Raw genomic sequence first — 113,934 nt, forward strand, 5'->3', positions numbered from 1 at the left:
GGCCCGGGTGGAACACCATGGCTGTCACCGGAGCCGGGAGACAGCCATGGTGTTCCACCGAACGCTGCGGCAGGTGAGGCCAGCCGGTCGGATCAGCGCAGCACCTCGACCACGTTGCGGCGGACCAGGTTCTTGCCGGGTTCGCGGATCAGCTCCATCGCGGCGGCGTTGAGCAGCACGCAGCTCCCCGACGGTCCGACCACCGGCACCGTGACCACCCGGCCGTTGTCCAGGTTGGTGACCCGCAGCCGCGTGCCGACCGGGAACTGCCCGCTGGTCGCGGCGGGCGCCCCGCCGTCGGCCGAGAAGGTGATCGCGCCACCGCACGCGCTGGACGCCGCCCCACCGGCGGCCGGCGGGCGGGCGGAGCCGGCGGCGGGTTGGGCCGCGCCGGGCCGGGTCTCCCCCGGTTGCCTGCCGCGACCGGGCAGGCCGCCCGGCTGCGCCGCGTCGCCGGCCAGCCGCTCCACCAGGTTGCGGCGGATGACGTTCCTGCCGGGCTCCCGCACGAGGTCCATGGCGGCGGCGTTGAGCAGCACGCAACTGCCCGACGGTCCGACCACCGGCACCGTGGCCGCCCGACCGTTGTCCAGGTTGGTCACCCGCAGTCGGGTCCCCACCGGGAACCGGTCACTGGTGGCGGCGGGCGCGCCCGCCTCGGCCGAGAAGGTGACCGACCCCGGGCAGGCGCTCTGCCGGGCGGGCGTGGTGTCGGCGAAGCCGAACCCCGTTCCGATCGCCACCACCGCCGAGGCGACCACCGCCACGCCGGCCGCCAGCACGTGCTTCCGCTGCACCTTCACCCGTATCTCCCGTCGTCCGCGCTCCGTGTCGGCTGGTACGGCTTGGGAGCGCTGCCCGGTTCAGCGGTTCCGTAAAGGAAGTTACGGGTAGCCGCCTCCCCGCTCGTCATCCCCGCCGACGAGCTGTCATGCGGCATCGACATCCTGAACGCGGCATTCAACGCCGGAGCCGTTGGTTGACCGAAGGCAACTGCCGCGCGCATTGCCCGTCGTGGTCGGGATGGAGCAGGCAGCGCCGGCCGTTGGGCAGGTGCCGCTCACAGAAGGCGGGATGGCGCACCTCGAGGTCGTCGACGCTGGTGACGGCGGCCTCCCCGCATTCGACCAGGCTGTGGAAGCTCAGCGAGCGCGCGATGACCCGGGCGACGCGGACGGCGGTGGCCAGGTCGTCAACGACTACCGGCAACTGGATCAGGTAGCAGTGCCCGGCCGTGGGGGTGGGGTTCATCGGTAGTTGGGGTAAGGTCACGGGTCCGAGCCTGCTCGGGCTGCCAGCGGCGTAGGGCATCCTTGATCCGCTCGGTCTCCCGGCGGGCCCGGTCGGCCGCGTCGTAGGCGGCGGCCAAGTCCCCGGCGACCCGGTCGAGGAACGCCTGCACGTCGGCGGGGTCCAGGCCACGCCGGCCCAGCCGGGTCCACTGGAAGCTGCGGCGGCACACCTGCTTCGGATGCAGAGGTACGGAGGACGCGGAGCGGTACGCGACCGCCTCGAAGCGCTGCCGTACGGCCGGACGACGCCGGAGAAGCCGCTCGACGAGGTACTTCACGGGAAACCTGCCTTTCGACGTGTGCTGGGGGTGGGAGTGGCCTGGCGGTCGGATGGCGTCACCAGTCGTCTTCATCGGCGGTGGGCCAGATCTGGCGGTCGAGGATGGCGCGTAGCCGCTGATCCTCGGCGGCAAGCTGACGCTCACGCGACTGCTGCTCATCGAGCGGCAGGCCCGGGCTCTCTGCGCCCGGCTGAGCGTCGGAGTCCACCAGTTCACCCCGTTCATGCTCACTACTGGTAGCAGCTTGAACGCCAAGCGGCATGTAGTCAACCCAACTATAAGGGTTGACTAGTTGAGGGCTGGGAAGGTCGCAGCGTGCCACGTCAGCCGCTGCGCGTCATGGGGACCGCCGAGATCGCGGAATACCTCGACGTATCCCGCCAGTGGGTCGAGGTCCTGAGCCGACGCCGGGACTTCCCCGAGCCGGCCGCGGTCCTGAAGGCCGGCCGCATCTGGCGATCCGAGGACATCGAACAGTGGGCGGCCGAGCACCGACCTCGATCCGAGCCCGACGAGCCCGCGTAGCCAGTGCGACATTCCGTGCAGCGGAAAGTCCAACTTCCGAGGCTCAATCGAACGGCTTCGCCAGAAGTTGCCGTTACCCCGGTACAGCCGCGCACACACTTTCCGTTCCTGCCGCTACGGTAGGGCCGGCAAATCGTGCGTGATCGCAGGCCGCGAGGAGATGACCACCAGCATGACCTTGACCGACGCTTCCCCGGCTGGCCGCTACGCGCGTGCATCAAGGCCGGCGCGCGACACGCTCGCCGTTCCAATGAGCCTGCCGGAGCTGGAGCAGTATCTCGCCCGGGCCGCTGACCTGCTGCGTGGGAGCATCGACCAGGCGGACTTCAAGGCGTACATCTTCCCGCTGATGTTCTTCAAGCGGATCAGCGACTGCTACACCGAGGAGTACGAGCGGGCGCTGACGGAGTCGGACGGCGACCACGAGTACGCGTCGCTCCCCGAGAACCACCGCTTCGGCATCCCCACCGGCAGCCTCTGGGAGGACGTGCGCGCCCGCACCGAGAACGTCGGGCAGGCCCTGGTGACCGCCTTTCGGGCGATAGAGAAGGTCAACCCGGATGTGCTGTACGGCATCTTCGGCAGCGCCACCTGGACGAATAAGGACAAGCTGCCCGATGCCAAGCTCCGCGACCTGATGGAGCACTTCTCCACCAGAACGCTGAGCAACGCGGTCGTCGCACCGGACGTGTTCGGGCAGGCGTACGAATATCTCATCAAGCGGTTCGCGGACCAGTCCAACAAGAAGGCCGGCGAATATTACACCCCGCGATCGGTGGTGCGGCTGCTCGTCGACATCCTCGACCCACAGGAGGGTGAGACGGTCTACGACCCGGCGTGCGGCACGGGCGGCATGCTCATCGAGGTCATCGAGCATGTGAGGCGCCAGGGTGGCCAGCCGAAGACCCTGTGGGGCAAGCTTTACGGCCAGGAAAAGGTGCTCGCCACCAACGGCCTCGCCAAGATGAACCTGCTACTGCACGGGGTTGGGGAGTTCGAACTCGCCCACGGTGACACCCTGCGCTCGCCGGCCTTCTACGACGGCGCCCGCCTCGCCCAGTTCGACTGCGTGATCGCCAACCCGCCGTTCTCGCTCAAGAGCTGGGGCGAGGTGGAATGGGCCACCGACCCGTGGGGCCGGAACCGGCTCGGGGGCGTGCCACCCAAGGGGTACGCCGACTGGGCCTGGGTCCAGCACATGATCGAATCCGCGGCACCGGGGACGGGTCGGGTCGCCGTCGTACTGCCGCAGGGGGCGCTGTTCCGGCAGGGCGCTGAGGGACGCATCCGAGAGTTCGTCCTGAAGGTGGATGTGGTCGAAGCCGTGATCGGCCTCGCGCCGAACCTCTTCTACGGCACTGGATTGGCCGCGTGCGTGCTGATCCTGCGCCGACGTAAGGCCGACGTCCGCAAGAGCAGGGTGCTGTTCGTCAACGGCGAGACGCTATTCAAGCGCGGCCGTAACCAGAACAGCCTCGAACCCGAGCACGCCGACACCCTGCTGCGGACCGTCCAGGCGTTCGCCGACACGCCCGGCCTGGCGGCGGTCGCCACGCTCGACGAGATCAAGGCCAACGATTTCAACCTCAACATTCCGCTGTACGTCGCCCCCGCCGACGATGGCGAACAACGCACGCTGGAGCGAGCCCTGACCGACCTCGAAGCGGCCCACGCCGCCGCCCGCGAGACCCGCGCCGCGCTGGAAGCCGAACTGGCCAAGTGGGGTCTCGGCCCGAGCGAGGTGATGGCGTGAGCGCCCGCATCACCCAACGCGAACTGGAGTCCTACCTGTGGGGCGCGGCCGTCCGGCTACGCGGCCTCATCGATGCCGGCGACTACAAGCAGTACATCTTCCCGCTGGTCTTCCTCAAGCGACTCTCCGACGTGTACGACGAGGAACGCGCTGCGGCGCTAGCCATCTACGGTGACGACGAGGCGGCCGACCTGCCGGAGAACCACCGCTTCGCCATTCCCGATGAGGCCCACTGGCAGGACATCCGCAAAGTCGGCAGCAATCTCGGCGCGGCGATCCTGGCCGCCATGCGGGCGATCGAGTCGGCCAACCCGCACACCCTGACCGGAGTGTTTGGTGACGGCGACTGGGGCAACAAGAACCTGCTGCCCGACCGGACCCTCAAGGATCTCATCGAGCTCTTCTCCACCAAGACGCTCTCGGTGGCGAACCTGCCCGAGGACGAACTCGGCCAGGGATACGAATACCTGATCAAGAAGTTCGCCGACGACTCCGGCCACACCGCCCAGGAGTTCTATACCAACCGCACTCTCGTCCACCTGATGACCATGATGCTCAAGCCCGTGCCAGGCGAGTCGGTCTACGACCCGACCTGCGGCACCGGGGGAATGCTCATCTCCACCGCCGCCGAGCTGCGCCGGCAGGGCAAGGAATGGCGCAACCTGCGCTTGTACGGTCAGGAACTCAACTACGGGACGTCGGCCATCGCCCGGATGAACCTGTTCCTGCACGGCATCGCCGACGGGGACATCAAGCACGGCGACACGCTCACCAAGCCCGCCTTCCTCGACGGCGCGCGGCTGCGCACCTTTGACGTAGTGCTCGCCAACCCGCCGTACTCCATCAAGGCGTGGAACCGAAGCGTGTTCGCCAACGACCCGTACGGCCGCAACATGTGGGGAGTCCCACCGCAGAACGCGGCCGACTATGCCTTTCTGCAACACATCGCCAAGAGCCTCGAACCGGCATCGGGCAGGGCGGCGGTTCTGTTGCCACACGGCGTCCTGACCCGGGTGTCTGAGGCCACGGTCCGTCAGGCGATGGTTCGCACGGATCTCGTCGAGGCGGTGATCGGCCTGGCACCGGGTCTGTTCTACAACTCGGCGATGGAGGCGGTCGTGCTCGTCCTCCGATCCCGCAAGTCCGCTGAGCGTCGTGGCCGGGTCCTGTTCATCAACGCTGTGCGCGAGTTCGCCCGCGTGCAGGCGCAGTCCTTCCTGAGCGACCGGCACCAGCAGAGCATCCTCGATTCGTACCAACGGTTTGAGGATGAAGAAGGCTTCGCGGCCGTCGCAAGCATCGAGCAGATTGCTGACAACAGCTACAACCTCGCCATTCCGCTCTACGTGAAACCGCCGCGCGATGGACGGGGAGCGACCACCAGCGACCACATCGAGGCCAGGGTTGCTACCTGGCGTGACGCAGCCGCAGCAGCCGACACGGCCGTCGACGATGTGTTGGCGCTCCTGCGGCAGGAGGTGACCCAGTGAGTCTCAACCTCGACAAGAGCGCCTGGAAACGGGTTCGGCTGGGTGAGGTGATCCGCCGCTCGCAGACACAGGTCGACCCGGTAAGCACTGGTGTGGAGCGTTACGTCGCTGGCGGCCACGTCGACAGTGAAGGCGTGACAATCGAGCGATGGGGTCAGGTCGGCGACGGTCAGATGGGTTCCACCTTCCGGTACGTCTTCAAGCCGGGGCAGGTTCTCTTCGTGTCGGCGCGGCCCTACCTGCGCAAGGTCGGGGTGCCTGACTTCTCGGGCGTCGTCGCTGACAAGACCTACGTCCTGGACGCGATTCCTGAGAACGGATTGCTTCAGGAGTTTCTTCCATTTCTGCTTTCGTCAGAGGCGTTCATCGAGTACGCAACCGCCGAAGCGACCGGGTCAATGAATCCTCGGTTGCTGTGGGGACCGATGCAGCGTTACGAGTTCGACCTGCCGCCCCTCGAAGAGCAGAGGCGCCTGGCCGGTCTCCTTTGGGCGCTCGAGCGGCACTGGCGAGCCACCCTAGCTATTACCGAGGCGGCTCAGGATTTGCTTTACCGTTCGAGATCTGAATTCTTTAGCGACGAGTCAGGTGCCGTTCGGGCTGAAAATGCATTTTTGATTACAATTGGACGGCAGCGTTCACCGAAGCATGAAACAGGCGAACACCTTGTCCCATATCTGAGGTCTGCCAACGTTACCCCTAGCGGCATCGATATAAACGACGTTAAAGCCATGAATTTCAGTCCCGAAGAGCAAAAGAAGTTCCGGCTAGAAGTCGGCGACGTGCTGGTGTCGGAAGGGAGTGCCAGCCCCAAGGCTGTGGGCATGCCGGCGGTATGGAACGGCGAGATTGCCAGTCCTATCTGCTTTCAGAATACCCTCCTTCGCTATCGGCCGATTACGGGAGTAACTCTTCCAGGGTTCGTCGAGCAGTGGTGTCTCTGGGCATTTGAGTCGGGACGCTTTCTGAACGCTGCATCTGGGACCAACATTTTCCATATTGGCGTTCGCGGCGCCTCAGGGATGAAAGTACGCGTTCCACGTCTTGAAGAGCAGGCGGAATTCCTATCTAGGGTCTCGGCAGCAACGGAGCTAGTTGCGGCTCCAGGAAAAGAGGCGTCCACCATCGAGGCGATGAGACGCGCAATCCTGACCCAGGTCTGCGGGGGGCGTAGCTAGTGAGCTTCAACGAAGCGAACACGGTTCGGGATTTTGTGCGGGACCTTGTCGCCTCGCCTCACATCCAGTTCGTGCCCGGCAAGGAGTTGCCGCGTCGGGAGGATGAGGTGCTGCTGGAGGGGCCGGTCAAGGAGGCCCTGATCCGGTTGAACCCGGCCATCGAGGCCGATCCGCGGCTTGCCGACGAGGTGATCTATCACCTGCGGGCGGTCATCCTGTCCGCTCGGCGTACGCCGAATCCGGTGGTGGCGAACGAGCAGTTCGCCGCGTGGCTGACCGGGCAGAAGTCGATGCCGTTCGGCCCGTCCGGAGAGCACGTCACCATCCGGCTCATCGACTTCGACAACCCAGAGCCGAGCGCCAACCAGTGGATGGTCTCTACGGAGGTGACCTATCGGGTCGGGAAGGTCGAGCGCCGCTTCGACCTGGTGCTGTGGTGCAACGGCTTCCCGCTGGTCGTGGGCGAGGCGAAGTCGCCGGTCCGCCCTGCGTACTCCTGGATCGACGCGGCGGCGCAGATCAACGAGGACTACGAGGTCAACGTACCGGCGTTCTTCGTTCCCAACGTGCTTAACTTCGCCACCGAAGGCAAAGACTTCCGGTACGGCTCGGTCGGCATGCCCGTTGACCTGTGGGGACCGTGGCGGGAAGACGCCGACGACGCCGCCCCGGTGCCGCCCGGGCTGGCAGTTGTGCGCGAAGCCGTGGAGGGTGTGCTCTCGCCGCCGGCGGTGCTGGACTTCCTGCGGTTCTTCACAGTGTTCGCCACCGACAAGAAGCACCGCAAGATAAAAATCATCGCGCGCTTCCAGCAGTTCCAGGCGACGAACCTCATCGTCGAGCGGGTGCTGCACGGCCGAATCAAGCAGGGCCTGATCTGGCACTTCCAGGGTTCGGGCAAGTCGCTGCTCATGGTCTTCACCGCGCAGAAGCTGCGCGCCGCAGCCGGGCTGACGAACCCGACGGTGATCATCGTGGTGGACCGGATCGATCTGGACACCCAGATCACCGGCACGTTCAACGCCTCGGACGTGCCGAACCTCATCTCGACCGACAGCCGCCGGGAGCTGCAAGCCCTTCTCAAGGCAGGCGCTCGGAAGGTCATCATCACCACGGTGCACAAGTTCGGTGAGGCGCCGGGGGTGCTCGACGACCGCGACAACATTATCGTCATGGTCGACGAGGCCCACCGTTCCCAGGAGGGCGACTACGGGCGCAAGATGCGCGAAGCCTTGCCGAACTCGTTCCTCTTCGGCCTGACCGGCACCCCGATTAACCGGCGGGACCGCAACACTTTCATGTGGTTTGGGTCCACCGATGACGAAGGTGGTTATCTCTCCCGATACTCCTTCCAGGACTCGATCCGGGACGGGGCGACGCTGCCGCTGCACTTCGAGCCGCGCCTGTCGGAGATTCACCTCGACGCTGGTGCGATCGATGCAGCGTTCGCCGAGCTGGCCGAGCAGCACCGGCTCACCGAGGCGGACAAGACCACGCTGTCGAAACGCGCCGCCTCACTCGAAGTGTTGATCAAGGCGGACGATCGAGTCCGCCGGATCGCGGCCGACATCGCCGAACACTTCCGCACCAAGGTCGAGCCACAGGGGCTCAAGGCACAGGTGGTCGTCTACGACAAGGCGACCTGCGTCGCCTACAAGACGGAGTTCGACGAGATCCTCGGTCCCGACGCCGCCACGGTCGTCATGAGCCGCACCGCTCGCGACCCGGAGGAGTGGAAGGAATACACCCCCGACCGGGACGAGTTGGAGCGGATCACCGCCCGGTTCAACGACCCGGCCGACCCGCTGAAAATCATCATCGTGACGGCGAAGCTGCTCACCGGCTTCGACGCGCCGATCCTCTACGCGCAGTATCTCGACAAGCCGCTTAAGGAGCACAACCTGCTCCAGGCGATCACCCGCACCAACCGGGTCTACCCGCCGACTAAGACGCACGGGCTGATCGTCGACTACCTGGGCATCTTCGATGACGTCGCCAAGGCGTTCGCCTTCGACGAGAAGAGCGTCCAGCAGGTCATCAGCAACATCGACGTGCTACGAACCCAGCTCGGCCCGGCCATCCAGGCCGCGCTGGCGTTCTTTCCCGGCGTCGACCGCACCGTGGGCGGCTACGAGGGACTGATCGCCGCACAGACGGCGATCGGCAGCGACGAGGCCCGCGACGCCTTCGGCGCGTCCTTCAGCGTCGTCGCCCAACTCTGGGAAACACTCAGCCCGGACCCGATCCTCTCCACCTACGCGGCCGACTACCGATGGCTGACCGACGTGTACGAGTCGGTACGGCCGTCGGACATCGCCGGTCGGCTCGTGTGGCACACCCTCGGTGCCAAGACGTTGGAACTCATCAACGAACACGTCACCGTCGAGGTTCCCCGTACCGACCTTGACATGATCGTCCTGGACGCCCAGGTGATCGAAGACCTCATGACGGGTCGGCGGAAGGACGTCGACCCGGTCGAGGTCGAAAAGTGGATTACCGCCCGGATCGCCAAGCACCTGGGTAATCCTGTTTTCATCGAACTCGGCAAGCGGCTCACCGCGCTACGGGAGAAGTACGCGCACTCCCAGCAGGCGAGCCTGGACTTCCTCAAGGAACTGTTCGCCCTTGCCCGGGATACCGTGGCCGCGGAGAAGGCCGCCGCCGAGGTACCCCGAGAGGACCAAGGCAGGGCGGCGCTGACCGAACTGTTCCAATCCCTCAAGGGCAACGGCACCCCGATCATCGCCGAGAAGATCGTTGACGAGGTTGATGAGGTCGTCCGGGCGGTGCGGTTCACGGGCTGGCAGGACACCCGTGAGGGTGACCGGCTGGTCCAGCAGTCCCTCCGCAAGACGCTCTGGACCAAGTTCAAGATCCGCGACAACGACGTGTACGAGCGTGCCCTGGGCTACATCCGCGAGTACTACTGACGTTGCGCTCGCCAGCAGAATGAGGCGATGGGCTGCCAGCACATCGAGCCGGACAGTTGGCGATCAGGCGTGAGCTGGGTCACGATGGGCGCGAGGAGGTCGCCGATGGCTGACCCGTGGCTCGCCCTGGAATTCGGTGCCGATCCGGCGGAACGGATCGCGCAGGTCGGCGCCGCCCATGAGGCGTTCCTCACCGCCAGCGCCACCCCCGCCCAGGTCCGCGACGTGGTCCGGCGCTCCTGGGAACGTTCCGCGCTGCTCGACCCCGAGGTCACCGCCACCGTCGACCTGACCGACGACGCGTTGGAGAGCTACCGCGCCGGCCATCCGCTCGCCCGGGTGCTGCCGCTCTTCCGCGACCTGCTCGGCGGCATCGCCCAGGACGGCGCGCACCTGATGGCGGTCTGCGACGCGTACGGGCGGCTGCTCTGGGTGGAGGGGCATCCGGGGGTGCTGCGGCACGCCGAGCGGATGAACTTCGTGCCCGGCGCCCGTTGGGACGAGGGGCACGTCGGCACCAACGCCCCGGGCACCGCCCTGGCCGTCGACCACAGCGTGCAGATCTTCGCCACCGAGCACTTCAGCCGGCCGGTGCAGCGCTGGACCTGCGCCGCCGCGCCGATCCACGACCCGGCCACCGGGCGGCTGCTCGGCGCGGTCGACATCACCGGCGGCGACCACCTGGCCAACGCGCAGAGCCTCGCCCTGGTCCGGGCCACCGCCCGGGCCGCCGAGGCGTTCCTCGCCCAGCCGCTCGACCCGACCGTGGTGGCGGTCAGCGCGCTCGGCCGCGACGAGGCCGAACTGCGCGTCGGCGGGCGGCGCCTGCGGCTCGGCCGCCGGCACAGCGAGCTGCTGGTGCTGCTGCTCGACCATCCGGAGGGGCGGACCGGCGAACAGCTCGGCCTCGACCTGTACGGCGACGAGCGGCTGCACCCGGTCACCCTGCGCGCCGAGCTGTCCCGGCTGCGGCGGGCGCTCGGCCCGGAACTGCTCGACTCCCGCCCGTACCGGCTGCGGGCGACCGTGCGGGCGGACTTCCGTACCGTCACCGAGCTGCTGGAACGCGGTGACGCGGCGGGGGCGCTCGACGCGTACGCCGGGCCGTTGCTGCCCGGGTCGGACGCGCCGGGGGTGGCGCGACTGCGCCGGCGGGTCGACGGCCAGTTGCGCGCGGCGGTGCTGGCCGCCGCCGACCCGGGCCTGCTCGCGGCCTGGACCGCGACGCCCGCCGGCGCCGACGACCTCACCGCCTGGCAGGCCCTGGCGCGGGCGTTGCCGCCGGGTTCGCCGCGCCGGCCGCTCGCCCTCGACCGCCTCCGCCAGCTCTCCGCCGAGTACGACCTGCCGCGCGCAACGTTCCTGCAACGTCCGGGAAACTAACGTCCCCCGCCATCACCCCTTCGATGGCGGAGGAAACCCATGACCCGCTACGACGCACCCACCCACTGGCAGTCCCGCTACGACCACTACATCGGCGGCGAGTACGTCACGCCGCACCGCGGTCAGTACTTCGAGAACCCCAGCCCGGTCACCGGTCGGACCTTCTGCGAGGTGGCCCGGGGCACCGCGGAGGACGTCGAGAAGGCGCTCGACGCGGCGCACGGCGCGGCCGACGCGTGGGGCCGCACCTCGGTCGCCGAGCGGGCGCTGATCCTCAACCGGATCGCCGACCGGATGCAGGAGAACCTGGAGTCCCTGGCCATCGCCGAGACCTGGGAGAACGGCAAGCCGGTACGCGAGACGCTGGCCGCCGACATCCCGCTGGCGATCGACCACTTCCGCTATTTCGCCGGGGCGATCCGGGCGCAGGAGGGCTCGCTCGGCGAGATCGACGACGACACCGTGGCCTACCACTTCCACGAGCCGCTCGGCGTCGTCGCGCAGATCATCCCGTGGAACTTCCCGATCCTGATGGCGGTCTGGAAGCTCGCCCCGGCGCTGGCCGCCGGCAACGCGGTGGTGCTCAAGCCGGCCGAGCAGACCCCGGCGTCGATCCACTACTGGCTCTCGCTCGTCGCGGACCTGCTGCCGCCGGGCGTGCTGAACATCGTCAACGGCTTCGGCGTCGAGGCGGGCAAGCCGCTCGCGTCCTCGCCCCGGGTGGCGAAGGTGGCGTTCACCGGCGAGACCACCACCGGGCGGCTGATCATGCAGTACGCCAGCGAGAACATCAAGCCGGTCACCCTGGAGCTGGGCGGCAAGAGCCCGAACATCTTCTTCGACGACGTCAGCGCCGCCTCCGACGACTTCCTGGACAAGGCCCTCGAAGGCTTCACCATGTTCGCCCTCAACCAGGGCGAGGTCTGCACCTGCCCGTCCCGGGCGCTGATCCAGCAGGGCCACTACGCCGACTTCCTCGCAGCGGCGGTGGAACGCACCAACGCGATCGTGCAGGGGCACCCGCTGGACACCGACACGATGGTCGGGGCGCAGGCCTCCAACGACCAGCTGGAGAAGATCCTGTCCTACCTGGACATCGGCCGGCAGGAGGGCGCGAAGGTGCTCACCGGCGGCGAGCGGGCCGACCTCGGCGGCGAGCTGGCCGGCGGGTACTACGTGCAGCCGACGATCTTCGAGGGCGACAACTCGATGCGGATCTTCCAGGAGGAGATCTTCGGCCCGGTGGTCTCGGTGACCTCCTTCGCCGACCTCGACGACGCGGTGAAGATCGCCAACGACACGCTCTACGGGCTCGGCGCGGGCGTCTGGAGCCGGGACATGAACACCGCGTACCGGGCCGGGCGGGCGATCCAGGCCGGGCGGGTCTGGACGAACTGCTACCACGCCTACCCGGCGCACGCGGCGTTCGGCGGCTACAAGCAGTCCGGCATCGGCCGGGAGAACCACAAGATGATGCTGGAGCACTACCAGCAGACCAAGAACCTGCTGGTCAGCTACTCCACCAAGAAGCTCGGCTTCTTCTGATGACGGCCGTCGGTGACGGTGCCGTGGCGGCCGGGGACGCCGCGGCACCGCCGCCCGTGACCGTGACTCCCGCGGCGGCCGAGGTGATCCGGTCGCTGCGGGAGCGGCACGGGCCGCTGATGTTCCACCAGTCCGGCGGCTGCTGCGACGGCAGCGCCCCGATGTGCTACCCGGCCGGCGAGTTCCGCACCGGGTCGTCCGATGTCCTCCTGGCGTCGCTGGAGGTGGACGGCGTCCCCGAGCCAATCGGGTTCTGGATGTCGAAGTCGCAGTGGGAGTTGTGGCGGCACACCCGGTTGACGGTCGACGTGGTGCCGGGACGGGGCAGCGGGTTCTCGTTGGAGGCCCCGGACGGCGTCCGTTTCCTGATCCGCTCCCGGCTCGCCACCTGACCCACGCCGGGGCGGCCCGTGGGTCGGCCGGTCACCGGAGGCTGGACCGGTGGCCCCAACCGATGGCGAGCTGCACCGCGTCGTCCCAGGCCCGTACCTGCCGGTCCCGCTCCTGGGGCGTGGTCCGCGGCTGCCACTCGGCGGCCTTGTGCCAGTACGACCGCAGCACCGCCCGGTCCGCCCAGTAGCCGGCGACCAGCCCCGCGGCGTAGGCGGCGCCCCGGGACACCGTCTCGGCCACCATGGGGCGGACCACCGGCACGTCCAGGATGTCGGCGAGGGTCTGCATCAGCAGGTTGTTCGCGGTCATCCCGCCGTCCACCGCCAGGCTCCGCAGCGGCACGTCGGCGTCCGCGTTCATGGCCGCGACGACCTCCCTGGTCTGCAGGGCGGTGGCCTCCAGGACGGCCCGCGCCAGGTGCCCCTTGGTCACATAGGAGGTGAGCCCGACGACCAGCCCCTGCGCGTCGCTCTCCCAGTGCGGCGCGTAGAGCCCGGAGAAGGCGGGTACGACGTAGCAGCCGCCGTTGTCCTCCACGCTCAGCGCGAGCGTCTCGATTTCGGCGGGCGAGCGGATCAGCCCCAGGCTCTCCCGACACCACTCCACCAGCGCGCCGGCGATCGCGACCGCCCCCTCGACCGCGTAGACGGGGGGCTCGCCGTCCTCCTGGTAGGCCACCGTGCTGATCAGCCCGTGCCGGGACCGGACCAGTTCCGTTCCGGTGTTGAGCAGCAGGAAGGCACCGGTGCCGTAGGTGCACTTGGCGTCCCCCGGGTCGAAGGCGGTCTGCCCGAACAGCGACGCCTGCTGGTCGCCGATAACGGCGGTCACCGGTATCCCGGGCACCGGTGCGCAGGTGGTGCCGAAGGTGGTCATCGAGGGCCGGATCTCGGGCAGGGCGGCGCGTGGCACCCGCAGGCAGTCGAGCAGCTCGTCGTCCCACTCCAGGCTGCGGATGTCCATCAGCATGGTGCGGCTGGCGTTCGTCACGTCGGTGGCATGCAGGCCGCCGTCCACCCCGCCGGTCAGGTTCCACACCAGCCAGCTGTCCATGGTGCCGATCAGCAGCTCACCCCGGGCGGCACGCTCGGCCACGCCGGGCTCGGCGTCGAAGAGCCAGCGCAGCTTCGGGCCGGAGAAGTAGGACACCAGCGGCAGGCCGGTCCGGGCGTAGATCTCCTCGGCCGAGAGGTCGCAGGCGATGTCGTCGAGCATCCCGGCCGTGCGGGTGTCCTGCCAGACGATGGCCCGACCGACGGGCTTGCCGGATCTGTGGTCCCACACGACGGTGGTCTCCCGCTGGTTGGTCACCCCCAGCCCCACCACCTGCTCGGGACGGGCGTCCACGTCGTCGAGCGCCTGCGGGATGATCCGGCAGACGATCTTCCAGATCTCCTCGGCGTCGTGCTCCACCCAGCCGGGCCGGGGGAAGTACTGCCGGTGCTGCTGCTGGGCCAGCGAGACCAGCCGGCCCTGGTGGTCGAAGAGGAGGCATCGGGTCGAGGTGGTGCCCTGGTCGAGCGCGGCGACGTACGTCTCCCTCATCAGCCTCTCCCGTGCCCGAACTCCCTGGATATCGACCGGGCGGCGCGGACGACCTCGTTGGCGAGGCCGACCCGCGGCCGGGACCGGCTGTCACAGATGGCGTCCACGGGCCCCGCGATGCCCACGGCCGCGACGACATAGCCGCCCCGGTCGCGGATCGGCGCGGCGATCCCTGCGGTGTCCGGGTCCGACTCCTCCACCGCCGCTGCCCATCCGGTGTCCCGGACGTCGGCGAGCTGACGCAGCAGCGTCGGCCGGTCGGTCACCGTCCGGTAGGTCAGGCTCTCCAGGGGCCGGCCGACGATGCTGCGCGCCGCCCCCGGGTCGAAGGCGAGCAGAACCTTGCCGAGGGCGGAGGCGTGCAGTGGGAGCCGGCCGACGACGTCCGCCCGCTGGCTCCGGCCGTGCAGGCCGAAGACGTGGTGGGCGATCACCACCGCACCGTCGCGGAACACCGCGACCCGGGCCGCCTCGCCGGTCCTGGCGGCCAGCGCGTCGGTCCAGTTCAGGGCGCGCGAGCGCAGCTCGTTCGGGTCGAGGTGGGTCAGGCCGAGGTGGAGGAAGTCCGCCGCGAGGAGATACTGCCCGCTGTTCTCGTCCTGCTCCACGAACCCCACCTCGCGCAGGGTGCGCAGCAGGCCGTGCGTGGTGGGTTTGGCGAGCCCCAACGATGCGGTGATCTCGGCCAGCGCCAGCGGCTCGGTCTCGGAGGCCAGCAGGCGCAGTATCGCGGCCGCTCGCTCCACCGACTGCACCGGGCCTGGCATGGACGCGAACCTACCCCGCGTTCGGCGATGTCAAACGGTGGCGTGTTCGACATTGCCGAACGCGCGTCGTTGTTGCCCTGGTCACAGCCTCCATACGCTCCCAGCCAGACCAGCCACCACCCCACCAGGCAGGAGCGGGACATGACCATTCTCGGGAGGCGCACCCTCGTCGGCGAACTGGTAGCGGAGTTCGTCGGCACGATGATCCTCATCCTCTTCGGCGTGGGCGTCGTCGCCCAGGTCGTCACCAGCAAGGGCGGACTCGGTGACCACGACTCCATCGCCTGGGCCTGGGGGCTCGGCGTGGTGCTCGCCGTCTACACGGCCGCCCGGATCAGCGGCGCCCAACCTCAACCCGGCGGTCACCGTGGCGCTGGCGGTCTTCCGCCGGTTCGAGTGGCGCAAGGTGCTGCCGTTCGCGCTCGCCCAGACCGCTGGCGCATTCGTCGCCGCGCTGCTGGTCCGCTGGGTCTACAGCGAGGCCATCGCCGCCGTCGACCCGGGCCACACGATCGCCACCCAGGGCATCTTCTCGACTTTGCCGGGCAACGGCGCGCTCAACGTCGGCCAGGGCACCGCGCTGCTCGACCAGGTGATCGGCACGGCGATCCTGCTCTTTCTGATCATGGCGGTGACCGACCCCCGCAACAACGCCCCGGTCGCCTGGATGGCGCCCTTCATCGTCGGTCTCATCGTCGTCGCCATCGGCATGGCGTGGGGCACCAACGCGGGCTACGCGATCAACCCGGCCCGTGACCTCGGTCCCCGCCTGGCGTCGTTCATCACCGGCTACGGCACGGCTTTCCAGGACCAGAACGGTGCGTTGTACTTCTGGGTGCCGATCGTCGGCCCGCTGGTCGGCGGCGTGCTGGGCGCCGGTGCCTACATCGCGCTCATCGAGCGGTTCCTACCGGCGGAGGAGGAGCAGTCGGAGCCCGGTCGGATCCCCACCGACGAGCCGCGTCCGCAGCCCGCCGCCGTCGCCCACCCGTGACGTCCACACCCCCACACCACCCCATCGAGCAGGAGCGTGACCAATGGCAGACTTCGTCGCAGCGGTCGACCAGGGTACGACCAGCACCCGCTGCATGATCTTCGACCACGGGGGCAACGAGATCGCCCGCCACCAGCTGGAGCACCAGCAGATCATGCCCCAGCCCGGCTGGGTGGAGCACAACCCGGTGGAGATCTACGAGCGCACCAGCGCCGTGCTCCAGACCGTGATGAACGGCCGGGGGCTGTGCGCGTCGGACCTCGCCGCCCTCGGGATCACCAACCAGCGCGAGACCACCGTGGTGTGGAACCGGCGCACCGGGCGGCCGTACTACAACGCCATCGTGTGGCAGGACACCCGTACCGACCGGATCGCCTCGGCGCTGGACGCGGACGGGCGGGGTGACGTGATCCGCGCCAAGGCGGGACTCCCGCCGGCCACCTACTTCTCCGGCGGGAAGATCCAGTGGATCCTGGAGAACGTCCCCGGCGTCCGCGAGGCCGCCGAGAAGGGCGAGGCGATCTTCGGCAACACCGACTCCTGGCTGGTCTGGAACCTGACCGGCGGGGTCGACGGCGGCATCCACGTCACCGACGTGACGAACGCCAGCCGCACCATGCTGATGAACCTGGAGACCCTCGACTGGGACGACGAACTGCTGGGGTTCTTCGGGGTGCCCCGGCAGATGCTGCCCGAGATCCGGCCCTCGGCGGATCCCGACCTCTACGGCTACACCCTCGATCACGGGCCGCTGGGCGGCCGGGTGCCGCTGGCCGCCGTCCTCGGTGACCAGCAGGCGGCCATGGTGGGGCAGGTGTGTCTGCGGCCGGGCGAGGCCAAGAACACCTACGGCACCGGCAACTTCCTCCTGCTGAACACCGGCACCGAGCTGGTCCGGTCGAAGAACGGCCTGCTCAGCACGGTCTGCTACAAGTTCGGCGATCAACCGGCCGTGTACGCCCTGGAAGGCTCCATCGCCGTCACCGGCTCCGCCGTGCAGTGGCTGCGCGACCAGCTCGGCATCATCCAGGGCGCCGCCCAGAGCGAGTCGCTGGCCCGGCAGGTGCCGGACAGTGGAGGCATCTACTTCGTGCCGGCGTTCTCCGGACTGTTCGCGCCGTACTGGCGTTCCGACGCGCGGGGGGCGATCGTCGGGCTGTCCCGGTTCAACACCAACGCGCACATCGCCCGGGCGACGCTGGAGTCGATCTGCTATCAGAGCCGCGACGTCGCCGAGGCGATGGAGAAGGACTCCGGCGTGAAGCTGGAGGTGTTGAAGGTCGACGGCGGCGTGACCGCCAACGACCTTTGCATGCAGATCCAGGCGGACGTGCTCGGCGTACCGGTGAGCCGGCCGGTGGTGGCCGAGACCACCGCCCTCGGCGCGGCGTACGGGGCCGGGCTGGCCGTCGGGTTCTGGTCCAACGCCGACGAGCTGCGGCAGAACTGGAACGAGAGCCGGCGCTGGCAGCCGGAGTGGACCGACGAGCAGCGTGAGAAGGGCTACCGGTGCTGGCAGAAGGCCGTGTCCCGCACGCTGGATTGGGTGGATGTCTCATGAGCGTCAAGGCGATCAACCTCGACCCCGCCTACCGCGCCCGCGCGCTGCGGGAGATGACGGAGACGGAACTCGACGTCCTCGTCATCGGCGGCGGCGTGGTGGGCGCCGGAGCGGCCCTGGACGCGGTCACCCGCGGCCTGCGCACCGGACTGGTGGAGGCGCGTGACTTCGCCTCCGGCACGTCCAGCCGCTCCAGCAAGTTGATCCACGGCGGGCTGCGCTACCTGGAGCAGCTCAACTTCGGCCTCGTCCGGGAGGCGCTGCGGGAACGGTCGTTGATCCTGAACCAGCTCGCGCCGCACCTGGCCCGGTCGGTGCCGTTCCTCTATCCGCTCCAGCACCGGTTCTGGGAACGGCCGTACGTCGGCAGCGGTGTGCTGCTGTACGACACGATGGGCGGCCGGCACGGCGTACCGGCCCACCGGCACCTGACGAAGAAACAGGCGCTGCGGCAGTTCCCGTCGCTGCGCAAGGACGCCCTGGTGGGCGCGGTCAAGTACTACGACGGGCAGGTCGACGACGCCCGGCACACCATGATGATCGCGCGCACCGCGGCCGAGTACGGCGCGCTCTGCACCACCAGCACACAGGTGGTCGGTTTCCTGCGCGAGGGCAACCGGGTGGTCGGCGCGCGGGTGCGGGACCTGGAGACCGGCGACGAGTTCGACGTCCGGGCGCGGCAAACCATCAACGCGGCCGGCGTATGGACCGACGACATCCAGGAGATGGTGGGCGGCCGGGGGCAGTTCCACGTACGGGCCTCCAAGGGCGTGCACATCGTGGTGCCCCGGGACCGGATCACCGCCTCCACCGGCATCATCAGCCGCACCGAGAAGAGCGTGCTCTTCATCATCCCGTGGGACACGCACTGGATCATCGGGACGACGGACACGGACTGGTCGCTGGACCGGGCCCATCCCGCCGCCAGCCGGTCGGACATCGACTATCTGCTCGACCGGGCCAACCGGCTGCTGACCAACCAGCTCACCCACGACGACATCGTCGGCGTCTACGCCGGGCTGCGCCCGCTGCTGGCCGGGGAGTCGGACGAGACGAGCCAGCTCTCCCGGGAGCACGCCGTGGTGAGTCCGGTGGCCGGCCTGGTCCTGGTGGCTGGGGGCAAGTACACGACGTACCGGGTGATGGCGAAGGACGCGGTCGACGCGGCGGTGCACGGCCTGCCGGTGAAGGTGCCGGAGTCCTGCACCCATCGCCTCCCGCTGATCGGCGCGGACGGCTACCTGGCGGCGCGCAACCAGCGCCACGAGCTGGCCGCCGCCAGCGGGCTGCACGTGGCCCGGATCGAGCACCTGCTGGGGCGGTACGGCTCGCTGAGCAACGAACTGCTCGACCTGGTGCGCGAGCGGCCGGAGCTGGGCGAGCCGATGCCGGGGGCGGAGACGTACCTCAAGGTGGAGATCTACTACGCGGCGCGGGCCGAGGGTGCCCTGCACCTGGAGGACATCCTGACCCGCCGGACCCGGATCTCGATCGAGACGGAGGACCGGGGAGTGGCGTCGGCGCGGCCGACGGCCGAGCTGGTCGCGCCGGTGCTCGGCTGGGACGCCGACACCATCGACCGGCAGGTGGCGCACTACCACGCCCGGGTGGCGGCGGAACGCCAGTCGCAGCAGGAACCGGACGACCAGACCGCCGACGCTGTCCGGCTCGGCGCCCCCGACGTGCGGGTGACCGACCTGCCGGCACCGGGTCTGCGGTCCGTCGCCTGAGGACACGCGCCGGCTGACCGGCCTCGGCGGATCCCGGCCCTTCGGCCGCGGATCCGCCGAGCGTCTGCCAGGGGCCGGAAGCCGGCCAGGATCCGGCCACGGACCGGGAGCAGGGCCGGAGACCGGTGCCGGGGTCCCGCCGCCAACCCGCCGCCGGGCGGTCAGTCGCAGGCGATGCCGTCGCCGTCCCGGTCCAGGTCGTAGATGTCGCGGCCGATGACCCGCACCGGGCCGCTCACGTACGCCGGGCCGTTGCCGCTGCCGCCCGCGCAGTCGACGTCACTGGCGATCGGTACGCAGGGGCTGTAGTTCGGGTCGCACCCGGAGGACCCGGAGGAGGACGGCCGTCTGGTGCCCACGGCGACGACCTGGGTGACCGGCTGCCTCGTCACCACCGACTTCACCAGCCGGCGGCCGGTCGGCACCCCGTCGGTGAGGGTGACCTCGTAGGTCAGCGTCCGCACCCCGGCGACGCCCCGGGTCCGGACGACCCGCTTCCCCTCGGCCAGGGAGGAGTCCTTCACGGTGCGCTCGGCGTACCCGATCTTCTGGGTGCTGGTCTCGGTGCGGGTCGTCACCACGGGCGTCGGCGACGGCGTCGGCGACGCGGTGGTGGGTGCGGGCGGGGCCGGCGTGGTCTCCGCCGGGGTGCTGGGGACGACGATGGGCGCGGCGGCGGTCGGCACGTTCTCGTCGGCGACCGCCCGGCGGCCCGACTGCTGCTGCGGGGCGTCGCCGAACGAGCCGACCACGGCCAGGCCCGAGCAGCAGAGGAGGAAGACGGAGAGCACGCCGCCGAGGATCACCCCGGTCCGCCCACCCGGGCTCAGCCGGCGGAACCAGCCCGGCGGCTTCGGCGGCGGGACGGGCCCGTACGGGTGGGGCTGGCCAGGGTACGGAGGCGGTGAATTCGTCACGCTGCCGAGTCTGCTGTTGACGCTCCGCTGCCGGAACCGGCCGTACCTGTCCTCACCGGAGCCGATCGTCCGGACGGTTCCGCAGGTCAGGGCTTAGGTCGCCGCGTTCGGACCGGCGCGCCCGGCCAGACGGATGTCGGGAGTAGACAATTGCCTGAGGCAATGATCGGGGCCCGCCCGGGGTCAGCGGGCGTCGAGCAGAGGTTGGCGCGGGTCCCAGGGCGGACCGCCGGCCGCGTCCCGGCGACGTCGGGCGATGGCCGACAACGCCTCCAGCACCACCCGGTTGCCGAGGTACGCGGTGATGTCGGCGTGGTCGTACGGCGGGGCCACCTCGACGACGTCGACACCGACCACGGGCAGCTCGTAGCAGACCCGGCGGACCGCGTCGAGGAGCTGCCGGGAGGTGAAACCGCCCGGCTCCGGGGTGCCGGTACCGGGGGCCATGCCGGGGTCCACGACGTCCACGTCGACGGAGAGGAAGACGCCCTCGCACTCGTCGGTGGCGATTCCGACGGCCTCCGACAGGCACTCGTCGAGGCCCCGGGCCACCACCTCGGTCATCTCGTACGACCGCATCCGCTGCGCGGCCATCCAGGACAGCGTCTCCGGGCCCGGCCAGTAGCCGCGCAGGCCGATCTGGAGGAAGCGGTCGCCGCGTACCGCGCCGGACTCGATGAGCCGGCGCATCGGCTGGCCGTGCCCGTGCAGCGAGCCGAACTCGATGTCCCCGGTGTCGGCGTGCGCGTCGAAGTGGACCAGGGAGACCCGGCCGAGGCCGTGGTGGCGGGCTACCCCGGTGGCGTCGGGCAGGGCGATGGAGTGGTCGCCGCCGAGCACGATCGGGATCGCGCCGGCCGCCGCGACGGCGTGCACCGCCGTCTCCAGGGACGCCAGGGAGCGTTCGATGTCCCCGGAGAACATCTCCACGTCGCCCGCGTCATAGACGCAGAGGTCGCGCAGCGCGTCGACCCGGAACGCCAGCGACGGGCGGGAGCCGTCGTGCGGCAGATAGCAGGCCTGCCGGATGGCGGACGGGCCGAACCGGGTGCCCGGCCGGTGCGAGGTGCCGCCGTCGAAGGGCGCGCCGACGATCACCACGTCGGCGTCCGCGTAGGTGACGGGCTCCTCGATGGTGCACGGTGGCACCCCGAGGAAGGTGATGTCGGGGCCGAACATCGGGCCGTAGCGGGTCACCGTTCCTCCATTCCCCACGGCGAGCCGTACTCGGTGAGCAGGTCGAGGAAGGGCACCGGGGGCAGCGCCTCGGGACCGAGCACGCCCGCGCCGGACCAGGCGCCGGTGGCGAGCAGCTCCAGGGCGACGACCGGGTTGACCGCGGTCTGCCAGACGACGGCCTGGTGGCCGTACTCCCGCATCGACCACTCGTTGTCGACCACGTGGTAGAGGTAGACGGCGCGCGGGTTGCCGTCCTTGCCGGTGCCGGTCACCCAGGTCCCGGCGCAGGTCTTGCCGCGCATCCGGTCGCCGAGGGTGGCCGGGTCGGGCAGGGCGGCGGCCACCACGTCGCGGGGCGACACCGGGACGCCGCGGACCTGGACCGGTGACGTGGCGTCCAGGCCCAGCTTGTGCAGGGTCTTCAGCACCTCGATGAACTCGTCGCCGAGGCCGTACTTGAAGGTGACCCGCTTCGCCTTGACCCAGCGCGGGATCAGCAGCACCTCCTCGTGCTCCACGTTGACGCACTCGACCGGGCCGATCCCCTCGGGGAAGTGGAACACCTCGGGCTCGCTGAACGGCTCGGTGGTGTACCAGCCCCGGTCGGCCTCCCAGACCACCGGCGGGTTCAGGCACTCCTCGATGGTGGTCCAGATGGAGAACGACGGGGCGAAGTCGTAGCCGTCGACGGTGAGGTTCGCGCCGTCGCGTACGCCGATCTCGTCGATCTCGGTGAAGAGCTCGTCGGCGGCGTACCGGGCGAAGACGTCCGACAGGCCGGGCTCGATGCCGATGCCGCAGAGCGCCAACCGGCCGGCGGCGACCCACTCGTCGGCCACCGCGAACTGGTCGTCGCCGAGCTTCACGCCCGTCTCGGCGTAGGGGCGGTCCGGATGCGGGTGGGACAGCGACATCGCCATGTCGAGGTAGTCGGCCCCGGCGGCGAACGCGCCGTCGAAGATCGGCATGACGAAGCGCGGGTCGACCGCGTTGAACACGTGGGTGATCCGGTGTTCCCGGCAGAGCGCCGCGACCGCGTCCGCCGAGGATGCGTCGACCCGGGCGGCGACGAAGCGGACGTCCTGGTCGGCCACCGCCCGCGACGCGCGGTCCAGGTCGTAGTCGGCCACGACCATGGTCTCGAAGAAGGAGCGGCGGGCGGCGATGGCTACGGCGGCGGAGCCGACGCCACCGGCGCCGACGAGGAGGATACGCATCAGGAATCGAACCCCAAACCAAGACGATCGAGCGTACGGAGCCAGAGGTTGCGCCGCCCCTCGTGCGCGTCGGCACGGGCGAGCGACCAGCGGGTGAGGTTGATGCCGGTGGCCCGCAAGGGCTCCGGCGGGAACGGCAGCGGCTTGCTGCGCACCAGGTCGAGCCGGGTCAGCGGGGTGTCCCGGCCGGCGAGCAGGTCGAGCATCACCCGGGCGCCGAACCGGGTCGCCCCGACTCCGAGCCCGGTGAACCCGGCGGTGTAGGCGAGTCGCCCGTCGTAGGCGGTGCCGAAGAACGGGCAGAACCGGGTGCAGGTGTCGATGACCCCGCCCCAGCGGTGGCTGAAGCGGAGCCCGTCGAGCTGCGGGAACGTGCTGAAGAAGTGCTCGGCGAGGGCGGTGAAGGTGGCGGCCCGCTGCTCCAGCTCGGGGGCCGTCCGGTTGCCGTAGTGGTAGACGGCGTCGTAGCCGCCGAAGAGGATCCGGCCGTCGGTGGTGATCCGGTAGTAGTGGAACTGGTTGCCGGTGTCGGCGAGCCCCTGCCGGTTGCGCCACCCGATGGCGTCCCGCTGGGCGGGCGTCAGCGGCTCGGTCATCAGCGCGTAGTCGTAGACCGGCACCAGCCAGGCCCGCAGCCGGCGCAGCAGCGGCGGGAACGCGTTGGTGGCCAGCGCGACCCGGCGGGCGCGTACCTCGCCGGGGACGGCGTCGGTGCCGCCGCCCGTGGTGTCCAGCCGCAGGGCGGCGCCGTCGCGGCGCAGGCCGGTGACCCGGGTGTGCTCGTGGATCCGTACGCCGCGCTCCAGGCAGGCCCGCCGCAGCCCCCAGGCCAGCTTCGCCGGATCCAGCATGGCCACCCGGTCGGCGTCCCACATCCCGCCCAGGTACGTCGGCGAGGCCACCTCGGCGCGTACCTCCTCGCGGTCGAGCAGGCGCACGTCGTGGCCGTACCGGCGGGCCAGTTCGGCGTCCTCGGCGAGCCCGGCGAGCTGGTACGGCTCGACCGCCACCGCCAGCTCACCGGTCCGTTCGAAGTCGCAGTCGATGCCGTGCTCCGCGATCGCGGCGGCGATCGCGTCCAGGTTCTCCCGGCCGAGCCGTTCCAGCTCGTCGATCTCGTCGGGGAACCGGTCGACGCCGTTGGCCAGCCCGTGCGTGAGCGAGGCGGCGCAGAACCCACCGTTGCGCCCCGACGCCGCCCAGCCGCAGGTGCCGGCCTCGACCAGCAGCACGTCCCGCCCCGGGTCGGCCTCCTTGGCCAGCAGGGCGGTCCAGAGGCCGGCGTACCCGCCGCCGACCACCAGCAGGTCGGCGGTGGCCGCCCCGGTCAGCGGCGGCAGCGGGTCCGGTCGTTCCGGGCGGTCCAACCAGTACGGCACGGGTGCCGCGTCGGCCAGCGCCCGGCCGGTATGCGGGAGCTTCATGACCGGCTCTGCGCCGGTCCGGCGGGCGCGGTCCGCACCGCGAGGTCGGCACGGCGGGCCCGTCGCCCGCGCAGCGAGCTGGCCCCGACCAGCAGCAGCGCGATCACGAACATCGCCGTGCCGATGACGTTCACCTGCGGCGGGATGCCCCGCTGGGCGGCGCCCCAGACGTACATCGGGAAGGTGACGGTGGTGCCGGCGTTGAAGTTGGTGATGATGAAGTCGTCGAAGCTGAGCGAGAAGGCGAGCAGCGCGGCGGCCACGATGCCCGGCAGCACCAGCGGCAGGGTGATCCGCCGGAACGTCTGCCACTCGCTGGCGTAGAGGTCCATCGCAGCCTCCTCCAGCCGCCGGTCCATGCCGGCCAGCCGCGCCTTGACGGTCACCACCACGAACGACACGCAGAACATCACGTGCGCGATGACGATGGTCCAGAAGCCTTGCGGCACCCCGGCGGAGACGAAGAGGGCGAGCAGCGAGGTGCCCATCACCAGTTCGGGGGTGGCCATCGGCAGGAAGATCAGCACGTTGATCCCGGCCCGGCCCCGGAACCGGTGCCGGACCAGCGCGAACGCCATCAGCGTGCCGAGCACGGTGGAGACGACGGTGGCGATGAAGCCGATCTGCACGCTGCGGACCACCGCGTCGCACATGTCCGAGGTGGCGCAGGGGTGCGTCCAGTTGTCGAGGGTGAACTCGTTGAAGTCGTAGGAGAGCCGGCTGGACGGGCGGTTGAACGACAGCCCGGCCACCACGACGATCGGCAGCGACAGGTAGGCCAGCACGAGCAGCGCGACGATCATGACCCACCGGTCGGCCAGCCAACGCGAGATCCTCACCAGAGCTCACCTTCGTTCGCGGCTGCGGGGCTCCGCTTCGCTGCACTCCTCGCGCTCACAGGACCTCCTCCGTGCCGGCCCGGCGCAGGTAGACGAAGACCACCGCGAGGATCGCCGCCATCAGCAGGAACGACAGGGCCGCGCCCTGCGGGTAGTCGAGTCGCACCAGGAACGCCGAGTCGATGACGTTGCCGATCATGTACTCGTTCGGCGTACCGAGCAGCTCGGCGTTGATGTAGTCGCCGGTGGCCGGGATGAAGAAGAGCAGCGTGCCGGCGATCAGGCCGGGCATCGACAGCGGCAGGGTGACCCGACGGAACGCCTGGAACGAGCTGGCGTACAGGTCGCTGGCCGCCTCCAGCAGCCGGTAGTCCAGCCGCTCCAGGCTCGCGTACAGCGGCAGCACCAGGAAGGGCAGGAAGTTGTACGTCAGGCCGAGCACCACCGCGATCGGGGTGGCCAGCAGCCGACCGTCCGGACCGAGCAGGTGTACGTCCCGCAGCAGCCCGACCACCCAGCCGTTGTCGGAGAGGATGGTCTTCCAGGCCAGGGTGCGCACCAGGAAGCTGGTGAACATCGGCGCGACGACGCTGACCAGCAGCAGGTTCTTCCACCGGCCGGCCTTCTGCGCGATCGCGTAGGCCAGCGGGTAGCCCATCAGCAGGGCCAGCACCAGCGCGATCGCCGAATAGCCGAACGACCGGACGAACTGCGGCCAGTACGCCTGCATCGCCTCCGGATAGTTGCCGAAGGCCCAGGTCAGCGCGTACCCGGTGGAGAGCGAGCCGCTCGGGTCGTAGAGGCTGGCGGCGGCGAGCTGGAGCAGCGGCAGGGCGAAGAAGATGACCAGCCACGCCGCCCCCGGCAGCAGCAGCAGGTACGGCAGCAGCCCGTACCGCCCCCGCCGGGGGGCCGGCGGCGCGGCCTGTCCCGACGGGGTGGGTACGTGGGCCAGCGCGGTCACGACGCCACGCTCACCGGCTCGTCGAGCAGCGGGGCGGTCTGGTCGTCCTCGCCGGCCGCGCGGGGCAGCAGGAAGGCGTGCCGCGGGTCCCAGTGCGCCACCACCGGGGCACCGACCGGCAGCCGCCCGCCGAGGCCGCTGTTCGCCGCGAAGGCGGAGAGTTCGCTGCCCCACCCGGTCCTGACCAGGTACTGCGTGCTCACCCCGACGTAGGAGGCGTCGGTCACCACGCCACCGACGTGCTGGTGGCCGGCGGGCACCGCGTCGAGGTTCTCCACCAGGTGCAGCTTCTCGGGGCGTACGCCGAGGAAGACCGGCCCCCGGTCGACGCGGGCCCGGTCGGCGGGCACCGAGAAGCGCGCGCCGTGCGCGGTGACCGGCACCTCCGCACCGCTGGTTCCGTCGGCCTCGCCGGCCAGCAGGTTGGACTGGCCGAGGAAGTTGGCCACGAAGGCGGTCGCCGGGTACTCGTAGATGTCGGCCGGTGCGCCGAGCTGCTCGATCCGGCCGGCGTTCATCACCGCGACGGTGTCGGCCATGGTCATGGCCTCCTCCTGGTCGTGGGTGACGTGCACGAAGGTGATGCCGACCTCGGTCTGGATTCGCTTCAGCTCGATCTGCATCTGCCGGCGCAGCTTCAGGTCGAGCGCGCCGAGCGGCTCGTCCAGCAGCAGCACCTGCGGGTGGTTGATCAGGGCCCGGGCCAGCGCGACCCGCTGCTGCTGCCCGCCGGAGAGCTGGGCGGGGCGGCGTGCCCCGTACCCGTCGAGCTGCACCAGGGCGAGCATCCGCTCGACCTGCGGCCGGACGTCCCGGATGCCGCGGCGGCGCAGCCCGAAGGCCACGTTCTCGGTGATGTCCAGGTGCGGGAAGAGCGCGTAGCTCTGGAAGACGGTGTTCACCGGCCGCTTGTACGGCCGCAGCCGGGCGATGTCCCGGTCGCCGAGCAGCACCTGCCCGCTGGTCGGCTCCTCCAGCCCGGCGATCATCCGCAGGGTGGTCGTCTTGCCGCAGCCGGAGGCGCCGAGCAGGGCGAAGAAGGAGCCCTGCGGGATGGTCAGGCTGAGATCGTCGACCGCCGTGAAGACGCCGAACCGCTTGGTGAGGTCGGCGAGCCGCAGGTCGCCGACCGGCGCGTCGCGCTCCTGGTCCTTCGAGCCCATCGCCCTCATGCCCCGATTACCTGCTGGAACTTGCCCTCGTACTCCTTCTCCTGCTTCTCGTCCAGGGCCATGAAAACCTTGGACTTCGCCAGTGTCGCGTCGTCGGGGAAGATCAGCGGATTGGCGGCGAGGTCGGGATCGATCTTCTCCATCTCGGCCTGGGCGCCCTTGACCGGGCAGATGTAGTTGACGAACGCGGCGAGCTTGGCCGCCACCGCCGGGTCGTAGTAGTAGTTGATCAGCTCTTCGGCGTTGGCCTTGTGGGTGGCCTTGTTCGGCACCAGCACGTTGTCCGACCAGAGCATCACGCCGGACTCCGGCTGCACGAACTTGATCTTGTCATTCTCGAAGCCGAGCTGGATGACGTCACCGGACCAGGCGATGCAGGCCGCCACGTCGCCCTTGTTGAGGTCCTGGGAGTAGTCGTTGCCGGTGAACTTGCGGATCTGCCCCGCGTCCACGGCCCGCTTGAGCTTGGCCAGCGCGTCGTCGAACTGGGCGGCGGTGAAGTTCGCCGGGTCGTGGCCGTTCGACTGGAGCAGCAGCCCCATGGTGTCCCGCATCTCCGACAGGGCGGTCACCTTACCCTTCAGGTCGGGGCGGGTGAGCAGCTCGTCGACGGTGCGGATCTCCTTGGCCACCTTGGCGTTGTAGGCGAGACCGGCCAGGCCGGACTGCCACGGGACGGCGAGCTGGCCCTGCGGGTCGAACGAGCGGTTGCGCAGCGACGGCAGGAGGTTGGCCTCGACGTTCGGCAGCTTGGCCTTGTCCAGCTTCTGGATCCAGCCGAGCCGGATCATCCGGGCGGCCATCCAGTCGGTGAGCACCATGATGTCCCGGCCGGTGGACTGACAGCCGGCGAGCTGGTTCTGCACCTTGCCGAAGAACTCGTTGTTGTCGTTGACGTCCTCGGTGTACGTCACCTGGATGCCGGTCTTGGCGATGAAGGCGTCCAGGGTGGGGCGCTTGGACTCGTCCTTGTCGTCGACGTCCATGTACTGGGGCCAGTTGGAGAAGGCCAGCTTCTTCTCGGTGCCGGAGAGATCCTCGCTCTTGCAGCCGGCCTCGGTCTGCTGGGCGCCCTTGGTGCCGCAGCCGGCCAGGGTGCCCGCCGTGGCGAGCAGCGCGGCCGAGCCGAGGGTGCCGGTGAGCAGACCACGCCGGGTGAGGGGCCGGAAGGGGCTACGCATGTGACGACTCCTAGGGGGGTCATCGTCGGCGGCGGGACGGGGGTGGCGCGCCGGCGGGAGGGTCAGTGGCGATGGACGACTGATCCTGACATGGAGTAACGGTCCTCACAAGGGATTCCGTTGCGGGATTAGCCATGGGCGACGAAATACGCCAGACTGCGCCGGGGCACTACGCTCAGCCCGCGAGGAATCCGGACATGGGGAGCGGCGATGAACAACCGGCACCTGGAGAGCGGCAACGGCACCCGAAGAGTCACTGTACGTGAGGGTGCCAGTCACGCTCTGCTGGACGACGTGGCGAAGCAGATTATCGAACAGCTCCAGGAGGACGGGCGTCGACCGTACGCCACCATCGGCAAGGCGGTCGGCCTGTCGGAGGCGGCGGTCCGGCAGCGGGTGCAGCGGCTGCTCGACGCCGGGGTGATGCAGATCGTCGCGGTCACCGATCCGCTCCAGCTCGGCTTCCCCCGGCAGGCCATGATCGGGCTGCGCACGGACGGGGACTTGGAGTCGGTGGCCGACCGGCTGGCCGAGTTCGAGGAGATCGACTACGTGGTGATCACGGCCGGCTCGTTCGACCTGCTGGCCGAGGTGGTCTGCCGCAACGACGCGCACCTGCTGGAGATCCTGCAACGGCTGCGGGCCGTCCACGGCGTCCTGGCCACCGAGGCGTTCGTCTATCTCAAGCTGCGCAAGCAGACCTACAGCTGGGGCACCGCCTGATTCGCAGCTCCTCGTCGTCTGGTCAGCGGCCCTTGGTGGCGGTAACGAAGGCACGCCAGCGGTCGGGGGTGAAGCGCAGCGTGCCGCCGGAGGCGTCCTTGCTGTCCCGGACCAGGACCCCGACGGTCTCGCCGCGCTCCGCCATGGCCACCCGCAGCACCTCGTTCACCGGCAACTCCTTCCGTCCGGCCGACCGCACGCTCCGGCGCACCCTGGCCACGGCGCGTATCCATGCCTCCCGGTTGCCGGCGTGTTGCGGCCGGACCTCTCCGCAAGCCCCCCAGATGCACGGGAAGCGCCCGCAAAGGCTCCGGCTCCGCCCCTCCCTGAGCGCACTACGAACTTGATTACAAACATGAATCACTGGACCGGCAGGGGGCTGCGTGGTGCCGCTGACCCATCCATGTAATCAAGTTCGTAGCCCTTGGCGGGGATGGTGGCCCGCCAGGAACGCACCGACGGGAGGGCTTGACCACCTGGCGCGGCCGGGCCACCCCAACACCGGCAGCCATGTACGGATTCCGTTGTCACGTATTCCATGACGCGCTGAATCCGTCGCGAGAAGCATGAACAGGGCTTGCATTTCGCGGCGAGGCTGTGGGATAACCGTGGGCAGTGCGGCCGGTGTCCCCCTGACCGGCCCGAGACCCGATGGGGCTGACATGGCCAACGCCACCGACCACCTCTGGATGCACTTCACCCGGATGGCGAGCTACTCCGCCGGCGAGGTGCCGACCATCGTGCGCGGCGAGGGCGCGTACGTCTGGGACTCCCAGGGCCGCCGCTACCTCGACGGGCTCGCCGGGCTCTTCGTCGTCAACGCCGGCCACGGCCGGACCGAGCTGGCCGAGGCCGCCGCCAAGCAGGCCGGCGAGCTGGCCTACTTCCCGCTCTGGTCGTACGCCCACCCGAAGGCCGTCGAGCTGGCCGAGAAGGTCGCCTCGCTCGCCCCCGGCGACCTCAACCGGGTCTTCTTCACCACCGGCGGCTCCGAGGCCGTCGAGGCGGCGTGGAAGCTGGCCCGGGCCTACTTCAAGCGCACCGGCCAGCCGAACAAGCACAAGGTGGTCAGCCGCTACATCGCCTACCACGGCACCTCGATGGGCGCCCTGTCGATCACCGGGCTGCCCGGCATCAAGAGCGACTTCGAGCCGCTGGTGCCCGGCGGCATCAAGGTGCCGAACACCAACTTCTACCGCGCCCCCGAGCACGGCGACTCCGCCGAGGCGTTCGGCCGGTGGGCCGCCGAGGAGATCGGCCGGGCCATCGAGCGGGAGGGGCCGGACACCGTCGCCGCCGTCTTCCTGGAGCCGGTGCAGAACTCCGGCGGCTGCTTCCCGCCGCCGCCCGGCTACTTCGAGCGGGTCCGGGAGATCTGCGACGCGTACGACGTGCTGCTCGTCAGCGACGAGGTGATCTGCTCCTGGGGCCGGCTCGGCGAGTACTTCGGCGCCGTCCGCTACGGCTACCAGCCCGACATCATCACCACCGCCAAGGGCATCACCTCCGGCTACGCCCCGCTCGGCGCGATGATCGCCAGCGAGCGGCTGATGGAGCCGTTCCTCACCGAGACGGGGATGTTCGCCCACGGGGTGACCTTCGGCGGCCACCCGGTCTCCTGCGCGGTGGCCCTGGCCAACCTGGAGGTCTTCGCCCGCGAGGACCTGGTCGGCCACGTACGGGCCAACGAGGGTGCCTTCCGCGCCACCCTGGAGAAGCTCAACGACCTGCCGATCGTCGGCGACGTCCGGGGCGACGGCTACTTCTACGGCATCGAGCTGGTCAAGGACAAGACGACCCGGGAGACGTTCGACGAGGCCGAGTCCGAGCGGCTGCTGCGCGGCTTCCTCTCCACCGCCCTCTTCCAGGCCGGGCTCTACTGCCGCGCCGACGACCGGGGCGACCCGGTGATCCAGCTCGCCCCGCCGCTGATCGCCGAGCAGCAGCAGTTCGACGAGATCGAGCAGATCCTGCGTTCCGTGTTGACCGAGGCATGGTCCCGGCTCTGAGCGACGGCTCAGGGGCCGGCTCCCCGGACACCGGGGACCGGCCCCGCCCCGCCGACCCGGCCGCCGTCGACCCGGCCGGGCCGGCGGTGGGCGGGACCGACCGGACCCGGGTACGTCGGCTGCCCGACCTCGCCGTCCGGGACCGGGAAGCCCTGCACGCCGTGCTCGACGCCGGCCGGGTCGGGCATCTGGCCATCATCGACGGCGACCAGCCCTACGCGCTGCCGGTGGCGTACGCGCGGGACGGCGACCGGGTGCTGCTGCACGGCTCCACCGGCAGCCGGCTCTTCCGGCACCTCGCCGCCGGCGCACCGGCCTGCCTGACCGTCACCCTCCTCGACGGGCTGGTGCTGGCCCGCAGCGCCTTCGAGTCCTCGATGAACTACCGGTGCGCCATGGTGCTCGGCACCCTCGTCGCGCTCGACGGCGACGAGAAGCAGGCCGCCCTGCACCGACTCTCCGAGCACCTGCTCCCCGGCCGGTGGGCGGTGATCCGGCCGCCGTCGGCGAAGGAGCTGGCCGCCACCCTGGTGCTCGCCCTGCCGCTGACCGAGTGCTCAGTCAAGATCAGCGCCGGTCCGCCCGACGACCCCGACGACGACCTCGACCGGCCGGTCTGGGCCGGGGTGGTGCCGGTCGTCGAGGCGTACGGACCGCCGCAGCCCGACCCACGGCTGCGCCACGACCTGCCCCCACCGGAGTGGTGATGCGCTACCAGGAGCTGTCGTACTGGCTGTCCACGGTGGACGAGCCGCTGACCCCGCGCCCGCCGCTGCCCGGGGACACCGACGCCGACGTGGTGATCGTCGGGGCGGGCTACACCGGGCTCTGGACGGCGTACTACCTCGCCGGGGCCGACCCGTCGCTGCGGATCGTCGTACTGGAGCAGGAGATCGCCGGGTACGGCGCCTCCGGGCGCAACGGCGGCTGGTGCTCGGCGCTCTTCCCCACCTCGCTGCCCGCGCTGACCCGCCGGCACGGCCGGGACCGGGCGCTGGCCATGCAGCGGGCCATGCAGGAGACCGTCCGCGAGGTCGGGCGGGTGGTCGCCGCCGAGGGCATCGACTGCGACTGGCAGCCCGGCGGCACGGTCGTCCTCGCTCGCTCGGCGGCGCAGCTCGACCGGGCCCGGGCCGCCGTCGCCGAGGCCCGCGAGCACGGCCTCGCCGACGAGGACCTGGTGCTGCTCGACGCCGCCGAGGCCACCGCCCGCTGCGCCGCCGACGGGGTACGCGGTGGCACGTACACCCCGCACTGCGCCGCGGTGCACCCGGCCCGGCTGGTCCGCGGGCTGGCCCGGGCGGTCGAACGGCGTGGGGTGACCATCTTCGAGCGGACCCCGGTCACGGCGCTGCGGCCCGGCGTGGCGGTGACGCCCGCCGGAGTGGTCCGGGCGCCGGTGGTGGTCCGCGCGACCGAGGGCTTCACGCCCGCCCTGCCGGGGCAGCGGCGCACCGTCGCCCCCGTCTATTCGCTGATGATCGCCACCGAGCCGCTGCCCGAGTCGACGTGGGCGCGGATCGGGCTGGCCGAGCGGGAGACCTTCTCCGACCACCGGCACGTCATCATCTACGGCCAGCGCACCGCCGACGGCCGACTGGCCTTCGGCGGGCGGGGCGCCCCCTACCACTTCGGTTCCCGCGTCGCGCCCGGCTACGACCGGGAACCACGGGTCTTCGCCGCGCTGGGCCGGGTGCTCGGCGAACTCTTCCCGGTGCTCGGGCCGGACGTGCCGGTGACGCACACCTGGGGCGGGCCGCTCGGTGTCGCCCGCGACTGGGCCGCCTCCGTCGGGCTGGACCGGCGTACCGGCCTGGCCTGGGCCGGCGGCTACGTCGGCGACGGCGTCGGCACCAGCAACCTCGCCGGGCGTACCCTCGCCGACCTGATCCGGGGCGCGGAGAGCGACCTGACGACGCTCCCCTGGGTCAACCACCGCTCCCCCCGCTGGGAGCCGGAACCGCTGCGCTGGCTGGCCGTCAACGCCGGCCTGAAGCTGATGTTCTCCGCCGACCAGGCCGAACTCCGCTCCGGCCGCCCTTCCCGCCGCGCCGCCACCTTCTCCCACCTCCTCGGCCACTGACCCCCACCGGCGACGCCGGGGCCGACCCCACCCGGTTGATCATGAAGTTTGCGTCAGAAACGGCGCGAAGTCTGACGCAAACTTCATGATCAACGCGCGGGATCAGGCGCGGGCGCGGGGTGGGGTGGGTCAGTGGTTGGGGGGGATGACGCGGAGGTGGCCGCGGCGGCCCGTCTGGGGGGAGCCGTGGGGGTGGTCCTGGTCGGACTCCGGGGGGCGCGGGGGTGCCGGGCGGGCGGCCTCGCGGACGGCCTCGGCGAGGGCGACCAGGTCGTCCGTGGTGGGCGGCGGCGGCTCGAACTCGCCCTCGTGCCGGACCACGTCCCAACCGCGGGGGGCGGTGAGGTTGCGGGCGTGCGGCTCGCAGAGGTCGTACGTGTGCGGCTCGGCGAACGCCGCCAGCGGCCCGACCACGGCTGTCGACTCGTTGTAGACATAGGTCAATGTGGCGACCGCTTGCCGGGGGCAGCCGTTACGGGAGCAGCGCCGTGGTGACCTCACGGCGGCAGGGTATCCCCAATACCGGGTCCGGCGCACCGCTTCGCGTTGCGACACGCCCGTCGTGGTGATCACAATTCGTCCGATCGGCGCACCGGCGCGCCACATCAGCGGCGCAGCGACGGGACGGGGCCGGGTGGGAGCTACCCTTTGCGTCATGACGAGCCCGGAACACCGCCGCCCCGGCTCCGGCCGGCGCACCCACCGCGACCGCCACGGTCGCGGCCTGCGCGGGCGGCTGGTGCCGGCGACCGTGCCGCTGGCCCGGACCAAGGCGGAGGTCTTCGACGACCTGGTGCTGGACACCGTGGAGACGCTGGAACGGCGGTTCGCCAAGGAGCTGGCCGGTGTCGAGTTCGCGGTCGAGGACGTCCCGCCGGACCTGAACGTCTATGACTCCGACGTGCTGGAGGACGGCGAGGTGCCGCTCGCCCGGCTGCTGCCCGGCCGCCCCGGCCGCCAGGAGGTGCCGCCGCGGATCGTGCTCTACCGCCGGCCCCTGGAGTTCCGGGCGATGGACCGCGAGGACCTCGCGGACCTGGTGCACGACGTGATCATCGAGCAGGTGGCGAACCTGCTCGGGGTCGACCCGGACGAACTGGCCTGAGCGCGACCCCCGTCGCGCCCGCCTCGCCGCCGTCCCGACTCCGGTTCGGCGCGTCTGTCGCCGCGCCGCGAACCGGTGTCGTCGCCGAGCCGGGCGGCCCCCACCGCCTCGACCCGACACTGCCTCAGGCGGCGACCCGCCGCTTGAGCTTGCGCCGCTCCCGTTCCGAGAGCCCACCCCAGATCCCGAACCGCTCGTCGTGGCCGAGAGCGTATTCGAGGCACTCCGTCTTGACCTCGCACCGCGAGCAGATGCGCTTCGCCTCGCGGGTCGAGCCGCCCTTCTCGGGAAAGAACGCCTCCGGGTCGGTCTGCGAGCACAACGCCCGCTCCTGCCACTCCGGCGCGTTTCCGAGCAGGTCGGCCACCTCGAGCTGGCCGTCCATCAGATGCCTCCTTGTCGCGCACCGGCGTCATCGCCGCTGCAACCCCCCACGCGAAAGGCGTGCTTGTCCGTCCGGACCCTTTTTGTTGCGTTCCGCGCGAACAACCCCATTCAAATTACACGCGTGTAATGCGTGCGCCGTCAAGCCAAACTTGATAATGGAGTCGCCCTCCCGACACGCTCCGGACGACCATCGAGCCGCCCGACCCTCGCAACCTGCCCTATCGATTAAGACCCCGGATGAGTAACGCCCTCCCCGGCGAGTTGCCCGAGTTTTCTGCCGTGGCGCACCGGGACGGGAGACCGTCGACGGTCTCCGGTGGAGGCCCCGGCAGGCCGCACCCGGGCGGCCGGCGCGACGTCTTCCAAGATCAGCATGGTGGTGGGGCACAGGTTAACCCGACCGGGCCGCCACCGCCCGTCGAGCCGGAAAACACCGGCCGCGCCCCGTCCACATGGTGGACGGGGCGCGGCGGTCGCGAAGGGTCGGAGGGCTCAGCCGGCCCCCGCCGGTGCGCTGGTCGGCCAGACGAATTCGGCGATCGCGCCACCCGTGACGGAGATCGCCCCGGCGGGTGTCCGATCGTCCCACCAGACGGTATACAGGCCGGCCTCCAGCTCCGGATAGACGGCACTGTGGAACACCCCGTCCCGGACGTGCCGCTCGCGTACGGCCGAGTGCGTACGCGGCTCCTCCTCCCGGCTGATCTCGATCTCCCGGCCGTGCAGGTCCCGTCCGGTGTAGATGATCAGGGCGCCGGAGTTGCCACCCACGTTCAGGACCACGGTGCCGCTGCCCGTCGGGCCGTAGCTGTGCTGGTGCTCGTGCACGGTCCCCTCCTCAGGACGCCGGCGGGTTGCCGAACCCGTCGTACGGGGTGCCGAGGAACGGGAAGTCGCCGAGGAACGGGGCGGTCACGTCCGCCGCGCTCAACCCCGGGGTCACCGCCGCCGCGGCCGCGTCCGGCTTGAACGCCTTGTCCACCAGCGGCACCGTCACCCCGGCGATCGCCCGCAACGAGATGCTGACCACGTCGTCGCCCACCCGGCGGCCGTTCGGGAAGCCGGCCAGGTCCCCACCGAGCACCCCGAACCGGTCCGGCTTCCGGTTCGGCGGGATCGCCGTGTTGAGCCGGAGCATGTCGGCCTGCACGTCGCCGGTGGTGTTGGTGAAGCCGTCGATCAGGCCGGCCGGGATGCCGGTCAGCAGGATCGCCGCCAGGTCGGCGCGCGGCTTCTTCGACTTGTTCAACGCGTCCAGGTTGGGGAAGACGCCCGGATAGAGGGCGGGCAGCAGGGCGGCCAGCTCCGGGTGCTCGACGAACTGCGCGAACCGCTTGTCCTCCGTCGGCGGCAGCGTGTTCCACAGGTCCTTCCTGGACATCGGCACGATGACCTCGTTGAACAACGGGTTGCCGAGCCGGGACACCTGCGTGAACGGGCCGGCGGCGGTGTCCGCGGCGACCCGGTCGCCGAGCACCCGCACCTGCTGCCGGGAGGCCGACGTCCACACCCCGATCACCGAGGCCCGGTCGGCGGCGCCGTACCGGCTGGCCTTGCGGCGGACCCGGCTTAACGGCACCTGCACCGCGATGCTGTGCACGTTCATCCGGTCCAGCGAGTTGACCGGCTCCCCCTCGGCCTTGAAGATCTTCTTCCCGGCCACGTGGAGCTGCTGGAACGGGCGCAGCGTACCGAGGTCGAAGATCGAGCCGAGGTCGACGAAGAAGCCGTCCGCCCGCTGCCCGGCGAACACCTTTTCACCGGTGGAGAGCCGATAGGTCGCCTGCCGCACCAGGTCGTGGTATTTCGGCGTGGAGAGCGGACCGACGTTGCACGGCGGGCAGGGCAGTTTGTGCGCCAGCACGTGCTCCCGGCCGTCGGCCACCCGGGTCAGCCGGTAGAACTGGCGGCGGTTCCAGTTCTTGCTGTCCAGCGACTCGATCGGGCCGGTGTTGTAAAGAAAACTGTTCGGATTGGTGATCTCGGTGGTGAATTCGAAACGATAGGTGACATCGGGATGACCGTCGCCGTCGTTGTCGACGTGGATCTCGTACCGCACGTCGTCACCGAACTCGAAGAAGTTCGGGCCGCCGGAGGGAAGCTGCAACGGCACGTAGTTGGCGATCAGCGTGACCGTGTCCGGATGGTTCGGACTGACGAACGCGTACAGGTCGGAGCTGTCGGCGACCGGATCCTTGCTTATCTCCGGGGCTTCGCGGTGGGAGGACATGGCGGACCACACCTTCGTCGGGGAAGAGGAACGGGAGCGGGAGGACCGGCGCCGGGAGCCTGCGCCGGGGACGCGCCGGACGGCGCGGACGGTCAGCGCTTACCGGCGGCGCGCCGCAACCGGTCCGCCAGGGCCCGGTCACGGACCTGGACCCGGGACGTGCCGACGAAGACGTCCATGGTCCCCGAGGCCGCGTCGCGGAGGTGGACCACGATCGGTTCCTCCCGGCGGCCCGCCGAGGGGGTGTTCTGCGCGGACGACAGGCCCGGCACGGTGAGGGCGGCGGCGCCGAGGGTGGCGCTCGCGGCGGCGGTCAACGTCTGCCGGCGGGTCAGTCGCGGCCACGGCCGCTTCCGCTGATCACTGGTCATGGGCAACCTTTCCGGGCCGGCGCGTCAGCGCCCGCGGTGGCCGGGAGCCGCCGCGCCGCGCCGCCGTGGCGGCACCGCCGGGCCCCCGATGGGGTCACCGGCGGCGGTCCTCGCCGCAACCGCCGCCGGCATCCACTGGTACGGCCGGCGGCGGGGAAAGGTTCGACGCTACGGGCGGGCGTGACCGTACGCGGTCGTCCGCTTGCGCGCCGGTCGCCCCGCAGCCGCCGCGATCGCCCGCAACTGCTCCTCGGTACGCGCCGAACCGTTGCCGGAACCGGCCATCCGCGAGATGGTCTCCTCCATCAGCGTGCCGCCCAGGTCGTTGCAGCCGCCGTTCAGCATCTTCACGGTGCCGGCGTCGCCCAGCTTCACCCAGGAGCACTGGATGTTGTCGATCCGCCCGTGCAGCAGCAGCCGGGACATCGCGTGCACCACCCGGTTCTCCCGCCAGGTCGGCCCCGGCCGGGCGATGCCGGCGAGATAGATCGGCGCGTTGGTGTGCACGAACGGCAGCGCCACGAACTCGGTGAACCCGCCGGTCCGGTCCTGCACGCCGGCCAGCACCCGGAAATGGGCCAGCCACTGGGCGGGATGGTCGACGTGGCCGTACATCATCGTGGAGCTGGACCGGATGCCCAGCTCGTGGGCCGTGCTCACCACCTCGACCCAGGCGGCGGCCGGCAGTTTGCCCTTGGTGAGCACCCAGCGCACGTCGTCGTCGAGGATCTCCGCGGCGGTGCCCGGGATGGTGTCCAGGCCCGCCTCGCGCAGCATGCCCAGCCACTCCCGCACCGGCACGCCGGCCTTCGCGGCGGCGGTGACGATCTCCATCGGCGAGAAGGCGTGCACGTGCATGCCGGGCACCCGCGCCTTGATCGCCCGGATCAGGTCGGCATAGCCGGTGACCGGCAGTTTCGGGTCGATGCCGCCCTGGAGGCAGACCTCGCTCGCGCCCGCCGCCCACGCCTCCTCGGCCCGGTCGGCGACCTGCTCGACGGAGAGCCGGAACGCGTCCGCGTCGCTCTCCCGCTGCGCGAAGGCGCAGAACCGGCAGCCGACGTAACAGACGTTGCTGAAGTTGATGTTGCGGTTGACCACGTAGGTGACGTCGTCGCCGACCACGTCCCGCCGTACGTCGTCGGCGAGCCGGCACAGCTCGTCCAACGCCGGGCCGTCCGCGCCGAAGAGCGCCAGCGCCGCGTCGGTGTGCCGGGGGTCGAGCAGCGCCGCCGGGTCGTCCGCCGCCAGCCGCAACCCCGCCACCAGGTCCGCCTCCGCACCGGCGACCACCGGGGGTACGCCCGCGCGACGCGCGACCGCCTCCGGGGCGACCTTGCCGGCGACGGCGGACCAGTCGCCGTAGACGCTGTCGAAGTCGCCGCGCCGGTCGTCGCTACGGCCGGTGGTGTCGATCGTGACGTGCAGGTCGGTACGTCCGCCGAAGACCTCCTCCGGCTCCTGCCACGGCCGGCCCACCGGGCGGGCCGCCTCGACGGCCAGCCCCGTCACCGGGTCGGCCAGGGCGGTCACGTGCGGCAGCAGCCTCGGGTCCAGCCACGGGTCACCGGCCCGGACGTACTCCGGGTAGACGGTCAACCGCTCGCGCAGCGTGAACCCGGCCTGCGCGGTACGCCGGGCCAGCTCGTCGAGCTGCGGCCACGGGCGCTCCGGGTTCACGTGGTCCGGGGTGACCGGGGAGACGCCGCCCCAGTCGTCGATACCGGCGCGCAGCAGCAGGTCGTACTCGTTCTCGATGAGGTTCGGCGGGGCCTGGATCCGGGCCTTCGGGCCGAGCAGCACCCGGGCCACCGCCACCGTCGCCGCCAGGTCGTGCAGCTCGGCGTCGGGCATGCCCCGCATCGCGGTGTCCGGCTTGGCGCGGAAGTTCTGCACGATCACCTCCTGGAGGTGGCCGTACTCCCGCATGCCCCGACGGATCGCGAAGAGCGCGTCGACCCGCTCGGCCGCAGTCTCCCCGATCCCGATCAGGATGCCGGTGGTGAACGGCACCCCCACCCGGCCCGCGTCGTCGAGCACCCGGAGCCGCACCGCGGGCTCCTTGTCCGGTGAGCCGAAGTGCGGGCCACCCGGCTCCGACCAGAGCCGGGTCGCCGTGGTCTCCAGCATCATCCCCATGCTCGGCGCCACCGGCTTGAGCCGTTGCAGCTCCGACCAGGACAGCACGCCCGGGTTCAGGTGCGGCAACAGGCCGGTCTCCTCCAGCACCGCCACCGCGCAGGCCCGCAGGTAGTCCAGGGTGGAGTCGTAGCCCCGCTCGTCCAGCCACTCCCGGGCCGCCGGCCAGCGTTCCTCGGGACGGTCACCGAGCGTGAACAGCGCCTCCTTGCAGCCCTGCGCGGCGCCTTCGCGGGCGATCGCCAGCACCTCGTCCCGGTCGAGGAATGCCGCCGGGAGCCGGTGCGGCACCGTGGCGAAGGTGCAGTAGTGGCAGCGGTCCCGGCAGAGCCGGGTCAGCGGGATGAAGACCTTCTTGGAGAAGGTGACCACCCCGGGACGGCCCGCCTCCCGCAGCCCGGCGTCGCGGATCTCCCCGGCGATCCGGAGGAGTTCGTCCAGCGCGGCACCCCGGGCGGTGAGCAGCGCGGTCGCCTCGTCGACGTCCAGCGCCCGCCCGGTCGCGGCCCGGCGCAGCGCCCGCTGCACGCTCGCTGCGGTCGGGGCCGGCTCAGTGCGATCAACCATCCGCCCAGCCTATGCGTCCCCCCGCCACCCCACCCCCCACGCCCACTCCCCCACTCTCCCGCTCTCCGCTATCGCCCCCGCTCTCCGCTGCCGGACAGGCTGAGGCCCCTCTTTCACGGAAAGAGGGGCCTCCCCCAGCTCGGAAGCCACTCTTTCCGTGAAACTGCGCGCCACACCCCCACCCCGCGCGCCACACCCCCACCCCGCGCGCCACCGCCCGCACCCCGCGCGCCACGCCCCGGGAAACGGCGCGCTGATCGCCGGGGAACCGTGAGGGGCCTCTTACACGGAAAGAGTGGCCTCCGAGACTGCGGAGGCCACTCTTTCCGTGAAAGTGCGCGTACTCGCGCGCGTCGTGGGGGACGGGCGGGGGGGGGTCAGCGGGGGTGGTTCGGGTCGTCGGGCTGGAAGCGCTGGGTGCGGTCGGTGTCCGCGCCGGGGTCGGCGGGCTGGCGCGGGATGGTCTGGGTCGGGTCGACCGACGGCGGCTGACCGAACGGCGGCGCCGACTGCGGAGCACCGAACGGCGGGGCCGACTGCGGGGCGGCGAAGGGCGGGGCCGACTGCGGGGCGGCGAAGGGCGGCGCCGACTGCGGGGCACCGAAGGGCGGGGCGGACTGGGGGGCGGTGCCGTGCGGCGGCGCGGTGTTGAACGGCGGCGCCGAGGGGGTGGGCTGGCCGTACTGGCCGGCGGGCGGGTAGCCGGCGGGCTGGTTCGGGGCCGGGTAGCCGCCCTGCTGGCCGGGTGCCGGATAGCCGCCGGGCTGACCGGGCGCGGGATAGCCGCCGGGCTGGCCGGGTGCCGGGTAACCGCCGGGCTGGCCCGAGGCGGGGTAGCCGCCCTGCTGGTTCGGGGCCGGGTAGCCGCCCTGCTGGGGCCAGCCGGGCTGGGGCTGCCCGTAGACGCCGGGCTGGGCCTTCGGTCGCGGGGTGAAGTAGAGGGTGCGCCAGACCTTGACGACGACGTACGCGGCGACCGCGAAGAGCGCCAGCCAGGCGACCCGGGTCAGCATGCCGAGCAGGGCGTCGAGCACCTCCGCCTCGGCCAGCCGGGCCACCAGCCAGACCAGGAAGGTCAGCGCGCCGAAGAGGGCACCGAAGGCGTACTCGCCGACGGCCACCTGGGTGATCAGTTTCGCCTTCGGCAGCACCGGCTGGAGGTGCGTCGCGAGCAGCACGGCCAGCAGCGGCAGGACGGCGGATTCGAGGCCGACGAAGGTGAAGAAGGTGCTCCCCGCCCGGCCGCTGAAGGTGCTGTAGTCGTCCACCGGGGCGAGCAGCCGGATCAGGCCGACGAAGAGGAGCACGGCGTTCGCGCCGAGCAGGACGAGCGCGGCCAGTTCGCGCAGTGGACCGGTGAGCTGGCGGGCCTGCGTCGCGTCGGTGGACGCGGGCTCGGCGGGGCTGGTCACGAACTCCCCCTCGGGACGAAAACGGACAGGTGCCGACGTGAGCCTAGTCTCCCCGGACACCGACGGATCGACGGCGGCACGTGGGGAAGGATGAGGACATGCGCATCGTGGTTCTGACCGGCGGGATCGGCGGCGCCCGCTTCCTGCTCGGCGTCCGGGCGTACGCCCGTGAGGTGGGGGCCGAGGTGACCGCCGTGGTCAACGTCGGCGACGACCTGTTGCTGCACGGCCTCAAGGTCTGTCCCGACCTGGACAGCGTGATGTACACGCTGGGCGGCGGCGCGGACCCGGAGCGGGGCTGGGGCCGGGTCGGCGAGACCTGGACCGTCAAGTCGGAGCTGGCCGCGTACGGCGCGGAGCCCAGCTGGTTCGGCCTCGGCGACAAGGACATCGCCACCCACCTGGTGCGCACCACCATGCTCAACGGCGGCTATCCGCTCTCCGCGGTGACCCAGGCGCTGGCCACCCGCTGGGAGCCGGGCCTGACCCTGCTCCCGGCGACGGACGACCGCCTGGAGACCCACGTGGTGGTGAGCGACGGCGACGGGCAGGGGCAGCGGGCGATCCACTTCCAGGAGTGGTGGGTGCGCCACCGCGCCGACATCCCCACCCACCGGTTCGTCTTCGTCGGGGCGGAGTCCGCCAAGCCGGCGCCGGGGGTGCTGGAGGCGATCGCCGCCGCCGACCTGGTGCTGATCGCGCCGAGCAACCCGGTGGTCAGCGTCGCGCCGATCCTGGCCGTGCCGGGGCTGCGCGAGGCGGTCGCCGGTGGCCCGGCCCCGGTGGTCGGGATCTCGCCGATCATCGGCGGGACGCCGGTCCGGGGGATGGCGGACCGCTGCCTGGCGGTGCTCGACGTGGAGTGCAGCGCCGCCGGGGTGGGCCGGCTCTACGGCGGCCGGCGGGCGGGCGGGCTGCTGGACGGCTGGCTGGTGGCGCCGGAGGACGAGGGCACGCGGGTGCCGGACGTGACGGTCCGCGCGGTGCCGCTGCGGATGACCGACGAGGCGGCGACGGTGGCGATGGTCCGCGCCGCGAGGGAGCTGGCGTGAGGCTGGAGATCCTGCCGGTGCTGGGCATCGGCGACGTGACCGAGGGGGACGACCTGGCCGCCCTGATCGCCGGCGCGGCCCCCTGGCTGCGCCAGGGCGACGTCCTGGTGGTCACCAGCAAGATCGTGTCGAAGGCGGAGGGCCGACTGGTCGACGTGCCGGCGGACGGTCCGGAGCGGCTCACCGCCCGGGACGAGGTGCTGGCCGCCGAGACCGCCCGGGTGGTGGCCACCCGGGGCGCGACCCGGATCGTGCAGACCCACCACGGCTTCGTGATGGCGTCGGCCGGGATCGACGCGTCGAACGTGGACAAGACCCGACTGGTGCTGCTGCCGAAGGATCCGGACGCCTCGGCGCGGGCGCTGCGCGCCGCACTGCGCGACCGGTTCGAACTCGACGTAGCGGTGATCATCAGCGACACCATGGGCCGGCCGTGGCGCAACGGGCTGACCGACGTGGCGCTCGGCGTGGCCGGCATGCCCGCGATCCGGGACCACCGGGGCGAGATCGACCCGTACGGGAACGAGCTCCAGCTGACGCAGATCGCGGTGGCCGACGAGCTGGCCGGTGCCGGCGAGCTGATCAAGGGCAAGTGCGACCAGGTGCCCGTGGCGGTGGTCCGGGGCTACCCGGGTACCGGCCGCGCCGACGACGACGAGGGTGCCGCCGTCCTGGTCCGCGACGCCGCCCTGGACCTCTTCTCGCTCGGCACGGCCGAGGCGACCGCCGCCGGTCTGCGCGCCGCGGCCACGCTCGCCGACGGGCCCGGGTCGACGCCGGCCGACCCGGCCGTGGTCGCGCGGGCGATCGCCGCGGTCGCCGAGGTGGTCGCGCCCGGCACCGTCTTCACCCACGTCACCGACGACGAGGTACGCGCCGGCATGGTCGCCACCGTGCCCGGGTGGCCGGAGCAGGCCACCGGTCTGCTGCTGGGCGCCCCGCCGACGCCGGTCGACCAGCCGGACCTGGTGCGCTTCGGCGCCGACCTGCAACGGCTGCGGACCGCCCTGGCGGCGGAGGGCGTCCCGTCGGCGCTGCTGCCCCCACCGGCCGGCAGCGCCGCCAGCGCCGCCCTGGCGATCTGACCGGACACCGGCACCGCTGCCGGTCCGGCGCTCGACCGGCCGCCCACGCCTGCCGACCCGGCGGCGGCGGTCCGGGCCCGGCCGAGGGCTCGGCGGGTCGGCGGACGTGGACGACGCCGGTCGACAGCGGGCCGGACCTGACGGAGCGGTGGCCGGGTCGGCAGACGTGACGACACCGGTCAGGCGTCGAGCACGGCCCGGCCCAGCGGGGTGAGGGTGTGCAGCACCGTGTTGCGTTCGCGCTGGCTGACCAGCAGCCCGGCGTTGCGCAGCACGGTGGTGTGCTGACTGGCCGCCGCGGGCGAGATGTGCAGGCGGCGGGCCACCTCACCGGTGGTGCAGCCGTCGTCGGTGGCCTCCAGCACCGCGGCCCGGGTCCGGCCGAGCAGGGCGGCCAACGCCTCCCGGCCGCCGGGGGTCGACGCCGGGCCGGCCCCCGGGCGGGACTCCGGCACCAGCCCGCCGAGCCGGTCCACCGGATAGACCAGCACCGGCGGCAGCGTCGGATCGTGCAGCGCGACCGGGGTACGGGCGCAGAAGAAGGACGGCACCAGCAGCAGCCCCCGCCCGTCCAGGTGCAGCTCCCGGGTGTCCGGATAGTCCAGCACCTCCAGCACGCCGGCGTCCCAGCGCATGGTGGGCCGCAGGCTCGTCAGCAGCCCCTCCACTCCCCCGTCGAGCAGCGCCCGGGCCCGGCGCGCCCGGTCGGCGTCCACGGCGGCCTGGATCCGCGGCCAGTACGGCGCGAGCGCCAGCGTGCGGTAGCGGTCCATCGAGTCGGTGAGGTGCCGCAGCACCTCCGGCTCGCCCCGGACCAGCGCCGACGCCGACGAGGGCAGGACCGTCGCGCCGGCCAGCAGGGCCACGTCGCGGTGCAGCAGCGCGGCCGGCGTGGCGCGGACGGCCTCCAGCCCCGCCTCGATGCCCGCCCCGCTGTCGTACGGGGTGAGGAAGTCGGGGAAGTAGCCGCGGGGCGGGTTCAGCGCGAAGAGCAGCCGGTGCTGGTCGGCGGAGCTGTCCCGGCGCAGGCCACCGGCGACGGCGTGACGCCAGTTCGACATCAGCGCGTCGTTGCCGCGGGCCTGGAGCCGGTGCAGGCTGAGGACCAGCTCCCAGAGGGGATCCGCAGCCGGTGCCACCCTGGTCCGCAGGATGTCCTCGCCCGAAAAGAAGATCTTCAGCATGGAGCGCTCCCGGGCGGGCAGAGGGAGTGCCCACCGACCGTTTGCACTGTACCCGGCGGCACTAATCTCCATCTTTAAGGCTCAGCTGAAAGACCTCGACACCGGTCCGGCCGGTTCGGCATGCTTCCCCTTGCCCGGTGACGAGGCGTCAGTGACGCCACGCCACGGGTACCGGGGGTCGGGGGGAGACGACGACCGGGCGGCACCACGAGGGTCTGCGGCTCATCATCCTCCGCAGGGGTGTCACCCGGTCGTCCACCCGAGGCGGCTCAGCCGATCCAGAGCGCCACCCGGTGGTCCTCGTCGGTGACATAGAAGCAGTCCCCCTCCAGCTCGGCCAGCCCCTCCACGTGGTGGAACGGCGCCAGGTCGGCCACCAGCTCACCGACCACCCGCCCGCCGACGGCGTCGTCGAGCCGGAACCGGACGTGCCGGGAGGTCACCCTCCCGCCCTCCGGGTGGTCGTCGAGCAGCACCGAGCCCTTGCCCAGCGCGTCGATCGACCCGATCACCGCCGCGTACCCGCCGTCGGCGGTGGGGGTGACGGCCCGGAAGCCGGTCAGCTCGCCCGGCGGCGTCACCCCGGTCACCGCGTACGCCCCGACGGCGCGCGGCCACCCCGGCTCGGGCGCGAACATCTCCGGCACCCCGGCCAGCTCCACCAGGATCGGCTCACCCGCCTCGGTCACCGAGAACCGCAGCCCCAGCAGCACCGTGCCGGCCGGGGTGAAGGACGCCGCCTCGACGTTGAGCGGCAGGTCGTCCTCGGCGAGCCGGCTCACCCAGCTCTTCGCCCGGGCGGTGCCCCGGGCCAGGGTCTCCACGATGAACCGGTGCCGGACCCGGTGGCCGGGCGGCAGCGGGGTCAGCGGGGCGGCGACGAGCGCGTCGTTGACCGCCCGGTGCAGTCGGAACCGGTTGCGGACCACCGCCACGGGCAGCGTCCCGGTGGCGGCGTCGTCCTCCCGGAACCGGGCCACGAAGGCACGGCGGGGCCGCAGCGGGCCGCCCTTGGAGCCGAACTGCGAGCCGAAGACGTACACCCAGCCGTCGTGGTGAGCGAGCGCCTCGCCGTCCTCGGTGCGGCCGTTCTCGGTGCCGGCGTCGGCGTCGACGTGGTGGGCGGTCCACTCGCCGTCGGCCCGCTCCAGCAGCAGCGCCAGGCAGCGTTCCACCGGGCCCTCGTCGAGCACGGTCCAGAAGCCGCGCCGGGCCCCGTACGCGCGCAGCAGCGCCGCCGAGCGCACCGGCAGCAGGTCACTGGCCTCGTTGCCGGCCACGACGAACTCGACGAGTCGCAGGGTCACCGGGCCAGGGTACGGAGCGCCCGCTCGTAGAGTGTCGGGGTGCCCGACACCGTGCCCGCCACCAGCCCCGCCGTGCCCGCCACCGGCCCCGCCGTGCCCGCCCCCGGGACCTTCGCCGACCTGCACGCCGACGCGACCGCCCTGCTGACGGGGTGGACGCCGACCAGCGCAGCGGCGCGTACCGCGCGGGACCGGACGCTCGACCTGCTGGCCGCCGGGCCGGTGGCGATGAGCCGCGCCCACCGGCCCGGCCACGTCACCGCCAGCGCCCTGGTGCTGGACGCCACCGGCGAGCGGGTGCTGCTCTGCCTGCACGGCAAGTTCCACCGCTGGGTGCAGCTCGGCGGGCACTGCGAGGCCGGGGACCGCACCCTCGCCGCCGCCGCGCTGCGGGAGTCGACCGAGGAGTCCGGGATCGCCGGCCTGGTGGTCGACCCGACGCCGATCGACATCGACATCCACCCGGTCTCCTGCCAGGGCGGCTCGCTGCACCACGACGTACGGTTCGCGGTCTTCGCCCCGGCCGGCGCGGTCGCGCGGGTCAGCGACGAGTCGGACGCGCTGGGTTGGTTCCCGCCGGAGCGGCTGCCCGCGCCGCTGGCCGACGGGACCGTTCAGCTCGTCGCGCCGGCCCTGGCCGCGCTGGCCCGCCGCAGCACCGGCTGACCGACCGCCCCGGCGGTCCGCCGGCTGACCGACCGCCCCGGCAGCCCCCGACGGGCCGGGGCCGGCGGTTCAGACCAGCCCCTCCTCGCCGCGCTCCTTCAGCGCGTCGACGATCTTCTTGACGTCCTGGGCGCGGTCGCGCGGGCAGACCAGCACCGCGTCCGGGGTGTCCACGACGATCAGGTCGTGCACGCCGACCGTGGCGACGAGACGGCCGGTCTGCGGCACCACCACGGTGCCGGTGGTGTCGTGCAGCAGCACGCCCGGCTTGGTGTCGGCGCCGAGCACCACGTTGCCGGACCCGTCGGCGGGCAGCACCTCACCGAGGGTGTGGAAGTCGCCGACGTCGTTCCAGCCGAAGTCACCGGGGACGGTGGCCACCCGACCGGCGGTCGCCGCGCCCTCCATCACCGCGTAGTCGACGGAGATCTTCGGCAGGGTCGGCCAGACGGTGCCGAGGACGTCGTCCTGCTCGGGCGTGCCCCAGGCGGCGGCGATCGCGGTGATGGCGGCGTGCAACGCCGGCTGCTGCCGGGCCAGCTCGGCCAGGAAGACGTCGACCCGCCAGACGAACATGCTGGCGTTCCAGAGGTGACGACCGGAACGGACGTACCCCTCGGCCACCTCGGCGGCCGGCTTCTCCTTGAACTCGGTGACCGGGCGCAGCGGGCCGTCACCCACCGGCTCGCCGGTCTCCAGGTAGCCGTAGCCGGTCTCCGGGCGGGTCGGGGTGATCCCCACCGTCATCAGCAGGCCCTGCTCGGCGCCGCGGATGGCCTGGCGCACCGTCTCCGCCCAGCGCTCCGGGTCGCCGATCAGGTGGTCGGCGGCGAACGAGCCCATCACCGCGTCCGGGTCGCGCAGCGCGATCACCGCGGCGGCCAGCGCGATGGCGGCGCACGAGTCACGCGGCGAGGGCTCGACGAGGATGTTCTCCTCCGGCAGGCCAGCCAGTTGCCGGGCCACCGCCGCGACGTGCGCGGCCCCGGTGACCACCAACGTCCGGTCCGGAGTGGTCAACGGCGCCAACCGGTCCACGGTCGCCTGGAGCAGCGAGGCGGGGGTGCCGGTCAGCGGGTGGAGGAACTTGGGGTGGCCGGCACGGGACAGTGGCCACAACCTTGTGCCACTACCGCCCGCCGGGATGACGGCATAGAACATCAGCACATCATGCCCGAACCGCCCCGGTACGGACTTCGGGTCGCCCGTACCGGCAGCGAACGCTCAGGAACGGGCCCGGCTCCAGGCCGCGATGTGCACCTCGGCGCTGGACTCCCAGGTGAACTCCTTGGCCCGGTCGAAACCGGCCTTGGCCAGGGAGAGCCGACGCTGCTCGTCGTCCAGCAGCGCGGCCAGGTCGGTGGCGATCTGGGCCGGGTCCTCGCTGGTGTAGGCGACCGCGTCGCCACCCACCTCGGGCAGCGACAGCCGGGGCGTGGTGAGCACCGGCGCGGCGCAGGCCATCGCCTCCAGGATCGGCAGGCCGAAGCCCTCGCCGTAGGACGGGTAGGCGGCGACCAGGGCACCGCCGAGGAAGCCGGGCAGGTCGGCGTAGCGCAGGTAGCCCGGGCGCAGCAGCCGCAGGTGGGACGGGACCTCGGCGACGGCGCGGTCGATGTCGTCGTCGTGGCCCTGACCGCCGGCGATGACCAGGGCCGGCGGGTCGGCCCGGTCGGCCACCGCCTGGGCCCAGCCGCGGATCAGGTTGGGTACGTTCTTGCGCGGCTCCTTGGCCCCGAGGAACGCGACGTAGCTGCTGGTGCCGAGGCCGAGGCGGGCCCGCACCCGGGCCTTCTCCTCGTCGCTGGGCGCGTGGAAGGCGGCCTGGTCGACGCCGTGGTAGGCGACGTCGATCCGGGTCGGGTCGGCGTCCAGCAGCCGGATCAGCTCGTCGCGGGTGGCCTTGCTCGGCACGATCACCCGGTCGGCGCGGCGCAGCGAGGTCTTGATGGCGCTGCGGAAGAACGTGCGGCGGGACTTGTCGTAGTGCTCCGGCTCGGTGAAGAAGGTCGCATCGTGCACGGTGACCGTGACCGGGCAGCCGGCCCGCAGCGGGCAGGTGTAGAAGGGCGAGTGCAGCACCTCCGCGCCGACCTGCTGGGCCAGCAGCGGCAGGCCGGTCTGCTCCCAGGCGAGCCGGGCCGGGCGGTGCGCGACGGCGGCCGGCGCGGGGACGACCTCCGCCCCGGGCAGCATCCGGGTGTAGCGCTCCAGGTCGGTGCGGAGGCTGACCACGGCCAGGTCCACCCCGGAGCCGGCGACGGTGCCGAGGGCGCCGAGCAGGCCATCGACGTATCTGCCGACGCCGCCACGGTCGGCGGGGACACTCGTGGCGTCGATGAGCACGCGGGGCGGGCGACCGGCGGTCACGGGGCGACTCCTCAAGCATTCGGGTGTGGCAGACAACACTGTCGGCAAGCCTACGCCGGAGCGGCGCTCCGACGCTGACTGCGACCCGACGGTACGCCGACTTGTCGTCAACGGGTACGGGCGCGGACCGCGTATCGTTCGCGCCGATGGCCGAGAACATTGCCCGGGTCCTCGCCGACGCGATCGCGCCCGACCCGACCCGCCCCCTGCTGACCTGGTACGACGACGCGACCGGCGAGCGGACCGAACTCTCCGGCGCGACGCTCGCCAACTGGGTGGCCAAGACCGCGAACCTGCTCGTCGACGAGGCCGCGCTGGCCCCCGGCGACCCGGCCGGCGTGTTGCTGCCGCCGCACTGGCAGACCGCCGCGGTGCTGCTCGGCTGCTGGTCGGCGAAGCTGACCGTGGTGGACGCCCCGGGGACCGTGGACGTGCTCTTCGCCGCCGTGGACCGGCTCACCGAGGCGGCGGCGTGGTCGGCCGGCGAGCGCTACGCCCTCGCCCTCGACCCGTTCGCCCTGCCGATGCGGCAGGTCCCCGCCGGCTTCGCCGACTTCGTCTCCGAGGTACGCGGCCACGGGGACCACTTCACCCCGTACCCGGAACCCGGGCCGGAGGACGCGGACCTGCTGGCCCGCGCGGAGGCCCGGGCCGCGCAGCTGGGCATCGCCGCCGGGGACCGGGTCCTGATCGACGTGTCGACGCACCCCGACCCGGTCGACTGGCTGCTCGCCCCGCTGCTGCGGGGCGCGAGCCTGGTCCTCTGCGGCAACCTGGACCGGTCCCGCCTCGACTCCCGCACCGCCACCGAGAAGGCCACCCGGGCCCTCACCTGACCCCACCGCGACGGCAGGCGCACGGTCGGCGCGGTGGGGTGGGAGCCGGGTCAGGCCGGGGTGGACTGGTCGGCGTCGGCGCGGCGCTGCGCGAAGGTGGCGAAGGCCGTCAACGACTCGGGGTTGGCCAGGGCACCCTTGGCGGCGGCGCTGTCGACGGGGGTGCCGGTGAGGATCTTCTTCACCGGGACCTCCAGCTTCTTCGCGCTCAGCGTGCGGGGAACGGCACGGACCTGGTGGATCTCGTCGGGGACGTGCCGGGGCGACAGGGCGGTACGCAGCTCCCGGCAGATCTTCTTCCGCAGGTCGTCGTCCAGCTCCAGCCCCTCGGCGAGGACGACGAAGAGGAGCAGCTCGCCGGCGCCGCCCTCGTCGTCCTCCAGGTGCACGACGACGGAGTCGACAACCTCGTCCAGCCCCTCCACCACCGAATAGAACTCGGCGGTGCCGAGGCGGACGCCGCCCCGGTTGAGGGTGGCGTCGGAGCGGCCGGTGATCACGCAACCGCCCCGGTCGTTGATGGTGATCCAGTCGCCGTGCCGCCAGACGCCCGGATAGACCTCGAAGTACGCCTCCCGGTAGCGGGCCCCCTCGGGGTCGTTCCAGAAGCCGACCGGCATGCTCGGCATCGGCTCGGTGATCACCAGCTCGCCCAGCTCCCCGATGACCGGGGTGCCGTCGGCCGAACGGGCCTCCACCTTCGCGCCGAGCGCCCGACAGGTGATCTCCCCGGCGTGTACCGGTAGCAGCGGCACCCCGCCGACGAAACCGGTGCAGACGTCCGTGCCGCCGGAGAGCGACTGGAGCTGGAGGTCGGTGCCGACGGTCTCGTACACCCAGGTGAAACCCTCGGCGGGCAGCGGCGCGCCGGTCGAGCCGACCCCGCGCAGCGCGGAGAGGTCGGCGATCTCCCGGGGCACCAGGCCGGACTTGCGGCAGGCCAGCAGGAACGGCGCGGAGGTGCCGAAGTACGTGGTGCCGGTCTCGGCGGCCAGCCGCCAGAGCGCCCCCAGGTCGGGGTGGCCCGGGTTGCCGTCGAAGAGCACGATCGTCGCGCCCACCGCCGGCCCGGAGACCAGGAAGTTCCACATCATCCAGCCGGTGGTGGTGAACCAGAAGAACCGGTCCGCCGGGCCCAGGTCGTGGTGCAGGGCCAGCATCTTCAGGTGCTCCAGCAGGATGCCGCCGTGGCCGTGCACGATCGGCTTGGGCAGCCCGGTGGTGCCCGACGAATAGAGCACGTAGAGCGGGTGGTCGAAGGGGACCGGGGTGAAGGTCAACGGCTCGTCGGTCTCGGCCGCCAGCTCGTCCCAGCCGATTGCGCCCTCCGGTGCCGTGCCGGCCGGGTCGAGGTAGGCGATGCCGACGGTGTGCGCCAGCGACGGCAGGGCGGCCCGGATGGCGGCCACCTCACCGCGCCGGTCCACCGGCTTGTCGCCGTACCGGTAGCCGTCGACGGCGACCAGCACCTTCGGCGCGATCTGCTGCCAGCGGTCGGTGACGCTGCGGGTGCCGAACTCGGGGGCGCAGGAGGAGAAGATCGCGCCCAGGCTGCTGGTGGCGAGCAGCAGCACGAAGGTCTCCGGGATGTTCGGCGCGTACGCCGCGACCCGGTCGCCGGGGCCCACGCCGAGCCGGCGCAGCCCGGCCGCCACCCGGCGGACCTGCTCGCGCAGCCCGGCGGCGGTCAGCGTGACCGGCGGCCGGGTCTGCCCGTGTGCGATCACCACCGGGTCGTCGTCGGCCCGCCCGGGCAGCCGCAGCACGTTCTCGGCGTAGTTGAGGGTGGCCCCCGGGAACCAGCGGGTGCCCGGCATGGTCCGGTCGGTCAGCGTGGCGGTCGGCGGGGTGTGCGCGACGACCTCGAAGAAGTCCCAGATCGACCGCCAGAACGCGTCGAGGTCGGTGACCGACCACTGCCAGAGCGCGTCGTAGTCGGCGAACTCCAGACCACGGTGCTCGGCCAGCCAGCGCAGGTAGTCACCGATCCGGGACCGCTCGCGTACGTCGGCCGGCGGCGTCCACAGCACCTCACCCACTGCTCCACCCTCCCTGCGGCCCGCACGACTCTGTGACATGGGCCGTGGCGCCATCTTGCCCTACCTCGCCCGGCCATTGTCCGCACCGGGTGCCGCCGAGGGGGCGTGCGCACCCCACACCCCCCGACCCCCGGTTGTGTGGCCGCGCCTCAGCCGGCGCGGTGCGCCTGGATGGCGCGGCGCTTGGCGAGGCGGTGGGCGCGGCGGATCTCGGCCTCCCGGAACCGCCGCTCGTCCTCCGGGGTCTCCGGCAGCACCGGCCGGACCGCCCGGGGCGCGCCGCCCACGTCGACCCCCACGAAGACCAGGTACGCCGTGGCCACCCGGACCGGCTCGTCCTCGGCCGAGTCCCAGCGCTCGGCGACCACCCGCACGCCGATCTCCATCGAGGTGCTGCCGGTCCAGTTCACCTGGGCGTGCGCGTGCACCAGGTCGCCGACCCGGACCGGCTCGGAGAAGACGATCTCGTCGATCGAGGCGGTGACCGCGGTGCCGCCGCTGTGCCGGGCCGCCGCCGCCCCCGCCACGTCGTCGACGAACTTCATCAGTACCCCGCCGTGCACGGTCCCGTACAGGTTGACATCGACCGCAGTCATGATGCGACTGAGCGTGACGCGGGAGTACGAGGTGGGTTTGCCCTGCGGGGCGGAGGGATGATCTGTCATGCCGGAAACGGTACGGTGCGCGGATGCGACATCTCTGGAGCTTCCTCGCCGGGTTGGTGGTGGCCCCCGTCACCTGGGTGCTCGTCACCCTCGGTCAGGACGGGTCGGGACGCACCGTGCACCGCTGGGTGGAGATCGGTACGTACAGCACGCCCAACCTGATCGAGCCGGCCGTCTACCTCGGCGTCGCCGGCATCCTGCTCGGCCTGCTCGGCACGCTGCGCGTCTCGCCGCTCGGTCCCATCGTCGCCGGGCTGCTGCTGATCACCCCGTACGTCGGGATGTTCATCGCGCCGTTCACCGTCCGCGACCGGATCCCCGACGACTGGAAGGTGCTCGGTGACCCGCTGCCGCTGCGCCTGCCGGTGGAGAACGGCACGGTCTTCCTGATCGGTGTGCTGCTGCTGATGGCGGCCTTCAGCGGGCAGCGCTGGCGTCGGTGGCCCGGACGGCAGACGGGCGGGGCGGAGCTGACCTCGTCCGACACCCCGGTCGAGAACACCTTCTCGCTCAGCGAATGGCCCCCGTCGGGCGCGGAGAGCGAGCGGGACAGCAGCCCGCTCACCCTCGGCTATCCCGACCAGACCCCCACCGAACCCCTGCCCCGCCGCACCGGCGGCGAGTCGCCGTGGTCCGCGCCGCCGCGTGCCACCAGCCGACCGGAGGGCACCACCGGGACCCGTTGACAGTGCGGGCGGGCCGGACCACCGGCCCGCCCGCCCGTACGTGTCCCGCCCGGTCAGCCCTTGAGCAGCTGACGGGCCATCACGATGCGCTGCACCTGGTTGGTGCCCTCGTAGATCTGGGTGATCTTGGCGTCCCGCATCATCCGCTCGACCGGGTAGTCGCGGGTGTAGCCGTAGCCGCCGAGGAGCTGCACCGCGTCGGTGGTGATCTCCATGGCGGCGTCGGAGGCGAAGCACTTGGCGGCCGCGCCGAAGTACGTCAGGTCGGCGTCGCCCCGCTCGGACTTGCCGGCGGCCGCGTAGGTGAGCTGCCGGGCCGCCTCCAGCTTCATGCCCATGTCGGCGAGCATGAACTGGATGCCCTGGAACTCGGCGACCGCCTTGCCGAACTGCTTGCGCTCGCTCACGTACCCCTTGGCGTAGTCGAGCGCGCCCTGCGCGATGCCGACGGCCTGGGCGGCGATGGTGACCCGGGTGTGGTCCAGGGTCTTCATCGCGGTGGCGAAGCCGGTGCCCTCCGCGCCGATCATGCGGTCGGCCGGGATCCGGACGTTGTCCAGATAGACCTCGCGGGTCGGCGAGCCCTTGATGCCGAGTTTCTTCTCCGGGGCGCCGAAGCTGACCCCCGGGTCGGACTTCTCGACCACGAAGGCGGAAATGCCGCGCGACCGGGCTGTGGGGTCGGTCACAGCGAAGACGGTGTAGTACTCGGACTCGCCGGCGTTGGTGATCCACCGCTTCACGCCGTTGAGCACCCAGTGGTCGCCGTCGCGCACCGCGCGGGTGGTCATCGACGCGGCGTCGCTGCCCGCCTCCGGCTCGGACAGGCAGTACGAGAACATGCCGTCACCGGAGGCGACCTTCGACAGGTACTTCTGCTTCAGCTCCTCGGAGCCGGCGAGGATCAGCGGCATCGTGCCCAGCTTGTTCACCGCCGGGATCAGCGAGGACGAGGCGCAGGCCCGCGCCACCTCCTCGATCACGATGGCCGTGGCCAGCGCATCCGCCCCGGCACCGCCGTACTCCACCGGGATGTGCGGGGCGTGGAAGTCGGCGGCCCGCAACGCGTCGTACGACGCCTTCGGGAACGCGCCGGTCTCGTCGGCCTCGGCGGCGTGCGGAGCGACCTTCGCCGCACAGACCTCACGCACCGCCTCCCGGATCGCGTCGTGCTCCTCGGGCAACCGGTAGACGTCGAACGACTGCTCTGCGGCCATGTCGGCCATCCCCTTTCACCGCTATCATGCGCAGTCTGTGGCGCCCGGAGGCCGCCGACTGCCGCAGACTGAAGGATAGCCACCAGGGTTCAGCCGGACCTTACCGGCGGGTAGGCTCGCGCACGAGAGGCGTCGACACGGCACAACTACCCTCACAAGACGACAGAGTTTCCCTCGGCGCCCGGTCATGGCGCCCCAGCCGATTGCGACGCAACGAAGCGCCGCCAGTGCGAGCGGAGAAGACAGGCGTGACGATCCCGTACCCGAACACCCAGCCGATGCCGGCCATCGCCGCGGTGACGCCGCCCTCGGGCGCGCCCCGACCCCGGGTGACCTTCCTCGGCACCGGCTACCTCGGCGCGACGTACGCCATCTGCTACGCCGAACTCGGCTACGAGGTGCTCGGCTTCGACGTCGACGCGGACAAGATCGCCAAGCTGAACGCGGGCGAGGTGCCGATCCACGAGCCGGGCCTGGACGAGCTGCTGCGCCGCAACCTGGCCGCCGGGCGGCTGCGGTTCAGCACCGACATCGCCGAGACCGCCGACTTCGGCGACGTGCACTTCATCTGCGTGGGCACCCCGCAGCGCGCCGACGGGATGGGCGCCGACCTGTCGTACGTCGAGGCGTCCGTGACCGGCCTGGCCCAGCACCTCTCCCGCAAGGCGCTGATCGTCGGCAAGTCGACCGTGCCGGTCGGCACCGCCGAGTGGGTCGAGCAGCTGGTCGACAAGCACACCCCGGCCGACCTCGGCGTCGAGGTGGCGTGGAGCCCCGAGTTCCTCCAGGAGGGCTTCGCCGTCGACGACGTGCTCCGGCCCAACCGGATCGTGGTCGGCGTCAAGAGCGAGTGGGCCAACGGCATGCTCTACGCCGCCCACAAGGGCGTCTTCGACCTGGCCGCCACCGAAGACCGCGAGGTCCCCATGGTGGTCACCGACTTCGCCACCGCCGAGCTGGTCAAGGTCGCCGCGAACGCCTTCCTCGCCACCAAGATCTCCTTCATCAACGCGATGGCCGAGGTCTGCGAGGCCGCCGGCGGCGACGTCACCCAGCTCGCCCGCGCCATCGGGTACGACCCCCGGATCGGCAACCGGTTCCTCCAGGCCGGGCTCGGCTTCGGCGGCGCCTGCCTGCCCAAGGACATCCGCGCCTTCCAGGCCCGCGCCCAGGAGCTCGGCGCCGGTGAGGCGCTGCGCTTCCTGCACGAGGTCGACCTGATCAACCTGCGCCGCCGTACCCGGGTGGTGCAGCTCGCCGCCGAGCTGCTCGGCCGCCGCTCCGGCCCGGCCGGCCCGGACCTCTCCGGCACCCGGATCGCCGTGCTCGGCGCGACCTTCAAGCCGAACACCGACGACGTCCGCGACGCCCCGGCGCTCGCCGTCGCCTCCCTGCTCGGCAAGGCCGGCGCCGACGTGCACGTGTACGACCCGCAGGGCATGGAGAACGCCCGCCGCGCGGTGCCCGACCTCACGTACGAGGAGAGCATGACCGACGCCGTCACCGGCGCCGACCTGGTCTGCGTGCTCACCGAGTGGGCCGACTTCCGCAACGCCGACCCGGTCGCCCTCGGCGAGCTGGTCAAGGGCCGCCGGGTGGTCGACGGCCGCAACTGCCTCGACGCGACACTGTGGACGCAGGCGGGCTGGCAGTACCGGGGCCTCGGCCGCCCCTGACCCAGCGACCGCACCGACGACGGTCGGCCGTGGACTGCGTTCCATGGCCGGCCGTCGTTTTTTGTTTGCCCCTGACGCGCCCGCAACTGTCGAAATCCGCGCCCGCTCAGGGCATGCTTCGACAGTGGAGGTCCACAGTGCGGGCCGGCCGGACGGAGGGGTGTCGTGCAGACCTTCAGGTGCGCCTCGTGCGGGCGGGAGATCAAGCCGGCCGTCGTCTGCCCGCACTGCGGTGCCGACCAGCCGCAGTGGGCCGACCACGTGGCCGAGATCGAACGCTCGATCGCGGAGTTGAAGGCGCGCGACGCCGAGATCGCCCGCGAGCAACGGCAGATCGCCGCCAAGATGCAGGCCGCCCTCTTCCAGCGGGACATCCTCGCGCACGCCGGTGAGGAACGACTCAAGCAGGCCACCCGTCCCCGGCGGGTGCTGCGCCGCCGTCCCGGCCGTCGCCCGCCCACCGCCACCACGGGCGCCCCGCCGCGGGTGCCCCGGCAGGGCACCGCGCCGCCCGGCCCCCAGGACCCGCCACCGCCGCCCCCCAGCGCCCCGCGCTGGATCGACGTCGACAACCCGGAGCACCCGCCGGAGGCCTCCACCCGCGAGGTGCAGAACATCCCGCTCGGTCTCGGCGCGCTGCTGCTCGGCGTAGCCGCGGTGGTCTTCGCCGCGGTGGCGACCAGCTCGATGGACGCTCTCGCCCGGCTCGCCGTCCTGGTGGTCGCGACGGTGCTCATGCTGCTCGCCCCGCCGGTACTGGCCCGACGCGGGCTCACCTCGACCGCCGAGACGATCGCCGCGGTCGGCCTGCTGCTGGTGCCGCTCGCCGGGTACGCCCTCTGGGCGGTCGACCGGATCGGTGGCGGCGGCGCCTCCGGCGCGGTCTTCGCCGGGTCGATCTTCCTGGTCACCACGCTGGTGTCGTTCGGGTACGCCCGCTGGACGGGGCTCCGCGCGCCCCGCTTCGCCGCCGTGCTCGCCGCCCAGCCGGTGCTGCCGCTGCTCGCGTACGACCGGATCACCGGGCCGGCCGGGTGGGCGCTGGTGCTCACCGCCGTCGCCGTCCTCGACCTCGGGCTGGCCCGCAGCGCCGTGGTGGTCGAGCGGCCCGTCCGGCGGGACCTGCCCACCCCGCCGCCCGAGTCCGTACCGCCCCGGCAGCGGAGCACCGACGCGCGGCCGGAGACCGACCCGGAGGAGTCCGGCGAGGTGCTCGGCGCGGCCGCGGAGGCGCCCACGCCCGGCCCGGCCCGGCCGGTGCCCTGGCTGGCCGAGCTGACCTGGTTGCTGCACGCGGTGGCGGTCGCGCTCGCCCTGGCGTACGCGGTGACCGCGCTGCTGCGCGCCACCACCGTCCCGGCCGCCACCGGGGCCGGGACCGGGCTGGTGCTCGCCGCGCTGGTCGGGCTCGCCGGCACGCTGACCCTGCGTCGGCCGCCGCTGCCCGACGTGGGCGCCGGGATCGTCACGCTGGCGCTGATCGGGGCGCTCGGGCGGATCGCCTCGGTCGCCTTCCCGGGGCGGTCGCTGCTGCTCATCGCGGCCGTGATCACCCTGGTCGGGCTGGCCGTCCGGGCCGTGCCGGAGGCCGCGCGACGCGGACCGCAGGTCGCCTCCGCCATCGCGCTGACGGTGAGCGGGCTGGTGGTGGCCGGGGGCGCGCTGCGCGCCGGCCTCGCCCCGGTACGCGCCGCCCGCCCCGCCTGGTCGGCCGACCTGGACCGGTGGCACGACGTGCTGGCCGGGGCGGTCGGCCCGGCCGCCTGGCAGCTCGCCGCCAGCGCCTTCCTGCTGACCGTCGCCGCCGTGCTGGCCTTGCCGCCGGAGATCCGCCGGGAGTTCGCGGTGGTCGGGGCGGCGTTGACCGCTTTGGCCGTACCGGCCTCCTTCGGGCTGGGCTGGGCGACGGCCTGCTGGCCGATGGTGCTGACGGCGGTGGCGATCGGGGTGCTGGGGCTCTCCGCGCGTACCGGACGCTCCGCGCGCGTGCACGCGGTCAGCGCCACCGCGCTGGGGCTGCTCGGCACCGGCGCGGCCCTCGCGCGGCCGGCGTCGACCGCCGCCGTGCTCACCGTCCTCTTCCTCGCCGGCGCCCTGGTCTCCCAGGCGCCGCGGGTCCGGCTCGCCGCCTCGGCGGCCGACACGGTCGCCGGCTGGGCGGCCGGTGGGGCGGCGTTCGCGCTGCCCGGGGCGGTCGCCGCGTTCGTCGCCGCGACCGTGCCGACCGACCCGACACCGACCCCGGCGAGCCTGCGCGAGGTCACCGTCCCGATCCTGGCCGCGAGCTTCCTCGGCCTCTGCGTGACCCTCGGGTACGCCGCCATCCTCCAGGTGGCGCAGCGGCACCTCAGCGTGCCGCACGCGGTCGGCACGCTGCTGGGCGCGGTGGCGGTCGGCGCGGCGGGCTTCGGGGCACCGGGCGCCACCGCCGCCGACGCCTGGGTCAGCGCCCTGCTGCTGCTCGCCGCCGTGCTGCTCGCGCTCGCCCCGAGGATCGACGCCGGCCGCCGCTCCGACGTCTCGCTGGACGGCTCCGACCTGGCCACCGCCGTGACCACCACGGCGCTGATCGCCACCCTGGTCCGGATCGCCGCCATCCTCACCCCGGGCGGTCAGCTGGTGGTGGCCGCCGGGCTGGTCCTGCTGGTCGCCGTGGCCGCCCGGGCGATGCCGGAGGAGTGGCGGCGCGGCCCGATCCTCGGCATCGCCGTCGGCGGCACCTTGGTCGGCCTGATCGCCGGCTGGAGCGCGCTGCGCGGCGGCTTCGGCGTGCTGGCCACCCCGGGCCCGATCTGGGCCGGGGACCTCTCCGGCTGGCCGGCCGCCCCGACCGGTGGCGCCACCTGGCAGGCGCCGGTGGCGCTGGTGCTGCTGGCCGTCGCCGCCGGCATCCTGCTGCCGCCACCCTGGAAGTACGACGTGGCCGGCGCCGCCGTCGTACTCGCCACCATCGGCGCTCCCGCCGCCTTCGACCTGCCGTGGTGGTCGCCGGTGCTGGTGGGCGCCATGGTCGCCACCATCTTCGGGATGGCGGCGGTGGCGGCGATCGACCCGCGGGCGGCCCTGTCCCGGGCCACCGTGGCCGGGGTGGTCGCCCTGCACGCCGCCGGGGCCGGGCTGGTGCGCCCGTGGACCACCGCGCTGGCGCTCGGCAGCATCGCGCTGATCGGGATCGTGGTGGCCACGTTGGCCCGGGTGCTCGCCCCGCCGCTGGTGGAGGACATCCGGACCGAGGGCATGCCACCGCACCTGGCGCAGGTCGGCGGCGCGGCGGCGGGTGCCGCCCTGCTCGCGCTCCCCGGGGCGGTGGCGGCGCTGGCCGCCGAGTTCGGCCGCTCGCCGCAGGTCCTCCTCACCGCCGCGCTCGCCGCCGCCAGCCTGGGCCTCGCCGCGGTGGCGGCGGTCCGCCGGCAGGTCCCGCAATATCTCCCCTGGGCCAGCGTGGCGGTGGTCGGCGGCGCCACCATCAGCGCCATCGCGGCGATCGTCACCGGCCTGCCGTCCGGCGTCTACGCCGCGGCGGCGGCGCTGCTGGGCGTCCTCGCCGAGCTGGTCCGGGCCGCCACGGCCCCCCCGCTCGGCGCCGCCCAGCCGGTACGCCGCTGGTCGGTGCTGCTCGACGGGGCGCTGCGCCGGCTGCCGGACGACGCCACCGAGCTGCGCTGGCGGGTCAGTCCCGCCGCCGGGGCGCTCGCCGCGGCGGCGCTGCCCACCCTGCTGGCCCTGGCCTCGCTCGCGCCGCCGCTGGTCTTCGCCCTGGTCGAGCCGATGCGCTCGCTCGGCCGGGTCTGGCAGGGGCCGCCACCGGAGCTGCTCACGCCGCCGCCGGACGCGGTCGACCCCACGCACGTGCTGACCGCGCTGCTGCTCACCGCGACGGCCGCGCTCGCCGCCACCGGGCTCAGCGGCGGACGGCGTTCCCGGGCGGTGCCGGTGGTGCTGCCGGGCGCGGCGGTGACCCTGCTGATCACGCCCGTCGCGCTCGGCCACGGCTGGCCGGACAGCGCGCTGGCCGGGCTGGCGGTCTTCACCCTCTCGATGCTGGGGCTCGCGCTGACCCCGCCCCCGGCGCTGGTCGAGCCGGCCCGGTCGCTGCGGGTGGCCCGGGTGCTGGTCTTCGCGATCGGGCTGGCGGCCGGCGGCGCGGGCCTGGCCGGCAGCCTCGCCACCCGGGAGCTGACCCTCTTCACCCTCGGCGGCGCGGTCGGCGTGGGCACGGTGGCCGCCCTGATGGGTACCACCCAGCGGGCCCGCATCCTCGGGTGGCTCTTCGCCTCGCTGATGGCGGAGCTCTTTGTGCTCACCCTGGGCCTGGTGGTGGGGCTGGCGGCGGTCTGGTCGGCGTTCGGGGTGCTGGCCGTCGGGGCGGCCCTGCAGGTCTTCGCCGCCACCCTGCCGCGGCTGCGTCGGCCGGAGGCCCAGCGTGAGGCGGCCACCGTGGAGTGGAGCGGGTACGCCGCCGCCCTCATCGCCCTCGCCCTGGCCTTCGACTCCCCCCGGCACATCGCCGCCCTACTGGCTGCCTGGGGTGCGGTGCTCGGGGTGGCCGCCACCCGACCGGGTCGTCGACCGATGGAACGGCAGATCCTCTTCTGGTCCGTGGTGGCCTGTGAGATCAGCGCCTGGTGGATCCTGATGCGGGTCGCCGACGTGGCGCTGCCGGAGGCGTACACGCTCCCGTTCGCGGCGCTCGCCCTGCTGGTCGGGGTCGTCGAGCTGCGCCACCGGCCGGACCTGTCGAGCTGGGTGGCGTACGGGCCGGCCCTGCTCGCCGGCTTCGTGCCCACGCTGGCGATCGTGCTGGCCACCGACTCCAGCATGCTGCGGCAGGTGCTGCTGCTGCTCGGCGCGGTGGCGGTGCTGATCTTCGGCTCGATGAGCCGGCAGCAGGCGCCGGTGATCGTCGGCGCCGCCGTCACCGCGATCGCGGCGGTGCACGCGCTGTTCAGCCTGGGTCCCTGGCTGGTGCTGATCCCGGTCGGCTTCGTGCTGCTGGTGCTCGGGGCGAGCAACGAGCGCCGCCGCCGCGCCCAGGAACGCCTGCAGACCGCCCTGCGCGGCATGAGATGAGTGGCGCTCAGTCCAGGGTCGCGCGGAGGGCGGCGTCCTTCTCGGCGACCAGGTCCTCCAGGCTCGCCTGGTAGTCCGCCATCCGCTTCAGCAGGGTCGGGTCGGCGGCGCCCAGGATGCGGACGGCGAGCAGGCCGGCGTTGCGGGCGTTGCCGATCGACACCGTGGCCACCGGCACGCCGGCCGGCATCTGCACGATGGAGAGCAACGAGTCCATGCCGTCCAGGTACTTCAACGGCACCGGCACGCCGATCACCGGCAGCGGGGTGACCGAGGCGACCATGCCGGGCAGGTGGGCGGCGCCGCCGGCCCCGGCGATGATCACCTTGAGGCCACGGTCCGCGGCGGAGCGGCCGTACTCGATCATCTTGGTCGGGGTGCGGTGCGCCGAGACGACGCCGACCTCGTAGGGGACCGCGAACTCGTCGAGCGCCTCGGCGGCGGCCTTCATCGTCGGCCAGTCCGAGTCGCTGCCCATGATGATTCCGACGGTGCTCATCCGCGCCCCTCCTGCAGCCAACGGGCCGCCCGCGCGGCCCGGGCCCGTACGTCGTCCAGGTCGTCGCCGAGCACCGTGACGTGCCCGATCTTGCGGCCGGGACGCACCTGCTTGCCGTACAGGTGGACCTTGGCGCCCGGCTCGGCGGCGAAGAGGTGGTGCAGCCGCTCGTCGATGGAGATCCCGCCCGGCTCGCCACCGAGCACGTTCGCCATCACGACCACCGGGGCGGTCAGCGACGTGTCCCCCATCGGATAGTCGAGCACCGCCCGCAGGTGCTGCTCGAACTGCGAGGTGCGGGCACCCTCGATGGTCCAGTGGCCGGAGTTGTGCGGCCGCATGGCCAGCTCGTTCACCACCAGCCCGGCGTCGGTCTGGAACAGCTCCACGGCCAGCAGGCCGACCACGCCGAGCGCGGTGGCCAGGTCGATGGCGAGCTGCTGGGCGGCGAGCGCCAGCTCCTCCGGCAGGTCCGGGGCGGGGGCGAGCACCTCCACGCAGATCCCGTCCCGCTGCACGGTCTCCACCACCGGATAGGCGGCGACCTGCCCGAACGGCGAGCGGGCCACCTGCACCGCCAGCTCCCGGCGCAGCGCCACCCGCTCCTCCACGATGAGGGGGGTGCCGTCGGCGAGCAGGGTCGCGGCCAGCTCGGTGGCCTGCGGGGCGTCGTCGACCACCCAGACACCGCGCCCGTCGTAGCCGCCGCGGGCGGCCTTGAGCACCACCGGCCAGCCGACCTCGTCGCCGAAGTCGACCAGCTCCGCGGGCTCGGCCACCGGCCGCCAGCGCGGGTTCGGCGCGCCCAGCGCACCGAGGCGCTCCCGCATGACCCGCTTGTCCTGCGCGTGCAGCAGCGCGTCGGCCGGCGGGAAGACCTTCACGCCGTCGGCGGCGAGCGCGCGGATGTGCTCGCCGGGCACGTGCTCGTGGTCGAAGGTGACCACGTCACAGCTCTTGGCGAAGGTGCGCAGCGCGGCGAGGTCGGTGTGGTCGCCGTACTGGACGTCGGCCGCGACCAGCGCGGCGCCGTCGTCGGGGGCGGCCGCGAGGACGTGCAGCGACTGGCCGAGGGCGATGGCGGCCTGGTGGGTCATGCGGGCCAGCTGGCCACCGCCGACCATGCCGACGACAGGGAGTCCGGTGCGCGAGTCCATAGCGCCGCCAGCCTATCCGGGGGCCCGGTGACCCCGGCCCGGAGGGCCGCGGTCACCGGGCGGCTCAGCCCCGCAGCTGCGCCACCAGGTCGTCGACGTCGGTCACCGGCCGCTGACAGACGAAACCCCGGCAGACGTACGCGGTGGCACGCCCGTCGACCATCGGCCGGTCGGCGAGCAGCGGCACACCCGGCTGGTCGCTGCGGCCGGCCACCACCACCGCGCCGGGCGGGGCGTGCCGGTGCGCCGCCGCCACCAGCGGGTCACCGGTCGGGTCGTCGGTCACCACGGCGATCTCGTACGGCCCGGAGAGCAGCGCCTCGCCCACGGTGGCGGCGTAGCCGGTGAACCGGGCGTGCCGCCCGACGATCGGCGCCACGGTCGACAGGGTCACCTCCGCCGCCTCCCGGTAGCGCGTCTCCCCGCTCAGCGCCGCGTATGCGACCAGCGCCGCGACGATGGCCGAGCGACCGGACGGGGTGGCGTTGTCGGTCGGGTCGGCGGGCCGGGTGACCAGCCGCTCGGCGTCGTCGGCGGTGTCGAAGAAGCCGCCGTCGGGCGCGGCGAAGCGGGCCAGCGCGGTGTCGAGGAGCTGACCGGCCAGTTCCAGCCAGCGCCCCTCGCCGGTGAGCTGGTGCAGGGCGCAGAACGCCTCCGCGACACAGCCGTAGTCCTCCAGCACGCCGGCCGGCTCACCGACCTGCTTGTCCCGGGAGACCCGGCGCAGCCGCCCGTCGACCAGGTGCGCGGTGGCCAGGTGTGCGGCGGTGTCCCGCATCGCGCCGTCGGCGACGATGGCGACCCCGTCCATCAGGTTCGCGTCCTCGTCGTCCGGGTTCGCGTACAGGGCCGCGACCTGGAGGAACTCAGCGATGGCGGTGATCGCCAGGCCGTTCCAGGCGGCCACCACCTTGTCGTCCCGGGCCGGCTGGGGGCGGGTGTCCCGGGCGGCGAGCAGTCGACCGACGACGCCCTGCCAGCGGGCCCGTACCGCCGGGTCGGCGTCGTCGACGTCCCGGGCCAGCCGCAGCACGCTGCTGCCGTGCTCGAAGGTGCCCTCTTCCGTCACGGTGAAGAGGTCGGCGGCGAAGCGGCCGTCCTCCTCGCCCAGCGCCTCGACCAGCTGGGCCGGGGTCCAGACGTAGGTGAGGCCCTCGACGCCCTGGGTGTCCGCATCCAGGGCGGAAGCGAAGCCCTCGCCCGGCTTGTGCAGCTCGTCGGCGAGGAACCGGGCGGTGTCCCGGGCGACCCGGCGGGCCAGCCGGTCACCGGTGAGCCGCCAGAGCTGGGTGTAGACCCGCAGCAGCAGGGCGTTGTCGTAGAGCATCTTCTCGAAGTGCGGCACCGTCCAGTGCCCGTCGACGGAATAGCGGGCGAATCCGCCGGCGAGCTGGTCGTAGAGGCCGCCGCGGGCCATCGCCTCGGCGGTGTGCCGGACGATCTCCAGGCTCTCCGCCGAGCCGGTGCGCTGGTGGTGCCGGAGCAGGAAGAGCAGGTTCATGTGCGGCGGGAACTTCGGCGCGCCGCCGAAACCGCCGTTGGTCCGGTCGTACTCCGTGGCGAGCTGCGCGGCAGCGGCGTCGAGCAGCTCGGCGGTGAGCGGGGCGGTGACCCCACCGACGGCCTGCGCGCCGCCGATCGCCTCGACCACCGCGGCACCCTGCTGGAGCACGGCGTCGCGCTGGTCGCGCCAGGCGGTGGCGACGGAGCCGAGCAGCCGGACGAAGTTCGCCCGGGGGAAGTAGGTGCCGCAGAAGAACGGGGTGCCGTCCGGGGTGGCGAAGACGGTCATCGGCCAGCCGCCCTGACCGGTCATCGCCTGGGTGGCGGTCATGTAGACCGCGTCGACGTCCGGCCGCTCCTCCCGGTCCACCTTGATCGCCACGAAGTCGTCGTTGACCAGCCGGCCGACGGCCTCGTTCTCGAACGACTCGTGCGCCATCACGTGGCACCAGTGGCAGGCGGCGTAGCCCACCGAGATGAGCACCGGCACGTCCCGCCGCTTCGCCTCGGCGAACGCCTCGTCGCACCAGGGCCACCAGTCGACCGGGTTGTCGGCGTGCTGGAGCAGGTAGGGCGAGGTGGCGTCCGCGAGTCGGTTCACCCGACGACCATAACCATCGGGCGGGTCCCACGCCCGACGCCCACCCGCCCCGGCCCGGGTCAGGTGACCGAGGACCGGGACAGGGCGGGCAGCAGCCTGCGGTCAGTCGTTCTTGAGCGGCAGCGTGACCGGACCGACGGTGACCCGGACCGGCTCGTCGTAGAACGGGTCGCGGGAGTCGAGGAAGATCCGGACCTCGACGTCGCCGGGCCGGAACCGGGCGCCGTTCGGCGGGGCCGCCGTCGTGGTGCTCCACGGCACCGCCTGACCCGGTACGCACTGGAGGGTCAGCGGCGCGACCCAACCCACCCGGCCGCTCTGCACCAGGCTGCCGGTGAGGTTCACCGAGGCGGACTGGCCGCAGGTCAGGGTGCCGCGCACCGTGGCCGTGCCGGCCGGCTGGGTGATCGTCCCGGTCGGGGCCAGCGCGATCTGCGGGTTCAGCGCCGGGGGCCCCGGCGGGTTGGTGAGGTGCACCTCGCCCCGCGCCGCTGGGGCTGCCCCGGCACAGTGCTGCTCGAAGGTCGCGTCGAGCTTCTCCAGGTAGTTGTACGGACCCCACGTGATGTCCTGGAGGGTGAACGAGCCGGTGAGGACCCCGTCGCAGGTCGCACCGTTGCCGTTCAGGATCATCCCGGGCGTGCCCTCCATGAAGGGCCAGGCGGTGGCGCCGGTGTAGGTGGTGCCGGCCACCAGCGGGCCGCCGACGGGCGCGAGCGCCAGGAAGAAGCCGACCCCGGTGACGGGGTCCTTCACCTGCGCCTGGGCCTCGAAGGGGTTGCCGAAGAGACTGGCCGTCATGCCCGAGGCGGTCGAGAAGGAGAAGGACTGCCCCCGGGTGATCGGGTCGTCCGGGTCACCGGTCAGGGTGAAGGTGCCCGAGGCGGGGCCGATGGGCGCCTCCGCCGAGGCGGGCGCGGCACCGGTCAGGCCGGTGGCCACGGTGGCCAGGGACAGCGCCGCGGCGAGCAGGGTTCGTCGCCAGGAACGGATCATTGTTGTCCTCCCCCGTCAGTTGGACATGACGGCGCTCGTCCGGCGTCCGTCTCCTTCGGAGGGTAGGGCCTGCGTGCCGCCTGCGATGTCCCGTCCGGCGGGGTGTCGGCGCGCCGGCTCCCGTTCCGTCCTGCTCGCCGACCGGCCTTCTCATATTCATTTTCGTGGATTTGAATCAGGAGACGCCCGGTCGACCCCGCCGCGGCACCCCGAAGGAGACGGTCCATGCGCAGACTCCCCGCCCTGCTCGCCCTCGCCACCCTCGCCGGGTCCCAACTGGTCCCCGGCACCGCCGCCGCGACGGTGCCGACCGACACCCGGGTCTCGGCGGCCACCGCCGTCGGCACCCACAACACCTACGAACGCGGCACCTACACCTACCTCGCCCAGGCCCTGGACGCCCGCCCCGGCCTGATCGAGCTGGACGTCTGGCCGGACGTCCTCACCCGGCAGTGGCGGGTCAGCCACTCCAACCCGCTCGGCAACGACAACAACTGCGTCGCCGCCACCAGCGCCGCGCAGCTCTACACCGGCACCCGGAACAAGAACCTGGAGCACTGCCTCGACGACCTGCGGCTCTGGCTGGGCGCGCACCCCGACGCCGGGCCGGTGATCCTCAAACTGGAGCTGAAGACCGGCTTCAGCAGCCGTACCGGGCAGGGGCCGGCGCAGCTCGACGCGCTGCTCGCCGCCCGGCTCGGTGACCGGGTGTTCCGCCCCGCCGACCTGCTCGGCGGCCATCCCGACCTGGATGCCGCCGCCCGGGCCGACGCCTGGCCCACCCGGGCGCAGCTCGCCGGCCGGGTGATCGTCGAGCTGATCCCCGGCACGGTCGAGGAGGGCAACCCGACCGACACTCTCTGGACCGACGTCGAGTACGCCCGCCACCTGGCCGGCCTGGCGGCGGCCGGCACGCTGTCCCGCGCGCAGGCGTTCCCCGCCGTGCACCGCGCCCAGGCCGGCGATCCGCGCACCCGGTACGCGGACCCCGCCCTGCGACCGTGGTTCGTCCTCTTCGACGGCGACGCCACCGCCTACGTCACCGGCGGCATCGACACCTCCTGGTACGACATCCATCACTACCTGCTGGTGATGACCGACGCGCAGAACGTCCCGCCCGCGGTGGGCACCGACGCGGACGCCGCCCGGGCCCGGCTCACCCAGCTCGCCGCGGCCCACGCCAGCGTCGCCTCGGCCGACTGGGCGGCCCTGCCCGCGGTCGTCGGTGAGGTCGTCCCCCGCGGCTGACCCGCGCCCTACCGTCCGGTCCGGCTGGACGACAGCCGGGCCGGGCGGTCAGGAGGCGCCGTCGGCGCGCAGCGGGAAGACGTTCCCCTGGGCGGTGTCGAGCAGCGAGCCGAGCACCGCGCCGATCTTGTCCGCCGGCATCGGCTTGAAGAAGTGGTAGCCCTGGGCCGCCGTGCAGCCCAGTTCGGCCAGGGCGGTCCGCTGCTCGGCGGTCTCCACCCCCTCGGCCACCACCCGCAGCCCCAACTCGTGGGCGAGCCCCACGGTGGTCCGGACGATCGCCGCCGCCTCCGGCGAGTCGGCCATCCGGATCACGAAGGACCGGTCCACCTTCAACTCGTCCACGGCGATCCGGGTCAGGAAGGTCAGCGACGAGAACCCGGTGCCGAAGTCGTCGACGGCGAGCTGCACCCCCATCGCGCGCAACGTCGCCAGCACCTCGTCGATCACTTCCAGCTCGCTCATCACCACCGTCTCGGTGATCTCCAGGACGAGCCGGTGCGGCGGCAGCTGGTGCCGGCGCAGCGCGTCGCCGATCTCGCCGGGCAGCCGGGGGTCGAGCAGGCTGCGCGCCGAGAGGTTCACCGAGATCGGCACGTCGATCCCGGCCCGGGACCACTCGGCCGCCACGCCCAGCGCCTTGTCCAGCACGTAGCGGGTGAAGGCGCCGAGTTGTTCGCTGTTCTCCACCGGGCGGATGAAGTCGGTCGGACCCAGCCAGCCGCGCCGCGGGTGCTGCCAGCGGATCAGCGCCTCCACCCCGGTCGGGGCGCCGGTCGCCAGGTCGACCGCCGGTTGCAGGGCCAGCACCAGCTGGTCGTCGGTCGCCAGCGCCTCCCGCAGCTCCGCGAGCAGCGCGAGCTGGTCGGTGCTGGCGTCGTCGCGGGAGCTGTCGTACGCGGCGACGTTGCCGCCGCCCTCCTTGGCCTGGTACATCGCGATGTCGGCCCGGCGCAGCAGCTCGGTCAGGTCGGCGGTGCCGGCGTCGGCCACCACCACGCCGACGGCCACCTCGACCGACATGCGTACGCCGGCCACCTCGGTCGGCGCGGCGAGCCGCTCGGCGATCTCCCGGGCCTGCCGCAGGGCGTACGCCGCGGGGGCGGCCCGGTCGCCGACCACCGGGACCGCGGTGAGCAGCACGGCGAACTCGTCGCCGCCGAGCCGGCCGAGCAGGTCACCGGGGCGGACCAGCGCGCCCAGCCGGTTGGCGGTGAGCCGCAGCAACTGGTCGCCGGCGGCGTGCCCGAGGGTGTCGTTGACCTCTTTGAACTGGTTGATGTCGAGCAGCAGCAGCGCCACCGGGTGGTCGTGGGCGAGCTGCCGCAGGGCCAGGTCGCCCCGGCTGAGCATGGCGGCCCGGTTCACCAGCCCGGTGAGCTGGTCGTGCACCGCCTCGTACGACGACCTCGCGGTCACCAGCCGCAGCTCACGGTGGGTGGAGGCGTCGTGCAACGCGGCGGCGAGGGCGTCGGAGAAGGCGGCGACGGCGTCCCGCTCGCGGGCGGTGGGCGGCGCCGAGCGGGGGAACCGCACCCGCAGCGCGCCGACGGTGGTGCTGCCCACCGTGAGGGGGCGGACCAGCTCGTGCTCGGCGGTGCCGGCCTCGGCGGGCCGCTCGATCTCCCGGTCCCGCACCTGCCCACCGTTGTCGGTCCGGTAGCGCCACCACCGGGCGTCGCCCCGGGCCACGTCCACATCGACCATCTCGGCGCCGAACAGGGTGAGCGCGCCGGCCGCGGCGGCGGTCGCCACGCCCCGCTCGTCGAGCTGGTTGAGGGCGGCGGTGGCCTCCGCGAAGGCCCGCCAGGTGCGCCGCTCCTGGTCGGCCCGGAGCCGGTGCCGGTAGGTCTGCTGGAGCAGCCACAGCGGGGGCGGCAGGAGCAGCAGCCAGCGGGCGTCGATCTCCAGGAGCACGACGACCAGCAGGCCGACGGCCACGTTGCCGACGAACATGAGCAGCTTGCCGCGGAGCGCGGTGAGCAGCGGCGGCCCGGGCGGGATGCCGAGTCGCAGCGCGAGGGTCGCCGCGCCGAGCCAGGCGGTGGCGAAGAGGTACGTCAGCGAGCCGGCGGCCAGGGCCACGGCGAGTTCCGGGGTGGGGGCGGCGAGCAGCGGCTGGCCGAGCGCCCGGGCCACCACGACGGCGAGCGCGGTGGCCGCGGTCAGCGACCCGGCGATCCGTACGAGTTCCAGCGCGGGTCGCCGGTCGGAGAGCAGTGACATGCCGGTCCACGCCGCCCCGGCGCCGAGCAGCGCGGCGGCCGGCAGCCATCCGGCGGGCACGAGATAGAGGCAGACGATCAGGGCGGCCTCGCCCCAGGTGATGCTCACCATCCCGGTGGCCGTACGGAACCGGAGCCGGGCGAGCTGGGCGACCGCGAACGCGGCCACGGCGATGGCGAACCGGGCCACCGCGGGCAGCGGGTCGTCGGCGGGGAGGGTGGCCGGGACGGTGAGACCGACCACGGCGGAGACGGCCGCGGTGAGCGCGACGGCGATGGTCAGCAGGAGCACCCGGACCGGAGTGCCACGGTGGCCCGGCCGATGGGGCGGATGGGCGTCCTGCGTGGAGGTCACGGAGCCACCCCGCGCGGCGGCGACAGGGCACGGTGGGCGGTCGCTGCGACGATGGTCATCGGGCGCCCCCCTTCCGCGCACGGCTCGGGGAGTTTTGGTCCCCCCGGCGGAAGGCTAAGCCAAAGCCGGTGGTCGCAACAGGGGGCGATGACCGGCTTCAACGTGAATCACGCGTGGACTACCCGTTTCGGCGCTGCTGGGAGCCGTTGGGGGCGTCCGTGGGTGAATCCTGCGTTCCCGTCCCGTCTGTCGGATCGACGACTGACGCATCCACCCGACCGTGCCCCGTCGGACCGGTCTGGGCCGGGAACTGGTCGGGCAGCCGGCGCAGCCGGGAGTTCATGTTGCGGATCAGCAGGACGGTGGCGGTGCCCAGCAGCAGGATGAGGAAGAGACCCATCGGCCCGGCCAGACCACCCGTGCGGGTGTCACCGAAGTTGTTCTCCGCGAGCACCTGGGCGGTGGTCAGCATGGTGTTCCTCCGTAGTGCGGCTGACCACCAGGGTAGCCCGCCGGCCGGTCAGCGGACATGGCACGTCTCCCGGACCCCGGCGAAGAGGTCCGACTCGGGCAGCGGGCTGTCGACCAGCGAGCGGGCGAGCTGGAAGTCCTCGGTCGGCCAGGCGCGCCGCTGGAGCTCCATCGGGACGTGGAACCAGAACCCGTCGGGGTCGATCTGGGTGGCGTGCGCGCGCAGCGCGTCGTCGCGGACCGGGAAGTATTCGGCGCACTCGACCCGGGTGGTGATCCGGGGGCCCTTGTCCGGGCGGCCCTCCCAGCGGGTGAGCCAGTCCTCGTAGGGCGAGGCGAGACCGGCGGCGAGCATCCCCTCGTGCAGCGCCGTGATCTTGCCCTTGGAGAAGCCGATGTCGTAGTAGAGCTTGAGCGGCTGCCACGGCTCGCCCAGCTCGGGGTGGCGCTCCGGGTCACCGGCGGCCTCGAAGGCGGCGACGGTCACCTTGTGGGTCATGATGTGATCGGGGTGCGGGTAGCCGCCCTCCTCGTCGTACGTGGTGACGACGTGCGGACGGAACTTGCGCATCAGCCGCACCAGCGGGGCCGCGGCCACCTCGACGTCCTGCAGGGCGAAGCAGCCCTCCGGCAGCGGCGGCAGCGGGTCGCCCTCGGGCAGGCCCGAGTCGACGAAGCCGAGCCAGGCCTGGTCGACGCCGAGGATCGCCCGGGCGGCGTCCATCTCCGCGCGGCGGATCTCGCCGATGTTGGCCCAGACGTCGGGCCGGTCCATCTTGGGGTTGAGCACGCTGCCCCGCTCGCCGCCGGTGCAGGTCACGACCAGGACGTCGACCCCTTCGGCGACGTATTTCGCCATGGTGGCGGCGCCCTTGCTCGACTCGTCGTCGGGATGGGCGTGCACGGCCATGAGACGCAGCTGCTCTGCCACCTTCGGCACTCCTCGTCTGTGTCCGCCGGCGGCCCGACCCCGGGCCGACCGGCTGACCTGCCGGTATCTCCCCCGCAACCCGGGCGATGCCGTCGGAGTGGCTGGTCGACGTCACCGTCGACCTGTCATCCTTGGCTCAGCGCCGGGCTGGGAAGATGGACTCTGCCATTCTTGCCGATGCCCCCGACAACCACGCCAGGAGATACCCGCCGGTGACCGAGACGCACGCCACAATCCCGCCGGGCGCGCCGGTCTTCCCACCCGGCCGCTACGGTCGCCGCCGCGAACCCGGGCGCCGCCGCCCGGTGCTGCTGGTGCTGGTGGTGGCGGTGCTGCTCGCGCTGCTCGGCCTGATGGCGACCAAGCTCTACAGCCAGTACGGCGACCCCACGTACAACGCCGAGGTGATCACCTACACGGAGGTGACCGACGCGCAGATCGTGATCCAGTTCCGGGTCCGGGTGCCGGCCGGGGGCTCGGCGACGTGCCTGCTGCGGGCCCGCTCCCACGACGGCGCCGAGGTGGGCCACGAGGAGGTCACCGTCACCGCCCGACCCGGCGAGCAGCAGGTCACCACCGAGCACCGGCTGGCCACCACGGCCCGGCCGTTCATCGGCGAGGTGCTGCGCTGTCGGCCGGCGGCCTGACCCCGCACCCCCGCTGAGCTGCGCAGACTCGCACCACACCCGGTAGGCCGGCCGGCACCCCGGGTGAACGGCGACACCCCGGGATGCCCTGCACTGGTAGCTTGGTGGTTCACCTGTCAGCCAGCCCGCACAACCGAGGAGAACGCCTGTGTCCACCAATGACAACGAGGCGCCCGCCACCTGGCTGTCCCAGGACGCGTACGACCGCCTGCAGGGCGAGCTCGACGAGCTGATCGCGAACCGGCCGGTCATCGCCGCCGAGATCAACGCCCGGCGCGAGGAGGGCGACCTGCGGGAGAACGGCGGCTACCACGCGGCCCGCGAGGAGCAGGGCAAGGCCGAGGGGCGCATCCTCTACCTCAAGGAGCTGCTCCGCACGGCCAAGGTCGGCGAGGCGCCGACCGCCGACGTGGTGTCGCCCGGCATGGTCGTGACGATCTACTTCGACGACGACACCGACGACACCGAGACCTTCCTGCTCGGCTCCCGCGAGATCGCCTCCACCACCGACCTGACGGTCTACAGCCCCGAGTCCGCGCTCGGCAAGGCGATCCTCGGTGGCCGCGCCGGCCAGACCTGCACCTACACGGCCCCCAGCGGCGCCGACATCAAGGTGACCGTGGTCAAGTTCGAGCCCTTCTCCGGCTGACCGCCGGATCCGGACCCGCGCCGGGCAGGCCCGGGTTCGACCCCGACCGGGGCTGACAGGCCGGTCGGACCCGACTGCTGCATCGTCCGCCCCGACCGTCCGACGGTCGGGGCGGACGCCGTTGCGGCCCCGGGAGGCGCGGCGACGGCTCAGCCCTCGCCGGCGAAGACCACCTGGTAACCGCTGGCCCGCAGCGCGCTGATCAACGTGTCGGAGTGCTCCACGCCCCGGGTCTCCACCGACAGCGCCACCTCCACCTCGCCGAGGCGCAGGTGCGGGTTGGCCCGCTGGTGCTCCACGTCCACCACGTTGGCCCGGTGCTCGGCGATCTCGCCGAGCAGCGAGGCGAGCTGCCCCGGCCGGTCCGAGCAGCGCACGGTCACCCGCAGGTAGCGGCCGGCCGCCGCGAGACCGTGCTCGATCACCCGCAGCATCAGCAGCGGGTCGATGTTGCCGCCGGAGAGCACCGCGACCACCGGCGCCTCCACCTCGATCACGCCGGCCAGCAGCGCGGCCACCCCCACCGCGCCCGCCGGCTCCACCACCTGCTTGCCGCGCTCCAGCAGCATCAGCAGCGCCCGGGAGATGTCCTCCTCGGAGACGGTGACGATCTCGTCGACCAGCTTGCGGACGTGGGTGAAGGTCAGCTCGCCCGGCCGGCCGACGGCGATGCCGTCGGCGATCGTGGCGAAGGCGGGCAGGCGGACCGGCTCGCCGGCCCGCAGCGAGGGCGGGAAGGCGGCGGCGCTCGCCGCCTGCACCCCGATCACGCGTACGTCCGGGCGCAACGCCTTGGCCACCACCGCCATACCGGAGATCAGGCCACCTCCACCGACCCCGGTGACGATGGTCTTGACGTCCGGGCACTGTTCGAGGATCTCCAGCGCCACGGTGCCCTGCCCGGCGATGACGTCCCGGTGGTCGAACGGGTGGATCAGCACCGCCCCGGTGCGCTCGGCGAAGGTCTGCGCGGCGACGAGCGACTCGTCGACGGTGTTGCCGACCAGCTCGACCTGCGCGCCGTACCCCTTGGTGGCGGCCACCTTCGGCAGCGGTGCGTTCACCGGCATGAAGACGGTGGCGTGCGTGCCGACCAGGCCGGCGGCGAGCGCCACGCCCTGGGCGTGGTTGCCGGCGCTGGCCGCCACCACGCCCCGCTCGCGCTCCGAGTCGGAGAGCCGGGAGATCCGCACGTACGCGCCGCGTACCTTGTAGGACCCCGCGCGCTGCAGGTTCTCGCACTTCAGCCAGGTGGGACCGCCGAGCGCCGCGCTCAGCGGCCGGGAGGGCTCCAGCGGGGTGGTACGCGTGACCCCGGCGAGGAGTTCCCGCGCAGCCCGTACGTCGGCGAGACCGACCAGTTCCGTCATGCCCCGATCGTGCCATCCGACCCACCCGTGGTCGGCGGCGACGCCACGGTCGGAACGGTCGGCACCTGCGGCGACGGGGCGGTCACCGGCTGCGGGGGGAGGGTCGGCCGCCCGACCGCCCAGACCGGCCCGGGGCGACCGGGCGCATTCGGTCCTCGTGTGCGCGGCAGGTGCGCACACGCTGGACGATCATGCGGTGGCCGGTGACCCCGTTCCGACGACCCGGGGGTAACCGGGGGCGTGCCGCTGCCAGGGGGCCTGCATCTCGAACTGACCGGCGACGCCGAGCAGCAGCAGCTCGGACCCGGGCGGGCCGACCAACTGCACGGCGACGGGCAGCCCGTCCGGGCGCCGGCCGACCGGCACCACGATCGCGGGCAGCCCGGCGATGTTCCACGGCGCGGCGTACGGGGCGTACCGGATGTTGGCCGCCATGTTCGCCGCCCAGGACCGGCCGGACCAACCGGCGGCCTCCGGCGGCGGCCCGGCGAGTGCCGGGGTGAGCAGCAGGTCGACCGAGTGGTCGGCGAAGAAGTTCACCGACCGCTCGCGCCAGGCGGCCCGGTCGGCCTCGCGGACGTACCCCCGGCGCTGCGCCCACTCGCCCAGCGCGACGTGCCGGCGGCTGCGCCGCTGGAGGTCGCGCCGGGCCAGCCCGGCGGCCTGCACGTCGGCGGCGGCCGCGGCGAACCAGGTGGCGATGCCCTGGAGCCCCAGCCGGGTCGGATAGACCGGGTCGGCCGGGACGGTGTCGTGCCCGGCGGCGGCGAGCAGCCGCCCGGCCGCGGCGACCGCGTCCCGGTTCGGCGCGTCCGGCGAGACGCCGCGCACCGGCGACCGCAGCGAGACACCGACCCGCAGTCGCGGCGGCGGCGCCAACCGGTCCGGACGGCGGCCGGCGAGCACCGAGAAGCCGACCACCGCGTCCGCGACGGTGCCGGTCAGCACGCCGTGCTCGGTGAGGCCGAACCAGTCCTCCGCGCCGAGCTGGCAGGGGACCACGCCCCGGCCCGGCTTGAGCCCGACCAGGCCGCAACAGGCGGCCGGGATGCGGATGGAGCCGAGTCCGTCGTTGCCGTGGGCCATCGGCACCAGGCCGGCGGCCACCGCGGCGGCCGCGCCGCCGGAGGAGCCTCCGGGGGTACGCCGGGAGTCCCACGGGTTGCGGGTCACGCCGGTCTCGTCATCGGTGAGCGCCCAGAGGCCGAGTTCCGGCATCCGGGTCACCCCGAGGATCACCGCGCCCGCGCCGCGCAGCCGCCGGACCACCTCGTGGTCGGCCTCCGCCACCGGCGTACGCACGGCGGCGGAGCCGTTCCAGGTGGGCAGCCCGGCGACGGCGGTGTTCTCCTTGACCGCGATCGGCACGCCGGCCAGGGGAAGGTTGGCCAGGTCCTCCTGCTCGTCGACCTTCTCCGCCTCGGTGATCGCCTCACCGCCACGGACCGCGCGGAACGCGGCGAGGCCGGCGTCGACCCGGGCGATGTGCTCCAGGTGGTCGGCCACGACCTGGGTGGCGGAGACGTCGCCCCGGCGTACGCCCCGGGCGATCTGCTTCGCAGTCGCCCCCACCCAGGTCGGCATGATGTCCTGCACGGCCATCCTCCCCCAGCGTGCGGTCAGCCCAGCGCCTGCTCCAGATCGGCGAGCAGGTCGTCGACCGTCTCGATGCCGACAGACAGTCGCACGAGATCGCCGGGAACTTCAAGCGGCGAGCCGGCAGCACTTGCGTGTGTCATCCGGCCCGGGTGCTCGATCAGCGACTCCACCCCGCCCAGCGACTCGGCGAGCACGAAGAGCCGGGCCCGGTTGCAGATCTCGACCGCGTGCTCCTCACCGCCGGCGGCGCGGAACGAGATCATGCCGCCGAAGCGCCGCATCTGCTTGGCGGCCACCTCGTGCCCCGGGTGCGACGGCAGACCCGGGTAGATGACCTGGGCGACCTTGGCGTGCCCGTCCAGATAGGCGGCGATCCGCTCGGCGTTGTCGCAGTGCCGGTCCATCCGTACGCCGAGGGTCTTGATGCCGCGCAGGGTGAGCCAGGCGTCGAAGGGTCCGTTGACGGCGCCCATCGCGTTCTGGTGGTAGCGCAGTTCGTCACCGAGCCCGGTGTTCGCGGCGATCAGCGCGCCACCGACCACGTCGGAGTGCCCGCCGACGTACTTGGTGGTGGAGTGGACCACCACGTCGGCGCCGTGCGCGATCGGCTGCTGGAGGTAGGGCGAGGCGAAGGTGTTGTCGACCACGAGCAGGGCGCCGGCGTCGTGCGCGACACCGGCCAGGGCGGCGATGTCGGCGATGCCGAGCAGCGGGTTGGTCGGCGTCTCCACCCAGACGATCTTCGTGCTGCCGGGACGGATCGCGGCCCGTACGGCGTCCGGGTCGGAGACCTTGGCCGGCGTGTACGCCAGCCCCCACCGCTCGGCGACCTTCGCGAAGAGCCGGTACGTGCCGCCGTACGCGTCGTCCGGGATCACCACGTGGTCACCCGGCTTGCAGACGGTACGCAGCAGGGTGTCCTCGGCGGCCAGGCCGCTGGCGAAGGCGAGCCCGACCAGTCCGCCCTCCAGCGCGGCCAGGCACTCCTGGAGCGCGTCCCGGGTGGGGTTGCCGGAACGGCTGTACTCGTAGCCCTGCCGGGGCGCGCCGACGGCGTCCTGGGCGTAGGTGCTGGTCTGGTAGATCGGTGGGATCACCGCGCCGGTGCGGCTCTCAGGGTCCTGGCCGGCGTGGATCGCGAGCGTCTCGAAGCCGTGACTCATTCCCGAGACGTTAGTCCGCCCCGGTCCGGCCCTGACCGGAACCCGGGCGCGGGTCACACCGGCCGCCCTGTCGGGGTGGCGGGCCATACTGGTCCGGTGACCTCGCCCGCACCCCTGCCGTCCCGCCTGGCCGGGGCGGCCGACCGGATCGCTGCCCGGCGGGCGCACCGCACGGCGGCTAGCCTGCATCGATGAGCGGGTGCGTGTTCTGCGGGATCGTGGCGGGCGAGGTGCCGGCCTTCACCGTCGTCGACGAGCCGAACGGGGTGGCGTTCCTGGACACCCGGCCGGTGTTCAAGGGGCACGTGCTGGTCGTGCCCCGCACCCACCTGATCGCCCTGACCGACCTGCCGGCCGACGCGCTGCCCGGCTACTTCGCCCTGGTCCAGCGGCTCGCGGTGGCGGTGGAGAGCGCCCTGGGGGCCGGTGGGACGTTCGTGGCGATGAACAACAAGGTGTCGCAGTCCGTCCCGCACCTGCACACCCACGTGGTGCCGCGGACCAAGGGCGACGGCCTGCGCGGCTTCTTCTGGCCCCGCCACCGCTACGACGACGACGCCGAGGCGCAGGCGTACGCCGACCGGATCGCCGCCGCCCTGATCTGAGGGCGGGCGCGGGAGAAGGGACAGCGGGGCGGAATCACCCCGCAGTAGCATGACCCGCCCTGTTCGGACCGAACCCCCAGGTGAGTCATGTCCTACCCGCAGTACCCGGCAGCCCCCGCCTATCCCCCGCCGCCCGGCCAGCAGCCGCCGAGCTACTCCCCGGGCCACCCCTCGCCGCAGCCGGGACCGCCACCCCCCGGCGCGTACGCCGGCCAGCCCGGACATGCCGGCCAGCCGACCCAGCAGGCATACCCGACCCAGCAGGGCTATCCGGCCCAGCAGACGTATCCGGGGCAGCAGGTGTATCCGGGCCAGGCGTATCCCGCCGGGCAGCCCGGGACGCAGGCGGCCTTCGGGCCGCAGCTCCAGTGCCGGTTCTGCGGCAGCGTTCCTGCCGTCCAGACCACCTTCCGGGGTCACCAGGGGATGCTGGTGATCATGCGGTTCCTGAGCATGCCGGGCCCGTACTGCCGGGACTGCGGGCTGGCGACGTTCCGGGAGATGACCGCCAAGACCCTGGTGCAGGGCTGGTGGGGCTACATCTCGTTCGTGGTCACGCCGTTCACGGTGCTCTGGAACCTGATCGTCAGCCGCAAGGTGCGCAACCTGGCACCGCCGACGCCGACCCGCCAGCAGCGCCCGATGGATCCGGGGCCGGGGCTGCTCATGCGACCGATGACCATCATCGGGCTGGCCATCCCGCTCGCGTTGTTCATCCTGCTCGTCATCATCATCGTGGCCGGGTCCTGACCCGCCCACCGGTGATCGGCGACGGAGCGGGTAAGGAAGTGGGGCCCGGCGGCGTTGCACGCGGGGAGAGGTACGAGAGGAGTCCCACCGTGTTCCTTCGCCGTATGAAGGCCGAGCTGCCCACCCCCGACCAGGCCCTGCCGGGCCGGCCGCTGCCGATGCCGGTCAGCGACCGGCACGAGGTGCTGCCGTCCTCGCTGAAGGGCCCCTTCCCCGAGGGCGCGCAGGTCGCGGTCTTCGGGATGGGCTGTTTCTGGGGCGCCGAGCGGCTGTTCTGGACCCTCCCGGGCGTGCTCACCACGTCGGCGGGTTACGCGGGTGGCAGCACCCCGAACCCGACGTACGAGGAGGTCTGCTCGGGGATGACCGGGCACGCCGAGGTCGTCCAGGTGGTCTACGACCCCGCGAAGATCAGCTACGAGGACCTGCTGAAGGTCTTCTGGGAGAACCACGACCCGACCCAGGGCATGCGCCAGGGCAACGACGTGGGCACCCAGTACCGGTCGGCGATCTACACCACCACCGAGGAGCAGCGCGCCACGGCGCAGGCGTCCCGGGACGCGTTCGCGCCGATCGTGGCGCAGGCCGGCAAGGGTGAGATCACCACGGAGATCGCCCCGCTCGGCGACTACTACTTCGCCGAGGACTACCACCAGCAGTACCTGGCGCCGACGAAGAACCCGAACGGCTACTGCAACCACGGCCCCAACGGGCTGAGCTGCCCGGTGGGCGTGGCCAGGACGGCCTGACCCGTCGGCGGCCGAGCCGCTCGACACTGCTGACGGCAAGGCCACCGGCTTCTGACCGGTGGCCTTGCCGCTGTTCAACCCGCTGCGGCGCTGGCCGCAATCCGTTCGCTACCGGCCCCACGGACTGCGGCCACGGCCGGGGAACCTGGCCGCGTCCCGGATCGCCAGTGCCGGGATCTCGACGATCTGACGGCCAGGCACCTCGCCGGTGCCGTCGGCTCCCCTGTCGAGCTTCACGACCGTCGCCTCGGGCATGCCGAGAAACCTCAGCGTCGCCGCGATCCGCCGCTCCTCACGACTCATTCCGTCGACGGCCGGCGCACCGGCCGCGAATCGGGCGAGATAGCGTTGGCGCCTCCCGGGGACGCGTACCTCGATCTCGCCCATGGAGAGCCAGTCGGGCGCGGGTTCCGGGTCGCCACCCTCGTTCGCGGCCGGGCCCTTCCGGATGGTCCTGACCAGGCCGATCGCCGCGACCACGCCCAGCGCCAGGTTGAGGGCTGCGGCTCCGAGCAGAATTCCGTGGTCGAACCCGAACAGGAGACCGCCGAGTCCGGCGCAGATCACCAGGCCGACGAGGTAGGTGAGAGTTCCCCACCGGGTGTTCAGCCAGCTCAGCATGGCGAGCAGTGTGGCACGGCGGCCGGCGTCCGACGACCCCGTCCCGGTGTGCCGCAACCACGACCCCGAGGTGCTGAGCTGACCGGTCGGCATGGCGCGTACCGCCGGATGATCGACCTGACGTCCGTTTCCGGGCCTGCGGTGTTTGTCACACCGCGGGCCCGGGCCTTTTCGGGCACCGGCACGGAGGCGGCCGAAACCGGCGACGGAGCGTTGCCGGAAACTGTCCCCGGCCGACCCGATCGTCCGTCCCGGAAATGACGGCGCGCATCTTAGCAATCACACCCTGCCCGCGACATCATCTCAACGGGCGAACAGCAACAAGCTCTGGCAGCATTGCCTCGCATGTGCGGACTTGCGGGAGAGTTCCGTCGGGACGGCTCACGCGCCGACGTGTCGGCGGTGGAGCGGATGGCGGCCACGATGAGTGACCGGGGGCCCGACGACAGTGGGGTCTGGTCCCAGGGGCCGACGGCCCTCGGGCACCGTCGGCTGAAGATCATCGACCTGTCGGCGGCGAGCGGGCAACCACTGGTCGACGCCGCGGCGGGGCTGACCGGGGTCTTCAACGGCTGCATCTACAACTACCGCGAGCTGCGCGCCGAGTTGCAGGCCAAGGGGCACCGCTTCTTCTCCTCCGGCGACAGCGAGGTCGTCGTGAAGGCGTACTCCGAGTGGGGGCTCGACTTCGTCGACCACCTGATCGGGATGTTCGCCGTGGCGATCAGCGAGCGGGACACCGGCCGCCTGGTGCTGGCCCGGGACCGGCTCGGCATCAAGCCGCTCTACGTCGCCGAGACCCCCGGCGTGGTGCGCTTCGCCTCCACCCTGCCGGCGCTGCTGGCCGGCGGCGGGATCGACACGAGCATCGACCCGGTGGCGCTCGCCCACTACCTCAGCTTCCACAGCATCGTGCCGCCGCCGCGGACCATCCTGCGCGGCGTCGCCAAGCTTCCCCCGGCCACCGTCCGGGTCTACGAGGCCGACGGCTCCACCCGCGAGCGGGTCTACTGGGATCCCGCCTTCACCCGCTCCGCCGAGCGGGCCGGCTGGTCCGAGCGCGACTGGCAGGACGCCCTGCTGGAGTCGCTGACCACGGCGGTACGCCGCCGGATGGTCGCCGACGTGCCGGTCGGCGTGCTGCTCTCCGGCGGCCTCGACTCCAGCCTGGTGGTCGCGCTGCTCGCCGGGGAGGGGCAGGCGGGACTCGCCACCTTCTCCATCGGCTTCGACGCGGTCGGCGGCCGGGAGGGCGACGAGTTCGTCTACTCCGACCTGGTCGCGAAGACCTTCGGCACCGACCACCACCAGATCAAGGTGCCCACCGGCGACCTGCTGCCGCCGCTGGAGGCCGCCGTGGCGGCCATGAGCGAGCCGATGGTCAGCCACGACTGCGTCGCCTTCTGGCTGCTGAGCCAGGAGGTCGCCCGGCACGTCAAGGTGGTCCAGTCCGGCCAGGGCGCGGACGAGATCCTGGGCGGCTACCACTGGTACCCCCCGCTCGCCGGGGTGGATCGGGAGCAGGCGCTCCAGACGTACGCGAAGGCCTTCTTCGACCGGGACGCGGCCGGCCTGGCCCGGGTGCTCGACCCGGCGTGGCTGGCCGACGGCGACCCGGCCCGGGAGTTCGTCGCCACCCACCTCGCCCGGCCGGGCGCGCAGACCGCGGTCGACGCCGGCCTGCGGATCGACACCCAGGTCATGCTGACCGACGACCCGGTGAAGCGGGTCGACAACATGACCATGGCGCACGGGCTGGAGGCCCGGGTGCCGTTCCTCGACCACGAGTTCGTGGAGCTGGCGGCGAGCTGCCCGCCGGAGCTGAAGCTGGCCCAGGGCGGCAAGGGCGTGCTCAAGGAGATCGGCCGTCGGGTCCTCCCGCACGAGGTCATCGACCGGCCGAAGGGCTACTTCCCGGTGCCCGGCCTCACCCACCTGGAGGGCAAGCTCCTCGACCGGGTGCAGGACGCGCTCACCGCGCCCGAGGCGCGCCGGCGCGGCCTGTTCCGCGCCGACTACGTCGACGCGCTGCTCGCCGACCCGAACGCCGAACTCACCCCGTTGAACGGAAACAAGCTGTGGCAACTGGGACTCCTGGAAATGTGGCTCCAGAGCCACGGAATCGCCTGACCGTGACGGACACCCTCGCCACCGGCGCGGCCCGTACGGACCGGGAACGGGTGCTCGGCCGGCGCCGGGAACGGGTCGGCCCGGGCGGTGACCCGGTCGCCCCGGGCACCCCCGAGCCCAGCACCCGTCCCGCCGACGACGGCGGCGTGGTGCTGGACTGCGGCTGGGGCCGCCTGGTCTTCGGGCAGACCTTCACCGAGCAGGTGGCGGTCGCGCACGTGCTGCGCTCCGAGGCGGCCGGCGCCCGGGACATCTGCATCTATCTGCGCGACCCGCACGTGCTGGTCTCCCGGCTGCCCGACGAGCTGTTCATCGACCCGTCGCTGACCTACCGGCTGCCGCTGGGCGGGCAGCGACCGCCCGCCACCGAGAGCGCCGAGGTCCCCGGGCTGACCGTCCGCCCGCTGCGGGACGCCGAGGACGCCGACGCGGTGAACCGGATCTACGCCCGCAACGGCATGGTCACCGCCCCGGTGGAGGTGCTGGTCGACAACGCCGGCACCGACCGCTTCCTGCACCTGGTCGCCGAGGCCACCACCGGCGAGATCGTCGGCACCATCACCGGCGTCGACCACGTGGCGGTCTTCGCCGACCCGGAGAACGGGGCGAGCCTCTGGTGCCTGACCGTCGACTTCAACACCGCCCCGCCCGGCACCGGGCAGGCGCTGCTGTCGGAGCTGGCGGACCGGCTCGACGAGCGGGGCCGCGCGTTCGTGGACCTCTCCGTGCTGGCCGAGAACTCCGGCGCGATCCGCCTCTACGAGCGGCTCGGCTTCCACCGCACCGGCACGCTCTGCGTGAAGCGGAAGAACCCGATCAACGAACGGCTCTTCCTGCCGGCCACCCCCGAGGGATACGACGAGCTGAACCCGTACGCGAAGATCATCGCGGACGAGGCGATGCGGCGTGGCATCCGGGTGGAGGTCACCGACCCGCGCTGGGGTGAGCTGCGGCTGACCAACGGCGGCCGGACGGTGCACACCCGCGAGTCGCTGTCGGAGCTGACCTCGGCGGTGGCGATGAGCCGCTGCGACGACAAGCGGGTCACCCGCCGGATCCTCACCGAGGCCGGCCTCTCGGTGCCGCGCGGCCGGACCGCGACCGGCGAGCCGGACGACCTCGCCTTCCTCGAGGACGTCGGCCCGGTGGTGGTCAAGCCGGCCCGGGGCGAGCAGGGCAACGGCATCACCGTCGGCGTCCGCACCGCCGAGGCGCTGACCGCCGCCGTGGAGCTGGCCCGCCGGTTCTGCCCGGACGTGCTGATCGAGGAGCTGCGCGCCGGGGAGGACCTCCGGGTGGTCGTCATCGACCACGAGGTGGTCGCCGCCGCCGTCCGCCGCCCCGCGCAGATCACCGGGGACGGGGTGCACGACATCACCGAGCTGATCGAACGGCAGAGCCGGCGCCGGGCCGCCGCCACCGGCGGGGAGTCGCGCATCCCGATCGACGACATGACCCGCGAGGTGGTCGCGGAGGCCGGGCACCGGATGCACGACATCCTCGCCGAGGGCCAGGTGCTGGCCGTACGCCGAACCGCGAACCTGCACACCGGCGGCACCATCCACGACGTGACCGCCGAGCTGCACCCGGTCATCGCCGAGGCGTGCGTGGCGGCCAGCCGGGCGCTGGACGTCCCGGTCACCGGGCTGGACCTGCTGGTCCCCGCCGCCGACCGGCCGGAGCACGTCTTCATCGAGGCGAACGAGCGGCCCGGGCTCGCCAACCACGAGCCGCAGCCCACCGCCGAGCGCTTCGTGGACCTGCTCTTCCCCGGCACCCGGGCGCCGCAGCGGCTCTGGTCGCCGGCCGGCGCGGCAGGTGCCGCGTGAGCCCCCGGCCGCTGGAACTCGACCTCGACTACCTGCGTCAGGTGCTGGTGGAGCTGCTGGAGATCCCCAGCCCGTCGGGGCGTACCGACCACGTCCAGCAGTACGTCGGCGAACGGCTCTCGGCGCTCGGCATCTCCTCCACGCTGACCCGGCGCGGCGCGCTGAGCGCCTGCCTGCCCGGCCCCCGACAGACCGGTGCGGACCGGGCGATCGTGGTGCACACCGACACCATCGGCGGGATGGTGAAGCGGCTCAAGGAGAACGGTCGGCTGGAGCTGAAGACGATCGGTACGCACAGCGCCCGCTTCGCCGAGGGCGCCCACGTGCGGATCTTCACCGACGACCTGGACCGGGTGATCACCGGCCAGGTGCTGCCGCTCAAGGCCAGCGGGCACCGCTACAACGACGACGTCGACCTCCAGGGCGTCGGCTGGCAGCACGTCGAGGTACGGGTCGACGAGCCGGTCGAGGACGTCGCCGGCCTGCGCGCGCTCGGCGTCGACGCGGGCGACTTCGTGGCGTTCCTGCCCAACCCGACGGTCACCACCAGCGGCTTCGTGAAGTCGCGCCACCTGGACGACAAGGCGGGCGTGGCCGCCGTGCTCACCGCGTTCAAGGCGCTGGTCGACGCAGGCGTCACCCCGGCGGTCACCGCGCACCTGCTGGTCACCGTCACCGAGGAGATCGGCCACGGCGCCAGCCACGGCCTCGACCCCGACGTCGCGGAGATCGTCTCGGTGGACGCCGCCGTGGTCGCCCCCGGCCAGCAGTCCCGGGAGGATGCGGCCACCCTCGCGATGGGTGACGGGGTCGGCCCGTTCGACTACCACCTGACCCGCAACCTGGCGTCGATCGCCCGGGAGCACGACGTCGACCTGGTCCGGGACGTCTTCGAGTACTACCGCTCGGACGTCGCGGCGGCGGTCGAGGCGGGCGCGCACGCCCGGGTGGCGCTGCTCGGCTTCGGCGTGGACGCCACCCACGGCCACGAGCGCACCCACCTGGACGGGCTGCGCCACCTCACCCAACTGCTCTGCCTCTATCTCCAGAGCGACCTGGTCTTCCCCGAGTGGGACGCCGAGCCGGAGGGCGACCTGGCCGACTTCCCGTCGCTGGCCGTCCAGCCGGCGTCCGAGGAGGGCCCGCGCGAAGGCCCGATCGGCATCGGCTGACCCGCCGGTATTCCCGGCCCGTCTGTGATCAGAAATCCGTTGCCGCCGCCCCGGAGAAGTGGATAGCGTGGCGGTACACGTGAAGGGAGGTGGTCCAGACTTGTATAGCAATCGGACTCGTGAGGTGGCTGTCCGCTAGCCGCTGTCCTCGACAGTGAAATCTCGTCCGCCGCGAGGCGGGCACAGCTGTAAACGTCGAGACCGTGTGGCAGCGGTGCGGCGAATACCAGGCAGCCACCCGACCCCCGGGGCGCCGACCCAGTCCAGTCGGCCCGTGCGTCAGCGCGGAGCGCCCCGGGGGTCGACCCTTTCTGCGAACGGGACCAGCGTGTCGATGCGGGAACTGGTGGTGCTCGGGACGGCCAGCCAGACGCCGACCCGGGTGCGCAACCACAACGGTTACGTCCTGCGGTGGGACGACGAGGTCATCCTCTTCGACCCCGGCGAGGGCAGCCAGCGGCAGCTGCTGCACACCGGGGTCACCGCGACCGACCTGACCCGGATCTGCGTCACCCACTTCCACGGCGACCACTGCCTCGGCCTGCCCGGCACCATCCAGCGGCTCTCCCTGGACCGGGTGCCGCACCCGGTGGCCGTGCACTTCCCGGCCGGTGGTGCCGAATACTTCGCCCGGCTGCGGCACGCCAGTTCCTTCCACGAGACCGCCGAGCTGCGCGTCGAGCCGATCGACGCGGACGGCCAGCGGATCATCCTGGGCGTCGGCACGCTGGAGGCCCGCCGGTTGCGGCACCCGATCGAGACGTACGGCTACCGGCTCGTCGAGCCGGACGGCTGCCGGATGCTGCCGGAGAAGCTGGCCGCGTACGGGATCGCCGGTCCGGCGGTCGGGGAGCTGCTCCGCGTCGGCCACCTCGACCTCGACGGGCGTCGCGTCACCCGCGACGAGGTGAGCGTGACCCGACCCGGCCAGCGGTTCGCCTTCGTGATGGACACCGGCCTCTGCGACGGCGTGTACGCCCTCGCCGAGCACGCCGACCTGCTGGTCATCGAGTCGACGTTCCTCTCCTCGGAGGCCGCCCTGGCCGCCGAGGTCGGCCACCTCACCGCGGCGCAGGCCGCGCGGGTGGCGACCGAGTCGGGGGTACGCACCCTCCTGCTCACCCACTTCTCCCAGCGGTACGCCGACCCCCGCCGCTTCCACGACGAGGCCCGCGAACACTTCACCGGCGAGCTGGTGATCGCCGAGGACCTGACGACCGTGCCCGTCCCGCCCCGCCGGGTAGCCTCGGCCCGGTGACCGTCACGCTGCGTCCCGCCACCGTCGACGACCTGCTGCCGGTCGGTGCCCTGCACCAGCGGTCCCGGGTGGCCGCGTACTCGTCGTTCCTGCCGGCGCAGGCGCTGGCCGACCCGAGCCCCGAGGCGATGGGGGCGTACTGGCGGGAACGGTGGACCTGGGAACGCGACGAGCACCGGATGACGGTCGCCGAGCGGAACGGCCGGCTGGTCGGCTTCAGCTATCTGGGTCCGGACGACGCGGGCGACCCGGCGACCGGGCTGCTCAACGCCATCCACCTGGAGCCGGCCGAGCGGGGCCGGGGCACCGGGCGGGCGCTGATGGTCGACGCCCTGGCCGCGATGCGGGCCCGCGGCTGGTCCCGGGCGGTGCTGTGGGTGCTGGAGCGCAACCACCCCGCCCGCACCTTCTACGAGCGCGGCGGCTGGACGCCCACCGGCGAGCGCCGCGACGAGCACATCGGCACCGCCCTGGTCCCCCAGCTCCGCTACACCCGGGCGGTGTGAGGATCCACCGCCCTGCCGCACGGAACAGGGCCCGCTCCGATCCCGGAGCGGGCCCTGCGTCGTCGTCGGGTCAGCGGGCGCCGAGGTGGGCGAGCAGGTCCTGGCGGGTGAGCACGCCCTTGGGCTTGCCGTCGACCAGGACGAGGGCCGCGTCGGACTTCTCCAGCAGGCCCACCGCCTCGCTCACCGGCTGGCCGCCGCCGATCATCGGCAGCGGCTCGGCCATGTGCCGCTCGATGGTGTCGTGCAGGTGCGCCTGGCCGGTGAAGAGCGCGTCGAGCAGGTCCTTCTCGGCGATCGAGCCGGCCACCTCGCCGGTCACCACGGGCGGCTCGGCCTTCAGCACGGGGAGCTGGGAGACGCCGTACTCCCGCATGTAGTCGATCGCGTCGCGGACCGTCTCGGTCGGGTGCACGTGCACCAGCTCGGGCAGGCCGCCCGGCTTGCTGGCGAGCGCGTCGGCGACGGTCGGCTCGGTGCCCGAGTTGTCGAGGAAGCCGTACCGGGCCATCCAGGTGTCGTTGAAGATCTTCGAGAGGTAGCCCTTGCCGCTGTCGGGCAGCAGCACCACGATCACGTCGTCCGGGCCGGCCTTGCGGGCCACCTCCAGCGCCGCCACCACGGCCATCCCGCAGGAGCCGCCGACCAGCAGCCCCTCCTCGCGGGCCAGCCGCCGGGTCATCTCGAAGGACTCCTTGTCGGAGACCTCCACGATCTCGTCGGCGACGCTCCGGTCGTACGTCTCCGGCCAGAAGTCCTCACCGACGCCCTCGACCAGGTACGGCCGGCCGGTGCCGCCGGAGTAGACCGAGCCCTCCGGGTCCGCGCCGATGACCTTGACCCGACCCGCGGAGGCCTCCTTGAGATAGCGGCCGATGCCGGAGATGGTGCCGCCGGTGCCGACGCCCGCCACGAAGTGGGTCAGCCCGCCCTCGGTCTGCTTCCACAGCTCGGGGCCGGTGGTCTCGTAGTGCGAGCGCGGGTTGGCCGGGTTGCTGTACTGGTCGGGCTTCCAGGCGCCGGGGATCTCCCGGGCCAGCCGGTCGGAGACGTTGTAGTAGGAGCGCGGGTCCTCCGGCGCGACGGCGGTCGGGCAGACCACCACCTCGGCGCCGTACGCGCGCAGCACGTCCTGCTTGTCCTGGCTGACCTTGTCGGGGCAGACGAAGACGCACTTGTAGCCCTTGAGCTGGGCCACCAGGGCCAGCCCGACGCCGGTGTTGCCGCTGGTCGGCTCGACGATGGTGCCGCCCGGCCGCAGGATCCCCGCCGCCTCGGCGTCCTCCACCATCCGCAGCGCGATCCGGTCCTTCACCGAGCCGCCCGGGTTGAGGTACTCCACCTTCGCCAGGACGGTCGCGCTGATGCCCTCGGTGACGTTGCGCAGCCGTACCAGCGGGGTGTTGCCGATCATGTCGACGACGTTGTCGTAGTACTGCACCTCGTTGTGCCCTTCGTTGCGGCGCCGGCGACGGCGGCCGGGCAGACGTTCTTCTCGTCGCCCAGGGTACGTGCCGTCAGGGCGTCACATGTCCGGGGATGACGGAGCTGCGACGCGCCTCCCACTCCAGGAACCGCTCGGTCTCCGACAGCACGCTGCCAGCCAGCCAGGTGACCATCACGGCGTCGTCGACCAGGCCGAGGACGGCCAGGAAGAGCTCCGGCACCACGTCGATCGGCGACACCACGTACGCCGTCGCGGCGGCCATCATGGCCAGCCGCAGGCCGCCGTCGTACTCGCCCCGGGCGGTGGCCCGCATCATCCGGGGCAGCGCCAGCAGCCGCTCACCCAGCGACGGTCCGCCCCGTGCGCCGGCCGCCAGTGCCCGGGCCAGCGCGGTGAACGCCGCCGTCCGCTTCAACGTCTTCCCCATCGTCCGCCCCTCTCCGCTCGACCAGCATGCGCCCCGGGCGCAAGCCCGCCGGGCCGTCCGTCGGCGGCCCCGTCCAGGTGGTACCCAGAACGGTCACCTCCCAGCCACCTTCCGGCCGTCACGGGGAGAGCGGGTGTCGGGGCGGCGCGATACTGTCGGCTCATGGGGGACGCTGGTTCCGTCGCACCGGCTGGTTGGCAGCGCGCCCGGCGGATCGCCCGGATCGCGGCGGTCGGCACGGGCGCCACCGTGGCGGCCACGGTCGCCACCGGCGGGGTGCTGCTCGGGCAGGCCCGCCAGGCCCGGCGCACCATTCCGATGGCCGAGGCACCCCCGCCCCGCTGCGACGGCGTCTACGGTCCCAAGTTCCCCGGTCGGCCGCTCACCATGGTCATTCTCGGCGACTCCTCCGCCGCCGGTTACGGCGTGCACCGCCGCCGGGAGACCCCGGGCGCCCTGCTGGCCACCGGCCTCTCCCGCCGGCTGCACCGGCCGGTCCGGCTGCACCGGTTCGCCGTGGTCGGTTCCCTGTCGGCCGGGCTCAAGCCGCAGGTCGAGTCGGCGCTGGAGTGCGAGCCGGACGTCGCGGTGATCCTGATCGGCGGCAACGACGTCACCAACCGCACCCCGCCGGCGCTGGCGGTGCGCTATCTGGTCGACGCGGTCCGCGCGCTGCGCGCGGCCGGCTGCGAGGTGGTCGTCGGGACCTGTCCCGACCTGGGCGCGATCCGGCCGATCCAGCCGCCGCTGCGCTGGTTGGCCCGGCGTTGGAGCCGGCAGCTCGCCGCCGCCCAGACGGTGGCGGTGGTCGAGGCGGGCGGCTGGACGGTCTCCCTGGGCGACATGCTGGGTCCCCGGTTCGCCGCCGAGCCGGCCCGGATGTTCGCCTGGGACCGGTTCCACCCCTCCGCCGAGGGGTACGCGATGGCTGCCGCCGCGCTGCTGCCGACCGTGCTGTCGGCGCTCGGCACCGGAGCCGACCGCCGCCCGCCGCTGGTCCGGGGCGAAGGCGTACGGTCGCTGCCGGAGGCGGCCCACGAGGCGGCCCGGCACGCCGGCACCGAGGTCAGCGGCGTGCAGGTCCGGGGCCGGGACCGGGGGCCCGGTGGCCGCTGGGCGCAGCTGCGGCGGCGGGCCTTCTTCGGCGTCGGCGCGGTGCCGCAGTCCGGCTCCGCCGCCGACCCATCGACACTGGAGGAGCTGGCATGAGCGAGCGGACCGGCGGGCACCCCGCAGTCCGGGCCCGTGCCGGCGTCGACCGCCAGGGCGGCGGACGGCGTGCGCGGACGCAGGGCCGGCACGGGGAGGTGGCGTGATGGACGAACGCAGTGAGCTGGTGGCGCGAATCGGGCGGGCCGCGGCGCTCTCCCTGCTCGCCGGCACGGTGGGCGGGGCCGCCGTGCTCGCCGGCCAGGCCGTCGCCGCCCGCAACCGCCGGTACGCCCAACCGGAGCTGAGCCTCGCCCTGCGCGCCACGGTCGGGCGGGCGGGCGCCCCACCGCTGCGGCTGGTGCTGCTCGGTGACTCCTCCGCGCTCGGCGTGGGCGTCGAACGCTTCGACGAGACGGTCGGCGGGCAGCTCGCCCACCTCCTCGCCGAGGGGCCGACGGGCCGCCAGGTGCACCTGTCCAGCGTGGGGGTGGCCGGCTCCCGCGCCACCGACCTGGCCACCCAGGTGGCCCGGGCGCTGCTCGGCGAGCGGCCCGACGTGGCGTTGGTGCTGATCGGCGCCAACGACGCCACCGCGCTGGCCCGGCCGGCCGACGCCGCGGCCTACCTCGGCTCGGCGGTGCGCCGGCTGCGCGAGGCGCACGTCGAGGTGGTCGTCGGCACCTGTCCCGACCTGGGCGCGGTCCGCGCGGTGGCCGCCCCGCTGCGTCAGGTGCTCGGCTGGTCCGGGCGACGGGTGGCCCGCGCGCAGACGGCGGCCGTGCTGGACGCGGGCGGCAGCGTGGTCGACCTGGCCGCCGAGACCGGTCCGGTGTTCCGGGCCGACGCCGGCACGCTCTGCCACGACGGCTACCACCCCTCCGCCGACGGCTACCGGGTCTGGGCGCACGCCCTGCTGCCGGCCGTCGAGGCGGCGGCGACGGTCGCCTCCCGCCACCACTGACCGGCACCCGGCGGGCGTGACATTTCCCGCCGGGTGACCAGCTTCCGCCTCAAGTTACCCGCGGGTTAACGTTGGTTCATGCCGATTGAGTCGTCCCGCGACGCCGTCATCGTCGCCACCGCCCGGTCCCCCATCGGCCGCGCGTTCAAGGGTTCGCTGCGTGACGTCCGCCCGGACGACCTCGCCGCCACCATCGTCCAGGCCGCTCTGGGCAAGGTGCCCCAGCTCGACCCCACCGAGATCGACGATCTCTATCTGGGTTGCGGCCTGCCCGGCGGTGAGCAGGGCTTCAACATGGCCCGGGTGGTCACCACCCTGATGGGCCTGGACGGCGTATCGGGCGCCACCCTGACCCGCTACTGCGCGTCCTCGTTGCAGACCACCCGGATGGCGATGCACGCGATCCGGGCCGGCGAGGGTGACGTCTTCATCTCCGCCGGCGTGGAGATGGTCTCCCGCTACGCCCGGGGCAACTCCGACACCCTGCCGCCGGAGGCGCAGGCGCTGGTCGGTGGCGGCTGGGAGAACCCGCGCTTCGCCGAGGCCCGCGAGCGTTCGGCGGCCCGCGCCCAGGGCGGCGCCGAGGTGTGGACCGACCCGCGCGACGCCGGCCAGCTCCCGGACATCTACCTGACCATGGGGCAGACCGCCGAGAACCTGGCCCAGGTCTACGACGTCACCCGCGAGGACATGGACGCGTTCGGCGTCCGCAGCCAGAACCTCGCCGAGAAGGCGATCGCCGACGGCTTCTGGGCCCGGGAGATCACCCCGGTCACCACGCCGGACGGCACGGTGGTCAGCACCGACGACGGCCCGCGTGCCGGGGTCACCCTGGAGGCGGTCGCCGGCCTGAAGCCGGTCTTCCGGCCGGACGGCCGGATCACCGCCGGCAACTGCTGCCCGCTGAACGACGGCGCGGCCGCCGTGGTGATCATGAGTGCCCAGCGGGCGAAGGACCTCGGGCTCACCCCGCTGGCCCGGATCGTCTCCACCGGCGTCACCGCGCTCTCCCCGGAGATCATGGGCCTCGGCCCGGTCGAGGCGTCGAAGCAGGCGCTGAAGCGGGCCGGCATGACCGTCGACGACGTCGACCTGGTCGAGATCAACGAGGCGTTCGCCGCTCAGGTCATCCCCTCCTACCGGCAGCTCGGCATCCCGGAGGAGAAGGTGAACGTGATGGGTGGCGCGATCGCCGTCGGTCACCCGTTCGGCATGACCGGCGCCCGGATCACCGGCACGCTGCTCAACTCCCTGGAGTGGCACGACAAGACCATCGGTCTGGAGACCATGTGCGTCGGCGGCGGCCAGGGCATGGCGATGGTGCTGGAGCGGCTGAGCTGACCACCGGTTCGCCCGACACCGACCCGGGTACCGGTCCCCCATGGCGACGGTCGTGGAACGGGAGCGCACGTACTCCGGGGACGACGGGTTCCGGCTGCCGGACCTGACGGGGTGCGGTGGCGTCGCGACGACGTCCGACGCCACCACCCTCGACCTGGACGCCGTCTATCTGGACACGGCGGACCTGCGGCTGGCCCGCAGCGGCTTCGCGCTGCGCCGGCGCAGCGGGGGGCACGACGCGGGCTGGCACCTGAAGGTCGGTACGGCCGGCGGTGCCCGCACCGAGCACCAGTTCCCGGCCGGCCCCGACGACAGCGGTCCGCCGGCCGAACTGGTCGCGCTCTTCCGGGCCGCCGCCCGAGGTGGTGACGTCGCCCCGGCGGCGCGGATCACCACCCACCGCGTCGAGCGTCGGCTGCTCGACGAGCGGGGCCGGGTGCTGGCCGAGGTCGCCGAGGACACCGTCGAGGGGCGGGACCTGGTCACCGGCGACCGGCAGAGCTGGCACGAGATCGAGGTGGAGCTGGTCGACGGGGACGACGCGGTGCTCGACGCGGTCGAGGAGCGGCTGCTGGCGGCCGGCGCTCGACCCGTACCCGTCTCGAAGTCGCACCGGGCGCTCGCCGGACGGCTCGCGGCCGTGCGGGCCCCGGGCCGCGACGGCGCGGCGGCGCCCGTGCTGGCCTACGCCGCCGCCCAGCGCGACGTGCTGGTCATCCGCCATCCCGCCGCGCGGGGCGGCGACGAGGACGCCGTGCACGCCATGCGGGTCGCCGTCCGCCGGCTACGGGCCACCCTGCGGACCTTCCGGGGGCTGTGGGACCGCCCGGAGAGCGAGTCGGTGCGGGCGGAGCTGCGCGGGCTCGGCCGTCGGCTCGGGGCGGTCCGGGACAGCCAGGTGCTGGCCGCGCGACTCACCGGCGCCGTGCACGCCGAGCCGCCCGAGCTGGTGCTCGGCCCGGTCGCGGCGCGGCTCACCGCCCACTTCGCCGCCGACCTCGCCACCGCCGTCGACGGGCTGCGGGAGGCCCTCGACTCCGACCGCTGGATCGACCTGCTGCGCCGGCTGGACGCCCTGGTCGAGGAGCCACCGGCCCGCCCGGTCGGGCCGCGCTGGATCGACCGGCGGATCCGCCGCGCGCTGACCGGGGCCGACGACCGGCTGGACCGCGCCGACGGCGACGACGACGCGCTGCACGAGGCGCGCAAGGCGTACAAGAGCGCCCGGTACGCCGTCGAGGTGCGCCGGCCCGACGCCGGCCGCCCGGCCGCCACCCTGGTACGGCGGCTCAAGCAGCTCCAGGACCGGCTCGGCGGCCACCAGGACTCCGCGGTCGCCCGGGAGGTGCTGCGGCGGGAGGCGCTGCGCGCGTACGCCGACGGGGAGAACGCCTTCACCTACGGGCTGCTGCACGCGCGGGAGGCGGCCACCGCCGACCGGGACCTGCCGGCCGTGGCGCGGGCCCGGGACCGGGTCCGGCGGCGGAAGCTGCGGCGCTGGCTGCGGAGCTGACCGACTCAGAGCGCGTCGCGGGTGGCCCGCACCGCGCCGGCGGCCCGGGTCAGCACCGCGTCCGGCGGATCGGCGGCCACCAGGTCGGCCGCGACCACCCGGAGCTGGTCGGGCAGCGCCAGGTCGTTCGCCAACCGGGGTACGTCCCGACGCGGCTCACCCGCCACGTCGGCGGCCAGGTTGGCGACCTCCTGCACCAGCTTGTGCACCAGGTCCCCCCGGGACACGTTGCCGCCGGCGGCCACCGCCGCCCAGCGGGGCTGCTGCCAGTGCCCCACCTGACCGACCAGCAGGCCGACCGCCCGGTCCAGTTCCGCTGCGCTCATCGGGGCCGAGTCTAGGCGCTCACCGGCGCAGGTAGCCGAGCAGGCGCAGCAGCTGCCAGTACAGGAAGACCAGCCCGGCCAGCAGCCCGAACGCGCAGTACCAGGCGTACCGGCGGGGCAGGCCGGCCCGGACCGAGCGTTCCACCTGGTCGAAGTCGAGCACGAAGCTGAACGCCCCGGCGAGGATCGCCACCCCCGAGAAGACGTACGGCAGCCAGCCCACCTGGGCGGTCAGGCTGTAGACGGCCAACCCCTGCCGCCCGGTGGTCAGGTAGGCCACCAGGTTGACCAGGCCGAGCGCCACGATGCCGATCAGCGCCCCGGCGACCAGCCGGGCCAGCCGTGGGGTGGCCCGGACGACCCGCGCCCGGTAGAGCAGCGCCATGCCGAGGAAGACCCCGAACGTGCCGACCACGGCCTGCACCACGATCCCCGGATGGATCAGTTCGAAGGCCCGGCTGGCCACCCCGAGCAGCAGTCCCTGGAGCACCGCGTACCCGGCGATCAGGACCGGGTTGGTGGTGCCGCGCAGGGAGATGACCAGGGCCAGCGCCAGACCGGCCAGGGCGGTGCCGGCCAGCGCCGCGGAGATCCACACCGCCTGCGGCACCAGCACCCAGGCGACCGCCGCGGTGACTCCGGTGAGCAGCAGCAGACCGACGGTACGCAGCACCACGTCGTCGACGGTCATCGCCTCGACGGGCCCGCCCCCGAGGACCTGCCGCTCGGTCCGGCGCACGTCGTCGAGTCGGTCCAGCACCGGATTGGCACTCCGCACCCCGACCTCCTCACCGACGTACCCCTGCCCACTCTGCCCGGGACGGCCCGGCGGCGGCGGGAAAACGACGACGCCCGCCGCCGCGGTCGCGGAGGCGGGCGTCGCCGGGTGGGACGGGAGCGGTCAGTCGTCGCCCTGGAAGTAGCTGAGCAGGCGCAGCACCTCCAGGTAGAGCCAGACCAGACCGACCACGATGCCGAACGCGGCGGTCCAGGAGTAGCGCTGCGGGAGCCCCATCCGGACGCCGTCCTCGATCTCGGCGAAGTTGAGCACGAAGCTCAGCGAGGCGACCACGATGCAGACCAGGCTGAAGCCGATGGCCAGCGGGCTGCCGTCGCGCAGGTGGGTGTTGACCCCGAAGAGGGCCAGCACCAGGTTGATCAGCATGACCGCGAAGAGGCCGGCCATCACCGAGATCATGATCCGGGCGAACTTCGGGGTGGCCCGGATGACGCGCGCCTTGTAGAGCATCGCCATCAGGAAGAAGACACCGAAGGTGGCCACCACGGCCTGGAGCACGATGCCGTCGTAGAGGGTGTCGAAGGCCTTGCTGACCATGCCGACGAAGACGCCCTCGACGATCGAGTACGCCACGACGAGCGCCGGGTTGGCCATCCGGGAGAACGAGATGATCAGGCCGAGCACCAGGCCGACCATCGCGGCGCCGATCCAGGCGACGCCGACCAGGGCGTCCGGCACCAGCACCCAGGCGGCCGCGGCGGAGGCGCCGAGGATGCCCAGGAGCAGCACCGTCTTGACGACGACGTCGTCCAGGGTCATCGGGGTGACCGTGGGCGGGGCGGCCGGGTAACCGACCCCGGTGGGGTACTGCTGCTGGTACGGCGCGTACTGCTGGGGGTAACCGGGCTGTCCGTACGGCCCGGGCTGGGCGTACCCGGCCGCCCGCTCACGCTCGGCCGCCTGGCCGAGCCGGGCGAGCACCGGGTTCGTGGTCTTCACTGTTTCAGGCCTCCCTCAGGGGGTCGTCGCACGATGAACGTGCACCTTCAAGGGTAAACGGGCCCCCCGACGCGCGCCGCGCGCGAAGCTGTGGGAAAGCTGAGAGTCTCGGTGCCCGGGGCGGGTCTCGAACCCGCACGCCTTGCGGCAGCCGCTTTTAAGGCGGCCGTGTCTGCCGTTCCACCACCCGGGCGTCACACCGTGTCGACACGCGCGGTGCAGTGTCACCGTAACCGTTGCCCGGCGTCCCGGCGTACCCCGTGGGGGTCGCGCCACTAGGGTCGAGGCCGTGACCAGCGCAGCCCGTACCGCCCCCGGGCCCGACCCCGACCAGGTCGTCCGTCCGGCCGTCGCCGGCCCGTCCCGGCCGGCCCGGCTGCGGGCCACCGTCGTCCGGCACCGTACGGACCTGCTCGTCGCCCTCCTCTTCGTGCTCCTGGCCGGCTGGCTCACCCACGGCATGTGGCCCGCCCCGGCGCAGCGGATGCTGGCGCTCAACCCGGCCGACCAGACCCTCTACGAGTGGTTCCTCGCCGTGGACTCGCGCGCCCTGCTGGGCGACTTCGGCCTGCTCACCGACCGGCTGAACGCCCCCGACGGGGTCAACCTGATGACCAACACCACGGTCATCGCGCTGGGGGTGCTGTTCGCCCCGGTCACCCTGGCCGTCGGGGCGCCCGTGACGTTCGCGCTGCTGGTCGCGGGCAACCTCGCCGGCACGGCGATCGCCTGGTATCTGCTCCTCGCCCGGCTGCTGCGGGTCCGCCGGCTCGCCGCCGGACTGGGCGCGGCGCTCTGCGGCTTCGGGCCGGGCATGGTGTCGCAGAGCAACGCCCACCTGCACATGACCGCGCAGTGGCTGGTCCCGGTGATCGTCTGGCTGGTGGTCCGGCTGCTCCGGGCCGCCGACCCGGCCGGCCGCCCGGACGGGCCGGACCGCCGTCGGCTCACCACCTCGGCGGTCGGCCTGGCCGCCGCGGTCGTCGGCCAGGTCTTCGTCGGCGAGGAGGTGCTCTTCCTCACCGCGCTCACCCTGCTGGTCATGGCGATCGCGTACGGGGTGGCCGACCGGGCGCTGCTGCGCCGGGCGCTGCCCGCCTTCGCCGGTGGACTGCTGGTCGCCGCCGGCCTGGCGCTGCTGGTGCTGGCGTTCCCGCTCTGGTTCCAGTTCGCCGGGCCGCAGGGCGTCTCCGACGGGATGTTCAGCCCGCACTACTTCTCCGCCGACCTGAGCAGCTGGTGGACGATCTCCCCGCTGTCGGTGGTGGGCGGCGACGCCGCGTCCCGGCTCACCACCGGCCCGGCCGAGTACAACACCTTCCTCGGCTGGCCGCTGGTGCTGGTCACCGCGGCCTGCGCGGTCTGGCTGGGCCGGCGCGCGGTGGTGCTCGCCTGCGTCGCCGGGGCGGTGGTGATGGCCGGGTTCTCGCTCGGCCCCGAGGTGGTCCTCGGCGGCACCCGGACCGCCCTGCCCGGCCCGTACGCCCTGCTGGGTGGGCTGCCGGTGATCGACGGCGCGCTGCCGATGCGGTTCGGCCTGGCGGTGCTGCCGCTGACCGCCACCCTGCTCACCCTCGCCGTCGACCGGGCGCTGCGGGAGCCGGGGCGGGCCCGTCGGCTGGTGCCGCTGGGCGTCGCCGCCGCGCTGCTGAGCGTCTTCCCGTCACCGCTGCCCACCACCGACCGTCCGGCGGTGCCCGAGTTCATCACCGGCGGCCACTGGCGCGACTGCGTACGCCCCGGCGGGGTGCTGGTGCCGGTGCCGGTGGCCACCCCGAAGGACCCGTGGCCGATGGCCTGGGCGACCGCCGCCGACGCCGGGTTCGGCATGCCGGAGGGCTTCTTCATCGGCCCGTACGGGCGGAACGGCTCGGCGACCATGGGCACCTACAAGCGCCCCACCTCGGCCCTGCTCGCCGACGTCGCGAAGCGGGGCGTCGCGCCGGCCGTCGGGGACGTCCAGCGCCGGCAGGCCGCCCGGGACGTCCGGTTCTGGGGCGCGTCCTGCGTGGCCCTGACCGACGACGCCCCGCACGCGCAGACCCTGCGCGGCACCCTGGAGCAGCTCTTCGGCCCACCCACCCGGATCGCCGACGCCTGGACCTGGCGGGTCTGACGCGAGAGGGCCCCTCCTCCGACGAGAAGGGGCCCTCTGCTCAGCGCTGTCAGACGCGGGCGGCGCCGACCGGCTGGGAGGCCTCGACGAACTCCTCGCGCGGGTCGTGCAGCTGGCCCAGCGCGACCACCTCACGCTTGAGGAAGAACGCCAGCGTCCAGTCGACCACGACCCGGACCTTGCGGTTGAACGACGGGATCCGCGACATGTGGTACGTCCGGTGCATGAACCACGCCGGGTAGCCGGTCATCTTGACCCCGTAGACCTGGGCCACGCCCTTGTAGAGGCCGAGGCTGGCCACGCTGCCCGCGTGCTTGTGCTTGTAGTCGACCGGCTCGCGCCCGCGGATCACGTTCACGATGTTGTCGGCCATCCGGGCGGCCTGCCGCACCGCGTGCTGGGCGCTCGGCGAGCAGAAGTTGCCCGGCTCCTTGGTCAGGTCCGGCACCGCCGCGCAGTCACCAGCGCTCCAGGCACCCTCGACGACCCGGTCACCGTCGACCACCTGGAGGGTCGGCAGGCAGGTCACCCGCCGGCGCTCGTCGCGCGGGAAGTCGGTGGCGTCCAGCATCGGCGACGGCTTCACGCCAGCCGTCCAGACGATCGTGTCGGAACGGAAGGTGTCGCCGTCGGAGAGCTTGACCACCCCGTCGACGCAGGACTCGAGCCGGGTGTCCAGCCGGATGTCCATGTTCCGCTTGAGCAGCTGCTGCACCGTGTAGGCGCCCATGTCCCGGTCGACCTCGGGCAGCACCCGGTTGGTGGCCTCGACCAGCACCCAGCGCATGTCCTCCGGCTTCAGCTCCGGGTAGTAGCGCAGGGCGTCCCGGGCCATGTCCTCCATCTCGGCGAGCGCCTCGATGCCGGCGTAGCCACCGCCCACGAAGGTGAAGGTCAGCGCGCGGCTGCGGACCTCCGGGTCGGTCGTGGCGGCCGCCACGTCGAGCCGGTCCAGCACGTGGTTGCGCAGGAAGATGGCCTCACCGATGGTCTTGAACCCGATGCCCTGCTCGTGCAGGCCCGGGATCGGCAGGGTGCGGGAGACCGAGCCGGGAGCGACGACCACGTGGTCGTACGGAATCTCCCGGGCCGGGCCGCTGATCGGCTGCACCACGGCGGTCTTCCGGTCATGGTCGATCCGGGTCACCGTGCCGGCCACGACCTTGCACTTCCGCAACTCGCGCCGCAGCGGCACCACGGAGTGCCGGGGCGAGATGTTGCCGGCCGCCGCCTCGGGGAGGAACGGCTGATAGGTCATGTGCGGCTGCGGGTCGACGACGACGACCTCGGCCTCACGGGAGCTCAGCTTCTTGGACAGGCGCAGAGCAGCGTACAGGCCGACGTGCCCGGCACCCACGACAAGGATCCGCTTCGGGTTCACGTCATCTATCTTTCCCCGGGCGGCTCCGCTAACCCCTTCCGAGACCCCCATATGTGACTGAGCACAACCCCTGTGACCTGCGCAACGTCCCGCAGGCGTCCCGCTATCTGCGACGCAGCAACCAGCCCAGCAGGGCGCTGAGCGCCACCGCTACCACCAGTCCGGCCACCGTGACGGTCTGGAAACCCCGGTCGCCACCGAGCCGCCCGAGCGACGCCAGCAGGACACCGAGCACCGCGGCGGCGAGCACCACCGCGCCGGCCCGGGCCAACCAGCGGAGGATCAGGTCCGGGTCGACCATCGCGTCGTGGGGCAGCAGCGCCGCGAGGGCGCAGAGGGTGTGCGCGAGGTAGAGCAGGGTCGCCACGGCCAACAGCCGCCAGAGCGCCACCGGCCGGTCGAAACCGGCCTCCGCGACCAGCCAGCCACCGACCGTCACCAACGCCGCGAAGGTGGGCCACACCCGGCGCGGGCCGACGGCCGGCAGGACCGCCACCACCACCAGGGCGAGCAGCCCGCGCGGCTGCAACAGCTCCACGGGGTACGCCAGCAGCAGGCCGACCAGCACGGCGACGAAGATCCCGCACCGGACCAGCAGCGGGGCGAGACTGACCCGGGTCACCGCGTACCGCAGCGCCCGCACCCGCTCGTTCAGCCCGTCCAACAACTCCGTCACCGGGGCCCGCCTTCGTTCGCGACTGCGGGACTCCGCTCCGCTGCGTTCCTCGCGCTCACCGGACACCCACCCGGGGGGCGGTGGCCAGGCGGGCCACGTCCCGCAGCACCTGGTCGAGGCTGCCCGCGCCGGCCCAGCCGACCACCGGCACACCGTGCTCCCGGAGCTGGCCGATCATCGTGTCCCGGTCCAGCCGCCACAGCCGGTACGCCACCTCCGCCCAGCCCTTGTCCTTCGGGCCGGGCAGGTCGGCCGGGAGGGTGTCCACCGCCACCACGAACCGGCCACCCCGGGCCAGCCGGGCCAGCATCTGCGCGGAACGCTCGTCCAGCAGCGGGGTGAGCACCACCACCAGCGCGTCCGCCGAGAGCACCTGCGGGCCGAAAACCTGGTCGTACGGCTCGTGCGGGGAGGACTCGGCGTGCACGTCCAGCAGCCACTCCAGCACGGTCAGGTACTGCCGGCGGCCGGTGGCCGGGCGGAGCCGGCGGGCGGCCGGGCCGTATTCCAGCAGCGCCACCCGGTCGCCGCGGTGCAGGTAGTGCTCGGCGATCGCGGCGGCCGCCCGGACCGTGGTGTCCAGCACCGACGCCGCGCCGCCGATCCCGCCCGGCCGGCCGGCCTCGGCCAGCACGTCGAGCAGCACCACCACCTCGGCGTCCCGGTCGGAGAGCGTCGACGCCACGTGCAGCTGCTTGGCCCGCAGCGAGACCCGCCAGTCGATCCGGCGCAGCCGGTCGCCGGGGGCGAAGACGCGTACCCCGGCCAGCTCGCCGCCCTCCCCGGGCCGGCGGGAGCGGTGCGCGCCGACCAGCCCGGCCGCCCGGGGCATCGCCTCGACGGCCTCGAACGGCTCGGTGCGGGGATAGACCCGGACCCGGACCGGATCGGTGACCACCGCCCGCGACACCAGCAGCCCGTCGGCGGCGGCCACCCGGGCGCCGGCCGGACCCAGCGGGTGCCGCCCCCAGCGCAGCGCGGTGCCGGAGAGCGAAAGGTCGACGGCCGCGCCGGTCGGCACCGCCGTGACGAACGGCCGGTCGGCGCCCCCCGACCCGCGGACGTCCCGGCCGGCGCCGCCGAACTCCACCCGCTCCACCCGCAGCCACCGCGACACCCGGCTGCGCACCACCGCCACGTCGTACGAGACGGTGTCCGGGTTGCCGACGGTGACCGTGGCCGCCATCGGGCCGCCCTCCACCAGGTGCGTGTCGGAGGTGTCGATCTCCAGCAGCGGCGCGGCGGTCGGCCGCCGGCGCAGCGCGTACGCGGTGCCCAGCGCGAACGGCGCCGCCAGCACGACCAGGTCGACCCGGCCCAGCAGCACCGCCGCGATCAGCAGCAGCCCGGTGAGCAGCACCGCCCGGCCCAGCGCCCAGGTGGGTGCCCAGCCCGGCGCCGGCTCCGGCGCGTCACGGTCGGCCATCAGCGTCCCGGCCGGCCGGCCGCGTAGCTGGGCAGGGCGCCGCTGGCCGGGGCGGGCGTGGACTCCAGCACCTCGCCGACCACGAAGGACGGGTCGACCCGGCGCAGCCACATCTCGGGACGCAGCGTGATCCGGTGCGCCAGCGCGGGCACCGCCACCGCCTTGACGTCCTCCGGCACCACGTAGTCGCGGTTGGAGAGCACCGCCCGGACCCGGGACAGCAGCAGCAGCGCCAGCGAGCCCCGGGGCGACGCGCCGACCAGCGCGGACGGGTGCTCCCGGGTGGCCGCGGTCAGGGCGACGATGTAGCGGCCGATGGAGTCCTCGACCACCACGTCCTCCAGGGCGGCCTGCATGGTCCGCAGCGTGGCAGCGTCCACCACCGGCTTGATCTCGGCCTCCTCGCGGCGCCGCGCCATCCGTCGGCGCAGCACCTCCCACTCCTCGTCGGCGTCGGGATAGCCGAACGACACCCGGAGCAGGAACCGGTCGAGCTGCGCCTCCGGCAGCGGGTACGTCCCCTCGTACTCGATCGGGTTGGCGGTGGCGAGCACGTGGAACGGCTCGTCCAGCCGGTACGTCACACCCTCGACGGAGACCTGCTTCTCCTGCATCGCCTCCAGCAGCGCCGACTGGGTCTTCGGCGGCGTGCGGTTGATCTCGTCGGCGAGCAGCAGGTTGGTGAAGACCGGACCGGCGCGGAACGAGAAGTCGCCACTGCGCTGGTCGTAGAGGAAGGAGCCGGTGACGTCGGCGGGGAGCAGGTCGGGTGTGAACTGGAGCCGGCGGAAGTCCAGCCCGAGCGCCTGCGCGAAGGAGCGGGCGGTGAGCGTCTTGCCCAGCCCGGGCAGGTCCTCCAGCAGCACGTGCCCGCCGGCCAGGATGCCGGCGAGGACCAGCTCCAGGGACTCCCGCTTGCCGACCACGACCGTGCCGACCGCGTCCAGCACCGCCCGGGCGAGCCGGCCCACCTCGGCCGGGGGCATGCTCCGGTCCACGTCGTTCATCAGAGCTTCTCCAGTTCGGCGACGATCACCGCGAGGTCACGCGGCGACGGGGGGCGGCGGGGCGGCGTGTCGAGGAAGCTCCACAGCGGCTCCCCCAGCAGGGTGCGGGCGCGCGCCGGGTCGGACTCCCGGGTGATCCCGTGCCGCTGGCGCAGCCGCTCGTCGGCCAGTTCACCGATCCGGGGCAGCACCCGCTCGGTGAACCGCTCCCGGTTGCCGGCGCACCGGTCCAGCGGGCGTTCCCACCCGTTGATCGCGGCGCGCAGCGCGTCCCGGGCCGACCAGTTCCAGGCGCCCGGCTCCTCACCGGCCGGCGCCCGGCCGCCCGCCCGCGGTGGGGGCGGCGGAGCGAGCGCGCGGGTGACCCGCCGGACGGCGAGCACCGCGAGCACCGCGGCCACGATGATCCAGATCGAGAGCTTCAGGCCGACCGCGCGCAGGCCGACGATCAGCACCACGACCACCGCCGCGGTGACCGCGAGGGTACGCAGCACCGCCCGCAGCCGCCCGCCCCGGGACTCGGCGGCCGGCCCGGCGGGCTCCTCCTCGAACGAGAGCAGGTCCTCGATGCTCGTGCTCATGACGGCACCTCGGCGGCGGAGCCGGTGGCCAGCGCGGTGAGTTCGCCGCGCAACCGGCGCAGGGCGGCCCGGGCCTGGTCGCGCATCCGCTCGTCGACGGTGTGCGTGGCGTACCGGGCCTCGCGGTAGACGTGGGCGAAGCCGTCCAGCACGTCGGCGCTGGCGATCGCCGGGACACCGGCCACCGGGTCACCCCGCAGCAGGCGGCTGACCAGGTCGGTCGGGGTGTCCCCGGCGAGCCGCGGCACGCCGGCCTCCTCGGCCGCCTCCTCCAGCCGCACCCAGCAGGCGATCACCGCGGTACGCGGGTCGGTGGACCGGTCGTCCAGCTCGACCAGGCCGGCGTCGAGGGCCGCCACCACCTCCCGGGCGGTGCCCTCGGCGCTCCGCCGGGCCCGCGCGACGGGGACCGCCCGGGTGGTGCGGCGCAGCGCTCCGGTGACCAGTGTCCAGACCAGATAGCCGATCGCCAGCAGGATCGCGAGGGCGAGCAGCACCAGGACCGCGTCGAGGATCCAGTGCGGGATGTGCGCCTGGGTGGCCTCCGCACCGTCGCGCGGCTCGACCGGGATCGACGGGGCGGGCTCGGCGGAGGGGTACTCCGGCACGTACGGGATGCTGTCGCTGGCGGGCGGGATCCGGCTGGCGCCGAGCGAGGAGTGCCCGGCGGCGGACGCGGCGACGGCCAGCAGCGCGGTCACCGCACCGAGCGGCCACCATCGCCGCAGCACGCCGAGGTCCATCCCACCGCCCCACGCATCGTCAGTCCACCCCGGCGAGCTGCTTCGCCCGGGCGAACACGTCGTCCAACATCGCTGGTGTCAGCCGCCCGGTGAAGGTGTTCTGCTGGCTGACGTGATAGCAGCCGAGCAGGTCCGGGCCGGACATGCCGGACCAGTGTGCCCCATGACCGAACTTCGGGCTGGCCCCGGGCGGGCGGACGCCGTACACGTCGCGCAGCACCGGCCACCACGCGGCCCAGGCAAAGGCACCCAGCGCGACCACGACGCGCAGGGTGGGCCGGATCAACGCGACCTCCCGGTGCAGCCACGGCGCGCAGGTGTCGCGCTCGCCCGGGGTGGGCTTGTTGTCGGGCGGCGCGCAGCGGACGGCGGAGAAGATGCGGATGTCCCGCAGGGCCAGGCCGTCGTCGGCGGCGACGCTGGTCGGCTGGTTCGCCAGGCCGGCCCGGTGCAGGGCGGCGAAGAGCACGTCGCCGGAGCGGTCACCGGTGAAGATCCGGCCGGTGCGGTTGCCGCCGTGCGCGGCCGGGGCCAGCCCGAGGATCGCGATGGGGGCGTCGGCGGGCCCGAAACCGGGCACCGGCCGACCCCAGTAGTCCTGGTCGCGGAAGGCGGCCCGCTTCGTGCGGGCCACCTCCTCCCGCCACCGGACCAGCCGGGGGCAGGCGAAACAGTCGCTCACGGCGCCGTCGAGGTCGGGCAGGTCGGTCGCCCGCGCGGCGCGGGCGACCACCTCCTCCGGCGTACGCGGCTCAACCAAGCTTGGCCCGGAACAGTTCCAGGGTGCGGGCCCAGGCGCTGGCGGCGGCGCGCTGGTCGAACTTCTCCGGCCGGTCCTCGTTGAAGAACGCGTGGGAGGTGCCCGGGTAGTCGTACGTCTGGCAGGTGCCGCCGGCCGCCTCGATGGCCCGGCGGGCGGCCTGCACACCGTCGGCGGACGAGAGACCGTCCTCTTCGGAGCAGTGGATGAGCGCGGCCTTGCCGGCGTAGTCCGCCCACTCGGTGCTCATGCCCTCCCAGGGCAGCCGGGGATAGAAACCGGCGGCGGCCACGATCCGCTCGGAGCGGGTGGCCGACCAGAGGGCCAGACTGGCGCCCGCGCAGAAGCCGGCGCAGCCGACCTTGCCGGTGACCTCGGGGCGGTCGGCGAGGTATTCGGCGGCGGCGGCGATGTCGGTGGCCGCCTCGTCCATCTGCGGCCCGTTCAGCATCTGCCGGGGCTCCGTCGGCCGGCTGGCCGGCCCGCCACGCCGGAAGTCCGGGGCGAGGGCGACGAACCCGGCCTCCGCGAAGCGGTCCACGACGGCCCGGACGTGGGGTACGAGACCCCACCAGTCCTGGATGACGATGACCGCCGGGCTGGCCGCACCGCCGGAGGGTATCGCGAGATACCCCTCGCCCGTCCCCTCGTTGCCGGTGAAGCTCACCATCTCGCCCATGGGCCCGTCCTCCTAGCGGTCAGTCATCGTTGGCTGGTCGCCCAGTGGTCCTACGTGCCGGTAGCCTGCCACGCCGTGAGCGCACCGGGGAAGATGCGAGAACAGTGGCATTCGCCTCCTGTTCACCCCCCGGCCGCGCCCCGGTACGCCGACGGCGGCGCGGACCACCTCCGCGCCGCCGTCGTCGTTCCGTACGGGCCGGCTCAGGCCTTCTTGGTCAGGCAGAGCAGGTAGAACTTGTCGCCGTTGCGCTGCGGGCCGGAGAAGACGTAGCCGTCGTCGCCCTCCTTGAAGTACCGGGTGCACGCGTCACCGGTCTTGGTCTGCGCCGCGGTCTGGTCGTTGACCCGGCCGACCACTGTGTACACGGCGTCGGTGGAGGTGCACTTGACGACCTTGGCGTCGTCGGCGTCCTCCTGCTTGTCGCCGGTCACCTCGGGCAGCTGCGCGAGGCAGTCGCCGACCTTCGCCTGAACGGTGTCGTCCCGGTTCTGGTAGAGCTTCAGGCCCGCCTTGAGGCCACCCACGACGAGGACGGCGAGGATGATGCCGAGGATGCCGAGCACCTTGCGGCCGCGGGACTTCTTCGGCTCCACCGGGGCGGCCGGCTCGGGCTGGCCGGGGTACGGCGCGGAGGGGGGTGCGACCTGCTCTGACACTGGTGTTCCTTCCGAGGGGTTGCTGAGCAGACGACACCGTAACGATCATGATCGCCCCAGTCCCTCATCCGTTCAGCCAGTTCCCAGGTTCGTCCCCCGAAGCAGGTCATCGGCCCGACACGCACCGCTCAACCGGTCACGCTGGGTGCCGAACCGGGGCCGGCCGGTGGCGCAGGCGAGGCGGGCATCGGCGGGGTGGAGGTCGCCGGGGCGGACGTCGGCACCGGGGCGACTGTCGGCGAGGCGGACGTCGGCACCGGGGCGGTGGCCGGCGGCCGGGGGAGGAACGGTGCCTGCTCCGGGCAGTACGGGTAACCGCGCCGCATCGGGTCGTCGTCCGGCCGGAGCGGGTCGGGGCAGGCAGGGTAGCCCAGCCGGATCGGGGTGCCGTTCTGGTCGAAGAGGCGGGCGTCGCGCACCAGCCGCCCCTCGCCGTCATAGACGTAGACGTCCTGGATGGCGTCGTACGGGTTGCCGACCGAGACCTCGCGGTAGCCGAAGTCGTCCGAGCCGGCGCGCTGGTCCACGGCGACCAGGACGACGAAGCCGAAGAGCAGCAGCGCGGCGGTGCCGAGCCGCAGCAGCCGGCGCGGCCAGCCCCGCAGCGCGCCGGAACGGTGACCGAGCCAGATCGAGGCGAGCACTCCCGCGGCGAGCAGGAAGAGCCCCGCCACCGGGTTGCCCCCGAGCCGGGGCAGCAGGCCGGACGGCTCACCGAGCAGGGCGGCGACCAGCAGGGCGGCCAGCCAGCCGCGCAGCACCCACCACGCGGGGCGGAGCAGTCGGAGGAACTCGCCGGCCGAGGCGTACCCCAGCACCGGACCGAGCCGGGTGTCGAGGGCGTGCAGCCGGGGACCGTAGCGGGCCCGCAGGGCGGCGAGCCGCCGGTCCAGGCGCGGGCCACTGACGGGTACGTCCGCGCCGGCCGCCGCACGCAGCTCGGCCGCGTACGCCTCGGGCTCGCCGAGCCGGTGGACCAGCGAGCCGTCCGTCTCGGCGGCCACCTCGGCCAGGTGCTCCGGCAGGTCCTCGGTCAACTCGTCGCGGACGGCGGGCGACAGGTCGGCCAGCGCGGCCCGCACCCGGTCGACGTAGTCCGCGATCTCCTGCCCAGTGACGGTCATGCCGCCATCCCCCGATCGTCGAGCAGTGCGTCCATGGTGGTGGCGAACGAGCGCCAGGTCTTGCCGGAGCGGGTGAGCTGGTCCCGACCGGCGGCGTTGAGCGCGTAGTACTTCCGGTGCGGGCCGGACTCGCTCGGCACCACGTACGTGGTGAGCAGGCCGGCGGCGAAGAGCCGGCGCAGGGTGCCGTAGACGGAGGCGTCGCCGACCTCCTCCAGGCCGGCCTCGCGCAGCCGGCGCAGGATGTCGTACCCGTAGCCGTCCTCCTCGCGGAGCACGGCGAGGACGGCGAGGTCGAGCACGCCCTTCAACAGCTGTGTGGTATCCACGCATCGCACACTACTGCGTATTGCGAAGTACCGTCAACAACGCGATACCGGGCATCAGCGGGATCGGAGGGCGGACGCCGCCTCGCGTCAGGCCAGCGACCAGGCGATGCCGTCGAGGATGTCGTGCTCGGAGGCGACCACCGAGGACATCCCGGCGCGCTCCATGATGACGCGGAGCACCAGCGCGCCCGCGCCGATCACGTCGGCCCGGCCGGGGTGCATCACGGGAATGGCCAGGCGCTGCTCGCGGGTCTTCGCCAGCAGGTCCGCGGTCACGTCGCCGACCTGCTGGTACGGGACCCGGGCGTGGTGGATGCGCGCCGGGTCGTACCCGGTCAGGCCCTGGGCGATGGCGACCACGGTGGTGACGGACCCGGCGAGCCCGACCAGCGTGCCGGCCCCGCGCCCCGGGACGGCCGCCAGCGCCCGGTCCACCGCGACCGCGATGTCGGCCTGCGCGGCGGCGATCTCGTCGAGGCCCGGCGGGTCGCCGTGCAGGTGCCGCTCGGTCATCCGGACGCAGCCGATGTCCACGGAGATGGCGGCGTCGACGCCGCCGTCCCGGGTGCCGACGACGAACTCGGTGGAGCCGCCGCCGATGTCGACCACCAGGTAGGGCGGCTCGGCGCCGGCGGGGAGGCCGCGCACGGCGCCGGTGAAGGAGAGCCGCGCCTCCTCGTCGCCGGTCACCACCTCGGGCGCCACCCCGAGGGTCTGCTCGACCATGGCCCGGAAGTCGCCCGCGTTGGAGGCGTCCCGGGACGCCGAGGTGGCGCACATCCGCACCCGCTCGGCACCCAACTTCTCGATCTCGGCGGCGTACTCCGTGAGGGCCACCCGGGTGCGCTCGATCGCCTCGGGGGCGAGCCGGCCGGTCCGGTCGACGCCCTGACCGAGCCGGACGATCTCCATCCGGCGGCTCAGGTCGACCAGCGGTGCCTCCGGCCCGGCAGCGGCGTCGGGCAGGTCGGCAACCAGCAGCCGGATGGAGTTGGTCCCGCAGTCGATGGCGGCCACACGCGTCGTCACGGCAGCAACCCTACGGCAGGCGCAGCAGCATCCGGGTGTTGCCGAGGGTGTTCGGCTTGACCCGTTCCAGGTCCAGGAACTCGGCGACGCCCTCGTCGTAGGAGCGCAGCAGCTGCTCGTAGACGGGCTGCGGCACGGGCGCGCCGTCGATCTCGTGGAAGCCGAACGAGCCGAAGAAGCGGGTCTCGAAGGTGAGCACGAAGATCCGGGCGACACCCAGTTCCCGGGCGGCGTCGATCAGCTCGCCGACGATCCGGTGCCCCAGCCGCTGCCCCCGGCAGGCCGGGTCGACCGCGACCGTACGGATCTCCGCCAGGTCCTCCCACATCACGTGCAGCGCCCCGCAGCCGACCACCGTGCCGTCCGGGGTGACCGCCACCCGGAACTCCTGCACGTCCTCATAGAGGGTGACAGTCGCCTTGCTGAGCAGCCGCCGGTCGTCGGTGTAGGTGTCGACCAGCCGGCGGATGCCGCGTACGTCGCCGGTGCGGGCCCGCCGGACGACGATGTCCTCGCCGGTCACTCGGCCGCCGGGACGTCCACGCACGGGCCGGCGGCCCACCACTTCTCCACCAGCGCCAGGGTCTCGTCACCGAACGGGTTGACCCCCGGACCGGCACCCAGCGCGTGCCCGAGGTGCACGTGCAGGCACTTCACCCGGCCGGGCATGCCGCCGGCGGAGATGCCGGCGATCTCCGGGACCTCGCCGATCGCGTCCCGGCGGGCCAGGTAGTCCTCGTGCGCCGCCCGGTACCGGTCGGCCAGCTCCGGGTCGGTGGCCAACCGGTCGGCCATCTCCTTCATCAGCCCCGCCGACTCCAGCCGGCTGCACGCCGCGGTCGCCCGCGGGCAGGTCAGGTAGAACAGCGTCGGGAAAGGGGTCCCGTCGGCCAGCCGCGGGGTCGTCTCCACCACGTCCGGCAGGCCGCAGGGGCAACGGTGCGCCACCGCCCGGGTGCCCCGGGGCGGGCGGCCGAGCTGCGCGGCCACCGCGGCCAGGTCGGCCTCGGTGGCCGGTTGCCGCTCCGGCGGGGGTACGGAATCCGCCGCCGGTTCCTGCGGTGGTACGACGCTCACGGTGCTCAGTCTCTCGTTCGGAGTGCGAAGGGTGGGGCTCACTTGTCGGCGTTGGCCGCCTGCACGCTCGACCAGAGCGTGTCGTACCAGGGGTCCGGGGCGTGCGGGGTCGCCGGCTTCGCGCCCCTTCCCGCCTCCTTGGCGGCGCCCTCCGGGTCGGAGAGCACCACCAGCAGGGTCTCCCCCGGCTTGCCCATGAAGAACCGCTCCCGGGCCTGGCTCTCGATGTAGGCCGGGTCCTGCCACTTGGCCGCCTCGGCCGAGAGGTCCTCGATCCGCTTGCGCTGGTCGGCCTGGGCGGTCTCCATCCGCTCGATGTCCGCCTGCTGGTCCAGATAGACGCGGACCGGATAGGTGTAGCCGAGGGCGAGCGCGATCAGCACCGCGAAGAGCACGGTGGCCCGTCCGGTGAAGCGCCGGGGTTGGGGTGCGGAGAGCCGCTTGACGCTGCCCCCCGCCGCGGTACGACGGGCGGCGGCCGGCCGGCTCGCGGAGCGTACGCCCTCGGCGCGGGACCGACCGGTGGCCCCGCGCGGCTCCGCGCGGACACCGGCGTCGCGGACCGCCGAGCGGACCCGCGCACCGCCCGGTCGACCGGCCTGACCCGGTCGACGGGCGGGACGCTGACCACCCGGTGTGCGGCGCTGCTGCATCGTCACACCCCTCCCCCGGAGCTACGCGTCAGGCGGAACGGTAGCGCGGGAACGCGCCCGCACCGGCGTACCGCGCCGCGTCGGCCAGCTCCTCCTCGATCCGCAGGAGCTGGTTGTACTTCGCGACCCGGTCCGAACGGGCCGGAGCGCCGGTCTTGATCTGGCCGCAGCCGGTGGCGACGGCCAGGTCGGCGATGGTGGTGTCCTCGGTCTCGCCGGAACGGTGGCTCATCATGCACTTGAAGCCGGCCCGGTGGGCCAGGTCCACCGCGTCCAGGGTCTCGGTGAGCGAGCCGATCTGGTTGACCTTCACCAGCACCGCGTTGGCGGCCCGCTCGGCGATGCCCCGGGCGATCCGCTGCGGGTTGGTGACGAACAGGTCGTCGCCGACGATCTGGATCCGGTCGCCGACGGCGGCGGTCAGGGTGGCCCAGCCGCTCCAGTCGTCCTCCGCCAGCGGGTCCTCGATGGACACGATCGGGTAGTCGCCGATGAGCTTGGTGTAGTAGTTGCTCATCTCCTCGGCCGACTTGGCGCTGCCCTCGAAGGTGTAGCTGCCGTCGTCGAAGAACTCGGTGGCGGCCACGTCGAGCGCGAAGACGATGTCGGTGCCGACCCGGTAGCCGGCCTTCTCCACCGCCTCGGAGATCAGGTCCAGCGCGGCGGCGTTGGTCGGCAGGTTCGGCGCGAAGCCGCCCTCGTCGCCCAGGCCGGTCGACAGGCCCTGCTTCTTCAGCACCGACTTCAGCGCGTGGTAGACCTCGGCACCGGAGCGCAGCGCGTCCCGGAAGGTCGGCGCGCCGATCGGCGCGATCATGAACTCCTGGACGTCGACGTTCGAGTCGGCGTGCGCGCCACCGTTGAGGATGTTCATCATCGGCACCGGCAGCAGGTGCGCGTTCGGGCCGCCCAGGTAGCGGAAGAGGCTCAGCTCGGCACTGCCGGCCGCCGCCTTCGCCACCGCCAGCGAGACGCCGAGGATGGCGTTCGCGCCCAGCTCGCCCTTGTTGTCGGAGCCGTCGAGGTCGATCATCTTCTGGTCGATCAGCCGCTGCTCGCTGGCCTCGTACCCGATGAGCTGGTCGACGATCTTGTCCTCGATGTTCGAGACCGCCTTCTCGACACCCTTGCCCTGGTAGCGGTCGGCGTCACCGTCGCGCAGCTCGACCGCCTCGAAGGCGCCGGTGGAGGCGCCGGACGGCACCGCGGCGCGGGCGATCGTGCCGTCGTCGAGCCCGACCTCGACCTCGACCGTCGGGTTGCCCCGCGAGTCGAGAATCTCCCGGGCGACGATTCCTTCGATGGTTGCCACTGAGTCGCTCCTCGTTTGTGTGTTCCGGTCCGGTATGGGCCGCGACGGTGCGGCTGAGGCAGGTGTTGAACGCAGCGTATCGGGCCACGCCCGGTCGCACGTCTCCACCCGGCGCACCGCAGGCGTACGGGGCCGGAGCCGAGATGCCTCACTCACGGTCAGTGACACGGACATTCCCGGATTCTCGGGCCTCAACCGGCAACGGGTTTGCGGGAGGTTGCCCGCATCGACAAGGCTGGGCGTCATGCCCGCCGCCTCGACCACCCTCCGCGTGCTCGCCGCCTCGGTCATCGCCTCGCTCTCCGTCACCGGCTGCCAGGCACTGGACGACGCCGGACAGGCCCTGGGCCGCGCCGACCTGGTCAACGACCTGGCCGCGCGGATGGACCGGGCGCTGGAGCAGACCTGGGCCGCCGACTACCAGCTCGGCGGCGGCCGGACCGCCTCCATCGCCCAGACGAAGAAGCCGCTCCGGTCGTCGTACACCTGGCCGGACGGCAAGATCACGGTGACCCAGGAGGCGGTCACGACCTGCGCGGTCGCCGCCGCCCGGACCTCCTGCACCGTGCTCCCCCCGGTGCTCACCGCCGGCCGCCCCTCGGTCGCCGTCTACGGCGAGGCGGGCCGGCACGGCCTGGTCACCCCACCGGCCGTGATCCACCTGCTGACCACGGCGGCCCTCGACCCCGAGGCCACCATCACCTCCAGCGACACCACCCTCGCCGGGAACCACGCCACCTGCGTGGACGTCTCCGGCGCCGGTGACCGGTTCACCGCCTGCGTCACCACCGAGGGGGTGCTCGGCAGCTTCACCGGCACCCTCGACGGCCGACCCGAGGAACTGGCGCTGACCAGCTACACCGACACGGTCGACCCGCGCGCGTTCCAGCCCCCGCCCGGGGCCGGCGTGGTGGACCGGCGCAGCACGAAGCAGTGACCGCGTCGACGGGTCCCGCCGGCCCGACCGGAGGCGGCTTCGTGCCGGGGGCCGACGGCAGCGTCCCGCCGGCACCCACCGACCTCGCCCTGGCGGTCGCCGGCCGCAAGCTGCTCACCGGCCCCGACGGGGCGTTCCCCCGGGTCGGCGACCTGCCACCCGGCCTCGACCGGGTGCCGGTGGGGACGCTGGACGGCGTACCGGCCTGGGCCGTCGAGGTGACCGACGCCGAGGAGCTGCCCGGCCGGTGGCGGAGCTGGCGCGGGCTCGCCGCCGAGCTGCCCGAACCCCTCGCCACGCTCGCCGGACGGGCGCTGGCCGTGGTGACCTGGCGGCGTACCCACCGGTGGTGCGGAGCCTGCCGGACCGAACTGACCGACGTGCCCGGCGAGACCGCCCGGCGCTGCCCCGGCTGCGACCTGTACGTGCCGATGCCGCTCTCCGCCGCCGTCCTCGTGGCGATCACCCGACCCCGCCCCGACCGGGTCGACGAGCTGCTGCTGGTCCGGCACACGTACGGCCCGACGGAGCTCTGGGCACTGGTCGCCGGCTTCGTCGAGGCGGGCGAGTCGCTGGAGGCGGCCGCCCGGCGGGAGGTCGGCGAGGAGGTGGGCCTGACGATCGGGCCGCCCGCCTACTTCGGCAGCCAGCCCTGGGCGATGTCCGGCCCGGGGACGCTGCTGGCCGGCTTCACCGCCGTGGTCACCGACCCGGACGCCGAACCGGTGGTCGACGGCCGGGAGCTGGCGCAGGCCCGCTGGTTCCCGCTCGACGCGCTGCCGGCGGAGCTGCCGCCCGCGTACTCGATCTCGCGCTGGCTGATCGACGCCGTCGCCGCCCCGCGCTGACCGGCCCTCCCCTCCGGGTCGGAGGACCCTGACCGGGTCGGCGGGTGCCGTGGATGCTGGGCGGGGCGGTCGGGCCCGGGTGTGCAATGGGTCAGGGAGGTGGCGGTGCGCGGAGCCGGGGCGGTACGCGACGAGGGCTGGCTGCCGGTCACCGAGGCCGGGACGCTCCCCGTCGACCGGGTGCTCGCGGCCCTCGACAGCGGTCCCGCCGGCCTCACCGGCGAGGAGGTGCTCCGGCGCCGGGCCCGGCTCGGGCCGAACGCCGTCCGGACCCACCGGGTCTCCGCCCTCGCCGTGCTGGTCCGGCAGTTCCGCTCCGCGCTGCTGGGTCTGCTGCTGGCCGCCGCGACCGTCTCCTACTTCGTCGGCGAACGCACCGACGCCCTGGTCATCGGGGTGATCCTGGCGGTCAGCGTCGGCTTCGGCTTCGGCAACGAATACCGGGCCGAGCGGGCCGGCGCGGCGCTGCACGACCGGGTACGCCACACCGCGCCGGTGATCCGGGCCGGCCGGACCGGGGAGGTCGACGTCGTCGACCTCGTCCCCGGCGACCTGGTCCGGCTCGACCTGGGCATGGTGGTCCCGGCCGACCTGCGGCTGACCGCGGCGAACCGGCTGGAGTGCGACGAGTCGGTGCTCACCGGCGAGTCGGCGGCGGTGGCCAAGGACCCGGCCCCGGTGCCGGCCGGTACGCCCCTGGACGACCTCGCCTCCTGCGCGCTGATGGGGACCGTGGTCCGGGCCGGGTCCGGCGTCGGGGTGGTGGTGGCGACCGCCGGGCACACCGCGTTCGGGCGGATCGCGGTGGGGCTGGGCGAGCGGCAGGGCGAGACGGAGTTCCAGCGGGGGCTGCGCCGCTTCTCGCTGATGCTGGCCCGGGTGGCGGGCGTCCTGACCGGAGTGATCTTCGTGATCAACCTGGTGCTGCACCGGCCGGTGATCGACGCGGTGCTGTTCAGCCTGGCCATCGCGGTGGGCATCACCCCGCAACTGCTCCCCGCCATCGTCACCGCCAGCCTGGCGGCGGGCACCCGCAGCCTCGCCCGGCGGCGGGTGCTGGTGAAGCGGCTGGTCTGCGTGGAGGACCTGGGCAACGTCGAGGTGCTCTTCACCGACAAGACCGGCACGCTGACCGACGGCCGGCTCAGCCTCGCCGAGACGCTCGGCCCGGACGGACGCCCCTCGGACGCGCCACTGCTGGCCGGGCTGCTCGCCAACGAGGCGACCACCGAGGCCGACGGCAACCCGATGGACCGGGCGCTGTGGGCGGCACCCGGCGTGGCGGCGCAGCCGGTGGCCGCGTACCGGCGGGTGGCGTTGCTCCCCTTCGACCACCAGCGCCGCCGGGTGAGCGTGCTGGTCGACGGGCCGGACGGGCGGACCCTGGTCACCAAGGGCGCGGCCGAGGAGGTGCTGGCGCTCTGCCACGACGTACCCGATGCGGCGCGGGCGGTGCTGGACGAGCGACTGGCCGGCGGCGGCCGGGTGGTCGCGGTGGCCGGCCGCCCCGCTCCCGGGG

At 72.9% G+C, this 113,934-nt stretch carries 103 protein-coding genes, 1 tRNA gene and 1 pseudogene (1 of these 105 only partly in view); 42 read left to right on the forward strand and 63 right to left on the reverse strand.

The genetic code is table 11. The features are described 5' to 3' along the window. Positions 1-92 precede the first annotated feature (92 nt). The 4 genes from ABUL08_RS18520 to ABUL08_RS18535 all read right to left on the reverse strand — a co-directional run bounded on the left by ABUL08_RS18520 (position 93) and on the right by ABUL08_RS18535 (position 1,781). A complete protein-coding gene (locus ABUL08_RS18520; protein WP_350931174.1) occupies positions 93-803 on the reverse strand; it encodes a hypothetical protein in 711 nt (236 codons plus the stop codon). Positions 804-960: 157 nt separating this feature from the next. Further along, on the reverse strand, positions 961-1,251 hold the full coding sequence (locus ABUL08_RS18525) for a hypothetical protein (protein WP_350931175.1): 291 nt from the start codon (positions 1,249-1,251) through the stop codon (positions 961-963). After that, the gene (locus ABUL08_RS18530) at positions 1,193-1,570 is read right to left on the reverse strand and encodes a DivIVA domain-containing protein (RefSeq protein WP_377522320.1); all 378 of its coding nucleotides are present in this window, start codon (positions 1,568-1,570) and stop codon (positions 1,193-1,195) included. The genes ABUL08_RS18525 and ABUL08_RS18530 overlap by 59 nt, the downstream gene beginning before the upstream one ends. A 58-nt stretch (positions 1,571-1,628) precedes the next feature. Then, complete coding sequence (locus ABUL08_RS18535) at positions 1,629-1,781, reverse strand: hypothetical protein (RefSeq protein WP_350931176.1); 153 nt, start codon at positions 1,779-1,781, stop codon at positions 1,629-1,631. A gap of 107 nt (positions 1,782-1,888) precedes the next feature. Between ABUL08_RS18535 and ABUL08_RS18540 the strand changes: the two genes are divergently transcribed. The 8 genes from ABUL08_RS18540 (at position 1,889) to ABUL08_RS18575 (ending at position 12,769) form a co-directional block, all read left to right on the forward strand. Further along, entirely contained in the window at positions 1,889-2,098 is a 210-nt protein-coding gene (locus ABUL08_RS18540; RefSeq protein ID WP_350931177.1) for a helix-turn-helix transcriptional regulator, read from the forward strand. Between the two features lie 160 nt (positions 2,099-2,258). Beyond that, positions 2,259-3,851 (forward strand): type I restriction-modification system subunit M, encoded by a 1,593-nt coding sequence (locus ABUL08_RS18545; protein WP_350931178.1) that lies wholly within the window; start codon positions 2,259-2,261, stop codon positions 3,849-3,851. Then, positions 3,848-5,341, forward strand: coding sequence for a type I restriction-modification system subunit M (locus tag ABUL08_RS18550; RefSeq protein ID WP_350931179.1), 1,494 nt, complete (start codon positions 3,848-3,850; stop codon positions 5,339-5,341). Before ABUL08_RS18545 ends, ABUL08_RS18550 begins: the two co-directional genes overlap by 4 nt. Then, entirely contained in the window at positions 5,338-6,519 is a 1,182-nt protein-coding gene (locus tag ABUL08_RS18555) for a restriction endonuclease subunit S (protein ID WP_350931180.1), read from the forward strand. The genes ABUL08_RS18550 and ABUL08_RS18555 overlap by 4 nt, the downstream gene beginning before the upstream one ends. Further along, positions 6,519-9,449 carry a type I restriction endonuclease subunit R gene (locus ABUL08_RS18560; RefSeq protein ID WP_350931181.1) on the forward strand — a complete coding sequence of 977 codons (2,931 nt, stop codon included), beginning with the start codon at positions 6,519-6,521 and terminating at the stop codon, positions 9,447-9,449. Before ABUL08_RS18555 ends, ABUL08_RS18560 begins: the two co-directional genes overlap by 1 nt. A 105-nt stretch (positions 9,450-9,554) precedes the next feature. Next, positions 9,555-10,832, forward strand: a complete 1,278-nt coding sequence (locus ABUL08_RS18565) for a transcriptional regulator (protein WP_350931182.1) — start codon at positions 9,555-9,557, stop codon at positions 10,830-10,832. 39 nt (positions 10,833-10,871) lie between these two features. Continuing rightward, positions 10,872-12,377, forward strand: coding sequence for an aldehyde dehydrogenase (gene adh, locus ABUL08_RS18570; RefSeq protein WP_350931183.1), 1,506 nt, complete (start codon positions 10,872-10,874; stop codon positions 12,375-12,377). Beyond that, the gene (locus tag ABUL08_RS18575) at positions 12,377-12,769 is read left to right on the forward strand and encodes a DUF779 domain-containing protein (protein WP_350931184.1); all 393 of its coding nucleotides are present in this window, start codon (positions 12,377-12,379) and stop codon (positions 12,767-12,769) included. Before adh ends, ABUL08_RS18575 begins: the two co-directional genes overlap by 1 nt. Positions 12,770-12,800: 31 nt before the next feature. On the opposite strand, the gene glpK (ABUL08_RS18580) is transcribed toward ABUL08_RS18575, so the two are convergent. The 3 genes from glpK (ABUL08_RS18580) to ABUL08_RS18590 form a co-directional block, all read right to left on the reverse strand. After that, positions 12,801-14,315: a glycerol kinase GlpK gene (gene glpK, locus ABUL08_RS18580; RefSeq protein ID WP_350931185.1), complete on the reverse strand. Its 1,515-nt coding sequence runs from the start codon at positions 14,313-14,315 to the stop codon at positions 12,801-12,803. Beyond that, entirely contained in the window at positions 14,315-15,082 is a 768-nt protein-coding gene (locus ABUL08_RS18585; RefSeq protein WP_350931186.1) for an IclR family transcriptional regulator, read from the reverse strand. Before ABUL08_RS18585 ends, glpK (ABUL08_RS18580) begins: the two co-directional genes overlap by 1 nt. 81 nt (positions 15,083-15,163) lie before the next feature. Next, positions 15,164-15,355: a hypothetical protein gene (locus ABUL08_RS18590; RefSeq protein ID WP_350938934.1), complete on the reverse strand. Its 192-nt coding sequence runs from the start codon at positions 15,353-15,355 to the stop codon at positions 15,164-15,166. Between ABUL08_RS18590 and ABUL08_RS18595 the strand changes: the two are divergent. The 3 genes and pseudogenes from ABUL08_RS18595 to ABUL08_RS18605 all read left to right on the forward strand — a co-directional run bounded on the left by ABUL08_RS18595 (position 15,284) and on the right by ABUL08_RS18605 (position 19,367). Beyond that, positions 15,284-16,076 (forward strand): annotated as a pseudogene (locus ABUL08_RS18595) (MIP/aquaporin family protein). The gene ABUL08_RS18590 and the pseudogene ABUL08_RS18595 sit on opposite strands and share 72 nt — an antisense overlap. Positions 16,077-16,119: 43 nt before the next feature. Next, positions 16,120-17,637: a glycerol kinase GlpK gene (gene glpK / locus ABUL08_RS18600; RefSeq protein WP_350931187.1), complete on the forward strand. Its 1,518-nt coding sequence runs from the start codon at positions 16,120-16,122 to the stop codon at positions 17,635-17,637. Next, positions 17,634-19,367 carry a glycerol-3-phosphate dehydrogenase/oxidase gene (locus ABUL08_RS18605; RefSeq protein WP_377522323.1) on the forward strand — a complete coding sequence of 578 codons (1,734 nt, stop codon included), beginning with the start codon at positions 17,634-17,636 and terminating at the stop codon, positions 19,365-19,367. Before glpK (ABUL08_RS18600) ends, ABUL08_RS18605 begins: the two co-directional genes overlap by 4 nt. Positions 19,368-19,528: 161 nt before the next feature. On the opposite strand, the gene ABUL08_RS18610 is transcribed toward ABUL08_RS18605, so the two are convergent. The 8 genes from ABUL08_RS18610 to ABUL08_RS18645 form a co-directional block, all read right to left on the reverse strand. Beyond that, complete coding sequence (locus tag ABUL08_RS18610; RefSeq protein ID WP_350931188.1) at positions 19,529-20,284, reverse strand: G5 domain-containing protein; 756 nt, start codon at positions 20,282-20,284, stop codon at positions 19,529-19,531. A 183-nt stretch (positions 20,285-20,467) separates the two neighbouring features. Further along, positions 20,468-21,481: an agmatinase gene (gene speB, locus ABUL08_RS18615; protein ID WP_350931189.1), complete on the reverse strand. Its 1,014-nt coding sequence runs from the start codon at positions 21,479-21,481 to the stop codon at positions 20,468-20,470. Further along, complete coding sequence (locus ABUL08_RS18620; protein WP_350931190.1) at positions 21,478-22,680, reverse strand: saccharopine dehydrogenase family protein; 1,203 nt, start codon at positions 22,678-22,680, stop codon at positions 21,478-21,480. The genes speB and ABUL08_RS18620 overlap by 4 nt, the downstream gene beginning before the upstream one ends. Beyond that, positions 22,680-24,104, reverse strand: coding sequence for an NAD(P)/FAD-dependent oxidoreductase (locus tag ABUL08_RS18625; RefSeq protein ID WP_350931191.1), 1,425 nt, complete (start codon positions 24,102-24,104; stop codon positions 22,680-22,682). The genes ABUL08_RS18620 and ABUL08_RS18625 overlap by 1 nt, the downstream gene beginning before the upstream one ends. Next, the gene (locus tag ABUL08_RS18630; RefSeq protein ID WP_350931192.1) at positions 24,101-24,943 is read right to left on the reverse strand and encodes an ABC transporter permease; all 843 of its coding nucleotides are present in this window, start codon (positions 24,941-24,943) and stop codon (positions 24,101-24,103) included. The genes ABUL08_RS18625 and ABUL08_RS18630 overlap by 4 nt, the downstream gene beginning before the upstream one ends. A 55-nt stretch (positions 24,944-24,998) precedes the next feature. Continuing rightward, on the reverse strand, positions 24,999-25,907 hold the full coding sequence (locus tag ABUL08_RS18635; RefSeq protein ID WP_350931193.1) for an ABC transporter permease: 909 nt from the start codon (positions 25,905-25,907) through the stop codon (positions 24,999-25,001). After that, positions 25,904-27,079 carry an ABC transporter ATP-binding protein gene (locus ABUL08_RS18640; protein ID WP_350931194.1) on the reverse strand — a complete coding sequence of 392 codons (1,176 nt, stop codon included), beginning with the start codon at positions 27,077-27,079 and terminating at the stop codon, positions 25,904-25,906. The genes ABUL08_RS18635 and ABUL08_RS18640 overlap by 4 nt, the downstream gene beginning before the upstream one ends. Further along, a complete protein-coding gene (locus ABUL08_RS18645; protein ID WP_350931195.1) occupies positions 27,076-28,260 on the reverse strand; it encodes a polyamine ABC transporter substrate-binding protein in 1,185 nt (394 codons plus the stop codon). Before ABUL08_RS18645 ends, ABUL08_RS18640 begins: the two co-directional genes overlap by 4 nt. Before the next feature lie 210 nt (positions 28,261-28,470). On the opposite strand from ABUL08_RS18645, the gene ABUL08_RS18650 reads away from it, so the two are divergent. Then, positions 28,471-28,983 (forward strand): Lrp/AsnC family transcriptional regulator, encoded by a 513-nt coding sequence (locus ABUL08_RS18650; protein WP_350931196.1) that lies wholly within the window; start codon positions 28,471-28,473, stop codon positions 28,981-28,983. A gap of 22 nt (positions 28,984-29,005) precedes the next feature. On the opposite strand, the gene ABUL08_RS18655 is transcribed toward ABUL08_RS18650, so the two are convergent. After that, entirely contained in the window at positions 29,006-29,152 is a 147-nt protein-coding gene (locus tag ABUL08_RS18655) for a DUF397 domain-containing protein (protein WP_350931197.1), read from the reverse strand. A gap of 493 nt (positions 29,153-29,645) precedes the next feature. On the opposite strand from ABUL08_RS18655, the gene ABUL08_RS18660 reads away from it, so the two are divergent. The 3 genes from ABUL08_RS18660 to ABUL08_RS18670 are packed head-to-tail and all read left to right on the forward strand — an operon-like array spanning position 29,646 to position 33,075. Continuing rightward, a complete protein-coding gene (locus ABUL08_RS18660; protein ID WP_350931198.1) occupies positions 29,646-30,992 on the forward strand; it encodes an aspartate aminotransferase family protein in 1,347 nt (448 codons plus the stop codon). Further along, a complete protein-coding gene (locus ABUL08_RS18665; RefSeq protein WP_350931199.1) occupies positions 30,977-31,699 on the forward strand; it encodes a pyridoxamine 5'-phosphate oxidase family protein in 723 nt (240 codons plus the stop codon). The genes ABUL08_RS18660 and ABUL08_RS18665 overlap by 16 nt, the downstream gene beginning before the upstream one ends. Next, positions 31,699-33,075 (forward strand): NAD(P)/FAD-dependent oxidoreductase, encoded by a 1,377-nt coding sequence (locus ABUL08_RS18670; protein ID WP_350931200.1) that lies wholly within the window; start codon positions 31,699-31,701, stop codon positions 33,073-33,075. Before ABUL08_RS18665 ends, ABUL08_RS18670 begins: the two co-directional genes overlap by 1 nt. A 129-nt stretch (positions 33,076-33,204) precedes the next feature. On the opposite strand, the gene ABUL08_RS18675 is transcribed toward ABUL08_RS18670, so the two are convergent. Then, positions 33,205-33,576: a DUF3499 domain-containing protein gene (locus tag ABUL08_RS18675; RefSeq protein ID WP_350931201.1), complete on the reverse strand. Its 372-nt coding sequence runs from the start codon at positions 33,574-33,576 to the stop codon at positions 33,205-33,207. 154 nt (positions 33,577-33,730) lie between these two features. Between ABUL08_RS18675 and ABUL08_RS18680 the strand changes: the two genes are divergently transcribed. Further along, positions 33,731-34,180 (forward strand): metallopeptidase family protein, encoded by a 450-nt coding sequence (locus ABUL08_RS18680; RefSeq protein ID WP_088963879.1) that lies wholly within the window; start codon positions 33,731-33,733, stop codon positions 34,178-34,180. Between the two features lie 124 nt (positions 34,181-34,304). Here ABUL08_RS18680 and ABUL08_RS18685 read toward each other — a convergent pair whose 3' ends face one another. From ABUL08_RS18685 to ABUL08_RS18710, 6 genes are all read right to left on the reverse strand, one after another. Next, on the reverse strand, positions 34,305-34,565 hold the full coding sequence (locus ABUL08_RS18685) for a WhiB family transcriptional regulator (RefSeq protein ID WP_013284161.1): 261 nt from the start codon (positions 34,563-34,565) through the stop codon (positions 34,305-34,307). Between the two features lie 494 nt (positions 34,566-35,059). After that, positions 35,060-35,395 carry a phospholipase gene (locus ABUL08_RS18690; protein ID WP_350931202.1) on the reverse strand — a complete coding sequence of 112 codons (336 nt, stop codon included), beginning with the start codon at positions 35,393-35,395 and terminating at the stop codon, positions 35,060-35,062. Positions 35,396-35,405: 10 nt separating this feature from the next. Continuing rightward, positions 35,406-36,797: a DUF4331 domain-containing protein gene (locus ABUL08_RS18695; RefSeq protein WP_350931203.1), complete on the reverse strand. Its 1,392-nt coding sequence runs from the start codon at positions 36,795-36,797 to the stop codon at positions 35,406-35,408. 92 nt (positions 36,798-36,889) lie between these two features. Continuing rightward, positions 36,890-37,168 (reverse strand): hypothetical protein, encoded by a 279-nt coding sequence (locus ABUL08_RS18700; protein ID WP_350931204.1) that lies wholly within the window; start codon positions 37,166-37,168, stop codon positions 36,890-36,892. A 168-nt stretch (positions 37,169-37,336) separates the two neighbouring features. Next, a complete protein-coding gene (locus ABUL08_RS18705) occupies positions 37,337-39,874 on the reverse strand; it encodes a bifunctional FO biosynthesis protein CofGH (RefSeq protein WP_350931205.1) in 2,538 nt (845 codons plus the stop codon). Between the two features lie 377 nt (positions 39,875-40,251). Further along, positions 40,252-41,286 (reverse strand): hypothetical protein, encoded by a 1,035-nt coding sequence (locus ABUL08_RS18710; RefSeq protein ID WP_350931206.1) that lies wholly within the window; start codon positions 41,284-41,286, stop codon positions 40,252-40,254. A 98-nt stretch (positions 41,287-41,384) separates the two neighbouring features. Here ABUL08_RS18710 and cofD point away from each other — a divergent pair, with 98 nt between their 5' ends. Beyond that, positions 41,385-42,338 carry a 2-phospho-L-lactate transferase gene (gene cofD / locus ABUL08_RS18715; protein ID WP_350931207.1) on the forward strand — a complete coding sequence of 318 codons (954 nt, stop codon included), beginning with the start codon at positions 41,385-41,387 and terminating at the stop codon, positions 42,336-42,338. After that, positions 42,335-43,423 (forward strand): coenzyme F420-0:L-glutamate ligase, encoded by a 1,089-nt coding sequence (locus ABUL08_RS18720; protein ID WP_350931208.1) that lies wholly within the window; start codon positions 42,335-42,337, stop codon positions 43,421-43,423. Before cofD ends, ABUL08_RS18720 begins: the two co-directional genes overlap by 4 nt. Before the next feature lie 179 nt (positions 43,424-43,602). Here ABUL08_RS18720 and ABUL08_RS18725 read toward each other — a convergent pair whose 3' ends face one another. Both ABUL08_RS18725 and ABUL08_RS18730 read right to left on the reverse strand, forming a co-directional pair. Next, the gene (locus tag ABUL08_RS18725) at positions 43,603-44,607 is read right to left on the reverse strand and encodes an ArsR/SmtB family transcription factor (RefSeq protein WP_350931209.1); all 1,005 of its coding nucleotides are present in this window, start codon (positions 44,605-44,607) and stop codon (positions 43,603-43,605) included. A 269-nt stretch (positions 44,608-44,876) separates the two neighbouring features. Beyond that, positions 44,877-45,914: a hypothetical protein gene (locus ABUL08_RS18730; RefSeq protein WP_350931210.1), complete on the reverse strand. Its 1,038-nt coding sequence runs from the start codon at positions 45,912-45,914 to the stop codon at positions 44,877-44,879. A 93-nt stretch (positions 45,915-46,007) separates the two neighbouring features. On the opposite strand from ABUL08_RS18730, the gene ABUL08_RS18735 reads away from it, so the two are divergent. After that, the gene (locus ABUL08_RS18735; RefSeq protein WP_350938704.1) at positions 46,008-46,580 is read left to right on the forward strand and encodes an NUDIX hydrolase; all 573 of its coding nucleotides are present in this window, start codon (positions 46,008-46,010) and stop codon (positions 46,578-46,580) included. Between the two features lie 69 nt (positions 46,581-46,649). On the opposite strand, the gene ABUL08_RS18740 is transcribed toward ABUL08_RS18735, so the two are convergent. Continuing rightward, positions 46,650-47,741 carry a mannose-1-phosphate guanylyltransferase gene (locus ABUL08_RS18740; protein ID WP_350931211.1) on the reverse strand — a complete coding sequence of 364 codons (1,092 nt, stop codon included), beginning with the start codon at positions 47,739-47,741 and terminating at the stop codon, positions 46,650-46,652. A 63-nt stretch (positions 47,742-47,804) separates the two neighbouring features. Then, the gene (locus tag ABUL08_RS18745; protein ID WP_350931212.1) at positions 47,805-48,950 is read right to left on the reverse strand and encodes a glycosyltransferase family 4 protein; all 1,146 of its coding nucleotides are present in this window, start codon (positions 48,948-48,950) and stop codon (positions 47,805-47,807) included. Positions 48,951-49,096: 146 nt separating this feature from the next. Between ABUL08_RS18745 and ABUL08_RS18750 the strand changes: the two genes are divergently transcribed. Beyond that, entirely contained in the window at positions 49,097-49,786 is a 690-nt protein-coding gene (locus ABUL08_RS18750) for a TIGR03089 family protein (protein WP_350931213.1), read from the forward strand. Positions 49,787-49,836: 50 nt separating this feature from the next. On the opposite strand, the gene ABUL08_RS18755 is transcribed toward ABUL08_RS18750, so the two are convergent. Then, entirely contained in the window at positions 49,837-51,825 is a 1,989-nt protein-coding gene (locus tag ABUL08_RS18755) for an acetoacetate--CoA ligase (protein WP_350931214.1), read from the reverse strand. Positions 51,826-51,974: 149 nt separating this feature from the next. Next, positions 51,975-52,490, reverse strand: a complete 516-nt coding sequence (locus ABUL08_RS18760) for an acyl-CoA thioesterase (RefSeq protein WP_350931215.1) — start codon at positions 52,488-52,490, stop codon at positions 51,975-51,977. 23 nt (positions 52,491-52,513) lie between these two features. Between ABUL08_RS18760 and ABUL08_RS18765 the strand changes: the two genes are divergently transcribed. Further along, positions 52,514-53,176, forward strand: coding sequence for a hypothetical protein (locus ABUL08_RS18765; protein ID WP_350931216.1), 663 nt, complete (start codon positions 52,514-52,516; stop codon positions 53,174-53,176). A 53-nt stretch (positions 53,177-53,229) separates the two neighbouring features. Here ABUL08_RS18765 and ABUL08_RS18770 read toward each other — a convergent pair whose 3' ends face one another. Continuing rightward, positions 53,230-54,393: an acyl-CoA dehydrogenase family protein gene (locus ABUL08_RS18770; protein ID WP_350931217.1), complete on the reverse strand. Its 1,164-nt coding sequence runs from the start codon at positions 54,391-54,393 to the stop codon at positions 53,230-53,232. Between the two features lie 248 nt (positions 54,394-54,641). On the opposite strand from ABUL08_RS18770, the gene ABUL08_RS18775 reads away from it, so the two are divergent. Further along, entirely contained in the window at positions 54,642-56,069 is a 1,428-nt protein-coding gene (locus ABUL08_RS18775; protein ID WP_350931218.1) for a UDP-glucose dehydrogenase family protein, read from the forward strand. A gap of 165 nt (positions 56,070-56,234) precedes the next feature. After that, positions 56,235-61,139 (forward strand): SCO7613 C-terminal domain-containing membrane protein, encoded by a 4,905-nt coding sequence (locus tag ABUL08_RS18780; RefSeq protein ID WP_350931219.1) that lies wholly within the window; start codon positions 56,235-56,237, stop codon positions 61,137-61,139. 7 nt (positions 61,140-61,146) lie between these two features. Here the strand turns inward: ABUL08_RS18780 and purE are convergent, their stop codons facing one another. The 4 genes from purE to ABUL08_RS18800 form a co-directional block, all read right to left on the reverse strand. After that, entirely contained in the window at positions 61,147-61,638 is a 492-nt protein-coding gene (purE, locus tag ABUL08_RS18785) for a 5-(carboxyamino)imidazole ribonucleotide mutase (protein WP_350931220.1), read from the reverse strand. Further along, positions 61,635-62,795 (reverse strand): 5-(carboxyamino)imidazole ribonucleotide synthase, encoded by a 1,161-nt coding sequence (locus ABUL08_RS18790; protein ID WP_350931221.1) that lies wholly within the window; start codon positions 62,793-62,795, stop codon positions 61,635-61,637. The genes purE and ABUL08_RS18790 overlap by 4 nt, the downstream gene beginning before the upstream one ends. 64 nt (positions 62,796-62,859) lie before the next feature. Further along, entirely contained in the window at positions 62,860-64,899 is a 2,040-nt protein-coding gene (locus ABUL08_RS18795) for a thioredoxin domain-containing protein (protein ID WP_350931222.1), read from the reverse strand. Positions 64,900-65,001: 102 nt separating this feature from the next. Next, entirely contained in the window at positions 65,002-65,895 is an 894-nt protein-coding gene (locus tag ABUL08_RS18800; RefSeq protein WP_350931223.1) for a hypothetical protein, read from the reverse strand. 225 nt (positions 65,896-66,120) lie between these two features. Between ABUL08_RS18800 and ABUL08_RS18805 the strand changes: the two genes are divergently transcribed. Further along, on the forward strand, positions 66,121-67,143 hold the full coding sequence (locus ABUL08_RS18805; RefSeq protein ID WP_350931224.1) for a phosphatidylinositol-specific phospholipase C domain-containing protein: 1,023 nt from the start codon (positions 66,121-66,123) through the stop codon (positions 67,141-67,143). A 48-nt stretch (positions 67,144-67,191) separates the two neighbouring features. On the opposite strand, the gene ABUL08_RS18810 is transcribed toward ABUL08_RS18805, so the two are convergent. The 3 genes from ABUL08_RS18810 to mca all read right to left on the reverse strand — a co-directional run bounded on the left by ABUL08_RS18810 (position 67,192) and on the right by mca (position 71,125). Then, positions 67,192-69,660, reverse strand: a complete 2,469-nt coding sequence (locus tag ABUL08_RS18810) for a putative bifunctional diguanylate cyclase/phosphodiesterase (protein WP_350938706.1) — start codon at positions 69,658-69,660, stop codon at positions 67,192-67,194. A 241-nt stretch (positions 69,661-69,901) separates the two neighbouring features. Then, the gene (locus tag ABUL08_RS18815; protein ID WP_350931225.1) at positions 69,902-70,195 is read right to left on the reverse strand and encodes a hypothetical protein; all 294 of its coding nucleotides are present in this window, start codon (positions 70,193-70,195) and stop codon (positions 69,902-69,904) included. Positions 70,196-70,243: 48 nt separating this feature from the next. Continuing rightward, entirely contained in the window at positions 70,244-71,125 is an 882-nt protein-coding gene (gene mca / locus ABUL08_RS18820; RefSeq protein WP_350931226.1) for a mycothiol conjugate amidase Mca, read from the reverse strand. Between the two features lie 212 nt (positions 71,126-71,337). Between mca and ABUL08_RS18825 the strand changes: the two genes are divergently transcribed. Further along, complete coding sequence (locus ABUL08_RS18825; RefSeq protein ID WP_350931227.1) at positions 71,338-71,772, forward strand: DUF4307 domain-containing protein; 435 nt, start codon at positions 71,338-71,340, stop codon at positions 71,770-71,772. Between the two features lie 148 nt (positions 71,773-71,920). Beyond that, the gene (gene greA / locus ABUL08_RS18830; RefSeq protein ID WP_350931228.1) at positions 71,921-72,421 is read left to right on the forward strand and encodes a transcription elongation factor GreA; all 501 of its coding nucleotides are present in this window, start codon (positions 71,921-71,923) and stop codon (positions 72,419-72,421) included. A gap of 149 nt (positions 72,422-72,570) precedes the next feature. Here greA and ilvA read toward each other — a convergent pair whose 3' ends face one another. The 3 genes from ilvA to ABUL08_RS18845 form a co-directional block, all read right to left on the reverse strand. Continuing rightward, positions 72,571-73,791 (reverse strand): threonine ammonia-lyase, encoded by a 1,221-nt coding sequence (gene ilvA / locus ABUL08_RS18835; protein ID WP_350931229.1) that lies wholly within the window; start codon positions 73,789-73,791, stop codon positions 72,571-72,573. A gap of 189 nt (positions 73,792-73,980) precedes the next feature. Next, positions 73,981-75,393, reverse strand: coding sequence for an amidase (locus ABUL08_RS18840; protein WP_350931230.1), 1,413 nt, complete (start codon positions 75,391-75,393; stop codon positions 73,981-73,983). A 17-nt stretch (positions 75,394-75,410) separates the two neighbouring features. Next, entirely contained in the window at positions 75,411-76,553 is a 1,143-nt protein-coding gene (locus ABUL08_RS18845; protein WP_350931231.1) for a cystathionine gamma-synthase, read from the reverse strand. Between the two features lie 191 nt (positions 76,554-76,744). Between ABUL08_RS18845 and ABUL08_RS18850 the strand changes: the two genes are divergently transcribed. The 3 genes from ABUL08_RS18850 to msrA all read left to right on the forward strand — a co-directional run bounded on the left by ABUL08_RS18850 (position 76,745) and on the right by msrA (position 78,657). Beyond that, positions 76,745-77,158, forward strand: coding sequence for an HIT family protein (locus tag ABUL08_RS18850; RefSeq protein ID WP_350931232.1), 414 nt, complete (start codon positions 76,745-76,747; stop codon positions 77,156-77,158). A gap of 87 nt (positions 77,159-77,245) precedes the next feature. Next, positions 77,246-77,908 (forward strand): hypothetical protein, encoded by a 663-nt coding sequence (locus tag ABUL08_RS18855; RefSeq protein ID WP_350931233.1) that lies wholly within the window; start codon positions 77,246-77,248, stop codon positions 77,906-77,908. Positions 77,909-77,997: 89 nt separating this feature from the next. After that, complete coding sequence (gene msrA, locus ABUL08_RS18860) at positions 77,998-78,657, forward strand: peptide-methionine (S)-S-oxide reductase MsrA (protein WP_350931234.1); 660 nt, start codon at positions 77,998-78,000, stop codon at positions 78,655-78,657. Between the two features lie 108 nt (positions 78,658-78,765). Here msrA and ABUL08_RS18865 read toward each other — a convergent pair whose 3' ends face one another. Next, complete coding sequence (locus ABUL08_RS18865) at positions 78,766-79,278, reverse strand: hypothetical protein (RefSeq protein WP_350931235.1); 513 nt, start codon at positions 79,276-79,278, stop codon at positions 78,766-78,768. A 345-nt stretch (positions 79,279-79,623) separates the two neighbouring features. On the opposite strand from ABUL08_RS18865, the gene ABUL08_RS18870 reads away from it, so the two are divergent. The 5 genes from ABUL08_RS18870 (at position 79,624) to ABUL08_RS18890 (ending at position 86,173) form a co-directional block, all read left to right on the forward strand. Continuing rightward, on the forward strand, positions 79,624-81,408 hold the full coding sequence (locus ABUL08_RS18870) for an N-acetylglutaminylglutamine amidotransferase (protein WP_350931236.1): 1,785 nt from the start codon (positions 79,624-79,626) through the stop codon (positions 81,406-81,408). Between the two features lie 2 nt (positions 81,409-81,410). Continuing rightward, on the forward strand, positions 81,411-83,237 hold the full coding sequence (gene ngg / locus ABUL08_RS18875; protein WP_350931237.1) for an N-acetylglutaminylglutamine synthetase: 1,827 nt from the start codon (positions 81,411-81,413) through the stop codon (positions 83,235-83,237). Next, entirely contained in the window at positions 83,234-84,409 is a 1,176-nt protein-coding gene (locus ABUL08_RS18880) for an osmoprotectant NAGGN system M42 family peptidase (protein WP_350931239.1), read from the forward strand. Before ngg ends, ABUL08_RS18880 begins: the two co-directional genes overlap by 4 nt. A gap of 328 nt (positions 84,410-84,737) precedes the next feature. Then, on the forward strand, positions 84,738-85,667 hold the full coding sequence (locus tag ABUL08_RS18885) for a ribonuclease Z (RefSeq protein ID WP_350931240.1): 930 nt from the start codon (positions 84,738-84,740) through the stop codon (positions 85,665-85,667). Continuing rightward, positions 85,664-86,173, forward strand: coding sequence for a GNAT family N-acetyltransferase (locus ABUL08_RS18890; protein WP_350931241.1), 510 nt, complete (start codon positions 85,664-85,666; stop codon positions 86,171-86,173). The genes ABUL08_RS18885 and ABUL08_RS18890 overlap by 4 nt, the downstream gene beginning before the upstream one ends. 70 nt (positions 86,174-86,243) lie before the next feature. Here the strand turns inward: ABUL08_RS18890 and ABUL08_RS18895 are convergent, their stop codons facing one another. Next, positions 86,244-87,614 carry a cystathionine beta-synthase gene (locus ABUL08_RS18895; RefSeq protein WP_350931242.1) on the reverse strand — a complete coding sequence of 457 codons (1,371 nt, stop codon included), beginning with the start codon at positions 87,612-87,614 and terminating at the stop codon, positions 86,244-86,246. Positions 87,615-87,690: 76 nt separating this feature from the next. Next, entirely contained in the window at positions 87,691-88,047 is a 357-nt protein-coding gene (locus ABUL08_RS18900; protein ID WP_350931243.1) for a YkvA family protein, read from the reverse strand. 162 nt (positions 88,048-88,209) lie between these two features. Between ABUL08_RS18900 and ABUL08_RS18905 the strand changes: the two genes are divergently transcribed. From ABUL08_RS18905 to ABUL08_RS18920, 4 genes are all read left to right on the forward strand, one after another. After that, positions 88,210-89,256: an SGNH/GDSL hydrolase family protein gene (locus ABUL08_RS18905; RefSeq protein ID WP_350931244.1), complete on the forward strand. Its 1,047-nt coding sequence runs from the start codon at positions 88,210-88,212 to the stop codon at positions 89,254-89,256. A 106-nt stretch (positions 89,257-89,362) separates the two neighbouring features. Continuing rightward, the gene (locus ABUL08_RS18910; RefSeq protein ID WP_350931246.1) at positions 89,363-90,160 is read left to right on the forward strand and encodes an SGNH/GDSL hydrolase family protein; all 798 of its coding nucleotides are present in this window, start codon (positions 89,363-89,365) and stop codon (positions 90,158-90,160) included. 78 nt (positions 90,161-90,238) lie between these two features. Beyond that, positions 90,239-91,501 (forward strand): acetyl-CoA C-acetyltransferase, encoded by a 1,263-nt coding sequence (locus ABUL08_RS18915; RefSeq protein ID WP_350931247.1) that lies wholly within the window; start codon positions 90,239-90,241, stop codon positions 91,499-91,501. A 40-nt stretch (positions 91,502-91,541) separates the two neighbouring features. Beyond that, on the forward strand, positions 91,542-93,014 hold the full coding sequence (locus ABUL08_RS18920; protein ID WP_350931248.1) for a CYTH and CHAD domain-containing protein: 1,473 nt from the start codon (positions 91,542-91,544) through the stop codon (positions 93,012-93,014). 5 nt (positions 93,015-93,019) lie between these two features. On the opposite strand, the gene ABUL08_RS18925 is transcribed toward ABUL08_RS18920, so the two are convergent. From ABUL08_RS18925 to ABUL08_RS18940, 4 genes are all read right to left on the reverse strand, one after another. Continuing rightward, complete coding sequence (locus tag ABUL08_RS18925; protein ID WP_350931249.1) at positions 93,020-93,340, reverse strand: hypothetical protein; 321 nt, start codon at positions 93,338-93,340, stop codon at positions 93,020-93,022. A 19-nt stretch (positions 93,341-93,359) separates the two neighbouring features. Then, the gene (locus tag ABUL08_RS18930; RefSeq protein ID WP_350931250.1) at positions 93,360-94,118 is read right to left on the reverse strand and encodes a Bax inhibitor-1/YccA family protein; all 759 of its coding nucleotides are present in this window, start codon (positions 94,116-94,118) and stop codon (positions 93,360-93,362) included. A 123-nt stretch (positions 94,119-94,241) separates the two neighbouring features. Beyond that, positions 94,242-95,078 carry a Bax inhibitor-1/YccA family protein gene (locus ABUL08_RS18935; RefSeq protein WP_350931251.1) on the reverse strand — a complete coding sequence of 279 codons (837 nt, stop codon included), beginning with the start codon at positions 95,076-95,078 and terminating at the stop codon, positions 94,242-94,244. Between the two features lie 112 nt (positions 95,079-95,190). Next, positions 95,191-95,271 (reverse strand) — tRNA-Leu (locus ABUL08_RS18940). 96 nt (positions 95,272-95,367) lie between these two features. On the opposite strand from ABUL08_RS18940, the gene ABUL08_RS18945 reads away from it, so the two are divergent. Beyond that, entirely contained in the window at positions 95,368-97,194 is a 1,827-nt protein-coding gene (locus ABUL08_RS18945; protein ID WP_350931252.1) for a hypothetical protein, read from the forward strand. A 49-nt stretch (positions 97,195-97,243) separates the two neighbouring features. On the opposite strand, the gene ABUL08_RS18950 is transcribed toward ABUL08_RS18945, so the two are convergent. The 16 genes from ABUL08_RS18950 to eno form a co-directional block, all read right to left on the reverse strand. Then, positions 97,244-98,575: an NAD(P)/FAD-dependent oxidoreductase gene (locus ABUL08_RS18950; protein WP_350931254.1), complete on the reverse strand. Its 1,332-nt coding sequence runs from the start codon at positions 98,573-98,575 to the stop codon at positions 97,244-97,246. A 103-nt stretch (positions 98,576-98,678) separates the two neighbouring features. Beyond that, complete coding sequence (locus ABUL08_RS18955; protein ID WP_377522545.1) at positions 98,679-99,239, reverse strand: hypothetical protein; 561 nt, start codon at positions 99,237-99,239, stop codon at positions 98,679-98,681. A gap of 67 nt (positions 99,240-99,306) precedes the next feature. Continuing rightward, positions 99,307-100,677: a DUF58 domain-containing protein gene (locus ABUL08_RS18960; RefSeq protein ID WP_350931255.1), complete on the reverse strand. Its 1,371-nt coding sequence runs from the start codon at positions 100,675-100,677 to the stop codon at positions 99,307-99,309. Next, a complete protein-coding gene (locus ABUL08_RS18965) occupies positions 100,677-101,684 on the reverse strand; it encodes an AAA family ATPase (RefSeq protein ID WP_350931256.1) in 1,008 nt (335 codons plus the stop codon). The genes ABUL08_RS18960 and ABUL08_RS18965 overlap by 1 nt, the downstream gene beginning before the upstream one ends. Beyond that, on the reverse strand, positions 101,684-102,265 hold the full coding sequence (locus ABUL08_RS18970) for a hypothetical protein (RefSeq protein ID WP_350931257.1): 582 nt from the start codon (positions 102,263-102,265) through the stop codon (positions 101,684-101,686). The genes ABUL08_RS18965 and ABUL08_RS18970 overlap by 1 nt, the downstream gene beginning before the upstream one ends. Further along, on the reverse strand, positions 102,262-103,008 hold the full coding sequence (locus ABUL08_RS18975; RefSeq protein WP_350931258.1) for a DUF4129 domain-containing protein: 747 nt from the start codon (positions 103,006-103,008) through the stop codon (positions 102,262-102,264). Before ABUL08_RS18975 ends, ABUL08_RS18970 begins: the two co-directional genes overlap by 4 nt. Before the next feature lie 19 nt (positions 103,009-103,027). Next, on the reverse strand, positions 103,028-103,741 hold the full coding sequence (locus tag ABUL08_RS18980; protein ID WP_350938710.1) for a uracil-DNA glycosylase: 714 nt from the start codon (positions 103,739-103,741) through the stop codon (positions 103,028-103,030). A 19-nt stretch (positions 103,742-103,760) separates the two neighbouring features. Then, positions 103,761-104,447 (reverse strand): dienelactone hydrolase family protein, encoded by a 687-nt coding sequence (locus ABUL08_RS18985; protein ID WP_350931259.1) that lies wholly within the window; start codon positions 104,445-104,447, stop codon positions 103,761-103,763. Positions 104,448-104,650: 203 nt separating this feature from the next. Further along, positions 104,651-105,106 carry an LppU/SCO3897 family protein gene (locus tag ABUL08_RS18990; RefSeq protein ID WP_350931260.1) on the reverse strand — a complete coding sequence of 152 codons (456 nt, stop codon included), beginning with the start codon at positions 105,104-105,106 and terminating at the stop codon, positions 104,651-104,653. Between the two features lie 128 nt (positions 105,107-105,234). Next, positions 105,235-106,230 carry an HAAS signaling domain-containing protein gene (locus ABUL08_RS18995; protein ID WP_350931261.1) on the reverse strand — a complete coding sequence of 332 codons (996 nt, stop codon included), beginning with the start codon at positions 106,228-106,230 and terminating at the stop codon, positions 105,235-105,237. Then, a complete protein-coding gene (locus ABUL08_RS19000; RefSeq protein WP_350931262.1) occupies positions 106,227-106,559 on the reverse strand; it encodes a PadR family transcriptional regulator in 333 nt (110 codons plus the stop codon). Before ABUL08_RS19000 ends, ABUL08_RS18995 begins: the two co-directional genes overlap by 4 nt. A gap of 87 nt (positions 106,560-106,646) precedes the next feature. Then, positions 106,647-107,576 carry a Ppx/GppA phosphatase family protein gene (locus ABUL08_RS19005; RefSeq protein ID WP_350938712.1) on the reverse strand — a complete coding sequence of 310 codons (930 nt, stop codon included), beginning with the start codon at positions 107,574-107,576 and terminating at the stop codon, positions 106,647-106,649. A 22-nt stretch (positions 107,577-107,598) separates the two neighbouring features. After that, positions 107,599-108,111: an amino-acid N-acetyltransferase gene (locus ABUL08_RS19010; protein WP_350931263.1), complete on the reverse strand. Its 513-nt coding sequence runs from the start codon at positions 108,109-108,111 to the stop codon at positions 107,599-107,601. Further along, on the reverse strand, positions 108,108-108,665 hold the full coding sequence (locus ABUL08_RS19015; protein WP_350931264.1) for a DUF501 domain-containing protein: 558 nt from the start codon (positions 108,663-108,665) through the stop codon (positions 108,108-108,110). Before ABUL08_RS19015 ends, ABUL08_RS19010 begins: the two co-directional genes overlap by 4 nt. Positions 108,666-108,703: 38 nt before the next feature. Further along, positions 108,704-109,318, reverse strand: a complete 615-nt coding sequence (locus tag ABUL08_RS19020) for an FtsB family cell division protein (RefSeq protein ID WP_350931265.1) — start codon at positions 109,316-109,318, stop codon at positions 108,704-108,706. Positions 109,319-109,346: 28 nt separating this feature from the next. Beyond that, positions 109,347-110,630, reverse strand: coding sequence for a phosphopyruvate hydratase (eno, locus tag ABUL08_RS19025; RefSeq protein WP_350931266.1), 1,284 nt, complete (start codon positions 110,628-110,630; stop codon positions 109,347-109,349). Positions 110,631-110,874: 244 nt separating this feature from the next. On the opposite strand from eno, the gene ABUL08_RS19030 reads away from it, so the two are divergent. The 3 genes from ABUL08_RS19030 to mgtA all read left to right on the forward strand — a co-directional run. Continuing rightward, positions 110,875-111,567, forward strand: coding sequence for a hypothetical protein (locus tag ABUL08_RS19030; protein WP_350931267.1), 693 nt, complete (start codon positions 110,875-110,877; stop codon positions 111,565-111,567). Beyond that, the gene (locus tag ABUL08_RS19035; RefSeq protein WP_350931269.1) at positions 111,564-112,415 is read left to right on the forward strand and encodes an NAD(+) diphosphatase; all 852 of its coding nucleotides are present in this window, start codon (positions 111,564-111,566) and stop codon (positions 112,413-112,415) included. Before ABUL08_RS19030 ends, ABUL08_RS19035 begins: the two co-directional genes overlap by 4 nt. Before the next feature lie 105 nt (positions 112,416-112,520). Next, a protein-coding gene (gene mgtA / locus ABUL08_RS19040; protein WP_350931270.1) for a magnesium-translocating P-type ATPase crosses the window boundary here: on the forward strand, positions 112,521-113,934 show its 5' portion. 1,190 nt of this gene lie beyond the right edge of the window; 1,414 of the gene's 2,604 nt are visible here — the first part of the coding sequence; its start codon is at positions 112,521-112,523; the stop codon falls past the right edge of the window.

The organism is Micromonospora sp. CCTCC AA 2012012 (assembly GCF_040499845.1).
Lineage (GTDB): Bacteria > Actinomycetota > Actinomycetes > Mycobacteriales > Micromonosporaceae > Micromonospora > Micromonospora mangrovi.

Bases quoted from the DNA above. Each gene is read 5' to 3' on its own strand.
- ABUL08_RS18525 (WP_350931175.1), bottom strand. From the start codon at position 1,251: ATGAACCCCACCCCCACGGCCGGGCACTGCTACCTGATCCAGTTGCCG.
- ABUL08_RS18545 (WP_350931178.1), top strand. From the start codon at position 2,259: ATGACCACCAGCATGACCTTGACCGACGCTTCCCCGGCTGGCCGCTAC.
- ABUL08_RS18565 (WP_350931182.1), top strand. From the start codon at position 9,555: ATGGCTGACCCGTGGCTCGCCCTGGAATTCGGTGCCGATCCGGCGGAA.
- adh (WP_350931183.1), top strand. From the start codon at position 10,872: ATGACCCGCTACGACGCACCCACCCACTGGCAGTCCCGCTACGACCAC.
- ABUL08_RS18575 (WP_350931184.1), top strand. From the start codon at position 12,377: ATGACGGCCGTCGGTGACGGTGCCGTGGCGGCCGGGGACGCCGCGGCA.
- glpK (WP_350931185.1), bottom strand. From the start codon at position 14,315: ATGAGGGAGACGTACGTCGCCGCGCTCGACCAGGGCACCACCTCGACC.
- ABUL08_RS18585 (WP_350931186.1), bottom strand. From the start codon at position 15,082: ATGCCAGGCCCGGTGCAGTCGGTGGAGCGAGCGGCCGCGATACTGCGC.
- glpK (WP_350931187.1), top strand. From the start codon at position 16,120: ATGGCAGACTTCGTCGCAGCGGTCGACCAGGGTACGACCAGCACCCGC.
- ABUL08_RS18605 (WP_377522323.1), top strand. From the start codon at position 17,634: ATGAGCGTCAAGGCGATCAACCTCGACCCCGCCTACCGCGCCCGCGCG.
- ABUL08_RS18620 (WP_350931190.1), bottom strand. From the start codon at position 22,680: ATGCGTATCCTCCTCGTCGGCGCCGGTGGCGTCGGCTCCGCCGCCGTA.
- ABUL08_RS18625 (WP_350931191.1), bottom strand. From the start codon at position 24,104: ATGAAGCTCCCGCATACCGGCCGGGCGCTGGCCGACGCGGCACCCGTG.
- ABUL08_RS18640 (WP_350931194.1), bottom strand. From the start codon at position 27,079: ATGAGGGCGATGGGCTCGAAGGACCAGGAGCGCGACGCGCCGGTCGGC.
- ABUL08_RS18645 (WP_350931195.1), bottom strand. From the start codon at position 28,260: ATGCGTAGCCCCTTCCGGCCCCTCACCCGGCGTGGTCTGCTCACCGGC.
- ABUL08_RS18650 (WP_350931196.1), top strand. From the start codon at position 28,471: ATGAACAACCGGCACCTGGAGAGCGGCAACGGCACCCGAAGAGTCACT.
- ABUL08_RS18660 (WP_350931198.1), top strand. From the start codon at position 29,646: ATGGCCAACGCCACCGACCACCTCTGGATGCACTTCACCCGGATGGCG.
- ABUL08_RS18665 (WP_350931199.1), top strand. From the start codon at position 30,977: ATGGTCCCGGCTCTGAGCGACGGCTCAGGGGCCGGCTCCCCGGACACC.
- ABUL08_RS18670 (WP_350931200.1), top strand. From the start codon at position 31,699: ATGCGCTACCAGGAGCTGTCGTACTGGCTGTCCACGGTGGACGAGCCG.
- ABUL08_RS18680 (WP_088963879.1), top strand. From the start codon at position 33,731: ATGACGAGCCCGGAACACCGCCGCCCCGGCTCCGGCCGGCGCACCCAC.
- ABUL08_RS18685 (WP_013284161.1), bottom strand. From the start codon at position 34,565: ATGGACGGCCAGCTCGAGGTGGCCGACCTGCTCGGAAACGCGCCGGAG.
- ABUL08_RS18695 (WP_350931203.1), bottom strand. From the start codon at position 36,797: ATGTCCTCCCACCGCGAAGCCCCGGAGATAAGCAAGGATCCGGTCGCC.
- ABUL08_RS18700 (WP_350931204.1), bottom strand. From the start codon at position 37,168: ATGACCAGTGATCAGCGGAAGCGGCCGTGGCCGCGACTGACCCGCCGG.
- ABUL08_RS18705 (WP_350931205.1), bottom strand. From the start codon at position 39,874: ATGGTTGATCGCACTGAGCCGGCCCCGACCGCAGCGAGCGTGCAGCGG.
- cofD (WP_350931207.1), top strand. From the start codon at position 41,385: ATGCGCATCGTGGTTCTGACCGGCGGGATCGGCGGCGCCCGCTTCCTG.
- ABUL08_RS18725 (WP_350931209.1), bottom strand. From the start codon at position 44,607: ATGCTGAAGATCTTCTTTTCGGGCGAGGACATCCTGCGGACCAGGGTG.
- ABUL08_RS18740 (WP_350931211.1), bottom strand. From the start codon at position 47,741: ATGTTCTATGCCGTCATCCCGGCGGGCGGTAGTGGCACAAGGTTGTGG.
- ABUL08_RS18750 (WP_350931213.1), top strand. From the start codon at position 49,097: ATGGCCGAGAACATTGCCCGGGTCCTCGCCGACGCGATCGCGCCCGAC.
- ABUL08_RS18760 (WP_350931215.1), bottom strand. From the start codon at position 52,490: ATGACAGATCATCCCTCCGCCCCGCAGGGCAAACCCACCTCGTACTCC.
- ABUL08_RS18765 (WP_350931216.1), top strand. From the start codon at position 52,514: ATGCGACATCTCTGGAGCTTCCTCGCCGGGTTGGTGGTGGCCCCCGTC.
- ABUL08_RS18770 (WP_350931217.1), bottom strand. From the start codon at position 54,393: ATGGCCGCAGAGCAGTCGTTCGACGTCTACCGGTTGCCCGAGGAGCAC.
- purE (WP_350931220.1), bottom strand. From the start codon at position 61,638: ATGAGCACCGTCGGAATCATCATGGGCAGCGACTCGGACTGGCCGACG.
- ABUL08_RS18790 (WP_350931221.1), bottom strand. From the start codon at position 62,795: ATGGACTCGCGCACCGGACTCCCTGTCGTCGGCATGGTCGGCGGTGGC.
- ABUL08_RS18800 (WP_350931223.1), bottom strand. From the start codon at position 65,895: ATGATCCGTTCCTGGCGACGAACCCTGCTCGCCGCGGCGCTGTCCCTG.
- ABUL08_RS18805 (WP_350931224.1), top strand. From the start codon at position 66,121: ATGCGCAGACTCCCCGCCCTGCTCGCCCTCGCCACCCTCGCCGGGTCC.
- ABUL08_RS18815 (WP_350931225.1), bottom strand. From the start codon at position 70,195: ATGCTGACCACCGCCCAGGTGCTCGCGGAGAACAACTTCGGTGACACC.
- ilvA (WP_350931229.1), bottom strand. From the start codon at position 73,791: ATGACGGAACTGGTCGGTCTCGCCGACGTACGGGCTGCGCGGGAACTC.
- ABUL08_RS18840 (WP_350931230.1), bottom strand. From the start codon at position 75,393: ATGGCCGTGCAGGACATCATGCCGACCTGGGTGGGGGCGACTGCGAAG.
- ABUL08_RS18845 (WP_350931231.1), bottom strand. From the start codon at position 76,553: ATGAGTCACGGCTTCGAGACGCTCGCGATCCACGCCGGCCAGGACCCT.
- ABUL08_RS18850 (WP_350931232.1), top strand. From the start codon at position 76,745: ATGAGCGGGTGCGTGTTCTGCGGGATCGTGGCGGGCGAGGTGCCGGCC.
- ABUL08_RS18855 (WP_350931233.1), top strand. From the start codon at position 77,246: ATGTCCTACCCGCAGTACCCGGCAGCCCCCGCCTATCCCCCGCCGCCC.
- ABUL08_RS18865 (WP_350931235.1), bottom strand. From the start codon at position 79,278: ATGCTGAGCTGGCTGAACACCCGGTGGGGAACTCTCACCTACCTCGTC.
- ABUL08_RS18870 (WP_350931236.1), top strand. From the start codon at position 79,624: ATGTGCGGACTTGCGGGAGAGTTCCGTCGGGACGGCTCACGCGCCGAC.
- ABUL08_RS18900 (WP_350931243.1), bottom strand. From the start codon at position 88,047: ATGGGGAAGACGTTGAAGCGGACGGCGGCGTTCACCGCGCTGGCCCGG.
- ABUL08_RS18905 (WP_350931244.1), top strand. From the start codon at position 88,210: ATGGGGGACGCTGGTTCCGTCGCACCGGCTGGTTGGCAGCGCGCCCGG.
- ABUL08_RS18910 (WP_350931246.1), top strand. From the start codon at position 89,363: ATGGACGAACGCAGTGAGCTGGTGGCGCGAATCGGGCGGGCCGCGGCG.
- ABUL08_RS18915 (WP_350931247.1), top strand. From the start codon at position 90,239: ATGCCGATTGAGTCGTCCCGCGACGCCGTCATCGTCGCCACCGCCCGG.
- ABUL08_RS18920 (WP_350931248.1), top strand. From the start codon at position 91,542: ATGGCGACGGTCGTGGAACGGGAGCGCACGTACTCCGGGGACGACGGG.
- ABUL08_RS18925 (WP_350931249.1), bottom strand. From the start codon at position 93,340: ATGAGCGCAGCGGAACTGGACCGGGCGGTCGGCCTGCTGGTCGGTCAG.
- ABUL08_RS18960 (WP_350931255.1), bottom strand. From the start codon at position 100,677: ATGGCCGACCGTGACGCGCCGGAGCCGGCGCCGGGCTGGGCACCCACC.
- ABUL08_RS18965 (WP_350931256.1), bottom strand. From the start codon at position 101,684: ATGAACGACGTGGACCGGAGCATGCCCCCGGCCGAGGTGGGCCGGCTC.
- ABUL08_RS18970 (WP_350931257.1), bottom strand. From the start codon at position 102,265: ATGAGCACGAGCATCGAGGACCTGCTCTCGTTCGAGGAGGAGCCCGCC.
- ABUL08_RS18975 (WP_350931258.1), bottom strand. From the start codon at position 103,008: ATGGACCTCGGCGTGCTGCGGCGATGGTGGCCGCTCGGTGCGGTGACC.
- ABUL08_RS18985 (WP_350931259.1), bottom strand. From the start codon at position 104,447: ATGGGCGAGATGGTGAGCTTCACCGGCAACGAGGGGACGGGCGAGGGG.
- ABUL08_RS18995 (WP_350931261.1), bottom strand. From the start codon at position 106,230: ATGACCGTCACTGGGCAGGAGATCGCGGACTACGTCGACCGGGTGCGG.
- ABUL08_RS19020 (WP_350931265.1), bottom strand. From the start codon at position 109,318: ATGCAGCAGCGCCGCACACCGGGTGGTCAGCGTCCCGCCCGTCGACCG.
- ABUL08_RS19030 (WP_350931267.1), top strand. From the start codon at position 110,875: ATGCCCGCCGCCTCGACCACCCTCCGCGTGCTCGCCGCCTCGGTCATC.